At 48.1% G+C, this 115,343-nt stretch carries 100 protein-coding genes (2 of these 100 running past the window's edge); 58 read left to right on the top strand and 42 right to left on the bottom strand.

Going from position 1 to position 115,343, the window contains the following annotated elements; translation table 11 throughout:
* The 4 genes in view from HP401_RS03605 to HP401_RS03590 are tightly spaced (at most 28 nt apart) and all read left to right on the top strand, a layout consistent with a single transcriptional unit that may run on beyond the window.
* Positions 1-409: the end of a carbohydrate ABC transporter permease gene (locus HP401_RS03605; protein ID WP_070105190.1), read on the top strand. Its footprint begins 512 nt before the window's first position; only the last 409 of its 921 coding nucleotides appear in the window; the start codon falls outside the window, past its left edge; it ends in the stop codon at positions 407-409.
* Positions 406-1,218 carry a carbohydrate ABC transporter permease gene (locus tag HP401_RS03600; RefSeq protein ID WP_082909882.1) on the top strand — a complete coding sequence of 271 codons (813 nt, stop codon included), beginning with the start codon at positions 406-408 and terminating at the stop codon, positions 1,216-1,218. Before HP401_RS03605 ends, HP401_RS03600 begins: the two co-directional genes overlap by 4 nt.
* A 28-nt stretch (positions 1,219-1,246) precedes the next feature.
* Positions 1,247-1,903 (top strand): YesL family protein, encoded by a 657-nt coding sequence (locus HP401_RS03595; RefSeq protein ID WP_173604092.1) that lies wholly within the window; start codon positions 1,247-1,249, stop codon positions 1,901-1,903.
* Complete coding sequence (locus HP401_RS03590; RefSeq protein WP_173604091.1) at positions 1,893-3,584, top strand: amylo-alpha-1,6-glucosidase; 1,692 nt, start codon at positions 1,893-1,895, stop codon at positions 3,582-3,584. Before HP401_RS03595 ends, HP401_RS03590 begins: the two co-directional genes overlap by 11 nt.
* Positions 3,585-3,650: 66 nt before the next feature.
* On the opposite strand, the gene HP401_RS03585 is transcribed toward HP401_RS03590, so the two are convergent.
* From HP401_RS03585 to HP401_RS03575, 3 genes are read right to left on the bottom strand one after another with little or no spacing between them, the layout of a single operon-like run.
* Positions 3,651-4,373, bottom strand: a complete 723-nt coding sequence (locus HP401_RS03585; protein WP_172139602.1) for an amino acid ABC transporter ATP-binding protein — start codon at positions 4,371-4,373, stop codon at positions 3,651-3,653.
* Positions 4,370-5,023, bottom strand: a complete 654-nt coding sequence (locus HP401_RS03580) for an amino acid ABC transporter permease (RefSeq protein ID WP_015893961.1) — start codon at positions 5,021-5,023, stop codon at positions 4,370-4,372. The genes HP401_RS03585 and HP401_RS03580 overlap by 4 nt, the downstream gene beginning before the upstream one ends.
* Positions 5,024-5,074: 51 nt before the next feature.
* Positions 5,075-5,860: a transporter substrate-binding domain-containing protein gene (locus tag HP401_RS03575; protein ID WP_173604090.1), complete on the bottom strand. Its 786-nt coding sequence runs from the start codon at positions 5,858-5,860 to the stop codon at positions 5,075-5,077.
* Positions 5,861-6,056: 196 nt separating this feature from the next.
* Here HP401_RS03575 and HP401_RS03570 point away from each other — a divergent pair, with 196 nt between their 5' ends.
* The 5 genes from HP401_RS03570 to HP401_RS03550 all read left to right on the top strand — a co-directional run bounded on the left by HP401_RS03570 (position 6,057) and on the right by HP401_RS03550 (position 11,186).
* On the top strand, positions 6,057-6,758 hold the full coding sequence (locus tag HP401_RS03570; RefSeq protein WP_142497362.1) for a response regulator transcription factor: 702 nt from the start codon (positions 6,057-6,059) through the stop codon (positions 6,756-6,758).
* Positions 6,751-7,857: a sensor histidine kinase gene (locus HP401_RS03565; RefSeq protein WP_173604089.1), complete on the top strand. Its 1,107-nt coding sequence runs from the start codon at positions 6,751-6,753 to the stop codon at positions 7,855-7,857. The genes HP401_RS03570 and HP401_RS03565 overlap by 8 nt, the downstream gene beginning before the upstream one ends.
* A 150-nt stretch (positions 7,858-8,007) precedes the next feature.
* Positions 8,008-9,276: an efflux RND transporter periplasmic adaptor subunit gene (locus HP401_RS03560; protein ID WP_173604088.1), complete on the top strand. Its 1,269-nt coding sequence runs from the start codon at positions 8,008-8,010 to the stop codon at positions 9,274-9,276.
* 12 nt (positions 9,277-9,288) lie between these two features.
* Complete coding sequence (locus HP401_RS03555; RefSeq protein WP_173604087.1) at positions 9,289-10,008, top strand: ABC transporter ATP-binding protein; 720 nt, start codon at positions 9,289-9,291, stop codon at positions 10,006-10,008.
* The gene (locus HP401_RS03550) at positions 10,005-11,186 is read left to right on the top strand and encodes an ABC transporter permease (RefSeq protein ID WP_173604086.1); all 1,182 of its coding nucleotides are present in this window, start codon (positions 10,005-10,007) and stop codon (positions 11,184-11,186) included. The genes HP401_RS03555 and HP401_RS03550 overlap by 4 nt, the downstream gene beginning before the upstream one ends.
* A 90-nt stretch (positions 11,187-11,276) precedes the next feature.
* Here HP401_RS03550 and HP401_RS03545 read toward each other — a convergent pair whose 3' ends face one another.
* On the bottom strand, positions 11,277-13,169 hold the full coding sequence (locus tag HP401_RS03545) for a serine hydrolase domain-containing protein (protein WP_173604085.1): 1,893 nt from the start codon (positions 13,167-13,169) through the stop codon (positions 11,277-11,279).
* 156 nt (positions 13,170-13,325) lie between these two features.
* Here HP401_RS03545 and HP401_RS03540 point away from each other — a divergent pair, with 156 nt between their 5' ends.
* On the top strand, positions 13,326-15,179 hold the full coding sequence (locus HP401_RS03540; protein ID WP_173604084.1) for a helix-turn-helix transcriptional regulator: 1,854 nt from the start codon (positions 13,326-13,328) through the stop codon (positions 15,177-15,179).
* A gap of 63 nt (positions 15,180-15,242) precedes the next feature.
* Complete coding sequence (locus HP401_RS03535; RefSeq protein WP_015893952.1) at positions 15,243-15,584, top strand: zinc ribbon domain-containing protein YjdM; 342 nt, start codon at positions 15,243-15,245, stop codon at positions 15,582-15,584.
* A gap of 78 nt (positions 15,585-15,662) precedes the next feature.
* Here HP401_RS03535 and HP401_RS03530 read toward each other — a convergent pair whose 3' ends face one another.
* From HP401_RS03530 to HP401_RS03490, 9 genes are all read right to left on the bottom strand, one after another.
* Positions 15,663-16,601 (bottom strand): alpha-helical endospore appendage domain-containing protein, encoded by a 939-nt coding sequence (locus HP401_RS03530; RefSeq protein WP_173604083.1) that lies wholly within the window; start codon positions 16,599-16,601, stop codon positions 15,663-15,665.
* A gap of 226 nt (positions 16,602-16,827) precedes the next feature.
* The gene (locus HP401_RS03525) at positions 16,828-18,699 is read right to left on the bottom strand and encodes a glycosyltransferase (RefSeq protein WP_173604082.1); all 1,872 of its coding nucleotides are present in this window, start codon (positions 18,697-18,699) and stop codon (positions 16,828-16,830) included.
* A gap of 26 nt (positions 18,700-18,725) precedes the next feature.
* Positions 18,726-19,649 carry an MBL fold metallo-hydrolase gene (locus tag HP401_RS03520; RefSeq protein WP_173604081.1) on the bottom strand — a complete coding sequence of 308 codons (924 nt, stop codon included), beginning with the start codon at positions 19,647-19,649 and terminating at the stop codon, positions 18,726-18,728.
* 28 nt (positions 19,650-19,677) lie between these two features.
* Positions 19,678-20,433, bottom strand: a complete 756-nt coding sequence (locus tag HP401_RS03515) for a hypothetical protein (RefSeq protein WP_173604080.1) — start codon at positions 20,431-20,433, stop codon at positions 19,678-19,680.
* A 33-nt stretch (positions 20,434-20,466) separates the two neighbouring features.
* Positions 20,467-20,835: an alpha-helical endospore appendage domain-containing protein gene (locus tag HP401_RS03510; protein WP_015893947.1), complete on the bottom strand. Its 369-nt coding sequence runs from the start codon at positions 20,833-20,835 to the stop codon at positions 20,467-20,469.
* Positions 20,836-20,892: 57 nt separating this feature from the next.
* On the bottom strand, positions 20,893-21,249 hold the full coding sequence (locus HP401_RS03505; RefSeq protein WP_173604079.1) for an alpha-helical endospore appendage domain-containing protein: 357 nt from the start codon (positions 21,247-21,249) through the stop codon (positions 20,893-20,895).
* A 247-nt stretch (positions 21,250-21,496) separates the two neighbouring features.
* Positions 21,497-22,210, bottom strand: coding sequence for a class I SAM-dependent methyltransferase (locus tag HP401_RS03500; RefSeq protein ID WP_173604078.1), 714 nt, complete (start codon positions 22,208-22,210; stop codon positions 21,497-21,499).
* A 2-nt stretch (positions 22,211-22,212) separates the two neighbouring features.
* Positions 22,213-22,914, bottom strand: coding sequence for a glycosyltransferase family 2 protein (locus HP401_RS03495; RefSeq protein WP_173604077.1), 702 nt, complete (start codon positions 22,912-22,914; stop codon positions 22,213-22,215).
* Positions 22,915-22,961: 47 nt separating this feature from the next.
* Positions 22,962-23,438, bottom strand: coding sequence for a class I SAM-dependent methyltransferase (locus tag HP401_RS03490; RefSeq protein ID WP_254456990.1), 477 nt, complete (start codon positions 23,436-23,438; stop codon positions 22,962-22,964).
* Between the two features lie 178 nt (positions 23,439-23,616).
* On the opposite strand from HP401_RS03490, the gene HP401_RS03485 reads away from it, so the two are divergent.
* From HP401_RS03485 to HP401_RS03470, 4 genes are all read left to right on the top strand, one after another.
* Positions 23,617-24,765, top strand: a complete 1,149-nt coding sequence (locus HP401_RS03485) for a glycosyltransferase (protein WP_173604076.1) — start codon at positions 23,617-23,619, stop codon at positions 24,763-24,765.
* A gap of 213 nt (positions 24,766-24,978) precedes the next feature.
* Positions 24,979-25,947 (top strand): ABC transporter substrate-binding protein, encoded by a 969-nt coding sequence (locus tag HP401_RS03480; protein ID WP_173604075.1) that lies wholly within the window; start codon positions 24,979-24,981, stop codon positions 25,945-25,947.
* Positions 25,948-26,034: 87 nt separating this feature from the next.
* Positions 26,035-27,045 (top strand): FecCD family ABC transporter permease, encoded by a 1,011-nt coding sequence (locus tag HP401_RS03475; protein WP_173604074.1) that lies wholly within the window; start codon positions 26,035-26,037, stop codon positions 27,043-27,045.
* Positions 27,042-28,025, top strand: a complete 984-nt coding sequence (locus HP401_RS03470; protein WP_173604073.1) for a FecCD family ABC transporter permease — start codon at positions 27,042-27,044, stop codon at positions 28,023-28,025. The genes HP401_RS03475 and HP401_RS03470 overlap by 4 nt, the downstream gene beginning before the upstream one ends.
* A gap of 221 nt (positions 28,026-28,246) precedes the next feature.
* Here the strand turns inward: HP401_RS03470 and HP401_RS03465 are convergent, their stop codons facing one another.
* Complete coding sequence (locus tag HP401_RS03465) at positions 28,247-28,666, bottom strand: organic hydroperoxide resistance protein (protein WP_173604072.1); 420 nt, start codon at positions 28,664-28,666, stop codon at positions 28,247-28,249.
* A gap of 174 nt (positions 28,667-28,840) precedes the next feature.
* Here HP401_RS03465 and HP401_RS03460 point away from each other — a divergent pair, with 174 nt between their 5' ends.
* From HP401_RS03460 to HP401_RS03440, 5 genes are all read left to right on the top strand, one after another.
* Positions 28,841-29,302: a MarR family winged helix-turn-helix transcriptional regulator gene (locus HP401_RS03460; protein WP_173604071.1), complete on the top strand. Its 462-nt coding sequence runs from the start codon at positions 28,841-28,843 to the stop codon at positions 29,300-29,302.
* Positions 29,303-29,509: 207 nt separating this feature from the next.
* Positions 29,510-30,070, top strand: a complete 561-nt coding sequence (locus tag HP401_RS03455) for an RNA polymerase sigma factor (protein WP_173604070.1) — start codon at positions 29,510-29,512, stop codon at positions 30,068-30,070.
* The gene (locus HP401_RS03450; protein ID WP_173604069.1) at positions 30,057-31,646 is read left to right on the top strand and encodes a DUF4179 domain-containing protein; all 1,590 of its coding nucleotides are present in this window, start codon (positions 30,057-30,059) and stop codon (positions 31,644-31,646) included. Before HP401_RS03455 ends, HP401_RS03450 begins: the two co-directional genes overlap by 14 nt.
* 145 nt (positions 31,647-31,791) lie before the next feature.
* Entirely contained in the window at positions 31,792-34,467 is a 2,676-nt protein-coding gene (locus HP401_RS03445; protein ID WP_173604068.1) for a YhgE/Pip domain-containing protein, read from the top strand.
* Between the two features lie 142 nt (positions 34,468-34,609).
* Complete coding sequence (locus HP401_RS03440) at positions 34,610-34,855, top strand: hypothetical protein (RefSeq protein WP_087348510.1); 246 nt, start codon at positions 34,610-34,612, stop codon at positions 34,853-34,855.
* 129 nt (positions 34,856-34,984) lie between these two features.
* Here the strand turns inward: HP401_RS03440 and HP401_RS03435 are convergent, their stop codons facing one another.
* Together HP401_RS03435 and HP401_RS03430 are read right to left on the bottom strand one after the other, a co-directional pair.
* Positions 34,985-36,382: an MFS transporter gene (locus tag HP401_RS03435; RefSeq protein ID WP_173604067.1), complete on the bottom strand. Its 1,398-nt coding sequence runs from the start codon at positions 36,380-36,382 to the stop codon at positions 34,985-34,987.
* A gap of 109 nt (positions 36,383-36,491) precedes the next feature.
* Complete coding sequence (locus HP401_RS03430; RefSeq protein WP_173604066.1) at positions 36,492-36,917, bottom strand: MarR family winged helix-turn-helix transcriptional regulator; 426 nt, start codon at positions 36,915-36,917, stop codon at positions 36,492-36,494.
* 168 nt (positions 36,918-37,085) lie between these two features.
* On the opposite strand from HP401_RS03430, the gene HP401_RS03425 reads away from it, so the two are divergent.
* The gene (locus HP401_RS03425) at positions 37,086-37,739 is read left to right on the top strand and encodes a glycosyltransferase (RefSeq protein ID WP_173604065.1); all 654 of its coding nucleotides are present in this window, start codon (positions 37,086-37,088) and stop codon (positions 37,737-37,739) included.
* Between the two features lie 64 nt (positions 37,740-37,803).
* Here HP401_RS03425 and gcvPB read toward each other — a convergent pair whose 3' ends face one another.
* Genes gcvPB through HP401_RS03410 form a run of 3 tightly spaced genes read right to left on the bottom strand, consistent with a single transcriptional unit; the run spans position 37,804 to position 41,629 of the window.
* Positions 37,804-39,393, bottom strand: a complete 1,590-nt coding sequence (gcvPB, locus tag HP401_RS03420; protein ID WP_173604064.1) for an aminomethyl-transferring glycine dehydrogenase subunit GcvPB — start codon at positions 39,391-39,393, stop codon at positions 37,804-37,806.
* A gap of 16 nt (positions 39,394-39,409) precedes the next feature.
* A complete protein-coding gene (gcvPA, locus tag HP401_RS03415; protein ID WP_173604063.1) occupies positions 39,410-40,795 on the bottom strand; it encodes an aminomethyl-transferring glycine dehydrogenase subunit GcvPA in 1,386 nt (461 codons plus the stop codon).
* A gap of 51 nt (positions 40,796-40,846) precedes the next feature.
* Positions 40,847-41,629, bottom strand: coding sequence for an SDR family NAD(P)-dependent oxidoreductase (locus HP401_RS03410; protein WP_173604062.1), 783 nt, complete (start codon positions 41,627-41,629; stop codon positions 40,847-40,849).
* Positions 41,630-41,892: 263 nt separating this feature from the next.
* Here HP401_RS03410 and HP401_RS03405 point away from each other — a divergent pair, with 263 nt between their 5' ends.
* Together HP401_RS03405 and HP401_RS03400 are read left to right on the top strand one after the other, a co-directional pair.
* Entirely contained in the window at positions 41,893-43,647 is a 1,755-nt protein-coding gene (locus HP401_RS03405) for a sigma-54 interaction domain-containing protein (RefSeq protein ID WP_173604061.1), read from the top strand.
* A gap of 58 nt (positions 43,648-43,705) precedes the next feature.
* Complete coding sequence (locus tag HP401_RS03400) at positions 43,706-44,482, top strand: arylamine N-acetyltransferase family protein (protein WP_173604060.1); 777 nt, start codon at positions 43,706-43,708, stop codon at positions 44,480-44,482.
* Between the two features lie 70 nt (positions 44,483-44,552).
* On the opposite strand, the gene HP401_RS03395 is transcribed toward HP401_RS03400, so the two are convergent.
* Entirely contained in the window at positions 44,553-45,986 is a 1,434-nt protein-coding gene (locus HP401_RS03395; protein ID WP_173604059.1) for a M56 family metallopeptidase, read from the bottom strand.
* Between the two features lie 4 nt (positions 45,987-45,990).
* A complete protein-coding gene (locus HP401_RS03390; protein WP_173604058.1) occupies positions 45,991-46,365 on the bottom strand; it encodes a BlaI/MecI/CopY family transcriptional regulator in 375 nt (124 codons plus the stop codon).
* Positions 46,366-46,477: 112 nt separating this feature from the next.
* On the opposite strand from HP401_RS03390, the gene HP401_RS03385 reads away from it, so the two are divergent.
* Positions 46,478-47,146 carry a class I SAM-dependent methyltransferase gene (locus HP401_RS03385; RefSeq protein ID WP_254456989.1) on the top strand — a complete coding sequence of 223 codons (669 nt, stop codon included), beginning with the start codon at positions 46,478-46,480 and terminating at the stop codon, positions 47,144-47,146.
* Between the two features lie 145 nt (positions 47,147-47,291).
* On the opposite strand, the gene HP401_RS03380 is transcribed toward HP401_RS03385, so the two are convergent.
* A complete protein-coding gene (locus HP401_RS03380; protein WP_173603954.1) occupies positions 47,292-47,474 on the bottom strand; it encodes a hypothetical protein in 183 nt (60 codons plus the stop codon).
* A gap of 144 nt (positions 47,475-47,618) precedes the next feature.
* On the opposite strand from HP401_RS03380, the gene HP401_RS03375 reads away from it, so the two are divergent.
* The 9 genes from HP401_RS03375 (at position 47,619) to HP401_RS03335 (ending at position 61,166) form a co-directional block, all read left to right on the top strand.
* Positions 47,619-49,022 carry a sigma-54 interaction domain-containing protein gene (locus HP401_RS03375; RefSeq protein WP_173604057.1) on the top strand — a complete coding sequence of 468 codons (1,404 nt, stop codon included), beginning with the start codon at positions 47,619-47,621 and terminating at the stop codon, positions 49,020-49,022.
* Between the two features lie 203 nt (positions 49,023-49,225).
* A complete protein-coding gene (gene gabT, locus HP401_RS03370) occupies positions 49,226-50,575 on the top strand; it encodes a 4-aminobutyrate--2-oxoglutarate transaminase (protein WP_015893916.1) in 1,350 nt (449 codons plus the stop codon).
* A gap of 26 nt (positions 50,576-50,601) precedes the next feature.
* Entirely contained in the window at positions 50,602-52,026 is a 1,425-nt protein-coding gene (locus HP401_RS03365; RefSeq protein ID WP_173604056.1) for an aldehyde dehydrogenase family protein, read from the top strand.
* A gap of 261 nt (positions 52,027-52,287) precedes the next feature.
* Complete coding sequence (locus HP401_RS03360) at positions 52,288-53,742, top strand: polysaccharide deacetylase family protein (RefSeq protein ID WP_173604055.1); 1,455 nt, start codon at positions 52,288-52,290, stop codon at positions 53,740-53,742.
* 34 nt (positions 53,743-53,776) lie between these two features.
* On the top strand, positions 53,777-55,090 hold the full coding sequence (locus HP401_RS03355) for a nucleotide sugar dehydrogenase (protein WP_173604054.1): 1,314 nt from the start codon (positions 53,777-53,779) through the stop codon (positions 55,088-55,090).
* Between the two features lie 27 nt (positions 55,091-55,117).
* Entirely contained in the window at positions 55,118-57,001 is a 1,884-nt protein-coding gene (locus tag HP401_RS03350) for a glycosyltransferase family 2 protein (RefSeq protein WP_173604120.1), read from the top strand.
* 36 nt (positions 57,002-57,037) lie between these two features.
* On the top strand, positions 57,038-58,798 hold the full coding sequence (locus HP401_RS03345) for a polysaccharide deacetylase family protein (RefSeq protein WP_173604053.1): 1,761 nt from the start codon (positions 57,038-57,040) through the stop codon (positions 58,796-58,798).
* A gap of 27 nt (positions 58,799-58,825) precedes the next feature.
* Positions 58,826-59,890, top strand: a complete 1,065-nt coding sequence (locus tag HP401_RS03340; RefSeq protein ID WP_173604052.1) for a glycosyl hydrolase family 18 protein — start codon at positions 58,826-58,828, stop codon at positions 59,888-59,890.
* 442 nt (positions 59,891-60,332) lie between these two features.
* The gene (locus HP401_RS03335) at positions 60,333-61,166 is read left to right on the top strand and encodes an undecaprenyl-diphosphate phosphatase (RefSeq protein WP_172139534.1); all 834 of its coding nucleotides are present in this window, start codon (positions 60,333-60,335) and stop codon (positions 61,164-61,166) included.
* A gap of 101 nt (positions 61,167-61,267) precedes the next feature.
* Here the strand turns inward: HP401_RS03335 and HP401_RS03330 are convergent, their stop codons facing one another.
* Positions 61,268-61,987: a DUF4097 domain-containing protein gene (locus HP401_RS03330; protein ID WP_254456988.1), complete on the bottom strand. Its 720-nt coding sequence runs from the start codon at positions 61,985-61,987 to the stop codon at positions 61,268-61,270.
* Between the two features lie 109 nt (positions 61,988-62,096).
* A complete protein-coding gene (locus HP401_RS03325) occupies positions 62,097-62,564 on the bottom strand; it encodes an OsmC family protein (RefSeq protein ID WP_087348463.1) in 468 nt (155 codons plus the stop codon).
* A 235-nt stretch (positions 62,565-62,799) separates the two neighbouring features.
* Between HP401_RS03325 and HP401_RS03320 the strand changes: the two genes are divergently transcribed.
* Positions 62,800-63,759, top strand: coding sequence for a DUF4855 domain-containing protein (locus HP401_RS03320; protein ID WP_173604051.1), 960 nt, complete (start codon positions 62,800-62,802; stop codon positions 63,757-63,759).
* Between the two features lie 35 nt (positions 63,760-63,794).
* On the opposite strand, the gene HP401_RS03315 is transcribed toward HP401_RS03320, so the two are convergent.
* The gene (locus tag HP401_RS03315; protein ID WP_173604050.1) at positions 63,795-64,394 is read right to left on the bottom strand and encodes a LolA-like protein; all 600 of its coding nucleotides are present in this window, start codon (positions 64,392-64,394) and stop codon (positions 63,795-63,797) included.
* A 279-nt stretch (positions 64,395-64,673) separates the two neighbouring features.
* Between HP401_RS03315 and HP401_RS03310 the strand changes: the two genes are divergently transcribed.
* The 3 genes from HP401_RS03310 to HP401_RS03300 are packed head-to-tail and all read left to right on the top strand — an operon-like array spanning position 64,674 to position 65,408.
* The gene (locus HP401_RS03310; protein ID WP_173604049.1) at positions 64,674-65,009 is read left to right on the top strand and encodes a sigma factor-like helix-turn-helix DNA-binding protein; all 336 of its coding nucleotides are present in this window, start codon (positions 64,674-64,676) and stop codon (positions 65,007-65,009) included.
* 13 nt (positions 65,010-65,022) lie between these two features.
* The gene (locus HP401_RS29800) at positions 65,023-65,238 is read left to right on the top strand and encodes a helix-turn-helix domain-containing protein (RefSeq protein ID WP_173604048.1); all 216 of its coding nucleotides are present in this window, start codon (positions 65,023-65,025) and stop codon (positions 65,236-65,238) included.
* Between the two features lie 14 nt (positions 65,239-65,252).
* On the top strand, positions 65,253-65,408 hold the full coding sequence (locus tag HP401_RS03300; protein ID WP_173604047.1) for a hypothetical protein: 156 nt from the start codon (positions 65,253-65,255) through the stop codon (positions 65,406-65,408).
* Positions 65,409-65,742: 334 nt separating this feature from the next.
* Here HP401_RS03300 and HP401_RS03295 read toward each other — a convergent pair whose 3' ends face one another.
* From HP401_RS03295 to efeO, 7 genes are all read right to left on the bottom strand, one after another.
* Positions 65,743-67,431, bottom strand: a complete 1,689-nt coding sequence (locus tag HP401_RS03295) for a hypothetical protein (RefSeq protein WP_173604046.1) — start codon at positions 67,429-67,431, stop codon at positions 65,743-65,745.
* Between the two features lie 27 nt (positions 67,432-67,458).
* Positions 67,459-67,899, bottom strand: a complete 441-nt coding sequence (locus HP401_RS03290; protein ID WP_015893904.1) for a divergent PAP2 family protein — start codon at positions 67,897-67,899, stop codon at positions 67,459-67,461.
* A gap of 23 nt (positions 67,900-67,922) precedes the next feature.
* On the bottom strand, positions 67,923-68,279 hold the full coding sequence (locus tag HP401_RS03285; protein ID WP_026133926.1) for an SMR family transporter: 357 nt from the start codon (positions 68,277-68,279) through the stop codon (positions 67,923-67,925).
* A 32-nt stretch (positions 68,280-68,311) separates the two neighbouring features.
* On the bottom strand, positions 68,312-69,241 hold the full coding sequence (locus HP401_RS03280) for a decaprenyl-phosphate phosphoribosyltransferase (protein ID WP_015893902.1): 930 nt from the start codon (positions 69,239-69,241) through the stop codon (positions 68,312-68,314).
* Positions 69,242-69,463: 222 nt separating this feature from the next.
* Positions 69,464-71,248, bottom strand: a complete 1,785-nt coding sequence (locus HP401_RS03275; RefSeq protein ID WP_173604045.1) for an FTR1 family iron permease — start codon at positions 71,246-71,248, stop codon at positions 69,464-69,466.
* 27 nt (positions 71,249-71,275) lie between these two features.
* Positions 71,276-72,553, bottom strand: coding sequence for an iron uptake transporter deferrochelatase/peroxidase subunit (gene efeB / locus HP401_RS03270; RefSeq protein WP_172139525.1), 1,278 nt, complete (start codon positions 72,551-72,553; stop codon positions 71,276-71,278).
* A 4-nt stretch (positions 72,554-72,557) separates the two neighbouring features.
* A complete protein-coding gene (efeO, locus tag HP401_RS03265) occupies positions 72,558-73,451 on the bottom strand; it encodes an iron uptake system protein EfeO (RefSeq protein ID WP_087348453.1) in 894 nt (297 codons plus the stop codon).
* Positions 73,452-73,821: 370 nt separating this feature from the next.
* Between efeO and HP401_RS03260 the strand changes: the two genes are divergently transcribed.
* The 8 genes from HP401_RS03260 to HP401_RS03225 all read left to right on the top strand — a co-directional run bounded on the left by HP401_RS03260 (position 73,822) and on the right by HP401_RS03225 (position 82,356).
* Positions 73,822-74,601 (top strand): HAD-IIA family hydrolase, encoded by a 780-nt coding sequence (locus HP401_RS03260; RefSeq protein WP_173604044.1) that lies wholly within the window; start codon positions 73,822-73,824, stop codon positions 74,599-74,601.
* Between the two features lie 31 nt (positions 74,602-74,632).
* The gene (locus HP401_RS03255; RefSeq protein ID WP_173604043.1) at positions 74,633-76,714 is read left to right on the top strand and encodes a glycerophosphodiester phosphodiesterase family protein; all 2,082 of its coding nucleotides are present in this window, start codon (positions 74,633-74,635) and stop codon (positions 76,712-76,714) included.
* A 61-nt stretch (positions 76,715-76,775) separates the two neighbouring features.
* Positions 76,776-77,876, top strand: coding sequence for an ABC transporter ATP-binding protein (locus HP401_RS03250; RefSeq protein ID WP_173604042.1), 1,101 nt, complete (start codon positions 76,776-76,778; stop codon positions 77,874-77,876).
* Between the two features lie 25 nt (positions 77,877-77,901).
* Entirely contained in the window at positions 77,902-79,218 is a 1,317-nt protein-coding gene (locus HP401_RS03245; RefSeq protein WP_173604041.1) for an ABC transporter substrate-binding protein, read from the top strand.
* Positions 79,219-79,244: 26 nt separating this feature from the next.
* Complete coding sequence (locus tag HP401_RS03240) at positions 79,245-80,132, top strand: carbohydrate ABC transporter permease (protein ID WP_173604040.1); 888 nt, start codon at positions 79,245-79,247, stop codon at positions 80,130-80,132.
* Positions 80,133-80,144: 12 nt separating this feature from the next.
* Positions 80,145-80,948, top strand: a complete 804-nt coding sequence (locus HP401_RS03235) for a carbohydrate ABC transporter permease (protein ID WP_016739540.1) — start codon at positions 80,145-80,147, stop codon at positions 80,946-80,948.
* An 18-nt stretch (positions 80,949-80,966) separates the two neighbouring features.
* Positions 80,967-81,788 carry a sugar phosphate isomerase/epimerase family protein gene (locus HP401_RS03230; RefSeq protein ID WP_173604039.1) on the top strand — a complete coding sequence of 274 codons (822 nt, stop codon included), beginning with the start codon at positions 80,967-80,969 and terminating at the stop codon, positions 81,786-81,788.
* Position 81,789: 1 nt separating this feature from the next.
* Positions 81,790-82,356, top strand: coding sequence for a glycerol-3-phosphate responsive antiterminator (locus HP401_RS03225; protein WP_173604038.1), 567 nt, complete (start codon positions 81,790-81,792; stop codon positions 82,354-82,356).
* 120 nt (positions 82,357-82,476) lie between these two features.
* Here HP401_RS03225 and HP401_RS03220 read toward each other — a convergent pair whose 3' ends face one another.
* Positions 82,477-83,337: an S-layer homology domain-containing protein gene (locus tag HP401_RS03220; RefSeq protein ID WP_173604037.1), complete on the bottom strand. Its 861-nt coding sequence runs from the start codon at positions 83,335-83,337 to the stop codon at positions 82,477-82,479.
* Between the two features lie 229 nt (positions 83,338-83,566).
* Between HP401_RS03220 and HP401_RS03215 the strand changes: the two genes are divergently transcribed.
* From HP401_RS03215 to HP401_RS03205, 3 genes are all read left to right on the top strand, one after another.
* Complete coding sequence (locus HP401_RS03215) at positions 83,567-84,664, top strand: nitric oxide synthase oxygenase (RefSeq protein WP_173604036.1); 1,098 nt, start codon at positions 83,567-83,569, stop codon at positions 84,662-84,664.
* Between the two features lie 100 nt (positions 84,665-84,764).
* Positions 84,765-85,352: an RNA polymerase sigma factor gene (locus HP401_RS03210; protein ID WP_015893889.1), complete on the top strand. Its 588-nt coding sequence runs from the start codon at positions 84,765-84,767 to the stop codon at positions 85,350-85,352.
* Positions 85,321-86,250 carry a hypothetical protein gene (locus HP401_RS03205; protein WP_254456987.1) on the top strand — a complete coding sequence of 310 codons (930 nt, stop codon included), beginning with the start codon at positions 85,321-85,323 and terminating at the stop codon, positions 86,248-86,250. The genes HP401_RS03210 and HP401_RS03205 overlap by 32 nt, the downstream gene beginning before the upstream one ends.
* Positions 86,251-86,406: 156 nt before the next feature.
* On the opposite strand, the gene HP401_RS03200 is transcribed toward HP401_RS03205, so the two are convergent.
* On the bottom strand, positions 86,407-88,029 hold the full coding sequence (locus HP401_RS03200; protein ID WP_142497415.1) for a family 10 glycosylhydrolase: 1,623 nt from the start codon (positions 88,027-88,029) through the stop codon (positions 86,407-86,409).
* A gap of 241 nt (positions 88,030-88,270) precedes the next feature.
* On the opposite strand from HP401_RS03200, the gene HP401_RS03195 reads away from it, so the two are divergent.
* Positions 88,271-89,221 (top strand): lipase/acyltransferase domain-containing protein, encoded by a 951-nt coding sequence (locus HP401_RS03195; protein ID WP_173604035.1) that lies wholly within the window; start codon positions 88,271-88,273, stop codon positions 89,219-89,221.
* A gap of 57 nt (positions 89,222-89,278) precedes the next feature.
* On the opposite strand, the gene HP401_RS03190 is transcribed toward HP401_RS03195, so the two are convergent.
* The 7 genes from HP401_RS03190 to HP401_RS03160 form a co-directional block, all read right to left on the bottom strand.
* Positions 89,279-94,048, bottom strand: coding sequence for a collagen binding domain-containing protein (locus HP401_RS03190; protein WP_173604034.1), 4,770 nt, complete (start codon positions 94,046-94,048; stop codon positions 89,279-89,281).
* A gap of 54 nt (positions 94,049-94,102) precedes the next feature.
* On the bottom strand, positions 94,103-94,720 hold the full coding sequence (locus HP401_RS03185) for a class D sortase (RefSeq protein ID WP_087348422.1): 618 nt from the start codon (positions 94,718-94,720) through the stop codon (positions 94,103-94,105).
* A gap of 258 nt (positions 94,721-94,978) precedes the next feature.
* Entirely contained in the window at positions 94,979-95,611 is a 633-nt protein-coding gene (locus HP401_RS03180) for a YHYH domain-containing protein (protein WP_173604033.1), read from the bottom strand.
* Between the two features lie 10 nt (positions 95,612-95,621).
* A complete protein-coding gene (locus tag HP401_RS03175) occupies positions 95,622-96,254 on the bottom strand; it encodes a LysE family translocator (RefSeq protein ID WP_015893881.1) in 633 nt (210 codons plus the stop codon).
* Between the two features lie 151 nt (positions 96,255-96,405).
* Positions 96,406-98,169, bottom strand: a complete 1,764-nt coding sequence (locus tag HP401_RS03170) for an SH3 domain-containing protein (RefSeq protein ID WP_173604032.1) — start codon at positions 98,167-98,169, stop codon at positions 96,406-96,408.
* A gap of 14 nt (positions 98,170-98,183) precedes the next feature.
* Positions 98,184-99,119: a hypothetical protein gene (locus HP401_RS03165; protein WP_173604031.1), complete on the bottom strand. Its 936-nt coding sequence runs from the start codon at positions 99,117-99,119 to the stop codon at positions 98,184-98,186.
* Complete coding sequence (locus tag HP401_RS03160; protein WP_007724683.1) at positions 99,116-99,265, bottom strand: hypothetical protein; 150 nt, start codon at positions 99,263-99,265, stop codon at positions 99,116-99,118. Before HP401_RS03160 ends, HP401_RS03165 begins: the two co-directional genes overlap by 4 nt.
* 187 nt (positions 99,266-99,452) lie before the next feature.
* Between HP401_RS03160 and HP401_RS03155 the strand changes: the two genes are divergently transcribed.
* The 8 genes from HP401_RS03155 (at position 99,453) to HP401_RS03120 (ending at position 113,669) form a co-directional block, all read left to right on the top strand.
* Positions 99,453-101,246, top strand: a complete 1,794-nt coding sequence (locus tag HP401_RS03155; RefSeq protein ID WP_173604030.1) for a vWA domain-containing protein — start codon at positions 99,453-99,455, stop codon at positions 101,244-101,246.
* A gap of 13 nt (positions 101,247-101,259) precedes the next feature.
* Entirely contained in the window at positions 101,260-104,649 is a 3,390-nt protein-coding gene (locus tag HP401_RS03150; RefSeq protein ID WP_173604029.1) for a tubulin-like doman-containing protein, read from the top strand.
* Positions 104,650-104,683: 34 nt separating this feature from the next.
* The gene (locus tag HP401_RS03145) at positions 104,684-107,032 is read left to right on the top strand and encodes a hypothetical protein (RefSeq protein WP_173604028.1); all 2,349 of its coding nucleotides are present in this window, start codon (positions 104,684-104,686) and stop codon (positions 107,030-107,032) included.
* Positions 107,029-108,303 (top strand): vWA domain-containing protein, encoded by a 1,275-nt coding sequence (locus HP401_RS03140; protein ID WP_173604027.1) that lies wholly within the window; start codon positions 107,029-107,031, stop codon positions 108,301-108,303. The genes HP401_RS03145 and HP401_RS03140 overlap by 4 nt, the downstream gene beginning before the upstream one ends.
* Positions 108,304-108,320: 17 nt before the next feature.
* On the top strand, positions 108,321-108,956 hold the full coding sequence (locus HP401_RS03135; RefSeq protein WP_173604026.1) for a beta-mannanase: 636 nt from the start codon (positions 108,321-108,323) through the stop codon (positions 108,954-108,956).
* Positions 108,957-108,969: 13 nt separating this feature from the next.
* Positions 108,970-110,235, top strand: coding sequence for a TRAFAC clade GTPase domain-containing protein (locus HP401_RS03130; protein WP_173604025.1), 1,266 nt, complete (start codon positions 108,970-108,972; stop codon positions 110,233-110,235).
* The gene (locus tag HP401_RS03125; RefSeq protein WP_173604024.1) at positions 110,235-112,733 is read left to right on the top strand and encodes a GAP1-N2 domain-containing protein; all 2,499 of its coding nucleotides are present in this window, start codon (positions 110,235-110,237) and stop codon (positions 112,731-112,733) included. The genes HP401_RS03130 and HP401_RS03125 overlap by 1 nt, the downstream gene beginning before the upstream one ends.
* A gap of 201 nt (positions 112,734-112,934) precedes the next feature.
* Positions 112,935-113,669, top strand: coding sequence for an MBL fold metallo-hydrolase (locus tag HP401_RS03120; RefSeq protein ID WP_173604023.1), 735 nt, complete (start codon positions 112,935-112,937; stop codon positions 113,667-113,669).
* Between the two features lie 87 nt (positions 113,670-113,756).
* On the opposite strand, the gene HP401_RS03115 is transcribed toward HP401_RS03120, so the two are convergent.
* Entirely contained in the window at positions 113,757-114,383 is a 627-nt protein-coding gene (locus tag HP401_RS03115) for a cupin domain-containing protein (protein WP_173604022.1), read from the bottom strand.
* 129 nt (positions 114,384-114,512) lie between these two features.
* On the opposite strand from HP401_RS03115, the gene HP401_RS03110 reads away from it, so the two are divergent.
* Positions 114,513-115,343, top strand: the 5' end (the start) of a protein-coding gene (locus HP401_RS03110; RefSeq protein ID WP_173604021.1) for an AAA family ATPase. Its footprint extends 5,085 nt past the window's final position; the window shows 831 of its 5,916 coding nt (coding positions 1-831); its start codon is at positions 114,513-114,515; its stop codon lies beyond the right edge, outside the window.

Below are 115,343 nucleotides of genomic sequence, written 5' to 3'. Positions count from 1 at the left end.
GCAAGGCTCCATGGTATTGATTTTCCTGGCGGGGCTCAAAAGCATCCCGGAGAGCTTGTATGAAGCGGCTTCGATTGATGGGGCAGGGGCGGTGCAAAAGTTTTTCCGCATTACACTGCCGATGGTCAGCCCTACGATTTTGTTTAACCTGATTATGACGATCATTAGTGCGTTCCAGCAGCTGAGTCTAGCACTCTTGCTCACAGGAGGCGGACCGTTGCAATCCACGTATTTCTATGCCATGTACGCGTATGACAATGCCTTCAAATACTTCAAGATGGGGTATGCTTCGGCGAACTCCTGGTTTATGTTTGCGATCATTTTGGTATTGACCTTCCTCGTATTTAAAACGTCCGGCAAATGGGTGTATTACGAGGGCGACAACCGCAGGGGAGGGGAAGAAGCTTGATACGCAAGACAATCGCTTATGCGAGCTTGATCTTTTTCTCTTTCCTGTTTCTCGCACCGTTTTACTGGATGATCTCTACTGCGCTCAAGTCGGACGCTGAGATTTTGCAGTATCCACCCAAATGGATTCCGGATGTTCTGCATTGGGAGAACTTCGGGAATGCGTGGATGTCGCAGCCGTTTGATCTGTATTTGGAAAACTCTTTGACGGTGACGATCCTGACTACGATTGGGCAGTTGATATCGTCTTCGCTGGTCGCGTACGGCTTTGCCCGGTTCACGTTTAAAGGAAGAGACTTCCTGTTTATGGTCGTTCTGGCGACGATGATGATTCCGTGGGAAGTGACGATGATTCCGCTGTACATGGAGTTCAACTATCTGGGCTGGATCAACACACTCAAGCCGTTGATTGTGCCTTCGTTCTTTGGGTCAGCGTTTTATATTTTCCTCATGCGACAGTTTATTTTGACCATTCCTCGTGAGCTGGATGAAGCGGCGCGTATTGATGGTGCGGGTTCATTTCAGATTTACGCCCGGATTATTATGCCGTTGATGATGCCTGCTCTGATTTTGGTGAGTGTATTCAACATCTTGGGCACTTGGAACGACTATTTGGGTCCACTCATTTTCTTGAATGACCAAAGTCAGTACACGCTGACGCTGGGACTGGCGCAATTTAAAGGGATGTATGAAGTAGAGGCTACAGGGCTGATGGCGGTAACGCTCCTGATCTCGCTTCCGCCGTTACTCCTCTTTTTCCTCGCACAACGATATATCGTAGACAATTCAGCTGGCGTTGCTATTAAGTAAGCAGTTATCAAGCAAGGAGGGAGCCACAGTGGGGAATCGGGCGAAGTGGGAAGGCTGGGCATGGTCATTTCATCAATTTGGTGAGCGATTGTTGCGGATGGCGGCAGCGCATCTCATGTGGGTGGCGTGCACGCTCTTGGGAGGCATCGTTTTTGGAATCTTTCCAGCGACAGCGGCTCTACACGACGTACTTAGCGGCAAGTGGAATGACCGCGGGCTTCCATCTGCCTTCTGGCATGCTTTTCGCCACTATTTCTGGAGGAGCCAATGGCTTGGCGCAGGGACGGTGCTAACGGGGGCAATCCTGTGGGTCGATGTGGTGTTTTTCCTTCGCATGGGCTCTCTGTTGGGGCTCTCGATCGCGGCTGTTTTTGCGGGGATTGGATTCTTGCATGCGGCTACCACTTGCCACGCTTTTTCCCTGCTTGTTCGGGAGGATGCAGACGTGAAGAGGATACTCAAGCAGTCGTTTTGGCTAGTCGCGGCCTTTCCGTTGCATTCGCTCGTCACGCTGGGAGGCTTGCTCCTTCTCTTAATTCTCTTGCTGGCGATTCCTGTTTTGCCGATCTTGTTGGGGGCGAGCCTGCCTGTCTGGTGGATGAACGCGAGAATGAGTCGTCTGCTGGAAAAGCGCGATCGTAAACGATCGACGAAGCAACCTCGAGGTGAGACATATGCAGTTTGATTTAGGAATGGTTCCTTTTAGCCGATACGGGTCGTATCTCGTACTCTCGCGTCTGGGTAACGCCAAGCGAAAAGAAGGACTTTATTTGCGCAATATTCGTGGAGGAGACAACCACGATGGCGCGATTTTTCGAATAGAAATGGTAGCCGATGGTGTGGCGGTTCCATTTGAGACGGAGGCTACACAAACCTTGCTGCGACTTTACGGGGCTAAAGGCGAAGTGAAGCTGTGCATGAGCGAGCCGCAGCTGGTTCAGGTACGTGGTCAAGGTGTTGGTTTGCGACTGGTGCTCGAATCTATGGCGGCAGATTATGCGATTCAAGCTGGAGCCGGATGCTGGGAAATCAATCACTTTTCCACGGAAATTCGCTTGCGAGTGACTCCGCTTGCTGGAGTGCTGGTGGTCAACCCTACGAAGGCATCACGTGAACTGCAAGTGGGCGTAACCTTTCTTCCCGACGAGGAAACTGGTGTACTGGAAGGCGTATTGGAGGAGTTCCACACGGTATGGAAGGAGCGTAGCTACCCTGCCTTTGCCGATGGATGGACACAGGTAAAAAAAGAGTACGACGAGTGGGTGGAACGGACACTCTCTGTATCTGAGGAGTATCGTGAAGACTTGAATGAAGCACGAGAACTCGCGGCGTACATCACATGGTCTTGTGTAGTGAGACCTGAAGGCTATCTGCCACGGTCCGCGATGTACATGTCCAAAAACTGGATGACGAATATCTGGAGCTGGGATCATTGCTTCAATGCGATGGCACTGACGCGAGCAAATTTGCCGCTGGCGTGGGATCAGCTCATGATTTTTATCGACAGACAGGATGAGAGTGGTGTCTTCCCCGATTTTATCAATGATCGGTATGCGTTGTGGAATTGCTGCAAGCCTCCGATTCACGGCTGGACGCTGCGCTGGATGTTGGATCGGAACGACGCGATTACAAACGAGATGCTGGATGAGGTGTACGAGCCGCTTTGTCGCTGGACCGATTGGTGGTTCCGTTACCGCGATGATGATCAGGACGGGATTCCGCAGTACAATCACGGCTATGACTGCGGCTGGGACAACAGCACGATTTTCCTCGAGGGGGCGCCGATTGAAAGCCCGGATTTGCCTGCGTATTTGATTTTGCAAATGGATGTGCTGGCGGAATTGGCGAATAGGCTGGGTCGCCCCGAAGAGGCAGCGAGATGGCAGGAAAAGGCCGAAATGACGCTGCAACGACTGCTGGAGAAGCACTGGAATGGCGATAACTTCTTTGCGACCCACTCCGGTAGCGACAAACCTACACAAGGAGACAGCTTGATCCGTTATATGCCTCTCGTGCTAGGCGAAAAGCTGCCGCAGGACATCCGGGCCAAGCTGATTACGGACTTGCAGGAGCGGTTTTTAACAGAGAATGGACTGGCTACAGAGAGTCCAACCAGCTCCTTCTACCGCGCTGATGGCTACTGGTTAGGCCCGATCTGGGCGCCAGTGACGATGCTCTTGGTCGATGGATTGCGGCGAGCAGGTGAAGTTGCGTTTTCTCAGGAGATTGCCAGACGCTTTTGCCGAATGGCAGCACGCAGTGGCATGGCGGAAAACTTCGATGCGCTGACAGGAGATGGACTGAGGGACCGGGCCTTTACGTGGACGTCCAGCGTGTTTTTGATGCTGGCGCATGAGTATGTGTAAGGTAGTTTTATAGGAAAACCAGGTGGGCATGATGGATGGAAAAATCGCATCATGCCCGTTGCTTGTCTATAGCACTTTACTGAGAAATGCCTTGGTTCTCTCATGCTGGGGATTGTCAAAAATCTCGGCAGGTGTGCCTTCTTCGACGATGTATCCGCCATCCATGAAAATCACGCGATCGGCCACTTCACGGGCAAAGCCCATCTCATGTGTAACCACAACCATCGTCATTCCTTCTTTGGCCAAATCCTTCATCACCTGAAGAACCTCTCCGACCATTTCTGGGTCGAGTGCAGAGGTAGGCTCGTCGAACAGCATGATGTGAGGGTCCATGGCGAGCGCACGGGTAATGGCTACGCGCTGCTGTTGACCGCCAGACAACCGATCGGGATACACGTCTCGCTTGTCCGCCAAATCTACTTTTTTGAGGAGTTGCAGCGCCTTTTGTTCATTTTGCTGACGCGCTGAATTTTTGACGTGCTTGGGCGCGAGCATGATGTTTTCCAAAACAGTGAGATGCGGGAAGAGATTGAACCGCTGAAACACCATGCCGACACGCTCTCGCAGCTTGTTGATGTCCACTTTGGGGGAAGTAACCTCCATGCCTTCAATGGTGACTTTGCCAGATGTTACTTCTTCCAACTGGTTCAGGCAGCGCAGAAACGTACTTTTTCCCGAGCCGGAGGGACCAATGACACAGACAACTTCACGCTCTTTAATGGTAGTCGAGATGTCTTTTAAAACTTCCAACGAGCCAAAGCTCTTTTTCAAATTCTCTACATGAATCATTTCGCAAACCTCCTCTCAAGGGAACGGGACAGCAGACTGAGGATGTAAATCATCAGGAAATAGAAGACCGCTACTACAGCCCAAATTTCGAATGAGCGGAAGTTACTAGAAATGATAATTTCACCACTGTTCATCAGCTCACGGATACCAATGACCGTTAAGAGCGAGGTGTCTTTTAGCGTCACGATGAATTGGTTGACGAAAGCAGGAATCATGCGGCGAACAGCCTGAGGCAAGATAACCAGGCGCATGGCTTTTCCGTGGGATAGTCCGAGGGAGCGAGCAGCTTCCATCTGTCCTTTATCGATAGAGAGAATCCCTCCGCGAAAAATTTCAGCCAGGTACGCTCCGGCGTTGAGGCTGAGTGCTAGAATACCTGCGGTTGTCTCTGGAATTTTGATATCCAGGACAGGCGGCAATCCAAAATAAATAAAGAAGATTTGAACCAACAGCGGTGTGCCACGGAGAAAGTCAACGTAAGCGGTTGCAATGCCGCGGAGTAGTTTAGAACGGCTGGTGCTCATTAAGCCAAAAAGCAATCCGATTAAGAGAGCGAAAAACAGGGAAATGACCGTTATTTTTAACGTGACCACAGAGCCTTGGGCCAAGACAGGAAGTGCGTCGACAATGACATCCCAACTACTGCTCATTTGGACAACTCCATTCTATCTAAGGTGAAAAAAAGGCGCGTCTTGCGCCTTTTACTTTTTCGTGCTCAAGTATGTGTTAATGATTTCGTCGTATTTCCCGTTCTCTTTCAGCTTCTTCAGACCGGAGTTGAGTTTGTCTTGCAGCTCTTTGTTCCCTTTTAAAACCGCGATGCCGTAGTGGTCTCCATTGAGACGATCGCCTACAATTTTCAGCTTGGAAGCAGGGTCTACCGTAATTTTATAAGAGATAACTGGATAGTCCTCGATGGTTACATCAGCATTGCCGTTTTGAACCTCTTGGAACATGGAAGGGCTATCGTCGAAGTATTTGACAGTCGCGCCGTACTTTTGCCCGAGCTCATCAGCAAAGGTCGCGCCAGTCGTGCCTTTTTTGATCGCAATCGTTTTGCCAGCCAAATCTGCCTCTCCATTGATTGTTGTGTTGTCCTCACGTACGACCAAGGAAAGACCTGCTTGATAGTATGGTTCAGAGAAATCTAAAATTTCTTTGCGTTTATCATTGATGCTGATCCCCGCAATGGCACCGTCCAATTGCTTCGCTTGAACAGCCGGAATGATTCCTTTGAAGTCCATCGGCTTAATTTCTACCTCAAAGCCCTCTTCTTTGGCGATTGCATTGATCAGGTCGATGTCAATTCCTACGTATTTTCCGTCTTTTTCAAACTCAAAGGGTGGGTATGTTGCATCTGTACCAAACACGTACTTTTTTGCACCGGATTGCCCAGATGTTGAGGCAGCCTGATCTGTGCCAGTGCCACACGCACTTACCGTAAGTGCCAACAAACCAGAAACCACAGCAAACATTAGTTTTTTCATAAATTACCCCCAAGTATATTTATGTTAGATATGATATGGACATGAATATAGTAATATAGAAAAGTCTGCAAAGTCAAAACAAACTGAAAGTAATTATTATCCATAATTGTATGAACGAGCTCTGTGTACGATAACAGAAAAGTTAGTTCATACCTGCTATAATGGTAGGAAATGTATACAAGGGATGGGAAAAACGATGAAGCACGTCACCATATTGATCGCCGACGATGAAGCGGAGATTGCGGAGCTCGTTGCCTTGCATGTGAAAAAAGAAGGTTACCACACAATTATTGCAGCGGATGGAAAGGCAGCACTCCAAGCTGTGCAGACGCATTCGATTGATTTGGCGATTCTCGATATTATGATGCCTGGGCTGGATGGCTACGAGGTCACCCGTCTCATTCGTGAACAGCACAATATGCCGATTATCTTTTTGAGTGCCAAGACGTCCGATCTGGATAAAATTTCGGGATTGGTGATGGGCGCAGATGATTATATGACCAAGCCATTCAATCCAATGGAATTGGTCGCTCGTGTGAATGCCCAGCTGCGACGCTTTAAGCAGCTGAATCAACCAGCAGTAGCAGTAGCGAGTAACAAGGTCTTAGAGGCAGGTGGACTTGTCATTTATCCTGAGGAGCGAACTGTGAGCCTGTACGGAGAAACGATTGAGTTAACACCGAAAGAGTTTGATATTCTCTACCTGCTGGCCAGATATCCAAAGAAGGTGTTTAGTGCGGACAATATTTTCGAGATGGTATGGGGCGAAGCGTACTATGAAGGCAGCAATACAGTCATGGTGCACATTCGCACCTTACGAAAGAAGCTGGGAGAAGAAAAAACGAAAAACAAGTGGATCAAAACGGTATGGGGCGTAGGGTATTCCTTTCATGGCTAAGATGATACGGAGCTTTCGGTTCCAAATGGTCAAGCTACTGGGCCTAAGTCTGCTTCTATCTGGTTCGGTTACCTATGTGATCTTTAAAGCGCTACAGTATTACTATCGATCACAGGTAAAGTTTGAAAGCTTGTTGACGCCGATTCGCTATTTTATGCGAGAAATAGGGGACATTTACTTCTTTCTGATTATTTTTGTTCCACTCGCCATACTGTTTTTCTTCTTGCTAACCAAACGGTATGCCGTCTACTTTCAGGAGATTTCCAGAGGAATTCATCATCTTGCAAACGGCGACTTTACCCATCATGTTCAATTACCGTCAAACGATGAGTTTGGAGATATTGCCAAGGACATCAATCTGGCGGGTGAAAAATTGCAAGAAGCCGTACAAAGAGGAGATTTTGCCGAAAGCAGCAAGGATCAGTTGGTTTTAAACCTGGCGCATGACCTGCGGACGCCGCTGACCTCTGTTTTAGGGTATTTGGACATCATCTTGCGGGACGAGCAGTTAACGGTGGAACAAGCCCGACATTACACGAATATTGCTTTTACCAAGTCGCAGCGTTTGGAAAAGCTGATCGATGAGCTCTTCGAGATTACGAGAATGAACTACGGCATGCTCACCATCCAACAGAACCTGATTGACCTAAGTGAATTGCTCATGCAGTTAAACGAGGAGCTATATCCTTCCTTGGAGAAAAATCAGTTGAAAACGAGAATGAATGTGGCCTCACGATTGACGGTTTACGGAGATGGCGAGCTCTTGGCACGCGTTTTCGAGAACATCATGACGAATGCCATCCGTTACGGGCACGATGGGCAGTTTGTTGATATCAACGGTTTTCTTGCGGGTGAGGAGGTCGTTGTGCAGATTATCAATTATGGTCACGAGATTCCCCCGGAAGATCTGCCGCATCTTTTCGAGGTGTTTTATACAGGTGACAAGGCCCGAAGCCATCAAAACGGAAGCACAGGTCTCGGGCTATTTATCGCCAAAAATATCGTCGAGCGCCACGAAGGGACGATTTCTGCTGAGAGCAATTTGATTCGGACGATTTTTGAAGTACGCTTACCTTACAAATTAACTCCCTCACTTTAAAAAAATTTAAGGATTACCCCACTTTTTCTTTTATTAGTTTTCCTTATCCTGATCGGGTGACGAGCCAGGGTGGAACCTGTAATAGAAAAAGTGGGGTTTTTTGATTGGCTAAAAATGATCGGGTTTAAAGTTTTTGGGGAGGTAAGGAATATGAAAAAACGTTTGTGGATCTGGCTGGGTGTGGGCGTGGGCGTGCTTGTGGCCGGGTTCGGTGGCTATGCAGCTTCTTCGGGAGAAAAGAAGAATGGCACTCCTGTCATGTTATCAACGGTGGTAACGGCCGATTTGGAAAGCACGATTTTGACGTCGGGCCTGGTCAAAGTACGAAATGACCATACATTGTTCGCTAACTATGCAGGCGAATTGCGGAATTTCTCCATCAAGGAGGGAGACAAAGTGACGAAAGGGCAGGTGATCGGCAATATCGACATGTCCGATGTCAGCAATGAAATCATGGATATCGAGGCACAGATCACCATTCAGGAAGCGAATATCGCAAGGCTCTCCAAAGGTGTGGAGCCTGAGGAAGTCACGAAAATGCAAGAGCAGCTTGCCCAGCATGAACGCGAATACCAAACGGCATTAAAAGATTACCAGCGAACGCAATCGCTGTTTACCGCAGGCGTGTCTACCCAACAGGCTGTAGAGGAGGCGAAGCAAAAGCTACAGACCGCAGAATCAAGAGTAAGGGTCGCGAAGCAAGACTTACTTTTGAAGCAAAAAGGGCCAGACAAGGCAGAGATTCGCTCCTACGAGGCGCAAATTCAAAAGCTGAATTTGGAAAAAGCAAAATATGAAAAGCAACGTGTGCAGAGCAGCATCGTGTCTCCGATTGATGGGACGGTGCTCTCCATGAAGGTGAAACAAGGGAAGTACCTAAGTAAAGGCGAGGAAATTCTCACGGTTGGAGATACCAATGATGTTATGGTCGAAGCAGCAGTCGGAGAATCTGACTTGCGTAAAATCAAAATCGGACAGGATGCGGTGGTCTCAGGCATTTCCTTAGGCGGAGAACAGTTGCAAGGTAAGGTGTCGCGCATATCTCCTATGGCTGTAACCAGCAAAGAGCCGGGTGGAGAGAGTACGGGAGTGCCGGTCGCTGTCCATATAAATGAGTCGAGGGAGTATTTGAAGCCAGGCTTTCACGTGGATGTGAACATCGTCCTGCAAAAAGCAGCAAACGCCATGCAAGTCCCCATTGAGGCAGTCGTGACGGATCAAGATGGATCTTCTTTTGTCTGGGTAGCGGAAAATGGCAAGGCCAAGAAGAAAAAAGTGACGACTGGAATTGAAAGTGAATTGTTTATCCAAATTGAAAGCGGATTGGATGGCAGTGAAGAATTGGTAGCGAATCCACCGGAAACCTTGCAAGAAAATGAAGTGATCTTCCAAGCATCTCCCGAAGAGTTTGCGGGGTAAAGGAGGATACATATGCTGAACATAGAGGGGTTAACCAAACAGTACAAGACGGATGAGCTGGAGCTGTTCGCTTTGCAAAATATCAATATCCACGTAGCTCAAGGTGAATTCGTGGCGATCGTGGGACCTTCTGGTTCCGGAAAATCGACGTTTATGAACATGCTGGGTTGTCTGGATCGGCCAACCTCCGGATCGTATGTCTTGGATGGAATTGATGTTACGCAGTTGAAGGATAGTGGGCTGGCGCAGGTACGCAATCAAAAAATCGGCTTTGTCTTTCAATCGTTTCATTTGTTGCCACGTGCTACTTCGCTGCGAAACGTGGAGTTGCCGATGATGTATGCGGGCGTCGGCATGACAGAACGCAAAAAAAGAGCGAAAGCAGCGTTGCAGCGTGTCGGACTCGGCCAGCGGATGGATCATAAACCAACGCAGCTGTCCGGCGGTCAAAGACAGCGGGTAGCTATCGCCAGAGCGTTGGTTAACCAGCCAGCCATTTTACTTGCTGACGAGCCGACAGGGAATCTGGACAGTCGTTCCAGCATCGAGATCATGGCGATTTTTCAGGAGTTGCATGCGCAAGGGGTAACGATTCTGCTCGTCACGCACGAGGCGGATATCGCCCAGCATGCCGAGCGCGTCATTACGTTTCGAGATGGTCATATCATCCGAGATGAGCGAGTGGAGGAGCGCTTGTTTGCTACTGCGTCCGAGGAGGTGATCCTCACGTGAATTTACTCGAAAGCTTTCGTACGGCTCTGGAAGGGATTGGGACAAATAAGCTCCGAGCTACCTTGACGATGTCTGGGATCATCATCGGAATCATGTCTGTTATTGCCGTGATTACACTAGGAAACGGCAGTCAACAGGCCTATACTGATCAGTTGGAGAAGCTGGGTGCTACTAATTTCAGCGTTACTGTTTGGTGGGGCCAAGGAAGCAAGATTACTGATTTGACAGTGGAGGATGCTTATGCACTTCCTAAACAATCGCCCTACATTGAAGCGGCTGTGCCGTTCACAAATTATTTTGGAACGATTCGAGGCCCGAAAAAGGGGAAGGACGCAAGTATACAAGGAACAAATGAGGATCTGTTAAAGGTTCAACCCAACTTGAAACTAGTTGCAGGCAGATATTTTACTGCGAAGGAAGTAAAAGAGGGGAAGCCGGTTATCGTTTTAACCGAAAAGTTAGCGGCAGGGCTTTTCGGACGTGAAGACCCGATTGGCAAGCGTTTGACTTACCAAGCAGCATCCTTCGTCGTTATTGGCGTGGTAAGGGAAGCCAAGCTGATGATTGACGCTGGTCGATCCGAGGGTGCCTATGTGCCGATTACCTTTCTTCACAATAGGGATGGGTACGAGTACGTTCATACGATAACCGTAAAAGCCAAGTCGAAGGAAACGATGGAAGCAGCCAAGAGTCAAACAGAGAAATACTTAAACCGCAGGCACGATCGTGAAAACTACTACCAAATCGATAGTATCGAGAATGCACTTGGGGAGATGGATTCCTTTTCCGGTACGCTCACCACGATTTTTAGTGTCGCAGCCGGGATTGCGCTGTTTGTCGGTGGGATTGGCGTCATGAACATCATGCTCGTATCCGTCACGGAGCGGACGCGGGAAATCGGCATTCGCAAAGCGTTAGGGGCCCGTTACGGAGATATTATGCTGCAGTTTTTGATCGAGTCGCTGATCGTCTGCCTGATTGGTGGAACGATTGGCGTGCTGCTCGGCATCGGGACAGCCATGTTTGCCTCGAAATATGTCGATGTGCCACCGTTATTATCGTGGGAAAGTATCGCAATTGCCTTCGGGTTCTCTAGTGCCATTGGTATTTTCTTTGGGCTCTATCCGGCTCATAAGGCAGCTAGGCTCCATCCGATTGATGCGTTGCGATATGAGTGAGGAACGAAAAAGAAATGACTAGCAGATATCGCTGCTAGTCATTTTTCTATTAGTCCTGAACCGATTTTGGACTTATGCGACCTCGGAGTCCTATGAGTAATGAATCGAAAGAAAGTTCCAGTAAAATAAATAGCCAGTATACAGGATGGAAAGTATCGCTGCTGTGCTATTCACTACCTTCCAGCGATCGCGCTCCTTGGATGTTCCGATTCGCAGGAGTAAATAAGCGGCGGCGGCCAACGAAACAATCGGTAGGGATGCGACGACGAATTGGTAGAAGGCCGGGTAGCCATAGACAAGCTCTGCGTTTGCATAGGTGAATTGGATGATAAAAAACAAGCTATGAAGCAGAGCCATAATCGGAACGACCTTCGAAATAGCGTGCGATTGTTTGCGCCATTTGCGTAGCCCGAAACGAGCGATCCAGACGAGCGAAAGAAGGATGAACACGATTCCGGGAATCACATATAGAGCCAGGAGAACAGGCGGACTTTCGATGAAGGAGATACGAGGGAGCGAAAAGTTCATCGGTCCTGTCATATAAAATTTCCCTTGTTCCTCGTGAAAATATAGCTGTTCCTCACCGTTGATCTCTTGAAAGAAATGATCGTCTACCTGCACAAACTTTTTCTCAAGGGATTGTTGCCCTTCATTCTGGAACATACCAGTCACGGATATCGTCTGGCCATCCAATGCTTTCACTGTGTAAGGGTAGCTACTAAGTAGCCGAAGCCCTTTGCCCCAGCCATTCTCGGGAGTCAGGGTAAGCAGATATTGACCTTCCAGCTTTTTCATTTCGTCTATGGTGCCATCAACAGGAGTTAGGGGCTTGCGGACTTGCTCTGTCAGTAGCTTGTCGGTAAACGCATTAACGACCTTGCCGTGCAGCTCCAAGCCCGGATGCGTGGCGTTCACCGCAACAAAGATGCCGATTGATTCTGAGGGAATCAGCACCATTTTCGAGATAAAGCCATCAATCCCACCGTTTGCCCATAGGGTAGGAATACCGTTTTTCGTCTCTCCTTTAAAAAAGCCATAGCCGATCCCGTACATGCGCTTGTGGGCCGAGAATTGCTGGGCATGCATAAGCTGGACAGTTTCTGGTTTGAGTAGAGATGTGCCGTTATAGCTGCCGCCAGAAAGATGGGCGATCATATAGGGGGCGAAGTCAACTGGTGTCATATTAGCGGCACCACTCCCGGGGAAAATAATCCCCGAGTAAGGAATCGTTTGATAGGCGTTTCCGTCGTAATAATAGCTTTTAGCCAGATTGCTCTTGTCCTCCGGGAGATACAATTCGGCGGAATCCATACCTAGCGGGCGGAAGATATTCTCCCGCATATAGTCATGCAAAGATTGACCGGAAGCTTGTTCGATTACACTCCCCAACAATCCGGTGCCCGCATTGCTATATTGAAATTTGCTGCCTGGCGTGAAAATCGTCTCCTGCATCTGAAGCGTTTCATTTACGGGCTCGGTCGAGAATTCTGGTATCACACTCTCGTGGTTGTCTCTTTTATAAATTTTTTCATCTATGCCGGCTGTATGTGTGAGCAGGTGGTGGAGTGTGATCGGGCCGTAACGATTATTGGTAATTTTGTAGTCTTTTAGGACGGTATTCAAATCTTCACGTAAGGAAAGCTTGCCTTTTTCCACGAGCTGCATGGCTGCAGTAGCAGTAAACGACTTGGTCACGGAACCGATTCGAAACACCGTACGCTCAGGATCAACGGGGATTTGCTGTTCGACGTCGGCCAAACCATAGCCTTTTTTAAAAATGATGCGATCCCCCTGGGTAATGACAATGGCTGCACCCGGGATATGCAAGTTGTTCATTTCATTTTTCATGACGGGATCAACTACTTGTTCGATGGAAAGAGCAGTAAGAGGGGAGCGAGCATTGACCACAGATAGGGGCTGTATCAGCATGAGGCAGGATACGAGCAGAACGGCAAACCATTTTCGTAAAGCAAATAATGTCATGTTTCATCACCTTTCGCGTTTTGCGTCAGTCAATTGTTGTAAGCCAGCGACAGGGATGAGTATAGGACCATGAGTGTCACGGTGAGAAGTAACAGAATGTCATTGTTTATCGTGATAGTAGCTGATCGTCATCTGATACTATAATGGAGAGAAAGTTTGGGTGTAGATGAGGTGTGCCAATTGCTTGCTTTTGTTAAACGATGGTTATGGGTCGACTGGATGATCTTCACCATCCACTTTATGTGGGGATTGACGATTATTCTCGGTTTTGTCAGCCATCACGATCAATTGCCTTATCCGCTAGCGATTACATGGATCGTTTTGTTCTTCGTGCTTGTCGTCCCCAGTTGTTTGCGTCGATACTCTCGTAACCTATATTTGTTCGCTGAGATTATTTTGAGTGGAAGCTTGTGCATTGCCTTGAACTTCTTTTTTGAAGGAGTAAGATGGCAGTTTATCCCCATCGCTTTTCTCATCGGGTATCACAGTGTGGAACGATCTTATCGCTGGACGGGACCATTGGCGATTTTGGCGATTCCGGTGATTCCGTTTCTTGTGGGCGAGGCAATTGGGTTTGATTTCAAGCCAATAGTCGTAAGTGATCTAATTGTGTACCATTTCGCGGCATATGCGCTTGGGTTTGCCTTTCAATTGCTTAGCCGTATGCACAAGCAAGGCCTGATCATTCAACATCAGAACCAAATATTGGAGCAATACACTTCCCGGGTGGAGGAAATCACGCTGCTGGAAGAACGGAACAAAATGTCCAGAGAGCTGCATGACACGATCGGACACACGATGACATCGCTTATTATGGGTATGGAGATGCTTCGGTCTAAAATACCAGATGCGGAGGCTAGTCGGCTGGACATGCTTTTGCGGATGGCCCGACAAGGTTTGGACGAGTCCAGAGGGATTTTCCACAAGTGGGCTCAGAATGGCTATGAATCTGCTACGACGATGGAATCCGCCTTCGTTGAATTGATCGAGCAATTTCAAGTGGCTACAGGGGTGTCCGTCAAGCTGCGTATGTACGGCGCTGAGTATGCGTTGAGCCGTTCCTTAAAGCTGACTTTGTACCGTTGCTTGCAAGAAACACTGACCAATGCTGTTCGACACGGAAAAGCATCACAAATTCAAGTGGGGCTTTACTTTGAAGAAGCCCAGATCCGGTTGCAGGTCGAAGATAATGGGCAAGGAAATGGGACAATCGAATTCGGCTTTGGTTTGCAATCGATGAAGGAAAGGCTGGAAGCACTTCAGGGACGATTATCGATCCATTGTATGGACGAAGGAGGTGTGACGGTCATTTGTAGTCTGCCAGCTATGCAGGCTGTACCAAGTGCAGGCATACGTATCCTGATCGTCGATGATCAGCCCTTTGTGAGGGAAAGCTTGCAACTCGTTTTACAGAATCAACAGGATTTGCAGGTGGTCGGGGTCGCAGAGAACGGCTTGATGGCACTGGACATCATTCCTAAAGAAAAGCCCGACGTCGTACTTTTGGACGTTCAAATGCCTGTCATGGACGGGGCGAAGACAATACAAGCGATACGTGAGCGGTGGCCGGATATGCGTGTCATTATGTTGACGACCTTCGAAGAAACAGCCCTTGCGGCAGAAACGCTAGGGAGAGGCGCGAATGGCTACTTGTTAAAATCGGTTAGTCCAATCGAGCTGGTAGAGGCGATACGAGTGGTTCATCAGGGTGAAGCGTTGATTAACCATAAAATTGCGGATGTCCTTTTCAAAGAAATGCGCTTGCAGCAAGAAGAGCTGAATGGACTTCGCCAAAAGCAAGGACGCGAGTGTCCCTATGGGATGACGGAACGGGAAAGAAGCATACTGACCTCGTTAGTAGAGGGGCTTCGCATGAAAACAATCGCGGAGAAAATCTTCCTTTCTGAAGGAACTGTACGCAATTGCACCACAGTGATTTATGCAAAATTGGGTGTTAAGAATCGCGAAGAGGCCGTTAAGAAAGCACGGGACGAAGGGCTTACTGGTTAGATGGCAAGTATTTTTTGGTAGTTATGGTAGAATGGACAGTATCGAATGGAGGTTATATCAAAAATGAGTCAATTGCCAAATTGCCCAAAATGTCATTCAGAATACACGTACGAAGATGGAAGCTCCTTGGTATGCCCGGAATGCAGCCATGAGTGGACGTTGCAAGCAGACAGCGACAACGGTGAAGATAACAAAGTCATCAAGGACGCGAATGGAAATGTCTTGAACGATGGCGACACCGTAACCGTTATTAAAGACCTCAAGGTTAAAGGGACTTCCTTGGTCGTGAAAATCGGGACAAAAGTGAAAAATATCCGTTTGATTGACGGAGACCATGATATCGACTGCAAAATCGATGGTTTTGGTCCAATGAAATTGAAATCGGAATTTGTGAAAAAGGTGTAAGCTAGGAATGTAACGGACAGGAAAAAGCTGACTGCATGGTAGAGTGCAGTCAGCTTTTTTCGTAAAGGCAAAGTCTTGTTAGGTGAGACGATGAATGGACCAGACGATGCCCTCGCCGCTTCCGCCTAAGTTGAGGTTGATGGTCAATCCATTGGACACATAGAACAAACCGAGTGTATCACCTGCATTGAGTTGAACGTCACCCGCGAGTGTGACGGTTCCCGCCCCCAGGATGGTTCTTAATATGAGTACGAGCGCAATGTTTACGTTGAGAACAGGAAAATCACCGATAATGAGATTTGTTGCAGTAGGGGTGATTCTCTGTACTTCAATTGCAGGGGTGATTTCCGGGCCTAAACTAACGGTAATGGCTTCGCTTGTTTCATAGTTAATGGTTGCTTTGATGGCGTAAGTTCCAGTCTCTGGTACTGTATAAGTGCCAGTTAGCGGATTGAAACTTGGGCTGCCATAATAGGGGCTGGCTATTGACCAGTTAACGAATTGGGAAGATTCTCCAAGGGTTACAGTTGATAAAAAGGCTGAGAAGTTTTCAGTGGTGAAAGCAGGTCCAGTCGCGCCAGTGGCCCCGGTAGCGCCAGTTTCTCCGGTGGCACCCGTCGCGCCAGTCGGTCCAGTAATCCCCGTCGCACCTGTATCCCCGGTGGCACCCGTCACACCAACCCCCGTGGCCCCTGTAGCCCCCGATATGCCACCTGTGCTGCTGGATGAAACAGACAGGATGTTGTCCAGTTTCGTTTGCAAGAGCATTTCTTTTTTCGTAACGTCTTGCAAGGTTTGGCGAACGCTTGCATTCACCAGAAGGAGATCGCTTACCGAAGCAGGAACAGTCAAGCCTGGTAGTGTACCAATGGCATATTGCATTTTTTCTGCTTCTGCATGAATAATATGCCCGAGGCTGAGCTCTTCGATGGCGATGGAAGTAAGGAGGAGATTGATAGCATCGTCTCTCGTTACAGTAATGGTGGGAGTAATATTGGGAATATTGGCTTGAGACATGGCATTCATCCTTCCTGTTACATTCAAAAACTTATTACTATGCTATGAGGCTTTATCTGTGCGCGTGCCTGGCTGTATAGAAACGGAAAAAAGCCAATCTGATTTCCAGATTGACCTTTGTGTTAACTGGTAAGCACCGTGCTCATCAAAAAATAGACCACCATTACTTATGGCATGTATACATTCACCCACAGGGTGGGTAACTTTTTCATGATCACGAGGGGAATCAGGTCAGAGACTCAAAGTACTTTTTGTTGTAGAGAATGCTAGGGTGAGTTGGGTTGTATAAATAGGCAATATCATTGTGGTGACGTGATTTCTCGTTGTCCCCCATTTGAGAATAGCATAAGCAGAGTTGCAGATGAGGTAGCCAGGTCCAGGAAACATGGTCGATGTGTGCGAGCTTTTCAGCAGGTCGTTCTACTTTTGTTGCGAGATCATACCAAAAAATGGCGAGCAGCCAATTCTTATCTTCGACGTGAAAGGCTCCAATCTGGCAGCACGCTTCCGCCCGTGGACGATCGTAGTTGAACGTACGGTATAGCGACGACAGAACATTTTGTCTCTCATAGAGGTGGGAATAGCAACTCGCCAACTTCAGGCAAGCGTTAATGTTGTCCTCTACCCAGCCTTGTTGGGTGTTCAGGAACTTCGTGTAAAAAGTAATGGCTTCTTCATGATACTGATTGTCGCGTAATTCATTCGCATAATAGTACAAGTCCCTTGCCGAGAATTCTTCTCCTTTGGCATCCCTGCGTCGATAGATTTGCAGATTGCGGTCTGTGTATTCCTTCTGCTTGTTATGCGTGATGGATATGTCACTGTTGATGACGTTACCGCTCACTTCCAAATACTCATGGACGGGTCCGACCCAGCGAAATCCGCGGTCGCGTTTTACGAGGCGATTGCGGCGAATGCTGTATGCCGCATTCCCATTGCTGTCTACAGAAAGGTTGTAGTTCATCGTGACACTGTCGATGCTGTAATTCAATGTAAACCTCAACTCGCGGAAGAGCTGACGGTCTTTTTCCAGAAGGATATCGTCTGCATCCAACCACAAAATATAGGGGCAGGTTGCCTTGCTGAACGCATAGTTGCGTGCGGCTGAGAAATCATCAATCCACTCGAAATCATAAATGGTACAGCCATAGTTGGACGCAATTTCTTTCGTGCGGTCTGTTGAACCCGTGTCGACGATAATGATTTCATCGACGAGATCCGCAACGGTGGAGAGGCAACGCTCCAGAGCGTCTTCTTCATTTTTGACAATCATGCATAAACTTATTGAAATCTGATTCGCTTTCCTCGCTGTCATGCCATTTTTTTTGCGATAATCGCTCACTCCTGCCAGATCCGACTGACGGTAGATGTGGTACCCAGGAAGATGAGTATCCACCTGCAAAGAAAAGCCCATAGCCACAGCCCGAACGCAAAAATGCCGATCTTCTCCCCAGAACGACAAGTTCGCAATTCGTTTAAAGTTGACACCTGCCTCCAAGACCTTTCGGTGGATTAATGTGCATGCACCGAGGCCTCCTACCTCATACACACCCGGTTTACGCAGCATCTCCAAAAAGTTTTGGTTCTCCGCTGATTCGGAAGCGCCCTCGCGTGTTAACGTGTATTGATCCATCAGCCAAACTTGAGGAAGCTCAATCGAATCAGGCTGCCAGCGTGTCCAGTAAATGTTGGAGATAATATCTTTATTGGCTTGAAGCAGCTGTTGCAGGGTGTGAGGATGTAAAACGAGATCGGAATCGATCAAAAACAAGTAATCAAAACCCTCTTTGAGCGCATAGGAGATAATCGTATCTTTCATTTGCGCTACCTTCCAAATATTCCGTTCCGTCCAATAATGGGTCAGTTCATTTCGGATATACGTATCATCGTCTGTGTTTTTGAGGATGACGGTTCGTTTGTTCTCCTTCTCGAAATCAGCCAAGAGTGTACTGGATAGTGGGTCTTTGTTATCGTCAATGAACAGGTAATGGATCAGTTCATTTTTGGTAGTCAGCTCCGTGAGGGATTGAAGGAATTCCTCCAAAATAATCGGGAATTGTTGAATGGGACTCCCGATTAAAATACGTTTTTTACCCATGGTACACCCCCATATACAGCCTTTGTTCAAGTGTTTGGCGCGGGTTTGCTGAATAGCAGTAAACCATTGTCCACCTTTGCGACAATTCGGTTATCTTGCTGTAGTTCTTTTAAATAAGAGCGGACAATCGAGGTAGTCAAACCGTAGCGGTGCAAGTCATCTTCAAACGCATACTTTTTCATGACCTTTTGGACTACTTGTTCGAGAGTGCTTGGCTGCTCATGAATCCATGCTTCAAGGAAAGCAGAGGTGTCTTTCATAAGGGTGAGATGCCTGTTAATTAGTCCTGTGACTGTCTTGTAAGGTCCGCCATGGTACAGCACATAAGCGTTCAATTTCATCATCGAGAGCTTCTTGAAGCTTCTTCTGGCAGCCTTCAGATCGTTAAAAAAAAGGAGATCCTGCTTGTTCAATGTTTTGGGACCAAACAAGGCATCGCCGCAGTAAAGGACATGATCAGGGGTAATAATGCCGACCATTCCCGGCGAATGTCCAGGTAAGGAGACGATTTTGAATGGGATGGTATGGATGTGAAAGATACCATCGGTGGATGGAAGATAATCCGTTACGAGCGTACGTGTATTCTCTTTGTTTTCATCAGGCTTCGTATCAGACCCTCCACCTTCGTCGAAAACCAAAGGCTCGAGATGCGGATTTTCGATGATATAGGATGCTAGATGTGTCGCATAGATGCGAAGGTTGGGGAACCTTTTTATCAAATAGGGATTGCCACCGTGGTTAACAGCGTGACCATGTGTATGAACAACGGCAAGGATTTGATACCCTCGATCGCTGATTCTAGCGCATACTTTTTCAATGACAGTGGTATTCGGGCCGCTATCAATGCAAACAGCAGTTTTGCTGGACCTATCCAAATAGACACCGATCCCGTATTTACCGGAGACCACATAACTGTTGCCGGCCACTTCGATCAATTCCAAACGAGCCATATCCCTTACTCCTTCATTAGATTCAGGTTCATATGTGGATGACCTTGGTGACATTGCCGATACGTACCTTTACGGAGTTCGGTACAAAGGGAGGCTTTGTAGGTGCAGACACTCGCTTAGCGAGCATTTTTTTCTGGCCACGCACTTTTGCCACGTTTGTTACAGGCTTGGGACGCTTGGTTTTGCTTTTGTTTTTATCGGGAGTAGGGACGGACGCAGCCTGTGCTAATAATGGGGGTTTTTGACGTGCTGATTTCCGGTTTTTGGCTGTATCGATGCGTGCTTTGTTTGCGAGCAATGGAGGGGTTGGGGTAGGCACAGGTGGAACGTCAAGCTGTACAGGTTCGTCGTCTCGAATATCTCCTTCAAGCCCCACTTGCATCGGCTCGTCGTAGAGGGAATCCTCTTCCGGTTCTTTCGAGTAAAAAGCTTGTAATTGCCGCAGATGATTTTCTATCAAGGTGGTGATTTGTTTATGTGGAAACCTCCATGTCTTTACCCATTCCGATAACTGGGCTATCGCAGCAAGGACAGGAGTATGCATTTCACTAGTGGGATGGAGGGGGGGATGCGATTCAAAAAGGAAGCTGTGAGCAATCTGCTTATTATGTATGTGGGTATGCAGTCTGACGAGCAGATTGATCATCGTTGATATTTGGTAGCCAAACAGCATGAGCTCATAATCTTTGGCATGATGAAAGCGAGATTCCAATCCTTTGACCAACTGAAGGATGGAATAGGTCAGCTTTAGAACGGTTTGGTCATCGATACCTTTGTTCTTCATGGCAAGACCTCGAATTCCTGAAATGATCAATCGTTAATAGTCGATGGTGAAGTCGTCATCCAATTCATCCCCGAAATTGGATGCTTCCATCTCAAAATTTGATTTAAGCGCCACAGGGTACATGTGAATGGCTGCGTTCAGCTTTTTTAACAAAAGCCACTCAGCCATGAGCACCGAATCCAGAATCGAAATGACTGTACGATTAAAGGTAATGATCTCATCATTAGAGGGGTTGTTGGGGAAGTCCAGATTTTTGCCAACGAAAGCAAGGGCTTTGTCAGCTTCGGCGTTTAGCAATCTGGACAAGGCTTCTTCCTCTAGGGCAATCGATTGCAGCAAATGACTCAGAGCTTCTTCGCGTGTAGGCACATCATATGAAGGAACTTTATCTTGTAAGGTCATCATCATCCCTCTTCAATAAAATTAGGATCCCATGAAAAGCAGTGGAAGTAGTAAGGGTTATTCTTTGAAGCAAGAAAGGTCGGGGATGTCAGGGGTGTCAGGTAAGTCATCGTGATGTTGCTCATGATTATGCATCTGCTCCAGTTTGATAATATCCTCCAGCCTGAATTGTAGGAGCATCTCGGTCTTAATGACATTGCGCAGCATGCGTTCTACGCTGTTGTTTAAGGCAAGCGCATCATTGAGCGAGAGGGATTGCTCCTTCACGATTCTTTGGATCTTTTCCCCCTCTGTATTAATAATGTGAGAAAGTCCGATTTCCTCCAGCGCAATGGAGGTGAGAAGCAGATTTAATACTTCGTTTCGTTTCAATATGATTTCCGGTGTTATATTGGGGACCGTGGGCATTGACATTGTTATCCACATCCTTTGGTTGTATGGCTTTGAATACATACAAAATAAGACTGGCCCAATGAAGAAGGCGATCTGCTTCCCTTTATTTGCACAGAACGCCTTCGGCCAAGCTTCTTGCAACAAAAACGGTAGGATCGTCATAGGATCGCGTGATTGATAGTGAAGAAATGGAAACTTCCTCGCAGTACATGTTATGTATCCGCGATCTTAATATGACAACTTAATCGTATTGATTGGGACAAACTCATCACCTCATGGACTTAGTTATATTTTTGGTTCCCTGGAGCCTTACCAATACCCAGCGACGATTTCCAGCTATCTCTCGAAAAAGTTCTTCGTAGGGATAGATTTTTCCGAGATGAGCCAGAAAGGGATAGTGATCAAAATCATCTACGAGAATAAGCGCATCGGGCTTGAGCGTATCAACAAATAGTGGATAGGCAAGAGAGCGGCCGTTGCCATGCGGACCGTCAACAACCATGACATCTACTGATTGACCGGAAAGCGGTAGTTGGTCCAAATCGGCGTAAAAGGTATTTTGTATGGAAAAATGATCAAATTGATTCTCGAGAACACACTGTCCGATGGTGGGCCACAAGCTTTTGCTCTCTGCTGGATTGTCGAAGACCTTATTCCATTCCTCTTCGGATAGTTGCTTCAAAGAGCTGGTCACTAAAGTGACATGCGGTACATCCCCTAGACTCCCCTTGATTTCCTTTGCGCGAAACGGATGATGCTCCACAATCGTTGTGTTGACCCGGAGCAGCTCAAGCTCGCCAAGTGATTTCCAAAATAGAGCGGAGTCACCCCCACCCAACTGAAGCACCTGGCACTTCTCATTTTCTTGGTTAATATGTCGGCATGTATGTACGAGGGCCTGCTTGCTCAACGTGAGTGAGTTGTACCGCCAGTGATTACAATTGGACTGCTGCAAGGCTTTTTCAATATCGCGAACGATCATCTTCATTCCACCCATTCCAACAGATTGGGATGTTGATCCAAGATGGATTCATACTGTTCCTTCCAGCCATATTTGGCGTCGGGGTCGAGGAGCTGATAACGGTTGTATTTGCTTTGTCTGTCTTCGAGTCGGGCCCAGCCAAAATGCTTCACGCGGGATGGATGGCACAGGTAAGAGAACTGGTTGATCGAGAGAGGAAATCTGCCGCAATGCTGAGGGGTTTCCCTCCATATATAGGGGAAGTCAGGGCGGTACTTGACCATAAAAGGACGATAGTAATGATGGGCTTTCCAATACACATCCTCGCGATAATGCGTGTCACTCCACATATCGTACAAACGAAAGTAGATCGCTTCGTATGTCTGCTGTTCCAAAATCTCGGAGACTTTCGAGGGGAAGGAGCTATCCATGAGTTCATCGGCGTCCAGATTCAAAATCCATCCCGGATCAGTCTGGATCGTTTCTTGCCATTGTTGTTTGCGCAAGGCCACCTCGTTGGAAAACTGAGAGGTAGCGTTTTGAACCAGATGAAGAGGAACGCCCTTAAGAATCTCTCTACAGAGATCTGCGGTATGATCGATACTGCCATCGTCGATGATGACGGCTGCATCAATAAAGTCTTTATGTGCTTCCAGCGCTCGTCTTAAATAGCGATTGCCTTCATTTTTCACAATCATGGAAAGAGTTAGTTTGGCTCTGGTCATCTACGTGCTGCACCTCCTGCGCTTGTCGTGTTGCAATGCAGAAGATTTCATGGCCTTGGAAGGGAGAGAATCTCCCAACCGCCTTGATGAAGCAGTGAGATCAAATTGTCACGTGAGTAATGAAAGAGGTGGTCATTCTCGGTATACAGCGGGGAATACACCCCAAACAGTTTATTGGTAAACGAGTTTTTGTTCGGCACGCTAAAAATGATCTTTCCTCCTGGTTTAAGAAACCCCTTCAATTCTTCAAGGTATTGCTTCGGATGCGAAATATGCTCAAAGACGTGACAAAAAACGATGGCATCAAACGTACCAAGGTGTTCGGGGGCGAGAACAGAGGAGTTCCATAAAGAATGAACCAGTTGTAACCCATACCGATCTTGGGCGTATGCGCATGATTGATGTGACGGCTCTACCCCAACAACCTCCCACCCAGCCTCACGAGCTAGGAATAACAACTCTCCTGTTCCTGGACCAATTTCGAGCAGCTTCCCTTTTTCCGAAAACCACATATCGAGCAGCAATGTATGGATACGATCCCTGCTTTCTTTGTGATAGCTGCCTACGACTACCTATGCGCGGCTCCGGCAAAAGGTCCGAAAGCCAAGGAAATGGCGGCGTTCTGAAAGAAGCAGTCCACTCATAGAGTAAAGGGGGGATAGACTACGATCTCAGTGATGTGTGTAAAAGGAGATGAGCAGCATGTCTGAGGCGCCCAAAATTTCCCTATGTATGATTGTAAAAAACGAAGAAGAATGCCTTCACAAGTGCTTGGAAAGCGTGAAAGATCTTGTGGATGAAATGATTATTGTAGACACGGGGAGTACGGACAACACCGTAGAGATATGCAAGTCATTCGGAGCGGTCGTGCATTCGTATGAGTGGCAGGATAACTTCGCAGAAGCCCGAAACTTTGGACTGGAAAAAGCAACGGGCGACTGGATTTTGTGGATGGATGCCGATGAGGAAATGAACCAGGGAGATAGCAAGAACTTGAAGGATCTGCTTCGTGGTCAAGAAGATTCTCTTTTTTATATCCATCTAATTAATTACATTGGAGATGAGATAAATGAAGACGATGCTTTTCATATCGCTCACTCACGTTTGTTTCGCAATGGCATCGGTTTTCGCTTCCATTTTCCCATCCATGAAACGCTCAACGTAGAAGAGGTTCTTCCCAATCTGACCGAAGATCTCCACATTCAAATCTTGCCTGTACGGATATACCATTATGGCTACATGAATGAATGTACTGGCAGAAAGAACAAGTTCGAGCGCAATATTGGGCTACTTATGAAGGAATTGGAAAAAGAGGACCACTCTCCATGGATTGAGTATCATCTTGCCAGTGAATTCTCACGTATCCAGGAGCATGAGAAAACGTTCAAGTTCGTGAATCTGTCTATTATCGGGTTTCTCGAAAACCATATGATGCCTCCTTCGCTTCTTTATAAGCTCAAATACTCTACGTTGATCGCGATCGGCAGTGCTGAGGGAGCGTGGCCAGGAATTGAAAAGGCAATCGAGATGTATCCGGACTATGTTGATTTGCATTTGTACAAAGGGATCATTCAGTATTTGAAAAAGGACTATAAACGTGCTTTGATGACGTTTGATCACTGCTTGGAGCTAGGGGAGAGCAACATTCGGCATCTGACTTTGAAGGGATCGGGAAGTTTTCACGCCTGGTACTACAAAGGGCTTTGCTACGAAGGATTGGATCAAGTGGAGGAGGCTGTGGCCGCTTATCAGACGGCATTGGCAATGGCGGAGAATCATGCGCCTGCCAAGGAAGCATTAGAGAAGCTGTGCTCGACGACTGAAGTGAGTCATACGTCAAATAACAAATAGCATTGTGGCGAAAAGTCGTTTACGTCGATAGTCCAGACGTAACGGCTTTTTTTGTAATGGCAGGGCATGAACAAAATGAGGTTAATCATCTTTATTACGGTAAAAGGTTTAATAAACATAATGTTTCATTTGTGGCAGCGGATTGTTACAATAAAAAACGCATTTTATCGGTAATAATAATCATTATCAACCACAGCGAGTGAGGGACAAAAGATGAAGCGAACAAATGGAATGAAACGTCTCGGCCATATGCTTTGGACGCTTGCACTGGCAGGTACGGTATTACTGGCTGGGTGCGGCAGCGCAGAGCAAAAACAGCCAGCAGCAGGTCAAGATAACGCGAAAACTGCACAAAAGCGCATCGTGAAACACGAGCTGGGCGAAACGGAAATTACTGGGGACCCGAAAAGAGTCGTCGCGCTGGAGTACTCCTTTGTAGACGGACTATGGGAGCTGGGAGTGACGCCTGTAGGAATCGCGCAGGAGAAGGATAAGGACGTAGAAGGATTGATCGGCAAAAAAATCGAGTATACCCCTGTGGGGACTCGCCAGCAGCCAAGTCTGGAGGTCATCAGCTCGTTGAAGCCGGATTTGATTATCGGTGATTTGAATCGCCACAAGGACATTTACAAGGATTTGCAAAAAATCGCACCGACGATCATTTTGAAAAGCCGCAACTCGACGTATCAGGAAAACCTGAGCTCGTTTGTCACGATAGGGGAAGCGCTGAACAAGCAAAAAGAAGCAGAGCAGCGCCTGATCAAGCACAAGGAGATCATCGCAGAGTTTAAAAAGAAAGTACAAGCTGGCGATTCCCGCAATGTCATGCTGGGAGTATTCCGCGCAGATTCTCTGTCTGCACATGGTGCGAAATCGTTTGATGGCGAATTGCTCGAAATGATTGGAATCAAAAATGCGATTCAAGACGCGCCAGAGCCAACGGTAAAAATCAGTCTGGAGCAAATGGTGCAGTGGGACCCAGATGTGATTTTCCTGGCGGAGGCTGACGACGCGCTGTTGAACGAATGGAAGCAAAATCCGCTCTGGAACAATATCACCGCAGTCAAAAATCACGAAGTACACAAAGTAAATCGTGACCTCTGGACGCGCTATCGCGGACTGAAATCCGCAGAACGCATTGTGGAAGAGGCAGTGAACCTCTTATATAGCAAGGAAAAATAATATACGATGCAAATTCCGGAAAAGACCGATCGCTGATCTGGTCTTTTCCGTGTTCCTGCACGTGGTAGTAGATCGAGGTGGCTTGTATTGCAGAAAACAACGACACGACAACGAAAAAGTACCTTTGTCCTCATTGTGATCGGCTTGGTAATCCTCTTGCTGATCGGTTTGTTGCTGAGCTTGTTTACCGGAGTAGCTTCGCTGCAGATTCGCTCATTAGTAACGCATTGGTTATCGGGCGAATTCTCCAAGGAGCTCTTGATTTTCCAAACCATCCGCGTTCCAAGAGCCGTGCTGGGAGCCATCATTGGGGCAAATTTGGCTGTGGCAGGCGCCGTGATGCAGGCCGTTACTCGCAATCCGCTGGCATCCCCACAAGTGTTTGGCGTGAATGCGGGGGCTTGTCTGGTGGTCGTACTTGCGATTGTGTTTTTACCGGATATCGGGAAAGCCAACCTCATTTATTTTGCATTTGCTGGAGCGATTCTCGGGGGACTTGTGGTCTTTGGTTTTGCAGCTTCCCGCGGGATGACCAATCTCAAGATCGCCTTGGTAGGAATGGCCATCCACCTGCTGCTCACCTCCATTACGAAGGGAATTATTATTTTTAACGAACACATATCGAATGTATTGTACTGGTTGTCTGGCTCCATTAGCGGAGCGGCCTGGACGGATGTGCAATTGATTTTGCCATGGTCGATGGGGGGACTCCTGCTGGCGATCTGGCTGTCTGGCTCTTTGTCTGTGTTTCGACTGGGGGAGGAAGTCGCGATGGGGTTGGGACAAAAAATCGCCCGCGTCCGTCTGCTGTCTTATGTTGTGGTCGTTATTTTGGCAGGCGCCTCTGTTGCTGTCGCCGGAGCTGTTGGGTTCGTCGGACTGATGATTCCGCATATCGCAAGGAGGCTCGTGGGTACGGACTATCGCGTCGTCATCCCTGTGTCTGCGCTTGGTGGCGCTGTCTTGGTCACCTTTTCCGATATCCTGGCTCGCTTGATTTCCTATCCGTTTGAGTCTCCCGTAGGAATTGTAACGGCGCTCCTGGGAACCCCGTTCTTTCTGTACTTGGCGAGAAAAAAGGGGAGGGAAATGGTATGACTACGCGAAAAAACACCCTGCTCCTGATGGGCCTCGGTGCCTTAGTCTTAGTGGCAGCATTGCTTAGCATGGGGATCGGTCCGATCTTTATCGGCCCTGATCAACTCATTCGAGTGATTATGGGCGAAGCTTCATCGCTTACGTTTATGATTGAAAACTATCGATTACCGCGGGCGTTGCTCGCGATTCTTGCTGGAGCGGGCTTCGCGATCGCTGGTGTGATTTTGCAAGGAATGATCCGGAATCCGCTGGCATCACCGGATGTCGTAGGGGTAACCAAAGGTGCGGGCTTGTTCGCAGTTGTGGTCATCATTTTGTTTCCGACCGCTTCACCACTTCTCCTCCCGATTGTCGCGTTTTTGGGAGCACTGGCGGTAGCCATTGCCCTCATCTATTTCGCTCGGAAAAGCGGTGCACAGCCAACTACGTTTGCTTTGGTTGGAATGGGAGTAGGAGCGATCTGCCAAGCGTTGACCGAATTCATCATGGTAAAGTATCCGATGCAAGCCAATGATTCTCTTGTCTGGTTGACAGGGAGCTTGTGGGGGAAAGGCTGGGATGAAATTTACGCTTTGCTGCCGTGGCTGCTCGTATTCATTCCGATTAGTTTTGCCCTGCATCGAAAGCTGGACATTATTAGTCTGGATGAAGGGAGCTCCACCGGGCTTGGACTGAATGTCGTGCGAACACGCTATATGCTCTTGCTGCTCGCCGTTGCGTTGGCAGGCGCATGTGTAGCGGCGATTGGCTCAATCGGCTTTGTGGGATTAATTGCGCCACATATGGCGAGAAAGCTGTTCGGTCATCAGCATCGTTATCTATTGCCAGGTGCGGCGGTTCTGGGAGCGTTGATTCTCGTCATTGCAGATGCATTGGGGAGGGGACTGAATCCTCCGTTCGAGATTCCCGCGGGTATCGTGACGGCGGTGATCGGTGTTCCGTATTTCTTGTATTTGGTGCGTCAAGAGAAGAGAAAGTAAAAAAAGCATAAGTAGCCAGTGTGATCCGATATTCTACCGGGGCACACTGGTTTCGTTTTTTCTGGAACCGCACCTTTTCTAGCCATAAGAAATGCCTCCAAGTAGAGTGTAGCACCCACCGTTAGCGCTTTTTCTGCCTTAATGAGGAAACGTCATTCGAACACAAAAAGACCCGTAAGAAGCTACAAACCCGAAGCATCCTACTTACGGGTCCTTTTTGTTTAGATGACTCTCAATTCAACATGCATGTTACCGTTGCGAGTTGCTCTTGAATACGGACATACTTGGTGAGCCTCTTCTACCAATTCCTTTGCTGTGTCTCGGTCAACGCCGTATACTTGAACCTCCAGAACCGTGTGTAATTGGAATCCGCCCTCCGCATCTTTTCCAAACGAAACGTTAGCCGTAACCGTCGTACTCTCCAGCTTGATCCGTTTTGTACGGGCAACGAGGTTCAGTGCTCCATCGAAGCAAGCGGAATATCCAGCTGCAAAAAGTTGTTCAGGATTGGTGTAAGCACCGCCAGGTCCACCCATTTCCTTTGGAGTACGAATTTCAAGATCAAGTACGCCATCGGACGATTTCACTACTCCGTTTCGTCCGCCGGAAGCAGTTACAGAAGTTGTGTAAATTGGTTGCATGAATACTCTCTCCTTTAATTGTTAACGATTATATTGTACGCAATTTAATTTACTACTCACTTGAATTCTTGTCAACAATTATAGCTATTTAATTTCGCGCTATTAAATTTGACATTACTTACCCTGGACGTTATGATTCTTTCAAAATATGCTATATCGGAGCGGATTGTATCCATGAATAACGATGAATTTCTACAAATAAAGAATCAGCTTTGTTTTACCATATACGCACTGTCCCGTGAAATTACTCGTATGTATCGCCCCTATCTGGAAGAAATGGGCGTAACCTATCCACAGTATCTTGTTCTGCTCGTTTTATGGGAGTATGGCGAACGTACAGTTAAAGAGCTTGGAGAACAGCTTTACCTAGATTCAGGCACGTTAACCCCACTCCTGAAACGAATGCAAGAATCAAAATTGGTCACACGAGACCGTTCCAAAGAGGATGAACGAGTTGTCGTTATTCGCTTGACAGAAAAAGGACATTCTCTAAAAGAGCAATCCTGTAAACTGCCAGAAGCTTTATTAAATAATAGTAGGCTCGATCCTAAGGAATTTAGTGAGCTTCTCCAAAGTAGCCAACATCTGCTTATGCACATCCATCATTCAAACGAAGCCGTCAATTCCAAAAGATAACGTTACTTTTTAAAGGAACGGACCGTGAATAGCAATTTACTAGAAATAGCCTGACCAGTGATGGTTGGGCTTTTTTCCTGTCCTGAAAATATTTATCCAATCCTTGTAAGAAAAAAACCGATCTTTTCATAGTAAAAGTAGAATGGTTGCTGGACAGTAGAAGTGAACGGAATGTCTGGTGATAGAAATAGAAGGGAGCGACAAGTCATGGAGGAGGATCAAGAGTGGGTGAAGCAAGTCTTGGGAGGCGACCCGCATGCCTTTGCCCACCTTGTGAACAAGTACAAAAACAGGGTGTGCTCGTTACTCGTACGGATGGGCAATTCCCCAGAGGATGCAGAGGATTTCGCACAGACTGCTTTCGTCAATGCGTATAAAAGCTTGCAGCAATATGATGCGAGCCGTCCGTTTTCAGCTTGGTTAAATAAAATCGCAATTAACTGTTGTCTGCAAGCATGGCGGACGGCACAGAAGAAGAATCCGATCGTGCCTTTTCAAGAATCCATGAAGGCCCACACCAATGATGAAAACCCGGAGTCGTTTTACCTGGCTCGTGAAAAACAAAACGAAGTATTCGCTGTCATGGGAGAACTCGCTTCCCATTACCGGATCGTGCTTACTCTACGATATTTTGAAGAGCTGAGCTATCAAGAAATTGCTGAGACGATGCAAGTTCCGGTAACTACCGTGCAAGTTCACCTGTACCGCGCGAAGAAAAAGCTCCGTGAGCTCATGGGGAAAAGGGGGGAACTTCATGAAATGTGCTGATTGTGTTAGGCTGATCAATCAAGTCGACCGAGAGCTTTCATATGAAGAAGGAAGAGAGCTTCAGGCCCATATCGCTGGTTGTGAACATTGTCAGTCCATGCTGCTTCAGGAAGTCGACGAAGTGGATGCCGACTTGAGTAAACCTTGGCCGATCGTCTCTGCCTCGGATCATTTCACCGAAAAAGTCATGGGGGAAATTTTACAGGTAGAAGAGCAACAACAAGGACCGATGCGCCGAAAAAAATGGCCTAGTCGTCTATGGAAACGAGCAAGCATTACCGCAGCCATACTGCTGCTTGTCCTGACAGTAGGTGTCGTATCATCCCCAACGCTCGCTAACTTTGTCACGTCAATTTTTTCCGAGTCGTTTATCGTAGAAATGAAGCGTGGAGGCGATTTGGGCTTTTCTCAAAAAGTGAATCAAACAGTCACGGATCAAGGCATCGTCGTGCTGGTAGATGAGATTCTGGTCGATCCATTAAAGATGTATGTGCCGATTCGATTTTTCACGGAACAACAGAAGGAGCTGGAAGCTTCGATTGAGTTTGAAAACAAGGACAACCGGATTTTTCTGTCTGACAAAAACGGGAAGTACATCGGAACGGAAGTGGACCATTCATACGACTTCGAGACGTTGTATCTACCAAAGAACGTTCCAAATGATTTGATTCTCAACCTGAAGGTAACTAGAGTGGATCTGCGCGACGAATCATCTAAAGAAGACGAAGAGCAGGTAAATCCCATCTATGGAAGCTGGCATATGAAAATTCCCGTCTCGCTGGAAAAAAGCAAATCGGCCACACAAACGATCCCGATTGAGAAAACATACACCTCTCCGCAAGGGTTTATCTTGGAGGCTGATAGACTAGTGCTGACACCAATAGAATCAAAGCTGATCCTCTCCTCTAAGATGAGTGAGCAAGAGAAGGCCCGTATGGAGTCGAAAGCGGAAGCAAGAATGAAGGTTCACAATTCACTTTACCCGGACAAGGTCACTGCCCAAGAAGTGCGGGATTCCATCAGAACGAATGCGACAGTCATGTGGGAAATCGTCGATGAGACAGGCAAGGTTGTGATGGATACGAATGGGGCCGATGGAGAGTTTTACGGTCCGATTGAGCCCAACAAAAAGCTGACGTATCGTACTGTCTACATCCAGAAGGCAGAACCATCCGATTTGCTCATGACTTTTATACCTGCAAAACTCAACGAGCAGCCCGCAACCTTTACAAATGAAGGGAATACGTTTGTCTTGAAGTCCTTTCGCATCGAACCCGATCCTGATCCAGATACCAGTACATCCGGATACATCGGTATCATTGAGGCAGAGATCAACTACCACAAGGACAATTTAGTGTACTATCGAATGGATGCTGTTGGGTTAGGCAGTGTCGAAATGGAGGAAGACGATCTCTCCAAGGACAGTAAGCGCCCACATATAAGCACGATAACCATCCGCAATTTCCCAAAAGGCAAAGGAAGGGAAAACCAACCGGTGACGATTACAGCCAGTGAGCTTATAAGAGAGTATGAAAACGTGGATTGGAGCTTTGACATCGTAAGTCCAGCGCATTGAGGAAGCCATCGCTTTTATCCTTCATAAATTGGCGTGCAGCAGCCCATGCTACTACTGACAGCTCATTCCCGACGATTTCCTTTCATGGTAAACTGTCATGTAAGTGTCATGCTTCATCCATTCTGTCCTACTAGGTGGTACATACATGCGGTCTATATGGAAGATATACAAAACAGACTGGATTAACATTTTCAAGGTCCCGACTGGGATTTTTCTAATCATCGCCATCATTCTCATTCCTTGTTTATACGATTGGATCAACATCAAATCGGTATGGGACCCTTACGCCAATACGCAAGGGGTCAAGGTAGCGGTGACGAGCGAGGATCAGGGAGCTACGGTTGAGGATAAAAAGGTCAACATCGGAGAGGAGCTCATAAAGAGCTTGCATAACAACCAGAAACTAGGGTGGACCTTTGTGGATAAAGAAGAGGCCAGAAGGGGCGTGGAGCGGGGCGATTACTATGCCAGCATCCTGATCCCGGCTGACTTTTCCAAAAGAATCACGGGAATTGTTCATGGCAACCTGAACAAGCCCGAAGTGATCTATACGGTCAATGAAAAAGTGAACGCTGTCGCACCCAAAATTACCTCGTCGGGCGTTTCGGCGATTGCCAAGCAGATCAACGAGAGTTTTACGGAAAGCGTCAGTGAAGCCTTGCTCACGAAGCTTACTGAGATCGGCATTAAAATTGAAGAGCAATTGCCGACCATCCGTAAAATCGAGAGTGGCGTTTTCCAACTGGAAAAAAGCCTGCCTGAGATTCATGCCGCAGGGCAAAAAGTACTGGAGATTGAGAAGAAACTTCCCGAGATTCACGAGAAAGCGCAGATCATTTTGGAAGTGGAAAAAAGAATCCCCGAGATCAATCAAGCCGGGCAGGCCGTCCTCAAGGTTCAGCAAAACTGGCCGAAAATCAATGAGGCGGCGTCTGTTATTATCGCGATGGAAGACAAGCTGCCTGTGATTGAGCAAGCCGTTGGACGAATTGAAGAGCTGGATCAAAATTTTGATAAGGTCGCAAACGCAGTGACTACGGCCACAGAAAAAGCGAGTCGAGCCATTGAGATCGTTTCGGCTGCGCAACAAGCGTTGCCGCGTATCGCGGATCTGACTGATAAGGGCGCGTCTGTTGCCGATCAGCTCAATGACTTTTTTACGAAGCATGACGGTGCCTTTGAAACGATTGCACCGTTGATCAAGCAAAATCTCATCATAGCCCAGCAAGCATCGGATGCGCTCACACAACTCACAGACAGGCTGTTGCAAATCAATCCGGATCGCCTGCCTACTGCCAGTGAGGTAAATGCCGTGAAAGACAGGTTATCCAGAGCTTCAAATGTTTTGGGGCATACCGCATCGCTTGTAGAGAAAGTAAACAGTTATCTTCCTGGGCAGCTATTGAGTCATTTCGCAGAGAGGCTGCGCACGATTGAGAACAGAATGAACCGACAAATCGAGATTCTCGGCATGATTGCAAGCGCGATTGAAAACGGCAAGCAGCCTGCGAAAGATTTGGTGGAGAGTCTGAATCAGCTCTCGAAAAACACTAGCGCGGAATTGGGAGACATCCTGTCCCGTTACGATAGCGAAATCGTTCCGAAAATATCTGAGGGCATTGACAGGCTGAAGGTGATCACAGGAGAAACTGCCGATCTACTGCATAAGGCCCAAGAAAAACTTCCGGATGTCGAAGCGATTCTCAAAGAAACAAAGACAGGATTGGAGCTGGGATTGGCAGAATTGAAGCGAATCCAGCAGGAGATGCCGCAAATACGGTCGCACGTCCACGAGCTTGCAACAACACTCAGAAGCAAGTCGGATGCTTTTGCAAATGCCATTCGTGTAGCAGCGCCATTCCTGAAGAGCAATCTTCCTGCCATCGAGAAAAAGCTCAACGAGGCAGCGGCATTTGTCCAGAATGATTTGCCCAAAGCGGAGGCGGATTTGACCAAGCTGGCTGATTTTGTGCGTAACAAGCTCCCGGAGGTGGAGACGGGAGTCCATAGAGTTGCCGCATTGGTTCGCGATGATTTGCCTAAGCTGGAGAGTGCCATTGGGAAGGCCGCCGATAAGCTGAGAGAAGTCGAAGCGAACAACAATTTCGCCGACCTTGCCAAGCTATTGCGCGGCGACATAAAAAAGGAGAGCGAATTCCTCGCAAGTCCCGTGCAGATCAAGGAAAACCGCCTATACCCGATTCCGAATTATGGTTCGGCCATGTCGCCGTTTTACGGTGTGCTGTCTCTCTGGGTAGGTGCGACCTTGTTGATTTCCCTGCTAAAGCCGAATCCGGAAAATCCAGGCGGAATGTACAAGCCGTATCAGTTGTACCTTGGCCGCTTGGGAACGTTTGTGACAATCGGGCTGCTTCAGGCGTTGTTCGTCACGCTCGGTGATATTTACATCCTCGGGGCCTTTGTGGCGGATAAAGCTCCGTTTGTATTGTTCGGTATGCTGGTTAGCCTGGTGTTCGTCACGATTACGTACACGCTCGTGTCCGTCTTCGGCAACGTGGGTAAAGGTATAGCGATCATCTTCATGGTATTCCAATTCTCCAGCTCGGGCGGTACGTTCCCAATCAGCATGACCGCGCCATTTTTCCAAGCGCTGAACCCATACATGCCCTTCACGTATGCGATCAGCCTATTGCGTGAAGGGGTGGGCGGCATCCTCTGGGAAACGGTGATCCGGGATATACTCGTCCTATTCGGCTTTATTGGTATCAGCCTGTTTGTGGCGCTCGCGCTGAAGCGTCCGTTGAGCGGAATCATTGAAAAGTCGATGGAGAATGCGAAGAAGACCAAGATTATTGGGTAAAGGTTACACGGAAGTTGATTGGAATTAGCAGGGTGTCCTCACGTAGATATCACTACTGGAGGGCACCCTTTTTTTAAGGACAAGTGATTTTATGGTTTGGTAAAATATGGGTTGTTGGTGAGTCGTAAAGGAGGAATGAAGCATGGGGAGATGGTTTGGATACATACTACTGACGATTTTGATAGGCGGTGTGTGCTTTTTTGTCATTACTCCACAAATCACCTTGATGTTGAGTATGTTCGTCATGATTGGAACCTTGTTTTATATTGTACACATTTTGAAAAATGAACTGCCTAGATTAGTTCAGGATCGGCTGGAAAGGCGATTCCATAAGACAGATAAAAGACTCGAGGAATTACAAAACCTGTACAAGCAGGAGGCTGAGTAGGGATGTCGGGGGAGAGGGCGCCTAGTGATGCTGCTCACTCTACATAAGTACACGAACAGAAATCCATCCCACTATGAAAACCTCGATTTCCTTAGCGTACGGAAAATCGAGGTTTTCATTTTCGTGAGGTTACCCCAAGGTGTCCCCTTTTTCTTGAACAGGCACAGAACCTGTCGCCAGTCGGGTAGCAGATGCCAGCCCCAGTATAACGATAAACGTCTGAAGGAGCAGAGAAACGGTAATACCAACAGAAAGTGAAAACGCAAAGGCAGTCATCACAGACACGATGGCTCCTCCCATCCCAATGACAATCGCAGGCGTGAACGTATCCGCGATAGATAGTTCAGCAGATACTTTTCCTTCTTCACCAGATTTTGCAAGAGAAAAAGCAATAGCACCGCTTGTCGGGTGAGCTAAACCGATTCCGAAGCCCATAATGATCTGGCTAAAAATCGCAACCACGATACCGAAAAGATCCTGCTGAATTAACGTCAGCGGTACGGTGCAAGCGACGCCGATGAGCATAATGACGAGACCGATAATAATTCGTTTTTTTCGACCGGCCCCTTGGTCTTTTTTATCCAGCTTTGCCTGTACATTGGCTGCCAGCGACCAACTGATTGCTGCGGAGGCAACAGCTAAACCAGCTTTGTCGGCGGTTAATCCTAAAATCGAAGTGAGTCCAAGGACGAGATACGTTTGTGTGGCGTAATAGGCAGCGACAAATAGACCCCGAGACGCCATGACGGCAGGTAAGCCTGGGCGTGCGACGAGCGTTCCTTTAGGCATCAGCTTATACAATGGGACACTGAGGGCAAGCAAACCCGCGATGGATAGCAAAAAACCGTAGATCGAGGGAATTTTGCCGAGTCCAAAAAGCAAGGCACCAGTCCCTATAGCCAAGAAAAAAGGCAGAAGAAGACTACGATTGTTTGCCGCGCTTGCTTTTGGGGGCTGTAAGCCTCGGAAAGAGGGAGTGGTTAAGAGTGCAGACAGAAAGATAAAGGGAAGGATCAACCAGAAGACATATCTCCACGACAACTGTTCAGCAATAATCCCGGCGACATACGGTCCGAACAGGCCTGGAAGAATATAAGCGCTGGAGAAGACAGCAAGAATCTGAGGGCGAAGGGAATCAGGGTAGCGCAAAGTAATCATGGTATACACGCAATTGACCAAGGCACCGGCTCCAAAGCCTTGCATCACTCGGCCAAGTAGTAAAGTAAGCATATCTGGCGCAATTGCAGCAACTACAATGCCAAGGGCAAAGAGCACGATCGTGACAATAAAAGGCTGGGCAGGCCCTTTTCTATCGACGAATTGACCTGTGACCACAGTTCCAATCAGCTGAGCCAACAAATAAGCACTGAATACCCACCCGTAAAGATCCTCACCTTGTAGCTCTCGGGAAAGACCGGGGGCGATTGTCGTGACAGCCAAGCCTTCAAATGCTGTAGCAGTCACCACAAGAATAATACCAATCGTCAATGCTCGATAATGCGTGCTCCAAATCCCTTCTGTGCTCATTATTTTCACTCCTTTTTTGTATATAATGCGCCTGAAAAGTTGTTATAAATACTGTTGTTACAACAACTAATTATATACAAAAAATAATATCCTGCAATACGTTTTGTTTTTAAAAGTTTTTCACGTTCTCATAAATGATATTGAGGGTTCTTCGGAATTGGTTCACTTCTTCTTCGGTCAATCCTGCAACGGTTTTCTCGTACGCTTCAATGGAGGGTGGAAGGACCTCGTCTTTTAAAAGTCGCCCTTTTTCCGTCAGATAGACACGAAGGGAGCGGCGATCCTTTTTATCTGTTTCGCGATGAATGAACCCTCTTTCTTCCAGGAGGAAAAGCATCCGCGCGATATTCGTTTTATCTTTATAGGTGCGTTCTGCCAACTCGTTCTGGGTCAGACCTTCTTCTTCCCATAACACGACTAAAATCATCCACTGATCGATGGTGATGTTATACGGACTGCATACTTTTTGATAATAGTTGTTCAGTTTTAAATCCGTTCGTTTCACGATGACGCCGATATACTCATCCAATCTCATTGCGAAACCTCCTAGGTTAGGCAGTCAGGGCAACTGTTGATAAGACAACTATAAGGATGGTTCCGACAAGTGTCAATTTGCAGGGCTGACTTGTTGGACGCATGAAAAAGCCAAATTTGCTCAAAATAACAGCGGGATTCAATACTTATCAAAAAGGAGAAGGAATAGATGACTCCAATGCTCAGGAAAGTAACCGTGTTGATGATTTGCGTGGCATTACTTGGTGTGCCGGGTATGGCAGCAGCCAAGGAATCGCAAGGAAATGTAAAGCAGGCAGAATGTATAAAGCCGAAAGAAGTAAAGCTACAGGGCGACATGCGCAGGCTCTGGATTGACCACTTGCTGTGGGACCACACCTATATGGTAAGCGCCTTGGCAGGGCTGGAAGACAAAGACGCCGTACAGGCACGCCTCTTGAAAAACCAAGTGGATATCGGGAACGCAATCAAGCCGTATTACGGAGAGGAAGCAGGTAAAAAGCTTACCGAATTGCTGACAGAGCATATTACGATAGGTGGCAAAATCATTGACGCAGCCAAAAAAGGCGATCAAGCTACTGTGGCAAAGCTGGATAAGGACTGGCACCGGAATGCAGATGATATTGCCAAGTTCTTAAGTAGCGCCAACCCCAATTGGAACGAGAAAGAACTAAAAGAGATGATGTACGTGCATCTGAAGCTGCTCACTGATAATCTCCAGGCGAGATTGAGAAAAGACTGGCAAGCGGATATTGCTGCGTTTGATCAAGGAGAGGATCATATCATCTCATTGGCGGATGTGCTGACAGCAGGCATCATTAAGCAGTTCCCGAACCAGTTCTAAAAGAACTTCCCTAACAAAAAGAACGCCAGCACTTGTCGTATCCCGTGCTGGCGTTTCTTTCTTTTTATCCTTGTGCCGTCTTTTTTAAATAAGCTCTCCATGTGATGCACCATTGATCAGGATCATCGAGCACGGACTCTAACACACGGTGACCTGTACTATTGTGCGGCGCTGTTTTGACAATCTCCGGATTTTCATAAGCTTCCTGTGAAATATGGGTCAGTGCCGCAACGTATTCGTCGAGCTCTGCCATGGAATAGGACTCTGTCGGTTCCAGCGTAAACGGCTCCTGCACGACGTACGGGTGGTGACTGGTCCAGTAATGGTGGGCAAAGTCGACCATCCGGCGCTGAACATCGTATGTCGTGACGCCCGTGTCTTCTTTTAGCTGCTGCCAGCTGTAGCGAACCTGCTCCAGACGTCTGCCTTGTATATACGGAGCGCTCGCACCGCGGATTTGCAGGATTTTGTGATAAAGATAGTTGTTGTTGAGGCAAGCGATCTCGGCAACTTCTTTCAAGCCGTCAGCACCAAGAGCACGGACCCAAGCGTAAGAGCGCAGGACAGCAGGTGGTACCCCGTAAAAGCTGCGGACTTTCCCGATGCTGTTTTTCAAGTCACGATTATAGAAGTAACGCTCTCCATCGAAGTCTACGATCGGTCCTGGCAGGAATGGCGCAAGCTCGGCAGTGACCCCGATGGCGCCTGTTGCAGGTCCGCCGCAAGCGTGTGGGACGGAGAAGGTTTTGTGCAGGTTGAAGAAGCACATGTCAAAGCCAGCTTCCAGCGCGCGGGTAATGCCGAGCAAGCCGTTCGCGTTTGCTTGGTCGTAGCAGCACAGTCCCCCTGCGGCGTGGACGACATCTGTGAACTCCTTGATGCGAGAGTTGTAAATGCCTGTATCCTCTGGATTCGCTACGGCAAAGGCAGCGGTTCGCTCTGAGACGAGGCCCTTTAGCGCTTCCAGATCAGGGTAGCCGTTTTCGTCAGCAGGTACATAAATGATTTTGAAGCCTTTGACTGCGGCCGTTGCGGCTTGGGACGGGTGAGAAAAATGGGTGGTAATAAACTCGTTGCGCTGCTCTCCCTCGCCGCGGGATTCGTGGTATTTGTGCACGATAGAGGCTTGGGTAAACAACGCCTGTGTGCCACTGCCCGGTTGGAACGAGAATTTGTCCATTCCCGATATCTCTCGCAGGTACAGATCGAGCTGATACGTCATCTCCAGCATCCCTTGGACAGTGGACTCGTCTTGCAATGGATGCAGCTCCGCCATTTTCGGCGAGCGCACGAAGCGTTCATTGATTTTCGGGGAGTATTTCATCGTGCAGGTGCCTTGCCCGATCTCTACGTTAAAATCTGACCCCAAAACCTCCTGCGAAATGCGGGAGTAATGACGGATCACGCGGTACTGACTGACCTCGGGAAGGTTTGGCCGTTTTTTTCGGCGCAGGCTGTCTGGCAGCTGAGAGATGCCATCGCCTACGGTCTCTACGATTAGTGGCTCGACGGGTGGTACCTCGACGCCACGCTCACCGGGCTGGCTCAGCTCGAAAATGACAGGCTCATCCCACTTTGCTTGGTGAAAACGGCGTACCTTATGGTCTCTCGGAATCCGTTTCATTTTGTCGATGGTTCCTTCGGATGTTTTCATGGTCGGTTTCCTCCTTTTACACGATGTTTTTTATGGCGGCGACGAGTGTATCAATATCCTCCTGGGTATGAACCTCCGTGACGCAGTAGAGCGCACATTGACCCAATTCCGGGTAGTGTTCAGTCAAATCAACTCCGCCGAAAATTCCTTTGGCGAGAAGCGTAGCGTTGATGTCTTTGACGGTTTTGCCTGTTTGCGAGAAGTCGATCACGAACTCCTTGAAGAAAGAAGCGGCAAATTTGGCCTCGACTCCGGGAATGGAAGAGAGCTGTTTGGCGGCGTATTGGGAGCGCTGCATGATGCCTTGCCCGACTTCTTCCATGCCGACAGGTCCCATCGTCGCCAAGTACACGCCTGCGGTAATGCCCCATAGCGCGGTTTGCGTTCCGACGGACTCCTTGCCTTTTTCACGTTTGGCAAAAGAGGTGCGGTCGTACGCGACATCTCCAAAGCCGTATTCGCCTTCGACCTCTGTCGGAGCGATTCCAAACAAGCGGGACGGATATTCCATGACGTAGATCGGATCGTCATGCGTCGCAATAAAGCCGGATTGCCCACCGCCGTAATGCATGTGTACGCCAAGCGGCTGCAAATCTCCGCACACGATGTCCGCGCCGTAATTCGCCGGAGCTTCCATTACGCCAAGAGAGATGGGATCGACGCCGACTACGCAAATGGCACCTGCTGCATGGGCCAAGTCTGCGATTATCTGTCCGTTTACTTCCACAGAGCCGAGGAAGGTCGGGTTTTCGAAATAAACCGCTGCTGTATCCACACTGAGCTTTGCTTTTAGATCATTCAGGTCAAGTCTGCCTGTTTCGTTCTCAAAATCGATCAAGGTGACGGTAAGATCAGGGGACGTATAGTTTTTGATGATCATGAGCTTGTCGGGATGGATATTTTTCGAGACCAACAGCTCGGTGCGTTTGGTGATACGTGCTGCCATGCGCAGAGCAGTAGAAGCAGCCTGTGCCCAGTCAAAAGTCGGAACGTTCACGACATCCATATCGACAAGCTCAGCTACGAGGCTTTGGTACTCGAACAACGCTTGAAAGCGGCCTTTGTCTTCATAAGGCTCACCAGCATAGGCGGTCACAAACTCTGCACGGGAGTTGATTTCATCACAGACAGCCGGAACAAAATGCGGCCAGCAGCCTGCGCCGAGAAAGCTGATATTTTCTTTCGTCGTTTTGTTTTTGTTCATCAGCTGGTTGACGTGGCGTTCCAGCTCGTATTCTGTCAAAGCTTTCGGGATATTCATTTTGTCTTTTAGGCGCAGCTCCTCAGGAATGTCCGCATAGATATCCTCGATGCTGGAAAAGCCGATTTCGGTAAGCATTTTCTCTTTGACTTCAGGTGCAGAATTCGGAATATACGGGTGGGCATAACGCTGTACACTCATCTCAAGTTCCTCCATCTCTTCGTTCGAATATTCAGTCGGAATAACGAAAAATTAAGCCAAACCTCCGCCGTCGACGACCAGTACGGAACCCGTCACCCAGGATGACAGATCGCTGGCAAAGAACAGGACAGCATTGGCAATATCTTGCGGAGTACCGAGACGCTCCAACGGACGTCCTTGAGCCGAGGAGGCGAGGAATGCTCCTTCATCCTTTTCTAGTTGACGCGCTTCTTCACGCAACAGAGGTGTGTCGGTATCGCCTGGTGACACGCAATTTACTCGGATGTTTTGCGGACCGTGGTCAATTGCCATTGCCCGTGTCAGATTGACGACACCTGCTTTTGCCGCGCAGTAGGCCGCCGCCTTGTCACCGCCCTTGATGCCCCAGCCAGAGCCAGTGTTGATGATGCTGCCCCCGCCTGTTTTCGCCATGACAGGGATGACGAATTTGGAGAGGTTGTAAGCCCCCTTCAAGGAGACATCCACGACCAGATCCCAATCGTCCTCTTCCAGCTCGACGACCGTCTTTCTTCTGATCACGCCTGCATTGTTGAATAAAATATCGATGCGACCGTACGCTTCCTCGATCGCTTGCGTTACTTCACGACAATCCTGTTGGGAAACTACATTGCATGTAAAATAACGGGCAGACCCGCCCTCTGCTACGATTTCTTGTGCCGCCCTTTCCCCGAACTCCTCGTTGATGTCAAGCAGCATGACGTTTACTCCAAATTGGGCCAGTCGTTTCGCTGTGGCAAGTCCGATACCGGAAGCAGCACCTGTCACCAAGGCTACCTTTCCTTGCAGATGGAATACCTCGTTCGTGTTTACCATGGTTGATCACTCCCCCTAGTTGAAAAGTTTATATTGCAATCACTGTGCCAAGTGCGGAGTGAATCCCGCTGGGTAACATGCTCCTTACTGGATCGCAAAAAAAGCCGATTTTCCAAAGTTCCGACTGTGCTTCGTACCGTCACGGCAATGACAAAAGTGGCAATGAGTTGTCATGATTGGCAAACATCAGTGGCAAAATATTTGTGAACTGTCTAAATATTTCATAAAATAGAGAGTAAGGACAATAAGCAGGGAGGGTATCCATGGTTTCGTTGGATCTGTGCAAACCAGCCATCGAAAAGGTCATTACAAGCATTTCAGATATATTGAACGTGGATGCAGCGGTGATTAACGAGCGAGGCCTCTTGGTCGTGAGTACGGAGCGCTACTTGAAACAAAAAGGGGAAAACGTGCATGTGCCCTCGATTGAATTCGTGTTGGCAAAAGGACAGTATGTGGTAGACAAACCCGGCTCCATGGAAATGTGCAAAGGATGCCGTTTTCTCGACAGCTGCCCCGCCAAAGTCGAGCTGCTCTCTTCTATTAAGGTAGCCAATCATGCAATCGGGGTCGTTTCCCTCACATCCTTTACGAAGGAAGGTCAAAATCGCCTGTCCAAGCATACAGAGAGATACCAGCAAATCCTGACAGAAGTCAGCGAGATGATTACAGCGATTGTACAGTCCCATGCGACGAGACAGACCGAATCATCTGATGACTCCATGCGGCTGTTGGAGGGAGCACTGGATACCGTTGCCGATGCGTATTTCACCTTTGACCGAAGTGGCAATGTCATTCACACGAACGCCAGCGCACGTAGATTACTGTCCCAACATGAACTGCTGCCAGCGGAGGTTTCTCGGATGCTGCTGCCGTCTTTATCCGGGATGGCCACGCATTCCTTGCCGATCGCCAACTGTCTCGTTGACAAGCTGGACGCTCCGACCGAGGCTACGCCGATCATCGTCAACGATCAGCTCATCGGCGGCGTGCTCCGCGTGCAGAGGGGATCGCTAACCGTTCCACGTTTGATGGATCATCAAGGGAGCCGTTCGCCCGGAAAAGCGGATAGCTTTGCTCAAATCGTGGGAAACAGCCCAGCCATCAAGCAGGTCAAAGAAATGGCGATGAAAATCGGTAACAGCAACTCCACGGTACTGATTACCGGCGAAACAGGGACAGGCAAAGGGCATCTGGCAAAAGCGATTCACGAGGCAAGCACGCGGGCTTACTACCCGTTTGTCGCCATCAATTGTGCCAGCATTCCGGAAAATCTGTTCGAAAGCGAATTGTTCGGTTACGAGGACGGCGCGTTTACGGGGGCCAAAAAGGGAGGAAAGCCGGGGCGGTTCGAAATGGCAGAGGGAGGTACGCTTTTTCTGGATGAAATCGGCGATATGCCGCTCTCCTTGCAGGCAAAGCTACTGCGCGTCTTGCAAGAAAAGGTCGTGGAACGGATCGGCGGCACGCGGTCGTTTCCCATTAATGTACGAATCATCGCCGCGACGAATCAGAACCTGGAGGAGCTCGTGGAGAAAAAAGCGTTTCGTGCCGATCTGTATTATCGGTTGAACGTCATTCCGATACACGTCCCGTCACTCGCAGAGCGCAAGGAAGACATCGAGCTTTTGGCTGTTTCATTTATGGAAAAGTACGGAGAACAAGCAGGACGCACCTTTTTCGGAATAGCACGAGAGGCGATCAACCTCCTCACACACTATCATTGGCCGGGCAATGTGCGGGAGCTGGAAAACGCCATCGAGTACGCCATGAACATGGAGCAAGACACGGTTCTGACTGCGGACAGCTTGCCTCCGCGCCTTCGTGCTCGTCCTCTTCCGGCTCCGTCGCATTCAGGTCCAGCTATCAAAGCGAGGGTCGCCGATGCACAGGCGGACGCCATTCGTGCTTCCCTTCAAAAGCACGGCAGTGATTTGAAAGGAAAGCAGCGGGTAGCGGAAGAACTCGGGATTGGGCTCCGCACTTTGTATCGGAAGCTAAAGCTGCTCGGTATTTAAGGAATCGGGCATGAGCTTGGTGTAAACTTATGGGAGAAACAATGTGGGAGGAAGAAGCATGAGTGAGATGAATGCCTTATTTCGGAAAAGAATCGGCATGCCTGAAAATGAAACGATTACCTTCGATACATTGGATCGCCTCCTTGATCTGACAGCATTGGCGATTCCTTTTGAAAACCTGTGTGTTATAGATGAGCGAACGAGTGTAATCTCCAGACAGTCCATTATGGAGAAGATATTGGTCAGAAACGAAGGCGGTCTCTGCTACGAGCTCAATCCGATGCTGTATTTCTTCTTGCTGGAAAATGGCTTTGACGCCCATCTGATTCGCGGCGTTGTTTACAGGCATGACGTTGGCGAGTATTACACGATTGGCCGGACGCATGCCACGATTTTGCTTACACATGAGGGGCAAACGTATTTGCTCGACACGGGCTTCGGTTCGAACCTGCCGTTGAAGCCTGTTCCGTTAACCGGGGAGACCGTGTCTTCGCGCAATGGTGAATTTCGGATTAAGAAAGAGCAGACGGAGTATGGCGATTATGTACTCGAAATGAAGCTGCGGCACAAGGATACGGACTGGAGGATCGGCTATACGTTTGATTCGCAGAAGCTGGTGACGGATGAAACGGAATTAAACGAGATTCAGACGATTATCGCTGATCATGAACAATCTCCCTTCAACAAAAGCCCATTGCTTACGCAGCTGACGGAGAGAGGCAATGTTACGTTGACGAACAGTTCTTTTACGCAATGGGTGGATGGTGTTATGACGAAAGAGACAATTGATCAGGAACGGTTTAAAAAGCTGGCAAAGCAGCATTTTGGGTTATAAGAAAAAAGGAGAAGCGATTAAAAACGAAAACCCATCAGATGTTCGTAACCTGATGGGTTTCATTATGAGGTTACTGCTGCGTTTTTGAATTTTCCAGCAGCTTCATCGGATCAACGGGTATTCCATTTTCGAGAACCTGGAAAGCAAGATGCGGCCCCGTGCTTCGTCCCGTACTTCCCAACAGCCCAATGAGCTGGCCTTGGGTCACAGTAGCGCCAGCGGTGACCTCCAGCTTTTCCAAATGAGAGTAAACGGTTTGATACCCGCCTTCATGCTCCAGAATGACCTGATTGCCCTTCCCTGTTTTTGTATCGTATTCAGCCTTGACTACCTTACCGGAGGCGGCAGCCTGAACGGGCGTATTCAGGTCGTTTAAGATTTGCAAGCCGATTGTTTGATCAATAGGGCTTTTGATTGTACCTTCTGCGGGGACGATGAAGGTCTGCTCGTTCCCGAGTGCTTTTTTTGCATCCGTCAAAGTAAAGACGCCTAAAGCCAAGACGACCACGATACCAGATAAGGTCCACGTATACGCCCGTTTTTGAAAGTGACGAATCATTTCTATTCTCCTTTTTACTTGTTTTTTGGAGCTGGAGAACCCGGCTGTGAAGTGAATCTGTTTGGCGTCGGCATACAGCTCGAGCATTTTGATCATGGTGTATCCGTAGCGGGGTACCTCTGTCTCCTGTAAATAAGTCAAAGCCAAGGCATCACAAGCCATTTCCTGATCCTGACGCATGCGGGAAGCGGCGTACCATAACAGCGGGTTGAACCAGTTGAGGATCAGCAGCACGCTCATGATGCTGTTCACAGGAATATCTCGTCTTTTCCAATGCGCCAGCTCATGTAAAAAGATGTGACGCAGCTCATGCTCATTGAGCTTGTCTAAAAGATTTGCCGGCAGCCAAATTTGCGGTCGCCAGATTCCCATCAAGGCTGGGCTCGTCATCTGATGACTCATGCGCAGGGGAATGGATTTGGAGATGCCCATCTGCTTTTGGCAGTGGGAAAAGACGCGCAAAACAGCTTTATCCTGTACGAACCCATCGTTTTTTAGCTGAGAAAGCAATCGATATATACTGCGAGTCATGGTGATAGCAAAAACGGCGACACCGCCGATCCAGATGAGGGAAAGCAGGCTGATCCAGGAAAAGCTCGCTTCGTTTGCTAGAGAGGAATCTGGTTGGAGGGCAAATTCTTGCCGATGTAAAGACTCAGCAGCGAGAACAATCGGTTCCGTAGGCGGGTGCGCTCCCTGCATGGATGTCCAAGGCGAAGGAGGCAGCCAGTTATACAAACTGATCGAGCTGTCTATCGACCAAGGAACCGCGAGCTTCCAGAGAAGCAAGAACCATACAGTGTGGTGCCAGCGGATGGAGAAATGCTTTTTGCCGAGCTGCTGGCAGAGCAAGATCAGGAGCACAAGGAGACTAGCCTCGATGGAGTTATACAGTGTCCACGTAAATGCTTGATTGAGGGTGAGTGTGAGCCATTGCCAATCCACCAGCTTATTTCTCCTTTTCGGAAAGGATTTTTTTCAGCTCGTCAATCTCGTGGGGGGATAGCTTTTCTTCTTTTAAAAAGTGAACCAGCATGGGCTTTAAGGCCCCGCCGTACACGCGCTGCAAAAAGGATTGGCGCTCTTGGCGCTTGCATTCTTCCTCAGTGAGCACAGGGGAATAATAGTAGACGCGATTGACCTGCTCATAGGTGAGAATACCCTTTTGCAACAGGCGGCTGAGCAAGGTTTTGATTGTGTTGTCTTTCCACGTTTTGTTGTCTCGCAGGGCGTGGATGACATCGGCTGCTGTAGCGGGTGACTTTGCCCAGATGACCTTCATAATTTCCCACTCGGCATCCGTGATTCGCGGTTGCTCGTCCAAGTAAGACACCTCCGTCGATTACATTTGTAGTCGTTGATTCTGTTTTAAAGATTACACTTGTAGTCATCAGGTGTCAACTATCATTTTGTAAATCCGTTCCAGATGAGCATCGTTGGAAGATGACGAGCGAATTGATACACTGAAGAAAAATCGGATAAAGGCTGTGATAGAGATGAATCTGGCCGAGCAGTTTGGCGATATAGATATTTACTTGTTTGATCAGTTGTTAAAGGGAAGGGTTACGAAGGAAATGCAGATACTCGATGCCGGTTGCGGTTCGGGGCGGAATTTGGTCTACTTTTTGCGAAATGGCTATCCGGTGTACGCGGTTGACCAATCGGAAAAAGCCATTGAGGCTGTACAGCGAATGGCATCGCAACTGGCGCCGAGCTGGCCAGCGGATCGTGCTCGTGTGGAACCGATTGAGAGCATGAGCTTTGAAAACGAAAGCTTCGATTTCATTATCAGTAATGCCGTTCTACATTTTGCTGAAAACGAAGAGCATTTTCGCCAGATGCTAGAGGAGCTGTGGCGGGTACTGAAGCCAGGAGGCATTCTATTCATGCGCCTTGCTTCCTCGATTGGGATTGAGGATGCTGTACAGCCACTAGGAAACGAACGTTATTTGTTGCCGGATGGAAGCACTCGTTTTCTCGTAAATGAACGGACGATGCTAGGTATGACGGAAAAACTGCAAGGCGTGTTCCTGGAGCCAATCAAAACGGTGAATGTAGCCGGACAGCGTTGCATGAGTACGTGGGTAATCAAAAAGAATGGCTAAGCACCAAAAGCCGCCTTCCTGTAGGAGAGGCGGCGTCTTTTTTCTCACTCAAAAATCACGTGTCTGATCAAAAATAGTAAAAAGCTCGTCCACATCTACTTCTACACCCGCAGTAGCCAAATTCTGTTTTGCCGACTGAAGCAGCTCATCGAGCACGGTACAGCTCTGATTCATCAGGCAATGTATCGCTGCTCCAGTCCAGCTCGAGGATACTGATGAGGTTGGATTTACTCGAGCCAGACTCTTTTATCGATGTGACCTGGCAGGCTGTGTACTTTTGCAGCTTTTCAACAAAAACACAGTAGATGTCTCCAACTGTGGGCGTCATTCCTACCATCCTTTCTATCTTGCAGGGCTTGTTATTATCGCCATTTTTACATATTTTTCATAGGTTGTCGTTGTTCTTGCTGTTTTCTATAATGAAAAAATAAACACAGATCGGACATAACGGCGTGTGAGAGGCGGCGAAGAGATGAAGAAAGAAGAGAGCACACAGAAGTGGATGAGCCGCGTATTGGAAGCCATTGTTGAAACGTCTCGCGATCATTTGTTAATTACGGACCATGAGGGGTACATCCGCTTGGTTGGCGATTCGTCCTATGAAGTGTACGGCATCGGGAAGGAAGAGCTCTTGGGCAAGAACGTCATCGAACTGGAAAAAAGGAAGGTCTTTTCTCCATCTGTCACGCGAAAAGTCATGGATGCCAAGACGCCGCAGACGATCATGCAGGAAATACCCGGCGGTCGAAAGCTGATGGTGACGGCATTTCCCGTCTGGAACGAGGATGGCAGCATGCATTCGGTCATCAGCTATTCCCATGACCTGACTGAAATTATGGAATTGAAACGGCGCTACGAAGGTCTGACTGAGCAGCTCAAGCAGTTTGAAACCGAGATTGAGGAGCTGCGCGAAAAGCATCAGGAGGGCTTCGTGGCAGTGAGTCAGCCGATGCAAGCCATTGAGCGTCTCATCAAAAAAGTGGCGGCTGTCGATTCGACTGTCCTGATCCTCGGGGAATCGGGGGTCGGGAAAAATGTGATCGCAAAAGAGATTCATCGCAATAGCCGTCGTGCGGGTGGACAATTCGTGGAGATCAACTGTGGCTCGATCCCGGAGGGCTTGCTGGAATCCGAGCTGTTTGGATATGAGGCTGGTTCGTTTACAGGAGCCGCCAAGCAGGGCAAGCAAGGGATTATCGAGATGGCGAACCAAGGGACTCTCCTCTTGGATGAGCTGGGGGAACTGCCGCTGACGTTGCAGGCCAAGCTATTGAAGGTAATTCAAGAAAAACGACTGCAACGCGTTGGGAGCACACAGTACCGCGACGTGGATTTTCGTTTGATTGCCGCCACCAATCGCGATTTGGAGAAGATGGTGAAGGAAGGAAAGTTCCGACAAGACCTGTATTTCCGTCTGAATGTTGTCCCGATCCACGTCCCGCCGTTGCGAAATCGGCCAGAGGATATCGCAGCTCTCCTGAAGCGCGTCGTGCGCTCGCTCAATGAACGATACGGAATGGACAAGCGTCTGGACCCTGCTGTCACACATGCCTTGATGCAGCACGAGTGGCCGGGTAATGTGCGCGAACTGGAGAACGTCTTGGAGAGAATGGTGGTCACAGCGGACGAAGAGGTGATCACTTCTTCGCATCTACCTGCGGAAATCAGGTTGGCAGGGGAAGAGCAGGTAGCCATGGAGCCGAGTCTGGCTACTTCCAAGATGTCGCTTCGGGAGGCACTGGAGCAGGTAGAGGAAAAATGGCTGCGCTATGCATCCGAGCACTGCCGGACCACGGGAGAAATCGCGGAGTTTCTCGGCATTAGCCAGCCCTCTGTCGTACGGAAGCTGCAAAAGTATCGGATTCGTTCCAAGTGATTCAAAAATGAATATTTTATTCAAAAATGAATCGAGCATTCTGGTGTTTTTGATTCAAAAATGAATAATTTGATATACACGTAGTGTGGGAAACGTGATTTCATCATGCTCTGGCGTTTGGCATAGGTATTGCTACATATTGTAGTTGAGTTTACAAACAAGCAATTCAACCAATACCATCTCGAACGAGGAGAGGAAACCATATGTCCAAACAACGTCAATTTGTAAACGTAGCTGCAGGTGTGCCAGGTCCTAAGGGAGCAGCCCTGATTGAAAAAAGAAAACAGTTCGTTCCAAAAGGTGTCGGCAACAACACCCCTGTTTTTGTAGAGTCAGCTTCAGGTGCATTGGTTACGGATGTAGATGGCAATACGTACATCGATTTTGCCGGAGCGATCGGGACACTGAATGCCGGACACTGCCCGCCGGAAGTAGTTGAGGCACTGAAAGCGCAACTCGACAAATACATTCATCCTTGCTTCCATGTAGGGATGTATGAGCCATATGTGGCCTTGGCTGAGAAGCTGACGCAAATCACCCCAGGCAGCTTTGAAAAGAAGACGATGCTCGCAAACAGCGGAGCAGAAGCAGTAGAGAATGCGGTGAAAATCGCCCGCAAATACACAGGACGTCCAGGCATCATTTCTTTTAGCCGCGGCTTCCATGGTCGTACGCTTCTCGGCATGTCCCTGACTTCCAAAGTGAAGCCGTACAAATTCCAGATGGGTCCATTCGCTCCCGCTACGTATAAAGCGCAATTCCCGTATCCACTGAATAAGCCAGAATCCATGACAGATGATGAGTACGCGCAATTCTGCGTGCGTCAGTTCGAGGACTTCCTCTTGACTGAGGTTGCACCGGAAGAAGTGGCTGCCGTGATTATGGAACCAATTCAGGGAGAAGGCGGCTTTATTGTTCCGCCTGTGTCCTTCGTTCAAGGTGTCTATAACATTTGTAAAAAGCATCAAATCCTATTTATTTCCGATGAGATTCAAACAGGCTTCGGTCGTACTGGCGCCATGTTTGCTTCTACCCATTTCGGTATCGAGCCAGATATCATCACCATGTCCAAATCCATCGCGGCAGGCTTGCCCATCTCTGCGGTTACGGGACGCGCAGAAATCATGGACGCGCCAAACCCGGGTGAGATCGGCGGTACCTATGGAGGAAGCCCGCTTGGCTGCGTAGCGGCGTTGGCAGTCATTGAGAAAATGGAGCGCGAAGACCTGTCTGGCCGTGCACAGGTGATCGGGGACAAGATCAAAGCGCATTTCCACGCGTTGCAAAAAGAGTTCCCTGTAATCGCAGAGGTGCGCGGACTGGGTGCGATGTGCGCCGTAGAATTTATCGATCCCACAACCAAACAACCGGCGAAAGAGCTCGTTGCTGGCTTGACCAAAGGCTGCTACGAGTCTGGCGTCATCGTGCTTTCTGCTGGCGTCCACAGCAACGTACTGCGCTTCCTGTCTCCACTGGTTATTACAGACGAGCAACTGGAAGAGGCGCTGGACATTATGACGGATGTACTGAAAAGCCAATACGTGACGAACTAAAACGCCCGAGGGGGGTCTCCATACTCATGAAAAAGCATCTCTACATCAACGGACAATGGAAAGAAGCAAAAGAATACGCGCCGCTCTACTCCCCTTATTCCGGGGAGCTGCTGGCTGAAATCGCTCAGGCAGATAATCATGACGTCGACGAGGCAATTAAGGCGGCAAAAGCTGCTGCCAAAGTCATGGCAAAAATGCCAGCTAGTCAGCGAGCTTTGATACTAGAGAAGGCTGCTGCGATTATGGAAGCACGCAAGGAGGAATTGGCGGTCATCCTCGCACAGGAAGCCGCCAAGCCACTTCGCACGGGTCGTGTAGAAATCGCTCGGACAATCCAGACCTACAAGTTCGCGGCGGAAGAAGCGAAGCGCATTCACGGAGAGACGGTGCCGCTCGATGCAGCACCGGGTGGTGAAGGTCGTCTTGCTTTTACAGTACGAAAGCCGATTGGCGTAGTTGGCGCGATCACGCCTTTTAACTTTCCGTTCAATCTCGTGGCGCACAAGGTCGGGCCTGCCATTGCCGCAGGAAATACCGTCGTGCTGAAGCCAGCGAGTCAGACGCCGCTTAGCTCGCTGATCCTGGCTGATATTTTCGCAGAGGCAGGCTTGCCAGCAGGAACGCTCAATATTTTGCCTGGAAAAGGAGCAGTCGTAGGCGAAAAGCTGGTCAGTGACAGCCGAATTGCCGCGATTACGTTTACGGGAAGCCCTGCGGTTGGAATCGCCATGAAAAACAAGGCGGGACTCAAGCGCGTGACCTTGGAGCTTGGCTCCAACTCCGCAGTGATCATCGACCACAACGTGGAAATTACACAAGCGTTGATTGATCGTTGCGTGACGGGTGCCTTTTCCTTTAGTGGTCAAGTGTGCATCTCGCTGCAACGCGTCTATATACACCAGAGCAAGTACGAAGAATTCCTGGAGAAGTTTAAGACTGGCACAGAAAAGCTCGTGCTAGGTGATCCGCTGAACGAAGCGACAGACATGTCCTCCGTGATCTCCGCCAAGGATCATGAACGCATGGGCGCATGGGTACAGGAAGCAGTAGAAGCAGGCGCACACGTAGTTACTGGCGGGAAGCCTGTCAGTGACAACCTCTTTGCCCCTACGATTCTGACCAATGTGGGTGCGCATGTTGCCGTCTCTTGCCAGGAGGTATTCGGTCCAATCGTAGTCGTTACACCGTTTGAGACGATGGACGAAGCGATTGAAGCGGTAAACGACTCCCGATTCGGCTTGCAGGCAGGCATCTATACGAGTGACATTCACGCGGCTATGCGCGCAGCGGAAGAGCTGGAGGTCGGAGGCGTGATGATCAACGACATTCCGACGTTCCGCGTAGACAACATGCCGTATGGCGGTGTGAAAGACAGTGGTTTTGGTCGCGAAGGTATCAAGTATGCGGTCGAGGAATTAACGGAACTAAAATTAATTGCGATCAAGCTGTAACAGCGAATGACGGGCCCGATGAGGCTCGTCTTTTTTTGAGAATAGCGTCTTGAAGGCGATTTTCCCTATCCCCATAAATTGTCATATATGAAACCGCTTCATAAAGTTGTTAGGTTTAGATGGTTATGTTAGTCTAGCGTGTGGAGGCAGACTATGTTCATTTTTGCGGAAGAGTGTTTGATTACACTTTGCTTGTTGCGCAGATGAAATAGTCGTTTTTTTATGCGTAAAGGGCATTTCTTACATGAAAAGGGGACAATCATGATTAGTCATAGGAAAGGGGCCAGTGGGTTCCGATTATTTCACTGGATCTCCCTGGTAGCGATCGTGGCATTGTTGGCAGGCTGTTCACTGTTTCAGGGGAATGAAAACGGTGCAGATAAGGGGCCTGCGCCAGCCAAACCTGAAAAAATCGAGCGTTACCAAGGGGAAAAGAGCAAGGCAGTGTCGATGGTCTATACGACGCAAAGACAGCTTGCTCTTACTTTTAATGGGATGGCGGATAAGGACACAATGAAAAGATTGCTAGATGAGTTGGATAAGTACCACATCAAGGCAGCTTTTTTCATGCCAGGAATGAGAGTAGCTGAGGAGCCTGACATTGCGCGAGAAATTGTCGCCAGAGGTCACGAGATTGAAAACAATACGTTGAACAAATCGGACTTGCAGGGCCAACCTTACGAGAAAATGTACCAAGACATCGAGTTGACCAATGAGGTTATTCAAAGAGAAACGGGCAAAACACCGCGGTATGTAAGAACGAAGTCGGGTGAATACAACGACGATCTCCGTTTGGTAGCTGCTCACAATGGACAGGAAGCCGTCGTGTCCTCCAGTCTGTTTCTGCACAATTGGCAAAAAGAGACGGAAGCTGACAAGAGACACTATTTACGAAAATATATGAATCGCGGCGGCATCATTGAGATGGACACAGAAGAGAACAAGTCTGTAATCGAAAACATCCGTCTTCTCGCAGAGGCAGCTACTGATGTCGGATACAGATTCGTCCCATTACATAAGTTGATTGCACAAGGTCAGGAGCGTAAGCCGCTGAAAGAAATTCCGGGTTTTGATGCAGCCAAAATGAATGAGGCGTATGACGAAGCCAAGCCAAATCTCATCTACCGAAAAGAAACAGACAAAAAGATGGTCGCCTTATCCTTCGATGATTGGGGTACGGATCAAACCGTTACGAAGATTCTCGATATTTTGGACAAAAAAGGAGTAAAGGCTTCGTTTTTCCTTCGCGCAGATGGTGTAGAGAGAAATCCAAACTTGGCGAGAGCGATTGCGGAAGCGGGACACGATGTAGCCAATCACACCTATTCTCATCCGGTGAATACCAAAATTGCGCCGGAAGAATTGCAAAAAGAGATTGTCAAAGCCCATCAGATCATTACCGAAGCTATTCAGCAGAAGCCGACGATGTATTTCAGACCGCCAACCGGGGCGTTCGACGAACAGACACTCAAGGCGATTGCAGCAACGGGCTACAAGGATATTACGATTTATGATGTGACGCCGTCCGATTACGACAAGAAACGAAGTGCGAACGATATCGTCAAAGACATTATGGAGCAGACGCGGAGCGGAAGCGTGATTCTACTACATATGCTCGATGACATTCACACAATAGAGGCGTTGCCCATCGTAATTGACCAGCTTAGAAGCAAAGGATACACACTTGTACCCATGACAGAGATGTTTGGCCAATAAAGCCCAAAATAAAACAGGGAGAGGGAGCCAGCTTATGAATTTGTACGAAGGGATTGTGGAGAGGAAGGAAAAAATTGCTGTCGTCGGTCTTGGGTACGTAGGCTTGCCGATAGCGATGGCACTTTCCAAACGTGCTTCTGTGATTGGATTTGATGTAAACAAAGAGAAGGTAGCAGCCTATCAAAAGGGAAACTTTCATGATGCGGGCGTGGATCAGGAACTGACGAGTGAAGCTGCTATTGAATTCACTTCAGATGAAAATAGATTACAGGAAGCGCGATTTTTTATCGTGGCCGTGCCTACCCCGGTCAAAAGCGGTAATGTTCCAGACCTGAAATATGTAGAAAGCGCGTCTCGCATGGTGGGCAGACAGTTGAAAAAAGGGTCAGTCGTTGTCTTTGAATCAACGGTTTATCCTGGGGCAACCGAAGATGTCTGCTTGCCGATCTTGGAGAAGGAATCGGGCATGCATTGTGGTATAGACTTCAAGATCGGCTATTCACCAGAACGCATCAACCCGGGAGACAAAGTAAATCGCTTGGAAAACATCGTCAAGATCGTATCGGGGATGGATGAAGAAACACTTGGAATCGTAGCAAGCGTCTACGAGCTCGTGATCATGGCGGGCGTTTACCGAGCGGAAAGCATCAAGGTAGCGGAAGCGGCAAAAGTCATTGAAAATGCCCAGCGGGATGTCAATATTGCGTTTATGAATGAGCTGGCGATGCTGTTCAATCAGATGGATATTCCGACAAAAGCAGTATTGCAAGCGGCAGGGACCAAATGGAACTTCCTCCCTTTTGCACCGGGGTTGGTCGGCGGGCATTGCATTGGTATTGACCCTTACTATTTAACGTACAAAGCAGAAGACAGCGGCTATCGCTCCCGCATCATTTTGGCAGCCAGACACATTAATGATGGCATGGGGAAATATGTCGCCCAACAGATTATTAAGATGGCCGTTCGCGCGAAGCTCGATCTTCAAAATGTACGGATTGGCATATTAGGCCTGTCCTACAAAGAAGATTGCGCAGATATTAGAAATACAAAGGTGACGGATATTATTGGGGAATTGAAAGAATACGGCATGAATCCGTTAGTCGTAGACCCGATGGTGAATCCGCGGGAGGCATTCGAGGAATACGGCATCGAGCTGTCAGAGATGAAGGCTCTCCACGACTTGGACATTGTGGTTGTAGCGGTCCCGCATGCTCCTTTTGCCCAGATGGAAGTCGCTGATTTTGCCACGATGTACGGCAAGAATGCGGCAAAAATCATGATCGATATAAAAGAGATTTATTCCAAAGCTGACTTTGTAAACAGTGGATTTCATTACTGGAGCTTATAAAGCAGTGGAGGGGAGAGAGCGGCAGTGATGAAACAGTTGATCGAGAAAATAAAGCCAAGAAAGAAAGAGAAAATCGAAGAAGTACTGACGGTTTCCAAAACAGAGAGGCGCGTGCTATCGAATGTGCCAGACCCGGAGAAAATTCGTGTCCAAGTGGACCGCCGCGGTGCTAAAGATTCGGATGAGTCAGGAAAGCTGGAGGACCCGGAATACCTGAATCGCATTCGGATGCTGAGTCTGCGCTATATGGCGGATTTCCCGGTGACGCTATTGACCAAAAAACAGCGGATCAAGGACGGAATCAAGGCCAGAGCCGTCGACATTTCTTCGACTGGACTATTAGTTGAACTAGATTCGGAGAGGGAAGACCTCCAGGTGGGACAAGTGTTTATGATCCATTGCACAATCCCGCCAGGTACAATGCCAGAAGGCTATGAGTCAACGGTGAAGCTGGATGCAGCGGTTGTTCGCTCGTTTACCCAGGAGGAGGACGGGCGTCAGAAGTTCATGCTCGCCTTCGAGTTTTCCAAACCGCTGACTGACTATTTTCGCAAAAAACGCTGGGGATACGCCATTTATATTGCAAGTACTTTCCTGTTTTTCGCTGCGGCGTTTATCGTGCTCATGCGCGCGGAGAGTGTGATTTATTTCAAATACAACATGTACTTGTATTTGTACAGCTTGATTGCCGCTGCCTTTTTGCTGACACGGTATTTATTTGGTGCTCTTTATCGGGGGGTTCCCGTCAATTCGGACTATACACCGGGCGTGAGTATCATTATTCCGTGCTTCAACGAAGAGCAGTGGATTCACCGGACGATTTTGAGTTGTGTGAATCAGAACTACCCGATTGATAAGCTGGAGGTCATCGTGGTAGACGACCGCTCGACAGACCGATCAGCAGAAGAGATTCAAAAGGTCATCGATATGATTCATAACGAGGCCGAGCGCTATATGACCCGCGAGCGCGTGAAGATGCATATTCTCTCTGAAAACGGCGGGAAACGGGTCGCTTTGGTCAAAGGTGTGGAAATGGCTAAGCACGATTTGGTTGTTTTTGTTGATTCAGACAGCTTTTTGGAACCGACTGCGATTCGCAACCTCGTACAGCCCTTCCAAGACCCGAAAATGGGTGGTGTTGCAGGGCGTACAGATGTGGAAAACAAGTTCACCAACGCAATCACCAAGCTGCAAACCGTCCGTTACTACATTGCCTTTCGCATCATGAAAGCGGCTGAGTCGTGGTTTGACAGTGTTACTTGCTTGTCTGGGCCGTTGTCTTGTTATCGCAAGGAATTGATTTTGCAGCATTCCGAAGCATGGCTGAATCAGAAGTTTCTTGGGCAGCCTGCCACTTTTGGCGATGACCGAAGCATGACCAACTTTATTTTGCGAACACATCGGACAGGCTATCAGGATTCCGCGATTTGCTCCACGATTGTGCCATCTGACATGAATGTATTTTTGAAGCAGCAGATGCGCTGGAAGCGTTCGTGGTTGAGGGAATCTTTGCGTGCCAGCGGCTTTATTTGGCGCAAGGAGCCTTTTATGGCGATCTTCTTTTACATTGGTCTGATTGTTCCTATCGCTGCCCCCGTCATCGTTCTGTACAACCTCATATACGTCCCGCTCGTTCATCACGTTTTCCCGGGCACGTTTTTAATGGGCTTGCTGTTGATGGCGCTCTTAATGAGCTTGGCCCATCTGTTTTTCCGCAGAAGCAAGCTATGGGTTTTCGGGATTGTCTTTTGTGTATTTTATGAGCTGGTGCTGTTGTGGCAGATGCCTGTGGCTTGGGTGACATTCTGGAAATCTACGTGGGGTACGCGAGAAACGCCGCAGGACGTCGAAGCGAGATTGAAAAAAGAGGCCCGAAAGAAGAACAAAAAAGGCTTTGGGCTGCCATTTTAAGAGGGAAAGACAAAGGGAGTGAGGGTGTCAGGAGTTATGGGGAAAACGACGAGCGATGTCTTGGACTATCGGAAAAAAGATCGCAATAAATTCATCAAAACGCTGAGCCAGGTCGCAATCTTAGTCGTCCTGGGTGTCATGTTATATAATGCCGTATTTGATTGGAAGAAGTATGAGGAGCCGAATAAAGCGAGCTGGACGAATGACAAAGGCTTTATCGCCATCTCCTATTTTGGCGTAGGTCGTACGGGTACACCGAAATTAGTAGCCAAGGAGCAATTGGACGAGCAGCTGCAGGCGTTGTATGACCAGGGCTATCAAACGATCTCGCAACAAGATATTTTGGACTTTTACAAGAAGAAGAAGCCACTTCCTGAGAAGGCACTGTTCTTAGCCTTTGAAGATGGCCGCAACGATTCCAGCTTGTTTGCCCAGCCGCTTTTGGAGAAGTACAACTTCAAAGCAACGGCATTGTCTTACGGCAACAAGATGGGAAACAGCGAGAACAAATTCCTGCAGCAGGAAGACATGAAAAAAATGATGGAAAATGGCTTCTGGGAGCTCGGTTCCAACGGCTATCGGTTGACGTACATCAATGTGTTTGATGATCAGGGCAATTTCATCGGGGTGAAGGATGAGAGTGAGTTATCGAATAAAACAAAGGTAGGCTATTATAATCACTACTTGATGGACTTTATCCGTGACAGCAATATGATCCCGATAGAAGACAGAAGCAAGATGGAAGCGCGAATCAACGAAGACTACAAGCTGATGAATGATACGTATATGAATCAATTGGGCTTTGTCCCGGGTGCCTATATGATCATGCATGCGAACACCTTGTATGGCGGGATGAATCGCTTGGTAGCGGATGCGAACGACGCGAATATCAAAAAGTATTTTACGATGCACTTTAACCGGGAAGGAACCGCCTACAACGACAGCGAGGGCGATCTTTACAACCTGACCCGCGTGCAGCCAGAGCCGTACTGGTACACCAATCATTTGTTGATGCGCATCCAAAAAGACACCGGCGAGAAGATTCGCTTCGTTCGCGGCGATGAAGAGCAAGCCAAAGAGTGGGACCGTCTCGGTGGCACCGCGCAATTTATGGAGGATCAGATCGTCCTGACCTCTCCAGCTGCTGGTTCTGGCATGTTATATTTAAAAAACAGCGACAGCCAGAAGGATATCAAGCTTTCTGCCAAGCTGGAAGGGAATGTAATTGGCAAACAGTCCATATATTTGCGCTATGATCGGGAAAAAGGCAGCTTTGTACGAGTCGTCCTGCATGATAATGAGCTGCGCGTCGAGCAGAAGAAGGAAAAAGGCGAAGTACAGGAGCTTTTCAAAACGGAATTGAGCCAAGTGATTTGGAATCCCGAAGATTTGACCTTCGACCGTGCCTCTGTTTATACGAGAGAGCAAGGCGAGTCTGGTGCTCTTAAGCTGGAAAAATACCCGATCAACATTAAAAATACGCGTCCATTCGAAATGACTGTTCAAGGCGATCGTCTCAGTGTTTCTGTGGACAATACAATACTCTTGGACAAGCAACAGATCGACCCAACCATTAGTAGCGGTGGTGTTGCATTGGAAGCCGCCTATAGTGATGTGAACAAAAAGGACGACATTTACGACGGGGTGTTTGCGGACGTACAGATTGCGTCCCTGGAACAAACAAATGGTGAGCAACAGATGCTGTTCAGTAATGTGCAGACAGGGCTTGCAGGAATCTTTCGTTCGACCAAGAAAGCTATTTCTGCCACAATGGACTGGGTCATCGACACCTTTTAAATCCGAAACAAGGGGGATCTGTGTAAGGTGTCAAACATCAAGAAACGATCGATCATTTTGACTGCTCTTCTGATAGTAGTGTGTGTCATCCTCGTATGGTACATGATGAAATGGAATGATACCGCAAGCTTAGAGAGCGTAGATGCGGCTAACAACACGACCGAATTGTCTGCCTGGGTGGTAGACTGGCAGTGGGAATCCGGTTTGGAGGATTTCCGCAGGATAACGGATGGCTTGTCCAGTGTGCAGGTCTTCGCGGCGTATTTTGATGAAAATGACAAGCTGCACTTTACTGATCGCATGACCAAGGCGATGCCTGAGATCAAGGAAGCATCGAAGCAGGGCAGCTATGTCGATCTCGATTTGACCATTGTGAATGATCGTCTTAACAGTAATGGTACGCAGGTTCAAAAGGACCCGTCGATTGTCAGCCGGCTCATGGCGACAGATGCAAGCCGTAGCAAGCACATTATGGAGATCAAGAATGCCGTGATCCAGAATGGCTTTCATGGTTTAGAAATTGATTATGAGAGAATTGACGAGAAAGACTGGGGCAACTTCCTTACTTTTATCCATACCCTGTATCAGCATATGGAGAAGGAAGGAAAGTCACTTCGCATCGTATTGGAGCCGCGCGCGCCGATTGAAGAGTTGGCATTGCCAAAGGGTCCTACTTACGTCATGATGGCTTATAATTTGTACGGTACGAATACAGAGCCAGGGCCCAAAGCTGATCATGCATTTATTGAGGAGCTTGCCCATCGCATGCAAAAAGTGCCGGGTGATAAAGTCATGGCCCTATCTGTAGGCGGATTTGACTGGGTTAGTGATGGAAAAGTGACGGCAGTGACGGAAAAGCAGGCAGCAGACTTTGCTGTGTCGAGTATCGAGCCACCCAAGCGGGATAAAGCGAGCGGCAGTCTGTACTTTGACTATATCGGTGAAGACGGCAAAAAGCACACAGTCTGGTATGCGGATGAAGAAACGCTGTCTCAATGGGTTTCGGTTGCAAAGAAAGCGGGTATTGAGAAAATTGCGCTTTGGCGACTTGGTGACATGGGGGATGGGACGTTGCAATATGTGAATCGATGAGGGGCTGTGGTGGAGGGAAGAAGCGAATTTCCAGTCTACGCTTCGGCCTACGCCCCGCAAGGGGGGATTGACTGTCCGCTTCGGAATAAATGGCGGGAGCGCTTCAAACGTAGAAGTTTCGAGGATGTCATTCATAAGTGAAGCTGAAATTCCCCGCCATTTATTCCGAAGCTAGGCTGGGCTCCAGAGGCGCTTGGACTGAAAATTCGCTTCTTCCTACGCAGCTCTTGATTCACATCTTTCAATGATAGAATGAATATGGAAAAGCAAGATGGCTACCACTGTGGGGATAACCCATCCGGAATTTACTAGAATGTTTTTCGATCAGGATGTAACTTTGTACCGGAGATGAACGTTATAATGCTAGAAGCGGTAGTCTGCTCTTTTACAGGGCGGCTGCTGCCTATTGATTTTGGACATCATTCATAGGAGCGTGGAATTTTTGGGTCTCTGGGAAGCTTTTGTTGCGATTGTGCTGGGGCTAGTAGAAGGTTTGACTGAGTTTGCCCCTGTTTCCTCTACGGGTCACATGATCATCGTGGATGACTTTTTGTTCCATACGAAAGATTTGTTTTCACCTGAAGTGGCCAACACCTTCAAAATTGTCATTCAGCTCGGCTCGATTTTGGCTGTCGTGGTTTTGATGTGGGATCGGTTTATGAGCTTGCTCGGCCTCAACAGACTGGCGGGTAAGCGTGAGGTTCAGGCAGGACCTCGACTGAATTTGGTTACGGTCATTGTCGGTTTGATTCCTGCGGGGATTCTCGGCGTTCTGTTTGACGACTACATCGATGAGTATTTGTTCTCGACGAAGACCGTGGTAATCGGACTCGTTCTGGGCGCTTTGCTTATGTTGGCTGCGGATTGGTTCCGACCAAGACGTCCCAAGATCGAGTCGGTTGATCAGATTACGTACAAGCAGGCATTTCTGGTGGGACTTATTCAATGCTTCTCCCTGTGGCCTGGCTTTTCCCGTTCCGGTTCCACGATCTCGGGGGGCGTACTGTTGGGCATGAGCCATCGGGCGGCGGCAGACTTCACGTTTATTATGGCGGTGCCGATCATGGCGGGCGCGAGCTTTTTGTCGCTGTTGAAGCGTTGGGATGCGATTACAATGGACAGCATTCCGTTTTTCGTCATCGGTTTTATTAGCGCGTTTGTGTTTGCGCTCCTGTCGATCCGATTCTTCTTGAAGCTGATTAATCGCATCAAGCTGACACCTTTTGCGATTTACCGTCTGGTGCTGGCAGCAGTTATTTACTTTGTGTTTATGTAAGATCCATAAAAGTAGGGTACAAAAAAGCTGGTTACGCTTTAAGCGTTAACCGGCTTTTTTGAAGTGAATGGGAGGTTATTATTCCTTTTCATCCGATTCTTCTAGCTCCAATTTAAAAGATCTAATCCACCGAAACCAACCCTTGCATGGATATTTGTACCCGGAAGAGTAGTAATTTTCTTCCCTTTGAAGGGTCCGCCAGATTCTGCAACAGGGGTAATGTGAGGAGGGAACAGTAAATCAACCCCACCCAATCCGCATTGGATATTGATTTGCTCGGTTCCTCGTAGTTCTGTCCATCCCAAAGTGGCACTCCCAATAGAAAGGTGAATCGAAGCATTTCCTGATAGCTCATTGAGGGAGACGTCACCGCCACGCATTTGAATGTTAATGTTTTTGGAATGTGTGATTCCGGCAACTTCTCCGAATTGACCTTGTATCGTTATATCTCCTTCTCCACCATTCAAAACCATAACGCCCCCGGTAAATGAGGCACTGACCTTTGTTTGTATGGGAACATGAACCTCTGAAAGGATTTTTTGCTTCTGTCTATGGCGAAAGTATGTCCCGATATTACGTCCTTCCATAACAAGAGTACGATCAACTCGTTCGATACGCGCAGGAAGAAGGTGCTCTTCACCTGCCGAAACCACTGTAGCATCGGATTTTGCGTCAAAACAAATAATCAGGTTTCCGAGGACATTCACATCGATGTATAGCTCCTCGAGTCCAATTGCGTCTATCTGTTTGACTATTGCGGGATTTTTTATAGCTCCGATCGGGAAATGAGTTAACGTTTTAGGGGGGAGTAAAGGCATCATGTCACTCCTTCATCTCTTCTCTCTGTGGTAATTTATCCCCCCCTATTTTACTAAAGCCAAAAAATGAAAATAACCAACCTGAGACTGATTTCATTGATCATAAGCTTATTTAATCATTCGCCTTTATCTCGCTCGGTTTTTCAATAACAATACCGTTTAATTTAAGAGTGACAGGATTCGCAATCGTATCTCCAACCGGGCATGTCTGTTCTAAAAATTCCACAAAAGACTCGACTTGCTCTCTAGGAGCATCGGTTTTGATATGAAAGGTGTATCGGATTTCAGAATACCCGCGTCGGACATCAGACTTGTTCATGAAGCCATCCGTATCGAGATCGCCTTCGACTTCCACCCAAAAATCGTCGAGTTGAACATGAAACTTCTTAGCATATGCTCTGGCAACGATAGATTGGCATGCGCCCAATGCAGAGAGTACCAGTTCAACCGGGTTCATGCCGGTATCCGTCCCCCCCAAGCTTTTTGGTTCATCGATGGTTACCTCGAAATTTCTGGAACTGGCCTTCACAACCATTCCCTTCTGTAGATGTGCAGTTGCTTTGAATGTTTCAACAGGCATGATGCACACTCCCTTCTGGATAATCAACACAAGTAAACTCTACCATAGTTTTCCAATGATCATTATGAATATTTTTACATTTATTAGGCGGATAAGTGCCACTTTCAACAACAAATTTGATTCCAAAAATCTTTCCAAAAGGGTGAGCAAACCTTTATTTTTTTTACCTAGATAGTGAAGGCGAAATGATGACCGGTCAAAATTACGCCGAATCTAAAATAGGAGTGTTGTGAATATGTCTAAAGGAATGCGTGGGATTCATCTTTATACAGGCAAGGGTTATGGCACAGTAACAACTAAAATGTTAAATAAATTTGCCGGTACCAACATTCATGATTTCGTAGTGCACCTAGGAAACATGGATAGAGTGTTTTTTGACTATCGAAAGGGCAAGTCAGACCGTAATGCTGTAATTGATCAAATGATTGATGATCTTGCTGATTTTTTACCTGAATACAAAGCATCAGAAGTAGACCATAAAGACTTGTATATTTCGTTGCCAGCACTAAGTAATGATATTACTACGATTAAAAATATCGATGATTTTTATTCCGACTATCGATCCTTTATGCGAAAAGTAGAAGACACATGTATCGAAATTTTAGGTGAAAAGGAATGGAAGTTCCGTATCGAAGGATTTTACTTCCGAACAGAAACGATTTTCCCAATCGACCAGAAAATCAGCAGTACCAACCCGACCTCGAACAAAATGGTTAAATTGTTAAATGATATTGCTTACAGAGTACGTAATACACATAAAAAATCGTTTATGTGGGCGCCATACTATGGCTTTGGAACGTACGCAGAGAATATCACTCATAATCTAGGGGTAATTGCAAACAGAACAGACATTTTTGATATCATTTGCATCCAACCACAATACTATTTTCAAGGCGATCCTTACCAAGAGAACGTGGATAAAGTTTTTGATAGTGCCAATCGTCAAAAGGTCTATGATTTAGATGGAGACGTTGTTGGAGGTGGAAGAAAGACTTCGGCCACAGCATTAATTGGGGTAACCATGGAAGGTGATGATAATTATCGCAAGAGCCGATCTGACAGGTTCGATTACTATGTTGATACATTCTCTGGAATTGTCAAAGAAGCGCCAATGGTTTTCTACGCTGGATCGACGCATAACCTTCTAAATAATAACTCACTTTTTGATGCAATCAACAATTTCTACGAAGTGTAATCTCATAGTTGAAAATGCAAAAAACGAAGTGATAATCACTTCGTTTTTTGCAGATCGATCTCTAAATTTTTCTCCTTAACCTTAAAGATCTCACCATTCGGATCGGTTACTTGATCATAAAAGTAGACATAAGTAGCCAATAAATCGTTCTTGTTATCAAATTTATCCTCTTTAATGGGTAACCCCGTAGATGAACTCACATACACGATGTGATAAATACCACTTTTCGGCTCAATAATGGTTTTCATCTTTTTAACTTGCTGCCCATTTAAAGTCTCAACACCTAAATACGTCCAAATATCCTTGTCTTGATACCGGTCAATGGTTTCTTTAAACAGTGATTTTTGGTTAGGGTATTGATGTACCTTGGATTTTAAAGTGATTTTTTCTTGTTCTTTTACAAAATTGTCCTCTCGTAGAAAACCATTTTGTGGGTTAAACCATTCTTCAGTAATTGCAGTTGAGAAAATACCTTTATGTTCAGTTCTTATGGATTTTACATGTTCAATCAAAGGCTGGGACTGAACGTTTTGATTTGGTATAGGAGTATTCGCAGAAACTGACGGAGCAATAATTCCTGAAAATCCAATTGAAATGGCCAAGGCCAATGATGTGAGAAGCGAAGTTTTTACCACGGCTGTTACCTCCCCTAATTTAATTTCCCGCTATACTTGTTAGACGTCCCGGCTGGGAAAAAGTTCCGTCTATCATGGGGTTATAAAGAATTGTGCTTTAAAATGAACCTAAATACTCATAGAACTATGTTGCAAGAATGTATCAAAATATTGAATTTTAGGGGGGGAATTGCCGATTTTTGTGGTAAAATAGAACGTATGATCCCTTGTTTTCTTGTTTTTCTCAAAAATATGTGAGCAAATACCCATTAATTTTACCTAGTAGGTAGGGGGAATTATATGACAGAACAATCACTTGAGGAGAAGATAAGGCAGCAGTTGAAACGATCAGCTTGGAAGTTGCAATACGAGGCAAAGAAAAAATATCGTAGGGAAATTCAGTTTACCAACGAAAAGTGGGACATCGGTCATACAGAAGAAGTTGATTCCCAGATGTTTGTTGAGGAATTGCTTAACAGTCTACCTGAACGAGAACGTTTCATCATTCAACAGGTGGTCATTGAAGGAAGATCTGAAAGAGAAGTCGCAAAGAGATTAGAGCTTTCTCCCTCTCGACTACACGCATGTAAAGTACAGGCCCTACAACGTTTGCGAAATAAACTCGCATTAGCTTAAAAGGGGGAGTAGTGTGGTAATAACTGAGACATTATCCGAAAAAGACTTTTGTAAATTAGTTGATGATGCTCAAAAAGGAAATCCGCTTGCAATTGAAGCCTTAATTCATCACTACGAACCAGATATGAAAAAAATGACTTGGTTTATTCGTATGTCACATGAAGATAGTATGCAATCCCTAAAGCTAATGTTGATGGAGCTGATCCAATCAACGGCCACTCCTACATAAAAGGAGGCTTTTGAATGAATGAAACAGTTACAGTCATCATTGCAATACTTATCGCAATTTTAACTTTGTTGGTGATCCATAAGCATGTTGAGTTGAAAGTACAAATTCGCGATTTGATTAATGTAGCATTACGTGCCACTAAGAATGACGAAAAAGAAGAATCACCGTAAGGCGGTTATTCCTTCTCTCTATAAATTGTAGAAGGGAAAGGGTCTTTTCCTTCTACTTCTATCTGATTGTGAATAGGAGGATGCCTCTTGGCTACGATGTTATTCCTTGTATCGAGTGCTGCTTTGGTCCAGATACTCATAAGTCAACAAAAATTGTCTAAAGAGCTAAAAGCAATTAAGAAGTAGGTGGAGGAACTGAATTGGAGGCATTTCCGATTTACCTTCAGTCTGTCAGGTGGGCAACTTTTTGGTGAGCAATGTGGTAAACGTTTTGGCTAGCGATCATAGTAAAAACAAAAATCCCCTTCCATTTGGTTGTGAAGGGGATTACTCATTACTTTAAGAGATAAACCGCACGCGTAGTCATAAAGCCTTTGACATCTTCACCTTTATCCAGCTTTTGCTCGACGAAAGGAATGCCAGCTTCTTGCAGACGTACTTTCACTGCATTGAAATGGTGGAAGTCTACGACCAGCGTTTTGTTGCTTGCTTTGATCTCTTCAAGCTGCTTTTTCACTAATGCATTGGCGCCAGACTGTCCAATGATATGAGAAGCATTCACCATCACCATATTGGCGAGTAAAATGACGACCAGAACCTTGCCCGCATTGCGGAAAAAGCTCTTCTGAACATCCAAGACTGCCAGCGCAATCAAGAGTGGAATCAACCAAAGCTGCGGAACATAGCGCGCCCACCAGCTTTCCGGATTAATCAGCACGGTTACGAAGAGCGCCAGACTGATCCACAAGAAAGGTGCCGCTTTTTTTCGATGAGTCCCCAAAAGCAAGGCGACGAGAAGCAGCAATGTAACAATCACAGCTCCTCCGAAAAGCGGCCCGAATCCGGCTACACGCACGTCAGGAGAGTAGAACACGGCGAGCTCTTTCCATGTGACCGTAAATGGCACCTTCCATGTAGGGCTATGGGGTGTTGCAATATTCTCCGATTTGGAAAATAAGGAGATAGCCAGATTTTCTATGCGGGAATTGTCTTTGAAGCCATGCGGGCTGTTCGAGGTCATGATATCAACGGCACCTTTGCCCGCCAACGGATAAAACGGATGTCCCTTCGTTAGCGTGTTGGTGACATACGGATTGAACCCGACAACCCCTACGGTGATAACCAGACTAATTGAAAGCCATACGAGCATGCTTTTGATGTGCTGACGGCGATCATAGAAAAAGAAGAGCACGAGAATAGCCAAGCCGAGCAATCCGGCATACCCCAATGCCGTGAATTTGATCTGCGCCAGCAGCATGAGCGCTGCGCATAGTGCCAGTAGCGTCCAGGCATGGTAGCGCTTATACAGCAGATACCCGAGAGCACAGAGGATCAGCACGAGTGAACCAAGCTGACCGTCAATATAGAAGGAAGTCGATTGCGTAATCACCGTGGGATTGAACGCTGCGAGAAGCGCGAGCGCAATTGCCGCCCCTTTTCTCTTCGGGAAAGCGGTTCGGATGGCAGCGAGTGTCAGGAAAAAGGACGATGCAATCAACAACAGGTTGAATATTTTGCTAACCTCAATCTGACCAGTAAGTTTATACATAACCGCATCGAGCATCCATGGACCTTTGGCGTAATGATTGATCCACAGGTGAAAGGCCGAGAGAACCTCTTTATTATCCATCTCATCCACTTCTTTTGAACCAGGAGGCTTGAGGATGGGCTGGTCATGAACCGGATTCCAGCCGTTGGTTAGCTTCACGATTGCTTCTTGATGATATGTTTGTCCGTCAAAAGAGAGATCAAACGTATTAGCGCTGATGAAGTAGCTGATGCCTGAAACAATCGCCAGTCCAGCCAACACGGAGAAAAACCAGGCCCGACGACGTGAACTTACGAAGACCGACACCATCGCGGCCATCGCAGCCAAAGCCGCAAAGAGGCCAATCCAAAAGCTGGCGGCCGTCACGGATACGCCGAACAAAAATAAAATCGATGTGCTAAGCACAATCGTAGCCATAAACAATAGCAAAGCCGTCCCGAGCAGGAACGAGTACGTAGCTGTACGGTTATTCATGAACATAATCTCCTGTCTACGAATCTACTAGCCAATGAGGTTAGGGAGGTTCGCTGCCAGCAGATGCAATACGGTCGCAAGCAGTACCCCGAGCACCAGACCCCCGGCAATTTCCCATCTGGTATGTCCCATGCTTTCACGCAAAGGCTTGGTGGGAAACACGTCCGGATGTTCCTTTGCGAGCTTGTTAAGTGCCTCTGCATGTTTTCCTACCGCTCTGCGCAAGCCAGTCGCATCGATGATCACAATAAATGTCACAGCCACACCCAGCCCGAATGCAGGATGAGTAAAGCCCTCCTGCAAACCAATCAAAAACACAGTCGTGACCATGACAGTTGTGTGGGTGCTGGGAAATCCGCCGTTCCCGACCATTTCTTTGGCCCGGGACCCAAAACGGAGGTAATTAATCAAAAATTTGGTTATTCCGGACACGAGCCAGCCGATAAACGGCGCTAGCGCATATAACATGAGAAAACTCCTCTACGTGATGATTACGATTGAGAAATGACGACGACGCCTACGACGATAATCGCCAGACCGGCAATACGTGTAAGGGACAACGGTTCGTTGAAGATCAAGAAGGACAGCGCAGCTACCAACACGTATCCGAGTGCTGCCATGGGATAAGCATAGGAGAGCTGCACCTTTTCGAGCGCAGCAATCCAGATAAACGCAGAAAGTCCGTAAAGCGCAAGTCCCACCATAATCGGCAGGTTCGTGAAATAGTGCAGGAACTTCAGTAGCAGCATGTCATTGTTGCTGGTGAGCGAGGATGCGCCCATCTTCATCGCGACTTGTCCACACGCACTGAGGATCACAGAAATGATGATGAGAACAATTGATGGCATAGTCTGATCCACAACCTATCTGAGCAAGTAACTTATTTCAATTCAAATACGTAAATAATCCCGGCTACCATGACGACATACAGGAACACCGTAATGAGAATCGGCTTGTCCTGCAACAAAACTTTTTCCGGACTGCCGCCCTGGCCTGCAACGGTGATCAAATACAGGTAACGGAAAATACCAAAGATCACGAGCGGAATGGTCCACATCAAGTGAATCGTGCGTCCCGATGTAAAAGTGAACAAGGAATAGCTGATGATTGTCATGGTCGTCACAATCGTATTCAACTGATTCAACAACTCGGACGAATAACTGTCGAGCACTTTGCGATGCGTTCCTTTATCCTGCTGCAACAAGATCAACTCGTGGCGACGTTTGCTGATGGCCAAAAACAGCGCGAGCAGCATCGTGCAGAGCAAAAACCACGGCGTGAACGGTGTTTGGATCATCAGACTTCCTCCGATGGCACGCAAAACAAAACCAGCTGAGATAATCATGACGTCCAGAATGACCACATGCTTCAGCTTCAGCGAATAAGCGACATTGAGCACAAAGTAAACCAGCAGTACGAGCGCGAATAATCGGTCAAAGTAATAAGCACTAAACAGGGAACCTAATAACAAAAACACACCGAATGCTAATGCAAGGGCTGGCGGCAATGCACCAGAAGCCATGGGCCGGAACTGTTTTTCCGGGTGATTTCGGTCATTTTTGATATCGACAAAATCATTGAGGATATACACACAGCCGGATACAAAACAAAACAGCAGGAAGGCCAGCACTGATTTTCCAATGACATCCGGACTTACTTTGTGCAAGGAAAATAGCAAGGCAGCAAAGACAAGCAAGTTTTTTGTCCATTGATGTGGACGAAGCTGCTTCACTAATAGGTAGACCATATTTTGTCGAACGCGTGGCGTTGTTTTGACGTCAACTTTAACAGAATTTGATGTTGCCCCCATATCTAACCCCTATCCTAATATCGAATCTTGTACCTTCTAATGACGGAAAATGTAAAAAGAAGGTTACACCTGTAATATGGTAACATAACTTCCTCCATAAAAATTTAAGGATACCAGAAAAAATGTGAACTTGCGAGAAAGAATGATTGTCAAAAATAATAGCGGGGTTTATAAGAAAACGCAGCCCTCGTGATGGAGCTGCGTTTTTCAGGTTTTCTCTTTTTAATTCACTCGTGGAATAGGAGTGGCGGCTTTTTTTCGAGAATACAGGAACAAATTGAAAAGAACGATCACGAGTACGATCAATTGCGGGATCGTCGTTTCCCAGCTCGCGTAAATGCCGAGAGTCGGTGCGTACAACAAGTAATCGCTGCTGTGTGCAGATAAGCTCCCCGTCACCTGCAAAGCGTGGATGCTGACGCCGACGAATTTAAATGCCATGTAGTAGAGCAATAGGCTGGCAACAAAAAAGAACGGACGCACCGGAATGCGTGCACTGAGCTTGATGATGACAAAGCCAATCACGGCCAAGACGACAAGCGCGCTCAAAATGCCGATCATTAGGTCTGTCATGGAGATTGTAGCGGCCATTCCCATATAAAAGATAATCGTTTCTGCCCCTTCGCGGGCGACAGCGAGAAACGCGGTAAATGAGAGTGACCACAGAGCTCCTGTTGCCAAAGAAGAGCCGATAGATTTCTCGACAAATTGATTCCATGCCTGCAAATTGGACTTCTTATGCAACCAGGCACCGATCGTCACCATAAAGAAGACGGCAACCAGTCCGGTTACTCCTTCAATCGTTTCTCGCGAGTTGCCTGTGGACAGGTTGGAGAAGACGACACTGAGGATGACGGCAAGAATAGCGGAAACTACAATCCCGGCAATTGACCCAGACCAGATCCATTTGCGCTTGTCGGCGTTGCCTGACTTGTTCAGGACAGTAAGGAGAGAGACGATGATCAAGATAGCCTCGAGTCCTTCGCGGAACAAGATGAGTCCCGCATCCCACGCGGTGTATGAGGACGCTGTCGCAAATGGCGCAAGCTCTGTCTTCATTTCCGCAAGATTAGCGGACGCCTTTTCCCATTGCGGGGGATTGGACAGGATGAGTGTCGGGACTGCGACCATCTTGGCTTCGATACTGCTGTAGGTAGCAGGCGATTTGGTCATGACTACGCCTTCTACAGAGGGCCAAGAGGTGATAAAGGTCTCCATTTTGTCCGAAGCAGCGTTTGCGTCGTGATTGGCGATATCGGTTTCTACCGATGCAAGGAGTGCCAGTAGAGACGAGATGGTGGGCTGCTCGGAAGAAGGACTCGCAGCGTCCTGTTTGACTGCCTTTCCTGACAAATAATTGTCCACGGTAGTAATGAGTGCCTGTACTTTCTCTGCGCTCTTTTTAGGATCGGGTGGTTCTGTGTTCAGGGCAATGCGTGCACCGCTGATTTTGATTTCCATATCCCCGTAGACGGCGGCATTTTCCGTTCGAACAAGACCCTCTGCCTTGTACCAGCCGGCGACGAAGCTGTTGTATGATTGCTTAGCTTTTGTCAGATCGCCTTCCGTGATGGCTGTCATGCTGTTTTGCAAGAGCGGTAGCAATGCCGCAATTTGCTTGTGTGCGCGTTCTTTTGGCTGACCGCCTTCTTCTTTGGACGAAACGTAACGATCTGTTGCTTTTGCCAAAGTGGAGATGGCTGCTTTTGCAGTGTCGGGATTCGCCTTTGCTTGAGCAAGGGCTTTTTCTGCTTCCGCGATTGCTTGCGTCAAAGCTTGTGCATCTGCCGAGGTTTCTTCCGAATTGCCCTCCCAGACGCTCTTCATACCGCTGATCGCTTTCGCTGCTTCTTCCCAGTTGTTATCTCCACTGCTAATCAAGGCATCGCTAGAGAGGGCGATCATTTGCTTGAGCTGCTCTGGCACCAGCGGCGCGGCTACAGCGGCAGACAGAGCAGATGTCCATAGCAGCATGCATGTACAAAGGATAAACAGATAGCGTTTCAAGGTGTTCACTCCATCCCAGGTAGTTGGTTAAAATAGCGTGTCCCCGATGTATCCGCCCTCACTTGCACCAGGTAGACAGGCGTACAAACCACTGCCGACATGGGTGATATATTCATTGAGTCGGTCGACAGATGCGAGCTTTTGTTGCATCGGAATGAATTGCTTGCGTGGATCACGATTGAAGCAAATGAACAACAGCCCAGCATCGAGCTGACCAGTCTTAAGGTCCATTCCACTTGAATAAGAGTATCCGCGCCGCAAAATTTTCACTTTGCCCTCCATATGGGCCAGGGCGGTATGGGAATTCACAGGAATAACGGGTTTACCCTTGGCATCCTTTCGATCCAGCTCTAGCTCGTCGAACTCATTTGCTTTGCCAAGAGGAGCACCGGTTAAACGGTGACGACCAAATGTATTCTCCTGATCGGTGAGGGTGGAGCGATCCCAGACTTCGATCCTCATGCGGATTCGACGCATGACCATGTAGCTGCCGCCTGCCATCCACGCGGGACTTTCAGCCGTGTTAGCCCAGACGACTTCATTTGCGGTAGCAGGATCGTTCACCGGCGGATTGTTCGTGCCATCCTTGAAGCCCAGCAGATTTCGTGGTGTGGAGCCAGTCGGGTCAGATGCACTGGTACGCTGGAAGCCTTCCTGGAGCCAGTGGAGGACAGCTTTGCCTCGAGCGATCCGGGCCAAATTCCGCAGGGCATGGAAGGCGACCTGTGGATCGTTGGCACAGACCTGCACGACAATATCGCCACCAGACCATTCTTTTCGCATTTCATCGCTGTTGAAGCGAGGTAAATCAACCAAAGGAGCTGGGCGTTTGGATGCCAGACCAAAGCGCTCGTCAAAGAAAGAAGCGCCAAGCCCAAATGTGATCGTCAATTTCATCGGGCGCAGGCCCATGGCTTCTCCCGTGTCGACAGGAGGAAGAAGGGCGTGATCGCTCTCTTCATCGACGTTTTTGCCGGCAGTCATGCGTGCTGCTGCCTGCGTCCAGCTTTGAAACAAGCTGCGGACATCCCCTAGCGAGGTCGTCGTCAAATCAAAAGCACCCATGCAGATAAAATCCTGCATAGGTGTAATGATCCCGGACTGATGCTTGCCATAAAAGGGAATGACCTCATCTGCACCGGTCGGAGTGGCACTCGTCTGCTCATTTTTAGGAGAGGAGGGCATAAGGGTATTAACCCCAGTCGCTCCTAACAGCAGTCCAATCCCCCCGACACCAGCCAACTTCAGAGCTTCTCGACGTGTGAATTTGTTCGCTGTGGTGTTTTCGAGATGCTTGTCATTCATCTTGTTAGCCTCCTACGATCTTACCCATTTTGGATAAAGGCTCAGCCAATGCATCGAGGGACTGACTCAGCTTTTTCACTTGGTCTTCCTTCAATTCGGTGTATAGCACATAGCCGTCGCCTTTGCGGTATGGTGCGAGGGCTTTGTCCAAATCAGCAAAGCGAGCTTCAATTTCAGTTGCAAGAGCAGCGTCTTTTTCCGTAACAGCAGGCTTCAATACTTTGTAAATTTCGTGAGCGCCTTCCACGTTCGCAGCGAAATCGTACAAATCTGTGTGGGAATAGCGTTCTTCCTCACCAGTGACTTTGCTCGACGATACCTCATTCAAGAGCTCTACCGAACCCGTTACCAGCATAGGCACATCGATTTCGACGCTCTCTACCTTCACGCGGAGCTGCTTCACATCTTGCAGCAGTTGATCCGCCACTTTACCTTGGTCAGCAACTGATTTGGTTTCCCAGAGAGCTTTCTCCAATTTGTGATAGCCGCGCCATTCGTTATCAGGCACATCGCCTTCGCGGGCATCGATCCAAGGGTCAAAATCGCCTAGAGATTCAGCGATAGGCTCGATTTTCTCAAAGTAAGCACGGGCTGGAGCATACTCCTTTTTCGCTTTCTCCATATCGCCTGCTTTGACGGCGTTGGTAAAGCTCTCTGTTGCTTTTACGAATTGGTCGGTTTGGTCAACGACCCATTTTCGGTATTGATCAATAGAGGCTTGCAGCTCAGGAGAAGGAGTAGTGCTCGCTGTCGCAGACTGATCAGCAGCGGCAGGCTTGTCAGGCTGCGTGGCTTCTGGTTTTTTCTCTTCGGTTTGTGTTTGTGCGTTTCCGCAAGCAGCGAGCAAGGAAGAGCCGAGAACAACTGCCGCGAGTGGATAACTCCATTTTTGTATCATGAAAAGACATCCCTTCATATGATATAAGTGTATAATTATAAGATTATATTACGATAATGAATATCATTATCATCCACAAAGAATTTTACTCTTTCTTAGACAGTTTGCAATCTTTTTTTGGCTAACTAGCAATGGTTAGTTTTGGTGTTGTTCACATAAAACCAAAAATAGCTCAACAATCCCTTAACAATGACCTGTTATGATCGAGCTATCAACCAAATGAATAACGTCTGTAAGTGGGTCGAGACGTGGAGAAAGCCCTCATACAGCAATAGATTCGAAAAAGACCGTTCGATCGGTTTGTTTCTTTGTGCTATTGCCGTGTATGAGGGCTTTTTGTGTTTTCGAATGAAAGGAGCGAGCAGGGGATTTGCTAGATACAGATAGGTACGAAGCGTATTTTTTTGATTTGGATGGAACGATTTTTCTCGGGAATGAACTGCTTCCTGGGGTGGAAAAGACACTTGCCACGCTGCGGGAGAAGCAGAAGAAAATCATGTTTTTGACCAATACGACGGTACAGACAAGAACAGCTTGCCAAACTCGCCTCCAGAAGCTCGGATTAGCTGCCGGGCGGGAAGAAATCTTGACGGCTGCCTACGCAGCGGGATTGTATCTTCAAGAAAATGCGGAGCAAGCGCGTGTCCTGATCGTTGGAGAGCCTGCATTGGAGGAAGAGATTGCGAGCTTTCATATAAAGCAGGTGCAAGATGCGGAGGAGGCTACGCATGTATTGGTTGGAATGGACCGTGGATTTACGTATGAAAAGCTGCAACAGGCTGCTGACGCTGTACGAAAGGGAGCCCTCCTGATCGTAGCGAACCCCGATCCGGTATGTCCGGTGCCAGGGGGGGCCATTCCTGATACATGGGCGTTGGCGAAAGCGATTGAAACGGCTGGTGGAGCCTCTGTCTGGGCGATGACTGGCAAGCCGTCTCGGTACTACGCCGAGCAGGTTTTTCAACAGCTTCAAGTACAGCCAGAAAGATGCGTCATGGTGGGCGATCGTTTGGAGACAGATATTTTACTTGGGAAAAACAGCGGCATGAAAACAGCGCTGGTCATGACGGGTGTGACGACCAGCCGCGAACTGGAAGCCACAGAGATTCAGCCAGATTACATCCTTCCGACGATGGAAGCCATGGTGTAAGTCGAGTAGGAAAAACGAGGAGGCAAGGGAGATGGAGTTGGGAAAGAGCAGCAAAAAGTGGTTGTGGTCAATAATGGCAGCAAGTCTGGTGACAGGCAGTATGCCGTCCGTTATGGCGCAAAGCGCGGTGAGCAAAACCCTGCTCATCACAGAAGTTGTCAATGATCCTCTTTTTGATGAAAGCACAGGCGAGTTTATCGAAATCACCAATATCTCTAACGATTCGATTGATTTGAGTGGATACATGATCGGCGACGAGGAAAAGCGTGGCGGAAATGAAGGGATGCATGCGTTTCCGGAAGGCACCATGATTGAGCCTTACCAGACGATTGTCATTTCCCGCTATGCAGACGGAATCGTGGAACGCCATGGCGTCACGCCAGATTTTGAATTGTTCGATTCCATGGAGGACGTCCCTGAGCTATTGCCGACGGATTGGGCGACAGGCAGCATTTATTTGGCCAATGGCGGCGACCACGTCATTCTGATGGATCCTGCGTACAATGTGGTGGATTCGATGGCTTATATGGATGCGAAGGTTCCGGGAGTCATCTCTCATCCGGGAGTAGCTGGCGGACACTCGATGGAACGCCTGACAGAAAAGGATACGAATGATGCTTCCAAAGATTTTGTTGATCAGCCCAAGCCAACCCCTGGTGAGCTGTTATTTGGACCGAATGCCCAAAAAGACAAGATTCCGGTCTCTGATCTTAAAGACGACGTGCTGATTGTCCCTGAACCTAAGACGGGAATTGTCCTTCCGCCGACGGTGATTGCCATGTACGACAAGAAGTCCGAGCTCGATGCGATTCTGGATGCAGAAGCGTCTTCCATTTTTATTCCGGTGAAAAAATCCGGGAAGAACGGAGTTGTCACCCAAGACGGCACATCGCTGGACGAGGTACTGGAGCAGATCAAGGGCAAGGCGATTCCGGTGATTCATATCGAGGACAAGAAATTGGTAGCCGAGGTTGATCGTCTGCTCCAGAAAGAGAATCTCACGGATGTGCACATTGTGTCTTCCCGACCGGAAATTGTTCAAGAGATGCGGGAGAAAAACAATGAATACCGTGGTGCTCTCGTGTATATCGACGGCAAGCTGAACGAAAAGAAGCAAAAGGAACTCGTACGCTCAGCCAGGAGCAGTCGTTCCAATGTGATCGTTCTCTCGCAAACTGCCATGACGGAGGATGTTATTCGTTACTTCCGCAATCGCGGGTTGTCCGTGTGGGGAATGGATCGGGCGAACAAAAGCCAAGCGAGTGAAATGATCGAGATGGGGGTGGCGGGGGTTGTCTCACACGATCCAAAAGAGGTGCATGAGTTACTTGCTGCTTACCCAGAGAAAAGCATCACGCAACCTCCGATGGTTATGGCGCATAGAGGTATCCCTTCCTTAAAACCGGAAAACACGATGTACGCCTTTGAAGAAGCAATGAAGCTGGGTGTGGAAATCATCGAGACAGACGTCCACAAAACAAAGGATGGTCACCTTGTCCTGATCCACGATTTTGATCTGGAGCGTACCACTAACGGGACCGGGAAGGTAAAGGATTTCACACTGAAGGAACTGCGCGAATTGAATGCGAACAAGCTCGACCCAGCAAATCCTTCCTGGTACCAGCCTGAAATTACCGATGCTGTCATTCCTACCATGGATGAATTGCTGGAAGCGGCCAAGGGCAAAGCGGTGGTCATTCTGGAAGCAAAGGGGATTGGGTACGAAAAGGAAATGGCGAAGGTCATCAAGGAGCACGACATGGTTGAAGATGTGATTGTCAGCAGTTTCAGCTCAGAAGTATTGGAGCGCTTTGCCAAGCTCAATCCGGAACTGGGACTCGGCTTTACCTTGAGCGGGACCAAGCCGAAGGAACAGCTGGAACAGTACGCCGAAAAGCAGATAACAGACGCGGTTCAACTGAATGCCCAATACTATATCAACCATCAGATTGTCACGCCAGAGCTAATCCGCTTCGCCAAGCATCGGGGAATCATTTTGACCGTGTATACAGTCAACGAGGAAGCAGATATGAAGCGGGCAACCGAGGCGGGAGTCGGCGGGATTATTACCGACTATGCACAAAAACTTTACAATACCCAAATATTACCTTAGTAAGCAATTGGTATAGTCGAGGGATACGTAAAAAACAGCGAGAGATTCAGGGGGGAAAGTCGTGGCTGAAGTGGAATTGCGGCGCATTTCCAAGATGTATGGGGGCCAGAAGGTAGTCAATGAAGTGAGTGCTCGTATTCTACCAGGAGAGTTTTTCGTGCTGGTAGGGCCTTCTGGTTGTGGGAAATCAACCACACTGCGCATGATTGCCGGGCTGGAGGAGATCAGCACGGGAGAGCTGTTGATTGGCGGCAAGCCGATGAATCAAGTCCCTCCCAGCGGGCGAAACATCTCCATGGTCTTTCAAAATTACGCACTTTATCCGCATTTGACGGTAAAAGATAATATTTTATTTGGTTTGCAGGTGCGAAAGGTAGACAAAGCAGAGCAGGGCAAGCGGTTGGAGCGTGTAGCAGAGATGCTGGGCATCGCGCATCTTTTGCAACGCAAGCCGAAGGAATTATCCGGGGGACAACGACAGCGTGTTGCACTCGGACGGGCCATCGTCAGTCAGCACCCTATCTGCCTCATGGACGAGCCTTTGTCCAATCTGGATGCTAAGCTGCGCGGGCACATGCGCACGGAAATTCGTCGCTTGCAGCAAGAGCTGGGCATCACGATGATTTACGTTACGCATGATCAGGTGGAAGCGATGACGATGGCAGACCGCATGATGGTCCTGCGCGACGGCGAGGTTCAGCAAGTCGGAAAACCGCTCGATGTCTACAACCATCCAGCGAATTTGTTCGTGGCCGAGTTTACGGGGGCACCCCCGATGAATACGGTTCCTGCCATTTGGCGGGCAGGCGATCAGGCAGGGATTGAGCTGGCAGGTCAGCAGTTTTTGCCGCTCCCTATGTTTCACAGTATCAAGGACCAGACCCCGGTCGTTCTCGGTTTGCGTCCAGAGTCACTTCAACCCGCCCTTGAAGGGCAATCTGTCGGTGCTTCCTTCCAGTTCCCTGTCACGGTACAAGGAGTAGAGATTCTCGGTTCTGAGACCATTGTGGAATTCACCGTGGGAGACAAGCTGTGGAAGGCCAAATGGAACGGGCAATGGCACTGCAAAAGAGGCGAAACCATGCATGTTCGTTTTGATCCAGCTCAGGTGAACGTGTTTGATAGAGAAACCGGAAAAAATCTAGCGGTTACGACCAATTGAGAAAAGAAAAGGGAGAGGTACTGTGATGCGTAAAGTTGTCAAAAGCTTATTTGCGGTCGTCATGAGTATGAGTCTGATCACGGGTTGCTCCAGTGGGAATTCTTCGTCCACAAACAACGCGACGCAAGGAGCCAATTCGTCTGGCACAACAGAGCTGTCCTTCTATTATCCAGTTGCGGTTGGCGGTCCTTTAACCAAGATCGTGGACGGAATGGCAGAAGAATTTAACAAAGAAAATCCAGATATCAAAGTCAAGCCAGTCTATACGGGCAGTTATCAGGATACAACGACAAAAGTGCAGGCGGCTGTACAGGGCAAGACTCCTCCCGACGTAGCAGTGATGCTCTCTACTGAGCTGCATACGATGATGGATATGGATGCAATCCTTCCGTTGGACGACCTCATTGCCAAGGATGGCGGCAGCGAATACGTAAATGATTTCTTCCCGGGCTTCCTGGCGAACTCTCAAGTAGATGGCAAGACATACAGCATTCCGTTCCAGCGCAGCACCATCGTGCTCTATTACAACAAGGACGCGTTCAAGGAAGTCGGTCTTGATCCGGAAAAACCGCCGACATCCTGGGATGAGCTGGTTTCGTACGCGGCCAAATTGAAAAAGGACGGGCGCTACGGCGTCGAGATTCCTTCCTCGAGCTTTACGTATTGGATGTTCCAAGCGCTGGCCCTGCAAAACGGCAAGAACTTGATGTCCGAAGATGGGAAAAAAGTGTTCTTGGATACGCCAGAAAATGTAGAAGCTCTGCAATTTTGGGTAGATTTGTCCAAAAAGCATCAAGTCATGCCTGAAGGCGTCAACGAGTGGGCGACTGTACCTTCTGATTTCTTGGAAGGCAAAACGGCGATGATGTTCCATACGACAGGGAATCTGACGAACGTGAAGAAAAGCGCGAAGTTTGATTTTGGCGTAGCGTTTTTGCCAGCGAAAAAGAACTACGGCAGCCCGACAGGTGGCGGTAACTTCTACATGTTCAAAGGAACCGATGAAAAGAAACAGGCAGCCGCATGGAAGTTCATTCGCTTCATGACCGAATCTAAGCGGGCTGCTCAGTGGAGTGTCGATACTGGCTATGTTGCTACACGCAAATCTGCATACGAAGAAGAGACGATGAAGCAATACGTTAAGGACTTCCCGGCAGCAGCAGTAGCTCGTGACCAGCTGGAATACGGACATGCTGAGCTGTCTACGCACAATAACGGCAAAGTGACAAAGCTCTTGAACGACACACTGCAATCCGTGATCACTGGTCAATCTGAGCCTGCGGAAGCATTGAAAAAAGCGCAGGAAGAAGCGGACAAGATGCTGGCGCCGTTCAACAAATAATCAAGCAAGGCAATGGGGGAGCGACAATGGGGGAACTACGCGCAAAATCGAAAGTGAACATGTACGCCTGGCTCTTGCTCCTTCCCTCCCTCATCTTCCTGCTGCTGTTTACCTTCTATCCGGTTATACAAACGTTCATACTCAGTTTTCATCAAGCGGATCTGGGTTCTCCAGAGCCGTTTTTTAACGGGATAGATAATTATAAACAAATGCTGGAAGATGAAGTGTTTTGGAAGGTGTTGACCAATAATATCTGGTTTGCCATCGGAACAGTGCCGACGAGTGTGGCTCTCGCGCTGGCTATGGCTTTGTTCGCCAACAAGGCATTACGAGGGAAGAGCTTTATCCGCACGGCTTATTTTTACCCGACAGTTGTTCCGATGATTGCCGTGGCGAACATCTGGCTGTTTATTTACACACCGGAGTACGGAGCGCTTAGTCATGTGATGGAGTGGTTCGGAAAAGGCGACATGAACTGGCTCGGTGATCAGAAAAATGTGATGTGGGCGATGATCTTCATGGTCATTTGGAAGGAAGCGGGCTATTTCATGATCTTCTATTTGGCGGGGCTGCAAAACATTTCACAGGAGCTATACGAATCCGCCTCCATGGAAGGAGCATCGTCGTGGACGGTTTTTAGCCGCATTACCTTTCCACTGCTTATGCCAACGACGATGTTTGTCAGTATTATCGCCTTCACCAACTCTTTCAAGCTGGTAGACCATTTGGTGATCATGACCAAAGGCGGGCCGGATAATGCCAGCAATCTCTTGCTGTACTACATATACGAGACAGCGTTTTCTTTCTGGGATCAAGGAATGGCTTCGGCATTGACGATTGTCATGGTCGTGCTGCTCTTGCTAGTCGCTGCTTTTCAGTTTTTTGGTATGGATAAAAAGATTCATTACAACTAGGGGGGATGGCAGATGCTTCGCAAAATCACAACGGTTGGAATGTACGGCTTGGCCGTTCTCTGGTTGTTTCCTTTGCTCTGGGCGGTCTGGACTTCCTTTCGCCCGAGGGAGCTGGCGACTTCGTGGTCGTTCAGTACAGATTTTACACTCGATAACTTTGCAAAAGTGTGGGACGCAGCGCCCTTTGACCAGTACTACATCAATACCTTTTTGATCGTGACCGGTATTTTGGTGGCGCAAATGATTACGGCTACACTGGCAGCCTATGCCTTTGCGAAGCTGCAATTTTGGGGAAAGGATGTGTTGTTTGTCCTGTTTCTGGTCCAGCTCATGGTCCCGGCGGATATTTTGATTTTCCCCAACTATAACGTCCTGCGTGACTTGTCTTTGCTGGATACCAAAATCGGCATTATGCTGCCGTACTTCGCTTCAGCCTTCGGGGTCTTTCTGTTGCGGCAAACCTTCAAGACAATCCCGAACGAACTGGAGGAGGCGGCACGGATGGAAGGCTGCTCCTGGTTCCAGATTTTGTGGCGGGTGTACGTTCCACTAGCGAAGCCGACCTACATTGCTTTTGGTTTGGTCTCGGTGAGCTACCATTGGAACAACTTCATGTGGCCGCTGATTATTACGAATTCCGTGGAAAATCGTCCGTTGACGGTCGGTCTGGCGATTTTTGCCCAATCGTTTGAGACGGGGGCGCAGTGGGCCGAGGTAAGTGCAGCAACGGTCATGGTGATTTTTCCGTTGTTGCTGGCATTTTTGTTGTTCCAGCGGCAGTTTATCAACAGCTTCATCCACTCCGGCGTGAAATAAGAGGGAGGGTCTTGAATCATGAGAGACAAAGGCTCGTTTGCCGTATCCACCTATGCGTTATTTGATCTGTCCTTGTGTGATGCGATTGTTCAGCTTTTGCAAAAAGACTGGAAGGGCATCGAGATTATGTGTGAAGAGAATCATGTCGACCTCTTGGACTGGTCCTGGGAGCAGCTGAAAGAGTTGAAGCAACAGGGAAACGAGAGAGGGATTGCTTGGTCAATTCATGCGCCGATTAGTGGCTGCAATCTGGCGGCGGATGCAGGACCAACCCGGGATCAAACGTTGGACACGATGAAGCGCTGCCTAGAGATTGCCAGCTTTCTCGACTGCACGCACGTCGTGATGCATGCAGGGGAGGTAGAAGATCGACTCGCGGAAACAGAGCGTGCCAGAGGTGTGGAAAATGTGAGTCAGGCACTCCACGTGTTGACCCCCGAGCTGTCCGCAGAGAGTAGAACCATACTGACGGTCGAGAATGTACCCCCTTATCCAAAAGTGCTGGGGTGGAGCGTCGAGGATCTCATGCGTATATGCCGTCATGTAAACTCCTCTCGCGTGGGAATCGTGTACGACGTGGGCCATGCCCATTTGATTCGTTCAGGATATGCGATCAATGCATTGCAGGAGGTGCTTCCTTATTTGTCCGCTCTGCACCTGAGTGATAACTTTGGCAAGCTCGACGATCATTTGGCAGTGGGGGAAGGAACGATCCCGTTCGAGCCTATCCTGTCACTTTTAAAAGACAATGGCTTTGCGGGTCATTGGGTTGTAGAGACAAAGCAGCTTGGCTGCGCTGAGGTAAGTGTTGAACGGCTACTGAGGGCAGGAGGCAAATAGCATGGACATGCAAACGATTTTGAAAACGAATCCGGTTATTGCGGCAACCGAACAGGATCGCTTGGGAGAGGCGATGACGTCCCGAGCTTGCGCGATCCTTTTGATGTACGGAAAGCTGACTAAGCTGATGGAGGAAGCCGAAACCATCCGTCAGTCGAGCAAGCCGATTTTTTTGCACACAGACCTCATGAATGGCTTGTCCAATGACAAAGAGGCTTTTCGTTTCTTATCGACCTATATCCAACCAACGGGCATTGTCACTACCAAAGGACCGATGATTCGCGCGGCCAAAAAGGAAGGGATGCTGACGATCCAGCGAGTCTTTTTGATCGATTCGACCTCTCTCACGACGACTATCAAAAACGTCTTGGAAAACCAGCCGGATGCGATTGAAATCATGCCGGGGATAGCGCCGTCTATTATTTCGTATATCAAGGAGCATTTGTCGCAGCCGATTATTTTGGGCGGGTTGATTTGGAATATGGAACAGGTCAACGAAGCGTTGAAGAGTGGAGCGGATGCTGTTTCGTTGAGTAAGTCGGAGATGTGGAACCATATGACTGTTTAGGAGAAAGGGCAGGTGTGAAAGCACCTGTCTTTTTTCGTCTACATAAAAACACCTCCATACCAGTTGATGTAGTGGAGGGGGCTGAGTAGGTATTTTTATGGGAGTAACAAGTTTGGTCTTCTATTTGCTAGAGTATAGGTCTACATAGCCTGATTCCTTCATGCTCATATACATTCTGTACAAAATCGTTACTGCTTCTGCGCGGGTTAGCATTTCGTTAGGCTCAAACTCTCCATTCCATGCAGTCATGACCCCTTTTTGTTGCAAGAGGGCGATTTTGTAAGCTGTTTCTCCGCTGTAGATGTCATAGAAGCGGTGTTCGTCTCCTTTTTTCAAGACAAGAAGGGGAAAGAGTGTGTTAGTCTGGTTTTTCCCATCTTCATAGGAGCGACCATCTGAGAGAAAATCATCTATGGATGATAAATCCGTATCGGAGGTAATGATGACTGGAATATCTCGCAAGGTAGAAGTGATCCCAAAGATAGAGGTGTCGTCTGTTTCGTCAAGCGCTTCAAGCCATAAAACAGGGAGGACGTTAACTGTACCGATGCGATTCAATTTGGAGTCTGGATAGAAGGTGTAACCGTCCGGTGAAGGAAAAACTACATTCCGCCAATTCCTCGTCACGATTGAACTAATCTCCTGATAGGCCCAGTGGTTTTTTGGTACATCAGCAAAGTGCGTAATATGATAATAATCCGAAACGTAAAAGTAACCGTTCGGATCGAAAGGTCTGTAGCGATCAAACAGGCGATAGATCATCACCGTCATTTCAGCTTTGTCCACCCATCTTCCCGGCTGAAAGCTTCCATCGGGATAGCCGCTGACGACCCCATTGTCTACCATAAAGGAGATAGCGTCCATTGCCCAGCCATATTGCTTGGGATCGACATCTTTAAATGCTGGTGCTGCCAGTGCTACAGGTTGTTGAAAGGTCGTTAGTCCTAAAATAAGTGCCAGTAAGAGAATGATGCGGTTCATGTACTTACCTTCCTTTCTTGACATTCTCTGGGTGATCTTTATTTATTCATCGGCGAAAAGACCTTGACGTTACAGTTAGGTTGAATGCTTCCGTGTTTCTTACAGATATGTGTCCATATGCCTACATGATTGGTAATCACACAAGAGTAATTTTATAATGTAGGTAACAAATTCTACGATGAAGAAAATAGCAGCGAAGTGACACCCTTCAGCGTGAAAAGAGGGTAATATGGAACCAATTCAATTGATGGAAGCGGCAGAGCAATTTATCCGGATATGCTATCGTGAGCTGGACAAGACGACGGACGAAACCGAGCAACGGCTACAAGAAGTACGACAGCTGATTCACCAGCAGGGATACTATGAGCATACAGCTGAGGAGCTTCGTCATGGAGCGAAAATGGCCTGGCGCAACAGCAATCGATGTATTGGGCGATTCTTTTGGGAATCGTTAGTGGTGATAGATGAGCGGCATGTCGAAACAGAAGAGGAGATGGCGCAGGCCATGCTCCGACACATTGACTTTGCCACCAATGGCGGGAAAATACGCCCGACCATCACCGTTTTTGCCCCTGCTGTAGCAGGCAGAGCTCCCATGCGTATCTGGAATGACCAACTGATTCGCTACGCGGGATACGAGACAGAGTACGGCGTAATGGGTGATCCAGTTTCGCTTTCGCTGACGAAGCTATGTGAGAGCCTGGGATGGCAAGGGAAAGGCACAAACTACGACGTTTTGCCGCTTGTCGTGCAAATTGGAGATCGGAAGCCGCAGTTTTTTGAGATTCCTCAGGAGCTGGTCTTGGAGGTGCCGATCGTGCATCCTGATTTGCCGGGCTTTGCTGATTTGGCATTGCAATGGTACGGGGTTCCTATTGTTTCGAATATGCGCATGGAGATTGGCGGTATCGACTATTTGGCCGCGCCTTTTAACGGCTGGTACATGGGAACGGAGATCGGTGCACGCAATTTCGCTGACCAAGAGCGATATAACATGCTGCCAAAGGTCGCAGAGGTCATGGGGCTCGATACGAGCAGGGAAGTTACCCTTTGGAGAGATAAGGCGCTTATCGAGTTGAACGTAGCCGTCCTGCATTCCTTCAAGGAAAAAGGAGTATCGATTGTCGATCACCATACGGCGAGCCAGCAATTCAAGAGATTTGAGGAAAGAGAAGAGAAATGTGGTCGAGCCGTTACGGGTGACTGGACATGGCTGGTTCCACCGATCTCCGGAACAGCTACACACATTTTCCATAATCTATACGACAACACAATCCATACGCCGAATTTCTTTTACCAGGACAAGCTGGAGCTCGGCAAAAAATAAGGTCTTCAAATGTCGCGAACATGCTTCGCGGCATTTTTTTGCGTGAGATGTCACATACAGGGTGTTATGGTGCGTTATACCAGTTGGAAGGAGGGAGAGAGTGGACACGAAACAGATAGAAGAACTCGTGGATGAGATCATTCAGGGAGCGGATGACCGCTACGCTATCATTATGAAAAGCTACCAAACGCCGATATTTCACTACTGCTATCACATCTTGGGGAATCGATGCGAAGCGGAAGATGCCACACAGGAGGTCTTCTTCAAGGCTTATCGCAACTTGAAAAAATACAGTCCAATTATGCCGTTCGCAGCTTGGCTTTATAAAATAGCCTATCACCACTGCATCGATCTCATCAGAAAAAGGAAATGGACAAAATTGTTGCCATTTTTGATGCAAGACAAAGAGTCTCAATCAGACATCGAGCGGCATATTGAAAATGTTTATTTCAGTGAGGATGTATTTCTTGCCATGCAGACACTCTCGGTAGAGGAAAGAACGCTTCTCTTGCTGCGAGGCGTGGAAGAAAAGACGTACGAGGAAATCTCCTTGATCATGAACAAAAACGCTGCGAGTCTGCGCAAAAAATTCGAGCGTACGGCATCGAAGTTCCGATCCGCTTATTCTCCTTTAGGGAAGGGAGGGTCAGCTCACGATGAGTCGAAACAAATCGCACGAGAGTATTAAGGACCTGTTTAACGACCCGCGCATCCCGCAGGAGATTGATATTAGCCATCAAGTAATGACAAAAATCAAACGAGAGAAGGAGAGGTTTTTTGTGAAGTACAAGGTGAGCATTTTGGTTGCAATCGGATTAATCGCAAGTATTTCGTCGGGGTATGCTGCTGTTCAATTCTATCAGTTGAAGAGCCCGCAAGGTGAGGTGCTGTATCAAGAGAAAGATGTAAAAGAATCAGGCGCCAAAACAGTAAAAGAGCCAGATCAAGAAATGGATGCCTTCTTAAATAAACGTTGGGAAATCGAGGATAATATGGAGCCAGGAACTGCCGCAGCTGTCTACATAGTTCCTCACAATCCTCAAAAACAAATCGTGACGATGACGGCTCCATTTGATTATAAGACTTTGGCTGATGTTAAACAGAAAGTGGGAGATCAGATATTCTTGCCAGAAACTTTACCAGGACGCCATGCTTTTTTGGATGCCCGACTCGAGTTTGGCATCAAGAACGAATATGACAAAACTACTTTGTATCAGCAGGCGGAAAAAGAGAACAAAGAATACGTCATGCAGCCGTTGGCGTGGACAAATGAATTGGAGTATCTGTATACGACATATCAATCTGGAGAAAGCTATATTAATTTGAACATCACAAATTATGAGGGAGTAGAAGGAAGTACAACCTATGTAGCCAATCTGGATCAACAGAAAAAAGAGGTAGTCAAAGTAGGACAAATCGAGGTGCTCTATTCAGAGGAAGCCAAAAAAGACCGGACTGACAAGAGCATCATGTGGGTGATGGAGTACGCTGGCAAGAAGATGCAGTACGAAGTAGTCGCGACTGGGGATGTATTGACTAAAGGAAACATCAGCGAGTTTGTAAATGCCATGATGCCAAAAAAATAAAGTTACCAATGTCGCGAACATGCTTCGCGGCATACGGTAAGAAGTCAATCCGCGAAGAAAAGGCTTGTCGGCAGTAAAAAATAACAACGTAGAAGAAAAACCCCCGAAACACATGTAGCAAGTATGCTCTGCTACGAGTATTCGGGGGAAATTTATTTAGCGGTTGTAATAGCTGCTAAGAGCTGGGAGCAGACCCAATGGATTTTTCCGCAAGTCCTTGGCACTAAAGAAAATGCTGCCTTGAACCTGCGGAACCATCGCGTTGAAATTCAACTGGTTGATAATCTCCTGGGCACTCTGCCAGCCAGCTTCGGCCGTTCCCAGCTTGTATGGAGAATGACCGATGTAGAGCTTGACGTTCGTGCCTTGTACTTCGTTTGCCCACCAAGTAACGAGCTTGTCATATTGGGCAGGTGCGAAGGAAAAGCTCCAATAGATTTGCGGAGTCACATAATCAATCCAGCCTTGTTGAATCCACGTGCGCACATCGGCAAACATGTGGTCATAAGCAGTAACGCCAGCTTTTGTATCGGAGCCGGTCGGATCGACGTTGCTGTTGCGCCATACACCGAATGGACTGATCCCGAATTGAACGTGAGGCTTGACGCTCTTGATAGACTGATTCATTTGTTGAACAAACTGATTGATATTATCGCGGCGCCAGTCTGCTTTGGACACGATTTTTTTGCTGTTGTAAGCCTTGAATGCTGCATCGTCTGCAAAGGCGACATTGGAAGGATAGAAATAATCATCCAAATGGACACCATCGATGTCATAGCGTTGTACGACTTCCATTACTTCATTAATAATTTGCTGACGTGCCGCGGGAACACCCGGATTGATGTACAGCTTTTTGTTGGCATTCACAATCCAGTCAGGATGCTGCTTGATCACGTGATTCGCTGGCAATTGGTCTGTTTTTGCATCTGTAGTGGCACGGAACGGGTTGAACCAAGCATGGAATTGCATCCCGCGTCTATGCGTTTCTTGTACCATAAAGGCAAGCGGGTCGTAGCCAGGATCTTTCCCTGGAGTTCCCGTCAAAAATCTCGACCATGGAGTGAGTGTAGAAGGATACAGTGCATCTCCAGATGGGCGAACTTGCACGAAAGCAGCGTTCATTCCCATGGCTTGCAGCTCATCGAGCAGCTGTATGTATTCTTGTTGCTGCTTTGCTGGATTTCCGTATGAACCGGAAGATGGCCAGTCCAAGTTGTAGACTGTAGATATCCATACCCCGCGCAAATTTCCATTTGTCACGACAGGTGTGCCTGGCTCCATCCCGCCGTTTTCACTCAATATATCCTGTGGTGGCGGAGTCATGGTAGCGACGTTGCCGCTTTGCAGGCGGATGGTTCTTGTTTTGTCTTCCCAGTTTACCGCAAGGCCCAACTGCTCAGAGACAAAACGCAGCGGAACCATAATTCTCCCTTGTTTGTTCTGAACGGAAGCATCGAGTGGGATGCTGTTGTTGTTCACGCGAGCGTTCTTTTGATTAACCGTCAGCGACAACAAGGTATCTTGCTTACTGATCGTTGCGGTTTGAGACTTTGGCTCCCAATTTACTTCGGCTCCCAGATTTTCACCGATCACCCGCATTGGAACCATCGTTACATCTGCTTTTGGAACAATGTACGGAGCGACGTCACTTTTGATTTGTTGCCCGTCCAAATAGATGCTGATGCCAGAGGATGTCTGCGCAGCCTGCACGGATATCCCCATCGTTGGAATACATAGTACGAACATTAGCAAAAGCATAAACCACTTGCGTACCTTCATTTTTGCCAATCCTCCGACAAGTATAGATTTGCTTACTACATTAGCCAATTCGTTAGACGCTTTATTATATCGCTTTGTTACGCTCAAGTGGGAAGATTATTGTAACGATTCGCTCCATTTCGGTAAAAAATGGTGAGACTCATCGAAGCATGGGAACCACCCAAGCTGATCTGGCATAGGCAAAAGCATATGTTGTTTTCCTTCTGGTCATGGGACAAAAGAGAGGGAAAGGAGTGCAAGCATGAGTTCTTTTCTTGCGCCAAAGGCACCGATTGTTTTTGTTCCGGGGCTGTTTGGGTCGATGAGTGATCAAATTATTCCGGGTACTGGTGACTGGGGCTTCGGGTTTGCTCGAACGGCTTACGAGCCATTTATCCGTTTGCTTGGAAAAATGGGTTACCCCCTCAATGAACAATTGTTTGTAGCTTTTTATGATTGGCGAAGGCAGATCGATATTTCAGCCGAGCGCTTTTTACTGCCTGTCATCGAGCGGGCGAAGCAAACGACTGGTGCCCCTTGTGTCAATCTCATTTGCCATAGCATGGGGGGGCTTGTTGCTAGAGCCTATGTCCAGGGTGAATTTTATCAAAACGATGTGGATCAAATGCTCATCTTTGCGACTCCTAACGCAGGATCGCCTGTTGCCTACAGCTATTGGGCAGGAGGGAAGCTGCCGCGCTCTGTTTCTGGCAAAAGAAATGTCGTGGAGCTATACATGAGTGTATATCTGGCCTATTTGGAGCAAAGTATCCCTTTTCATCGCATACAAGCTATTCACAGACACTTTCCCAGTCTCCTTGACCTTACTCCGTCAGCTGCATATGGTGATTATTTGTTGGAGAAAAAACAGGGAGTAGAAGCCTTTGTGCCTTATGAACAGATGGTCGTGAAAAATCAATACATGGACAATTTGAACGCAACGATGGGGATTATCGCAGCCCGCAATATTCGCGTCACGCTGGTAGCTGGCATCGGACATGAAACGATTCATTACCTGCGAACAGTCCCTTCGCTATCTCCCGATAAATGGGTCGATGGAAGAGTAGTGGGCTCGATCAATAGTGATGCTGGGGATGGGAGTGTCATGGCGAACAGTGTATTTGCACTAGAAGGGGAGCGTTATTACGTTGAAGCTACACATCTGGAGATTTTGTATAAAAGTGAACCGCTTCTCCGGCAATTGCTAGAGTAGGGAAAAAAGAGGACCAAGCCGGGAAGATCCCTGGACTCGGTCCTTTCTTTAGATGAACTACGCCTTCTTATTTCTGCGATACATGATCGAAATACCGATCAAGATCGAAACGATACCTGCAACGATAGGGAGTGGGTTCGCTTGCTCTCCCGTTTGAGGCAATACTTTACCGGTTGATGGAGATTCGTTGCTGGTTTCCAGGACGTTGGAGTTATTAGCAGCTCCAGAATCGTTCGGTTTGGTCGTATTTCCTGTTTGATTCGACTCTCCTGAAGTGTTGTTGTTTGCATCAGGAGTGCCAGGTTGATCCGAGTTACCAGGTTGGTCTGGGTTTTCGGATTGGTCTGGGTTACCAGGCTGGTCTGGGTTACCAGGTTGGTCTGGTTTGCCAGGTTGGTCTGGTTTGCCAGGTTGGTCTGGTTTGTCTGGTTTGTCTGGTTTATCCGGTTTGTCTGGTCTATCCGGCTTCTCTGGCTTCTCTGGTTTTTCCGGTTCGGGCTCTGGTTTTGGTTCTGGTTCAGGCTCTGGCTTCGGCTCTGGCTTTTCGGGCTCCGGTTCAGGTTTTGGCTCGGGTTCTGGTTCAGGCTTCGGCTCTGGCTTTTCGGGCTCCGGTTCAGGTTTTGGCTCAGGAGTTCCGCCACCACCGCCTCCACCACCGGAGGTCGCGTCATTTTCGACAGTGACCAACACATGGTCGCCAGCTACTTGGTTTCTTTTAATCTCGAATTCGATTGGCTTGCTGCTTTTTACATAACCAGCAGGTGCTTTCGTCTCGATAAACTCATATTTGCCCGGATTCAGTCCTTCGACAATCAGCTCTCCGTTGCCATCTGTTGTCAGCTTGGTAAACTCCTGACCGTTCATATCTTTGGCTACCTGACCATTTTCATCTCGGAGCGTAAATTCAGCTCCTTTGAGCTTATGATTTGGGTATCCCGTTCTTACTTTGGTCAGTTTCACAGACCCTGGGTTCAATCTGTTGGTCAACGTAAGAGAGGCAATGCCTTCCTCTGTCACTTCGAATTTCAGTGGTTCAGCAAGCTCATAATCAGCAAGGGCTTTTGTTTCCACGAGCTGGTAGAATCCTGCTTTCAGGTTTTCGAGGAGAAGGATACCGTTCTTATCCGTTGTGAGTCCACTTTGCAGTACTTTCCCGTCAGCATCTTGAAGCTCAAAGGTTACGCCAGGAAGTGGCTCTTTGGTGTAGTGGTCCACTTTCAACAATTGAACGGACCCGATATTTTTGGCGTTCTTTTTCGTAAGGGTTACAATTTCTGTCTGGTTGGAAGCGATTTTGAATGAAATCGGAGTCGCATCCAGCTTGTATCCCTTCGGAGCTTTCGTTTCGACTAGCTGATAGTTTCCTTCTGCCAGATCACCTTTGGAGACTTTTCCGTCAGGGCCGGTTGTCAGCTCAGCGATCGTTTCGAATGCTCCGCCTTTTTCAACCTTCAGATTGAAGACAGCGCCTTCCAGTGCTTTTCCAGCATTCTCCGCGTCAACTTTGGTTAACTCAAATCCTTGACGGAGCAGCTTGTTGTCGATGGTCATTTCGATTGTAACTGGAATAGCAGGGTCAGCACCTGCAGGAGCTTTTAACGTAATGTCTTTTCCGTTTCTGTACTCGTCTGCGATGACGTAGCCAACAGGAGCGGATAATTCTTTTAACTTGTACGCTTTAAATTTGTAGCCTTTGAAGGTAGCAATGCCATTTTCATCGGTCACGACTGTTTCTAGCAAGGTTTTCCCTGCCTTGTCGTACAGACCAAACGTGGCTCCTGACAATGCTTTTTTCGTATCTGCGTCTGTTTTAATGATTTTCAAGTCGCCTTTACCAGGCGTGCCGGCTCCGCCACCAGCTCCGGACAAGCTGACTTTGACACCTTCTTGCCCGTCTTTCCCTTTACCTACAACTGTTTTCCCTGCAAAAGAGGCTTCGTTTTTGATGACCTCTCCATGATCAGCATTGATAAAGGAGCGGTACTCCAGGATGTAGGCAGTGTGCAGGTCGTTTTTGAAAGTCAGTTTAAAGCTGTTGCCGACTACTTCTAATGTGTAGTCCTCAGAGGTCACTTCTTTTCCGATAGTCAGGGTACCGGATTCAGAGACGGTTGTCGTAAAGAGCTTGAAGGAGTCTTTCATCAGAATTTGATTGCTGGACAGCGTATCGGTCAATGCAGCACCTGCCGAAATGTACGACTGGCTCGGATTGATTTTTACTGTCCATGTTGCATACTCTGAATCTGCTCCTGTACCTTGTGCGCCTGTTTTGAGGACGTACTGCCCACCGTATGTCGGTCTGACGGTCGTCTTGCCTTTATAGAGTGGAGTGCCAGTTATGTCACTATCATGCATAGTGGCATTGTTTTCGTACACTTCTCCGACAGGCAGATCAGCCAAACTGGTTGTGTACGTAATGCGATAGGCCGAGTCGATCTCGCCAAGATGCAGCTCAAAACCGTTGGTTAATGGGTCGAATTTGATAGGAACAACTGGTCCTTCGACCACTTTCACACCGTCTGCTCCACCTGTAAGCAGCAACTTATGCACGCGTAACGAGTCCTTCACAAAAGTTTGTTCTCCGGTATAAAAATCCCGAATGATCGCGTTGTTAATCTTGTGAAGGTTATAGTTCACATCGATTGTCCACGTGATTTCTTTTGTGCGGGCGTCGTATTTACCTGTTTTGTTGCCGTTATTGCTGGTGTAGCTGTCTGGTTTAACAGTAGCGGATTTCGTGATAGGGTCTTGTGCTTTCCCATTTTCCTTCCAGTTCAGTTCAGCCTTGTTTTTGTACGCGGATGGACGATCCTTGGAAGTAGGATCGAACTTCGTCAGGTACGTAATCACAAGGGCTTTTGTAACTGGTTTGTGGAAGGTGATCTTGAATCCATCCTCGTACTTTGGATTCGGAGAGATGCTGTAGTCTTTGTCAGGACCTTCTTCCAAATCCTTTGTCCAATCGTTGATTTTTACTTTGTCAGGAAGAAGAGTCAGCCCTTGACCCGCATAACTGTCGGTAATGACGACTTCATCCATGACCTGATTGTCCTCGTTTAGACTCAGCGTCCATTCGATCGTTTTATTCAGGTAATCAACTTTTTCTTTTTTGGCGTTTTTCCAGAAGATTGCTTGCGTGATCTCTCTGGATGCATCTTTTTTGGTTCCGTCGTAGATCTCTACTTCATTTTTCACGAGGTAGCTGTCTTGGTGGACCCGATTTTTAGCTTTGGTTTGGTAGGTGATTTCGTAAGCAGCCGATACGTCATGATCAAACTCCAAGCGGAAGCCGGTAGCCGACTCGGTTACGTTGTACCCTGTGATGGCAGCCCCGTCTTTTGTTCCGTTTCCGTTGTCGTCGATGGTCATTTTATGAACGGTAAAAGAATTATTCACGAGCTCTTGATGACTGGTATCAAAGCGATCCTCGAGCCATGCATCACCTTGCTTGATCAGTTTTTCATTGTAGTTGTACTGAATAGCCCAGGTGATCGTCTGTTTGGTGTAATCATAGTCAATCGCTTTTTTGTTCAGAGGCTGGCTGAATCGGACAGGGACATTTGCGGAATCGATTAAATCCTTTGGAAGGTTCGTTCCTGTGACAGTGGCTTTATTCGTGTAGGTTGTATCTGTCGTACCGGTGACGTTGGTCTTGTACGTGACGCGATAAGCACCATCGATGTCGCCAAAGTTCATTTTGAACCCATTTCCTTCTGTCAATTTCTCAGGAGTGAAGGTAGTTACCTCAGCCTCTGGTTTAACAGAGCCATTCAACTGAACGTCTAATGGGAAGACCTTAATCGAGCTCATGTCGATATCCAGACCGCTTGGAAGCTCATCCGTAAAGACAGCGCCTTTAATCGGATTTTCACCTAAGTTAAAATCGACGGTCCAGTCGAGATAGCTAGGATTCATTCCCTTGTTTGCTTTTCCGTTCTTGTCGATTTCATTGTTGTTTTTGCCTTTGAAATGGACAGAAATCGGGGCGATGCCATCGAATTTGAAATCGATTTCCTGTCTCGTGCCGCCCTCAAACTTTTTCTCATCGAATTCCCGCCACACAAAGAATGTTCCGTCATTGATCTCAGCGCCATCATTGATGGCATCACTGAAAGTGAAGGTGACGGTGCCGTCCGTTGTCACTTCATAGGTGCCGTAGCCTCCGTTCAGATCTCCGGTCAAAACGCGATCGGTTCGAAACTTATCTGGGAGGGGGAAGGTAAAGGTGGCACCTTCTGAGTAAGGGTGCTTGGAAGGGATTTTCCAAGTGAAATCAACTTGAACACGGGAGCCCTGATCAGGGCGGATGTCTTCGATGTTGTTTCCGTCTTTGTCCTTCATGACTACGCTGGTGATGATGTTGTCTTTGATGATGTTGTCTTCAGGGTCTGGAACTGGTACCGGAACCTCTGGTAGAGGAACTGGTGGTTCAACAGGTGGCGTAGTCGGAGTTCCTGTACCCGGATCGGTAGGAGTCCCTGTGCCCGGATCGGTAGGAGTCCCTGTACCCGGATCGGTAGGGTTACCTGTACCCGGATCGGTAGGGTTACCTGTACCCGGATCGGTAGGGTTACCTGTGCCCGGATCAGTAGGGGTACCTGTACCCGGATCGGTAGGAGTCCCTGTGCCCGGATCAGTAGGGTTGCCCGTTCCCGGATCGGTAGGAGTCCCTGTGCCCGGATCAGTAGGGTTACCCGTTCCCGGCTCCCCACTATTCTCTACGACAACCTCACCTTGTGTTTGGGCATACGTGGTTGTCGTGAAACCGAAAAAGTTTTGGATGATGAGCAAAAGTGCCACCACAACGATCCAAGATTTCCTTTGCATATGCTCCTCCTGTACTAAATAAAACTAGCTCATTCCGTCTTTCAGTAGGACGTGTTAGGGCTGAGATGAAGTCGTTTGTTTCCATTCAGCTTGAACGATCAGTCTGTCCTTCGGATCCTTTGCTCCAACAGGGGTGCATGTGACTAAGGTGATCAATGGCTTCTTTTGATCCTCTAGAACTTCTACTTGTGTACGATCTACGATAAAGGCTTTCACGACAACGAATTGGTAGGTTGCCGTTTTCGTCTTGATCTCAATCTCATCGTTAGGTGCTAGTTCGTCCAAGCGATTGAATTGCTTACCGTGAGTAATCCCGCGATGACCTGCCAGTCCAACATTGTTCACGCCGAATTCCTTGTCTGGCTCGATCAGGCCAACACCTTTACTCAAGGCATGCTTGTCCGCGCCTTCAAAAATCATCATTTCCAGATCAATTTTGGGAATCCGAATCACGCCTCTGGCACCTTCCAACATAGCGAGCGGCTCTTGTATCTGAGGAGCTGGTGGGTCCTCAGATGTAGCTGTTTCTATTTGCTCGCTGACGTTGCTCAGTTGTTCGAACGCTTCGATGAGCTGTTCCTGCTTTTGTGCAGATACCGCCGTTTCCCATTGAGGATAGAAAAGGAGGAATAAGCCTGCCAGGATAAACCCGGCACTTAACAGCACTCGCACATTCTTCAACTCCCTTTTCGCACCGTTAACTCAATTCATCTTTCCCCCCTTGTCCCAATTTTTCGTTAACTATGTTCGGCAAGGGCATCCTTCGTTGTACAAGTCTTGCTAGTCGAGAACAACAGATTCACCCGCTGTTCCAATTGTGAAAAAATGCCTAGAGGTATCATAATCTTTCGAACTATACAATTTCTGAACATGAAAAAAGCCAGAGGAGAAAGAATCTCCTTTCTGGCTTTTTTGGTCTTCATTCTATGGTTAATAGGCGACGCTTTTCGAAACAAATCCAACTAAAGCCTTCCCGTTTGCATCAACGGTGGAGCCGTAATACCAATCTCCACGTTCACCGACTACTTGAACAAGTGCATCTTTGATAGCGTAGCCCCTGCCTAGACTTTCTGTGGAAGGGGTCGAGAAGAAGTAGCCTTTCTCTCCTTGGATCTTGACAGTCTTAGGAGTAATCGGTGTATACGAGGTGACCACTGTTTTGGAAATGTAGCCTTGATCCATGGCAATAAATTCCGGCTGTGTACCGGATGCTTTGATTTCAAAGCCATACCAAAGGGTTGCAGCAACGTCAGAATCAAGGGATGGAGCAGAATAAACGGTAGCATTGTCTACAGCTACAATTGTTTTCGAAGGGAGTGTTTTTGGTTGTGTACGGGGGGCCGCTGGTTTTGGAGGGGCCGATTTTTTCACTTGGCTGTTGGAAGAACCACCGCCACCGTTGTGATAGTGATATTCCCCATATTGTAATCCCCATTTTTCACAGTTTGTTCTACAGGTGTGTCCACCATTTGCATCTGTTCTGCCTGGATGCGCCTCAATTATTTGAACAGGGAAAAAAGCAAAGCAAAGAATGAGTGCGAGTACAGAAGTAATCTTTTTCATAGACAACCTCCTAAGGATTCGCTTTCGCCCGCAACAGATTCAACCCCATCCCGATAAAAACAATCCCCGTCAGCTTGTTGAGAATGACAGAGAACTTCTGATTATTACGCAATTTTTGCGTAGCGAAGGAAGCAAACAGGGCGAGGAGACTACACCAGATGCCACCCGTAACGGTAAAAGTAAGGCCGAGAATAAGGAAAGGGAGGGGTCCGGCTTCCGTCGCGCTAACAAATTGCGGGAGGAAGGCGATAAAAAACAGGGCGACCTTTGGATTCGTGACACTCGTCAGGATCGCTTGCAGATAGACCTTTTCACCCTTTAGCTTCTTGGAATCGGCTGCGTCAAAAGCTGGTGATTCCTTCGTCATGAGCATGCGAATGCCCAAATAAACGAGATAGGCGACTCCCAATATTTTGACGATGTTAAAAAGCACGATGGATTGCGCCAAAAGGAGCGACAAGCCGAAAGCAGCCAAGAGCGTGTGAATGAGTGAGCCTGTCAAAATGCCGAGAACCGAAAGAATACCTGCCTGTTTTCCTTGCGAAATGCTGCGGGTGATGATGTACATTGTGTCTGAGCCGGGTATCAGGTTCAGCATGATTGCGGTCATCAGAAATGCTTCATAATGAACGATTCCAAACATCTCTTCTCACTCCTCATCTGTCTATAAAACAACAATAAATTATAGAATAATCAGACACCTGGCGCAATGCGAAAAATGAGGAAAAGCTCCTGACGCAGATCAAGGGTGTGTGCCATGATCGCGAGAGGAGCCCCTTATTCAAGCGGACTGATTACGGCGTTGATTCGGTAGCGCGTATCCAGCCTTCTTTTCCGTCAAACACAATCTGGTACCAGCCATTCAGATCTGCGATGACTTGGAAGGAACCATCTGCTGCTACCTGACCGATCTTCTCATATTCTTCACCCGGACCTGCAAAAACATCGGTTTTTTGAGTGGCAGGGGAAGGTTGATCCGTCGCTTCTGTTGAGCTGTCAGCAGGGGAAGGAGCTTCTCCTGACCCAGTTCCCTCGGTCGTTTCTTCGGAGCTCTCCTCCAAGTCAGCCAGCTTTTCGATGTAAGCCAAGCCATTGTCCTCGAGCTTGAACAAAGCGATTTCGTTTTCCCCTTTCCCCACCGCATTTTTTAGGATCACATGCTCGGAGTCTTCTACGCTGAATTCATCTGCCTCGACCGAAAAGCGCTTCTCGAGTGACTCTTTTGTCAAATTCGGAGAGAGTGCCGCGTAGGCGTTAGCACGCTCCTTGCCGGAAGCACTTACGATAATCACAGGCTTTTCTTTACTTCCGAGCTTATCGTCGATCTTAGCCTTTGCCGTTTTTAAGTCGACATCCAGTGACTGATCCAGATAGAGGACCGAGTCATTCGGCATTTTCGCTGCGAAGTAAAGACGATGATCTGCCTCAGAGAGTCCAAATGCGTAAAGCTTTGCTCCCCAGCGATCTGTGCCGGAGAGTGTGTCGGTGAAGGTCCTGTCCGGATATCTCAATTGCAATAAACGTGCTGGATCGTATTCCAACCAGAGTTTATTCAGATCGGACAGAAGTGTAGCCGTATCCTGGAGCGGATTCAACTGTTCGTATAATTCACGCGCTTTGGTGAACTCAAACGACTTGATGTATTGTTCTGCCTGCTTGAGCTTGCCTTCCAGATAGCGGGTGATCGAATCGAGAACAGGTGAATCACTGGAAAGTACATCCTCGATTTTGCGATAGGCGGCTGCTATGTCAACGAAGGCACTCAAATCCTTTGAACGAATGACTTCCTTGATTTCAGCTAGTGCATACTTTTCCAACTGACCCACTAACCAATCTGTCTCGATACCCAGCTTTTCGTAATGGCGTATGCTTGTAGCCGTTTTGGTGATGACTTCTTCAAAAGGAGCAGAAGCGATTAATTTCCGCAGCTTCGTCTTTTCATAGTTTTGGAACAAGGCCGTGAGTTCAGCCTGCTTCTTCTTTTTGCCGCCGTAGTATTCATCTGGAACGGCAAGGAGTGTTTCGATGAAAGATTCGTCCTGGTAGTTTTCCTTTTCGAGATTCGATTGTGCCTGAGCCTTCGCTGTTTGCAAGGCATTCAAGTAATAATCGGAAAAGCTCTTATCCATACCCAAGCGAGCGGACAATTGCTGGAAAAACATTGCTGGTACGTCCTTTTGATTCTGGTAATTCTTTTTGACAGCTTGATATTGTTCATAGACCGCACCGATTTCTGCGACCTTCTTTTCCAAAATGGCCGCCCGCGATTGCTGTTGAAGCCCATCCAGCTCAGTACGGATCGAAGCCAGTTGGAGCATGATAGAGTTCCATTCGTCATCCCCGTAGGACAGGACGGCCATATCATGCGCACGAGAAAAGGTTTCCTCGGCTTGCAGCAGGTTCTTTTGTTCATAAAACGCCTTTGCTTGTTTATACAACGTAATCTGCTTGTACCCGAATCCGAGCTTGAACAGAACAGCGATCAAACCCAAGGCAAAGAGTCCGAGAAAAATATTACGGACCCACAGGGACCTATGATAGGGAGAGGTAGGCAACATAAAAGGCTCCTCCTTCACAGTAAGCCTTTGAAATCCGGGTCAAACGCGTAATGCGTATCCACCCTGTTTTTGGTAGAATGATATAGTTGTTCCCAGCCTTCATCCTTATGGGTTTGTACCATTTTTGCCAATCGCAGAAGGCGCTCGCGAGGCAAAAAATCGATGAATTCGATAATCAGATCCTGATACTCGTCCACATAAGACTTCATGCGGAGCGCCGCACCTGCCACTTGACCGATGAGCTGATCCCCATTTTCCAGCAACAATATTTGATTTTTATAACGTCTAACATAGGTAAGCACGGATTTTTTGACGAGTGAAGGCTGGACCTTGATGACCTCGCGCACATATTCCATGAAGTCCTTGTCGTACATAGACGGGATGAGCGTTTCGAGCTCTAGCTCCATGTCTTTGCGCAGGACGTAATGATTGAGGAACATGATTTTGCGTATCTTGATCGTATCGGAATCGACGAAATGCCCGATCTCTCTCGTTTTTTCATAAGCTTCCTTGAGATGTCCTTCTTTGACGTCGTTGCCCACTTCCTCCAAATGACGGAGGAGTGACTTCTTGAGCGTCTCCATTTCCCGTGTTAAAAAGTGTTGGAATTGTACGTCTCTTTCATAAGTACCGTATTTTTTCTGTATCACGAAAAACAAGACGAACAACACACAGCCAGTACCACCTGCGAGAGCCAATTGCAAAAGGGTATCCGCAGAAAGGAGAGCTAGACAGACGAACAAGCCCAAGAGCAAAAAGCGCGTCTGCACATAGCGGCGTGTCACCGTATGGGATACCTGGCGGATCGGTGTGTAGGCTCTCCCGCAACTCTCGCAATGCGTTTCCCACAGGACATGGTACGTATGGCATCGCGTGCACGCTTGGATTCTTTCATACGTATGAGTGGTTTTACGGGTTTTGCGAAAGTGGACGCCGATTCGTTTTCTCATGGTGAATCCCTCTTCTCATTCAGTAAGGCATGAAGATGCTGATCGATTTCGGCGTTGGAGAGATTGCGCCGTTTCAGTCGTAGCAGCTTGAGAAATCGGACCGCTAGCAGCAAAAAAGCCGCAAACAAAAGAAAGTAAGTTAACATAAAATTTCTCCTAACGAAGTTGTCGAAATCTGTAACAAAGAATCATGTCGTATCGTATTACGAGTAAGGGGCAATCATTCTAGTACTTTTTTATCATCTGTCTTCTACTTCTTGAAATAGTGTCATAGTCTTACTTTCTTTGCAACACTTCACAAATTCTTTGTAACGAACAAGAAAAGGAGCTCTTATGCAAATAATACGATTCCGAATGTTATATCGATACGTAGCATGTCTTGCCCTGCTCTTGGTCAGTGTCCTCTCTGGTACACACCCAGGTTTTGCGCAAACGAGCGGAAACAATATGGACGCTGTCCTGGTCGTGGACGTCAGCAACTCCATGACCCAGAGCGATAAGAACAAAGTCAGCAACGAAGCAATGAAAATGTTCGTCGACATGACGTCGATCCAAGCGAACAAGGTTGGTGTTGTCGCCTATACCGACAAGATCGAGCGGGAAAAAGCACTGCTTGAGATTAATTCCGAAGAAGACAAGAACGATATCAAAGCCTTCATCGACAGCTTGCAAAAAGGAGCCTACACCGATATCGCTGTTGGGGTAACGGAAGCAGTAAAAATCCTTGATGCGGGACGCAATCCAAACAATGCGCCGATCATCGTGCTGCTGGCAGACGGAAACAACTATTTGAACAAAGCATCAAGCCGTACCCAAGCAAAGTCTGATCAAGAGCTGCAGCAAGCAGTGAAAGAGGCCAAAGACAAAGGCTATCCGGTCTACACGATTGGCTTGAACGCAGACGGTCAGCTTAACCGCACGACATTACAGCAGATTGCTGCGGAGACAAATGGTAAATTTTTTGAAACGAGTACAGCGGACAAGCTCCCGCAAATCTTGAGCGAAATCTTTGCGAATCACCTGAAGCTGAAGGTTGTCCCGGTTAAAAGCTTCGTCGCAAACGGCCAAGCTCAGGAGATTCCGATCCCCATCCCGAATGGCAGCGTCATGGAAGCCAACATCTCGATCATGTCGCAAAAAGCAGTGGAAGTGAAGCTGTATGACCCAGCAGGCAAGGAAGTACAAATCCCTTCCAACCAGGTCAGACTGTCGAAGTCCAATGCGTACACGATGATCAAGCTGGTCAAGCCACAGCAGGGCGACTGGAAGCTACTGATAAAAGGTGTCCCGAAAGAAAAAATCGATATTAACCTCATCTTCAACTACGATCTGCAATTGGAGATGGAGCCAGTCACAGCGAAGAGCTTCAAGGCTGGCGATGTCGTACCGATCAAGGCTGCTCTTGTTTCAAACGGACAAAAGGTAGCGAGTCCTGATCTGTACAAGCAAATGAAGGCGACACTGATCGTCAATGACAAGACGGACAATAAGACAAACGAGGTCATCCTGAACAATACGGGCAGCGGGTTCGAAGGCAGCTTCACAATCCCGGCAGACCATACCTACGAAATAAAAGTCAAGGCAGAAGACACCAGCTTTTACCGGGAGACAAAGCCGCTCCTTGTAGATGCTGCGAAAACGGCAGGCTCTGGAACGAGCAAGCCGAGCACAACCACTGATCCTGCGGCAGAATCGAAACCATTTCCATGGCTGACCGTAGTAGGAGGTATCTTGGTTCTCCTCCTGTTGATCGGTGCTGGATTGTACGCACTGTCGATCTATCGCAAGGCGAACAAGGGCTTCGCGGGCCAAATCGCCATCGAGATCGTGGATGAGGATACAGGCGAAAAGTCCAATCCGCAGTACAAGAAACTGAACGCGTTCAAAGGAAAAGTAAAGCTGCACCAGCTCATGCAGCTCGCCCCTGAGTTTGCGGAGACAGAGAAGGTCATCTTTTTACCAGGGAAAAACGATACGCTGATCATCGAAAACCGTTCGAGCTGCCGAATCGAAAAGGCAGGACGTGTCCTCGATGCAAGCAAAGGCAAAGAGCTGAAGAAAAACGATCGCATCAAAATTTCGTTAACGAATGTGAACAAGTCCTTATATGTAGATTACATCGTCTAGGAGTGAGTCGAATATGAAAGCAGTTGTGAGAGAACACATTCAACAATTGGACGTATCCCTCGGCGGGGGAATCGTCAGTGACAAGATTCGTGTAGATACCATTGATAACCCGATGCTCGTCATCGGTCTAGGCGGTACAGGAATTGATGCGCTTTTGCGCCTGAAATACCAAGTGAACAGACGCTTCAAGCTGCCGGTAGATCAGCTTTCCAAGAAGCGCAAGGAAAAGCCGGACAATATTGAATTCATCGCGTTTGAAACGAATGAGCATGACCGCAACAAAAAGTACAAAGGCATCGGACTCGACCCAGTGACGGAGTTCGTACTCCTGTCCAATCCTGAGATCGGCGGTGTGTTGCAGAATCGCAGCATTCTGGAGCCGTACATCACGGACTGGCTCTCACCAGAGCTGACAATTACAGACGGAATCAGCGGCGCATCCGGTGTACGCCAGGCAGGGCGACTTCTCCTCTTTACGAAAATTACGCAAGTCGTCCAAACCATTGAGAAAAAGGTCAAGATGCTGTGTGAGGGCACGAACAAAAAGCTGACTGTATTCCTCTTGAGTGGTTTGTCTGGGGGAACGGGGAGTGGTTGCTTCCTCGACATCGCCTATATCGTTCGCGGCATTTTGGAGCGCGACTTCGGAAGTGCGGGAGTAGACAAGGTGAATACGCTGGGCTACCTGTTCACGCCTGACGTCAACCTGTCGAATAAGAGTCTCAGCTCGCACACACGTGACTACATCATGAAAAATGGTTATGCGGCTTTAAAAGAGCTGGACTACTGGATGAATGCGGACGAGCGAAGCGAGCGTTTCCGCCAGCAATACGGCAACGTGCTCACCGTACAATCGCCGATGCCGCCATTCAACCTGTGCCATTTGATTTCTGCGACCAATCTGGAAGGCAAAGCATTGGAAAACGCGTACGATTACTGCATGAACGTGACCGCGGAAAACATTACGAACTTCATGGCGAGCGAAGAAAAGCGCTCGGGTGAAGAGTTTGCAATCCACGACTATATCAGCAACATCCGTACGAACATCAATCAGATGCCAAAAGCGTACGCAGCCAACTATCAGTACAACGTCATCGGTGCTTCCTCTGCTGTCTTGCCGATCGAAGAGATGACAACGTACCTAGCATATCGCTTGTTTAAAAAGATGGAAAAAATGTTCACGGTAGCACCAACGCAAGAAGATACAGAGAAATTCGCCCGCAAGCTCGGAATCGACATCGACTCGATTTCCCGCAAGTTCGAGGAGCGCGTTCCTGAACCGTTGCCAGGCTATGAAAACAGCGAGCGTTTGAACTACAGCAACGTTATTACCCAACAAGTCGTGAGCATCGACCACGAGCTGGAACAAGGCTATCTTGCCAAAGCGCGCGAAGCGTACATCAAGTCCAAAAAGCAGATGCCAGGCGACATGATCTCTGTTTTTGGCGAAATGATCACGCGTGTATTCCTGCACCCGCAGCAAGGACCATTCTATGCGTCCCGTTTGATTCATTCGGACAAAGGCTACTGCCTGATGAAAATGATCCTTTCCTACATCGAGAGCCTCAAGGCGAATTTGGAGAGCTTCCCGCCTGAGATCGAGGGTGCGCGCGAAAATGCGAACGAAAAACTGGGTGATGCCCGCAGTGCTTTCATCTCCAAGGAGAAGAAGAAAAACAGCTATATCGAAGCGAAGATCAACGAATACCAGCTCCTGGCTGATCAGGAAAAGCTGGAACAAATGATCGAATTCTACGAAGAGCTGCACCGTTTGTTGAATGCAGAAAACAACCGCATTTATAACGTATTTACTGAGATTTTGAACGCACTCAATCAGATTTTCGAGCAAAACGGCGACATCCTGATCAACGGTGGAGAAGAGAGCGACCGCACTGGCAACAAAACGTACTACTGGAACATTGTCAGTGTGCCGGATATCTCCAAGGTCGTCAGCAACATCCTGGAGCAAAAAGATGCAGATGACATGATCCGCGATTTCACCAGCGAGCTGCTGCGACACTCCGATCAGTGGGTCAAAGAGCAGGAGCTGGATATCGTCAGCTCGATTTCCGAATTCCTCTCGGAGAAGTTCGGTGAGGTAATCACCAAGTCGATGGAAGAATTCCTCGTGATCAAATACGGCCAGGACGAGACACTCGACCGCATCGTAGAGCGCAAGATTGCGAGCAAGCTGGATGAAGAAGCGATTCCGGTCTTCCATCTGAGCAACAATCTCGGCAATATGCATTTCCCTTCCTGGGGCTTTGTATCCGTGCCACTGAAAGCACCATCGATCTTGAAGGGGATTAAAAACTATCAAAATACAGCGATTAGTGGATCGCGCTTCACCGTCAAAGAAAGCGAAGTCAAAAACCGCATCTTCTGGCTGAATACGAAAAACGGTGTTCCACTGTTCGCTTACACACCGTTGAAGGTCTACGAGGAAAGCTACGAACGTACAATTCTGGACAGAGAGGGTATTGGACGCCACCTCGTTCAAACGGAAAAGAACAACTGGGCGTACCTCCCATCCCCTATTCCGGAAAAATCGTGGGGAGATACGTACCAAAACGGGCGGATCAAAGCGTATAACGCCAAAGTACGCGAACTGTTTGACCGTGCTGTGCGCTACGGAGCCATCCGCGAAAAAGGCAGTGACAGCCAGACCAGCAACCGTTATGAATCCATCGTGACGAAGCCGTTCTCGCTTGCCGCCTTCCTGGCGAAGCACCAAGCGCAAGGAGACGCGACCAAGCTGAGCCCTGGCGAGATCAAGCGTGCATTGGTTGAGCTCAAAGGCTTCATGAAAGAGGGTCTGGAGCAAGAATTTACGCGTGACGTGTTCGGCAGTATCAATGAAGAGATGGCAAAAGAAAACCTGATTCGCTATCCGGAGCAGATTCGTCTGATCGAACAAGAAGTGCGCAAATACGAAGAAATCGAGGCCAAAATCCAGGAGCTGGAGCAGATCGTGGGTGCCATCAAGGACGAAGAAGAGCTGGTGACCCGATTCATCGAAGCCCTTTACACAGGCACCATCTGCAAGCGCGGTGCGCTGTACGTCTACGACAAGGATGAGGAAGAAGATGCGTGGGAGCCATTCATCAACCTGATGAAGGTCAACAAGCACTTCGAATTCGCTATCTATGAAAAATTCCGCGCATTGGATCACAAGAGCATGGCAACCATCCAGCGCAAGGCTGCAAAACGCAGTGACGCGATGACTTCCGCAGAGGATACGCAGCAGTTGCTGGCAAAACTCGAAGAAATCGCAACTGCTTTCCAAGAAGCGAAAAACGATCTGGAATACGATCGCGACGAATACGTAAACGGTGAAGAGCTGTTCCAGTTCTACAAAAAGGTTTGGTCAAAAGTAAACGATATGCGCAAGACGCTGCAATAAACAATGAGGATCGTTTGATAACCGAGGAGGAAGCATGAGGGATTTGATCGGAGAGTTCGCGACCCAATACGTTACGGAATTGGAAAGACAACTGGATAGCGGAAACGGACAGCGAAGCATTCAAAACCCCGTGCTCTTCCTTTTTCTCGGGGATAAGAGCGTAGAGGCACTGCAAGCTGTTCGTGCCCACAACGAACGCAGTTGGCAAAATGGTCACGGTGTTCTTTATGTCCATGCGTATCAGGACAAAACGTGGGAGCATCCGCAAGTAATTGGCTGCCGCTTGCCACAGGCAGATGACGACAAGAAAAAGATGCGTACCTCGATCCACGAGCGTTTTTTACTCGATGAAGCTGTCACCATGGAACTGAACAAGGTAATGAAGCTGGCAAGCGTACGTGTAGCGGAAATGGGCAAGTTGTTCACTGCTTTTCAGCAAGTCAATATTGCCGTCGTGGCAAGGGCGGATGACCCTGCCACGATCCTTTTGCCAGAGCTGACGCTGCTACTCAAGAGCTACCTCAATGAGCTGTTTAAAAACGTATCAGTCGACCTGTACGTCTTGCTCCAAGAAAAGAACAACGGGGAAGCATTCGGGTTCTCCACAGCCCTCTCGGTCAGCTTTTTGGAAGAGGTCAATCGTTATCAGCGGAGCGACTACAGCTATCGAGCGAATCTTTTGGTAACAGAGGATCTCGTGAAGCTACCTGTGGAGCATGTGAACGCGCCGTTGTTTTCGCTGGCGTACCTATTGAGTGACAAGACAGAGCATGGCTTGTTTATCGAAGGCGGCATGCAGGAAAATTACGAGCTGATCAGCAAGCTGGTGCTCTTGAACAACAAAAAGGTAGAGCCGGAGTTCCATGAAAGCAATGACGGTTATAACAAGCTGCAATTTATGCGCAGCATCTCGGTTGAACACGGGCAGACCAAGTTCGCGTCTGCTGGCCTTTCCAAAGTAAAGCGACCGACTCATGCGATTGCACTGACGGTGCTGTCCGCAGTATTTGACCGCTATTGGGAGCGACTCCAGGACGGCGAGGTTTTGCCGAAAACAAAAGCGAGAGAGAAGCTCGGATTGACTGCGCATGATTTGCAGCGAAAATTGGCTGGCATTCTTCCTGAGGATCACATCTTGGATGAAATGACTGGGCTCATGACCTCTGGCATCAGCTACAGCGAGCTTTGCAATATGAATATGCGCGAAGCAGAGCTGGCTTTGTTTGACGGCAGCAGCCAAGCCTTTTTTGAGGCGAATGTCGTTTCTGGGGCGCGTAAACGTCTGGAGCACATGCTGTCTCAGGAGTCCTTGGCTGATTTGATTCAGAAAAATGTCATCGAGGATGAACGGCTTGGGCTGTATGCGGCTTACTATCTCACAGCCGAACACGCCAATGGAGCAAACCTGCTGGATGAGCTGCGCACAGGCATTCGCGAGACATCTCGACAAATTGAACAGATGAAAGCCGAGCTGGTCGATCTCTACCAAGAGCGGGTGGATCGGCAGGACATTCGCGTAGGAGGGTTTTTCACACGGGATAAGGAGCGTGTGCGGACCTTCATTCGCCATTTGCTGGACGCTGTTTATGGCAAAAAGCTGGAGCTGCTGGATTGGGAGATGATGCTCTCTATCCTTGTGAGCTATGAGAAACAGGCAGAGCAGATTCACCGGCAGTTAGGTGAGCAAGTCGAGCAGTTGGAAGCCTTGCATAAGCAACTGCGGGAAATCGCCCAGACGAGCGTTCGGGAAGCGACTGATTACTTGGGCAAAAACGTGGACGAATATTACGAATCGGTCGTCCATGAAACGATTCGGTCATTGGAAGCTTCACGCGGCAGTGATTTTTACATGGAACAACGGTATATTGGCAGCGGCGCTCTGCTCAGCGGGAATCGACTCGCCGGACTCGTGGAGAGGCTGTGTCAGTTTTGCCGGAACGAGATTCTCACTCGTGCGCCATTTGCTTTATCTTTTGAGGCGGAGCTGCTGGCTCGTGCCAACGTCGGGGCTGCTTATGATAACCGAACCGTGCTGACGAAGGAGGATTTATTCCTCGATCTGGCATTGGTGCTGGAAGAGCGGGCAGCGGTTCACATCGAAGTGTTCCATTTCTTGCAAAAGCATCGCTATGAGGAGAAGTACTTGTTTGCCGATATTCACAACGACTTCGTCCAGTATGCGCTGCACAAGGATGAGAACACACGAACATACAAGCTGGGCTGCATCCACGAGGAACAAAAAAGCGGGATAGAAAAAATGAACCTGATGGGTGGATTCGGCATGGAAGAGTTGATGTTTTACCGCAATAACAAGAAATACCATGCTTCCTATGAGGATAGCGGGTTTGTCTTTCGCCGCGTGGGAGGAGATGAGTCGTCATGAATCAGAGAAGGGTAAGCTTACTCATGCTGGTGTGTAGTCTGGTAGGTGGCGTGATCGGATTTTTAGTCGGGGAAGTCATGCTCGGCAAGCTGTCCGGAGAAATACCGCAATGGTTGTTAATGGGACTTTATTTTGGTCAATATGCTTTTTTCGTAGGATTGATGTGCCTCATTGCGGAAATGATCTCGCCACGACTGAATGGAATCGGCTGGAAGCAGCGCTATCTGGGCTTTTCCTGGAAAATGCTCGTGCCCAGCACATTTTTGATGGTGGGCGTAGCGGCGCTCTTGCTTCAGCTGCTGTACGGGTCATCGTTTCAACAGGCCAGTGGTGCCAACAATATTGTCATGGTTCTGGATACGTCAGGCAGCATGCAGTCGTCTGACCCGGATAACCAATTGTTCAAAGCAGCAGCCGACATGGTGCAGCGCATGGATAGTGATATGAAAATAGCAGTGGTCACGTTTCACGATCAAACGAACGTGCTGCAACCCCTCACCGAGCTGAGTAGCCAGTCCGTGAAGGATGAGGTTGTGAAGAAGCTACTCCAATTTCCGCGCACGGATGGAGGCACCCGGATCGACTTGGCACTGCAAGCGGGGCTGGACCAGCTCCAAGCCAATCAAATGGCGAACAGTACCGTAGTGCTGATGTCAGATGGCTATAGTGATCTGGATGTCCCTGCCGCCCTTGCGCCCTACAAGCAAAACCACGTGATTGTCCATACGGTAGGCATGAGCCAAATCGATGCAGACGGAACGGCGCTGCTTCAAAAGATTGCTGCTGAGACTGGCGGTAGCTACTTCAATGTTGAACACGCTGACCAAATGACAGGAATCTTTGGTCAGATTTACGATATGAGCCGAACAGACCGCAATATTGTTTCCGAGCGGACTGGAGCGACAGAAGATAGCATGTTTTACGCCATTACCCGTGTAGTCAGTGTTCTGATCCTCGGTGCTTTGCTCGGCTTGGGGCTGGGTCTGATTTTTGACAATCGCCATCTGGCCAAAAGCTTCACGATTGGCGGGGCGGTATCAGGACTGTTAGCTGGACTCGTTTTGGAAATGGGTCTGTCGTCGATCGACTTGTTCGATATGGTGGTACGTTTGCTGGCGTGCTCCTTGCTCGCGGTCATCCTGACGTTGTTCACTCTCTTTGTGCCAGCTTCTACGAGTGGCGGATCGTCTTTTGCAAAGCGCAGACTGAACAACAGACAAAACCCTCGCGCGTTGGACGCCGGGAACCAAAGCAGCAAGCGGTTTGAGTAAAGGGAGCATGATGAAACATGATTAATCGGGAGGAAACAACAGAAATCTTCATCAAGGACGTCACCTGCCAGCATCAAGGGAGCGAATACGTGCTCAATTGGCATTGGGCGCAGGATATTCCGTGCGTGTACGTGCACAAGTCGCAGTTTGGCGCCCCTTTTGACATAAGCGAGCTGGATGATCGTCAGTTCAAGCTGTATACCCGAGAGGAATACAAAGTCCACAAAGGGCTACGGGAAAAAACAGACGGCATCGGCAGGTACACATACCGCATCTTTCCTTGCCGATTGGAAAATGGCAAGCCACTACTGCTCATGCCAGACGGGGATGCCCATGTGATCCACGTCAGCACAGGAAAGGCCAAAATCTACTACTCGTTCAAACGGGGCGGAAGCTGGTTCAGTAAGTATCAATCGTTGCAGATTCGCATTTTTTCAGAGATTCCGATCGAGCGGGACGTACTCTGCTACGTAAAAAAAGAAGGCTCTCCTCCCGCCCACAAGGATGACGGTACCCGATACAATTTCATTCGTGATCTCGAGCCCGGTGTCAATCTGATGCCGGAGATCGAGGTCAGGAAAAAAGACGTCGTCCGCCTGTTTTTTACGGACGGGAAAAAATACGGAGAAATGTACGAACTGATTCCTGAATAGGAGGGGATGCGTCATGCTGTCGTTTTTGAAAAACATGTTTGAGAAGAAGCCGCAGATCAAGGAACGGCTTCCTTTTTACGATATTGTCTGCCCGTACTGCTTCGCGAAATACGGACCGGACCAAGTTGTCTTTCGTGCCACGCATTATCGCCAGGACGACGAAGACTACGCGTTGCAGGAGGATGAGATTCTCAATGCGTATCGGGATAAATTCGGACTGGATGCCATCGATGAGCTAGAAGCGGTGATCGATCCGGAATCCATCCCGTCGGAAAACCATTTGTACGTCGATAACGTCCTTGCAGGTGTGACTGACCGGTATGGCATGGTTTCCAAGCGCAGACTGTGCCCGAAATGCCACAACGAGCTGCCGATTACGGCAGGGAAAGCGCCGAGCAACATTATTTCGATTGTCGGGGCGTCTCAGGTCGGTAAGTCCGTGTACATGACCTCACTGATCCATACCTTGCAAAACACGACAGCGAATCACTTTGATGCCGCGTGTATGCCGCTCAATGCGCAGATTAGCCGCAAGTTTCGAGAGAACTATGAGGCACCCTTGTTTGAGCGCGGACAGCTGCTTGATTCCACGCAAAAAGAAAAGCGTCAGGAGCCATTCATCTTCCAATTCATTTTCAAGGATAGCGACAAGGCACCATTGATCCTTGTGTTTTTCGACGTAGCAGGCGAGGGAATGGTCGACCGCGAGTATTTGGAGCTGTATGCGGCGCATGTGAAAAACTCGTCTGGCATTCTGTTCCTGGTCGATCCGCTGCAAATCAAAACCATTCGCGATCGGGTCATGCTGCAAGCTGGGGATGAGCCAGGGGAATTCACGGCAAGGTACGACGAGCCGCGTGAGGTTGTCATTACGCTGTTTGAGAATTTCATCGGCTATCAGGAGCAGAGCAAAACCCATATTCCGACCGCTGTCGTGTTGACGAAGAGCGACATGCTGCATCTGATCAAAGAAGACGATGGTGAATACATCAAGTCCAACAGCAATGTTTTCCGCAATTTTGTCCATGAACAATATTTAAATACGGCTGAATTTGAGAACATCGATGGAGAAATCCGCCGATTCATTGAAAAGGTAGATAGACCGTTTAAAGACGCGTTGGATGTTTACTTTACGAATACGGCCTATTTCGCTGTATCTGCGCTGGGGAGCAATCCAGTCAATCAAAGGGTAAGTGGTGTCGTGACGCCGATTCGCGTCGACGAACCGTTTATTTGGTTGATGCACCAGCTTGATTACATCGAGGGGAGGGAGCGGTAGTGAGCAACCGTCAGCCCATTTTGCAGCAGTACTACACCCGCGGGCGACAAGGGGTTTTCCGTTCGAACGAAGGATACGATACTGTCGCCAAAACGCCAGGGCTGGATAACCAATTCATCAAGAAGACGCTCCATCCGTTTTGCGTGTACGATGCGCCGCGACAGCTTCAAGAGCGGGCGGAAAGCAATCTGTCTCTCTTTCCGGAGGCGCTTGTTAGCTTCCAAGCCGAATCAGGAGAGATGGTTCTCGGTAGAAGTGTATTTGTCGGAGCGGACTTTACTGGGCAGCGCAATACATTTTTCAGCCACAACTATGTCATTCCGGTAGAGCGTCGAGATGAGTTTATCAAGAATCCGAGCAAGATCTTCGGAGTCCGTACTTTTGCAGATCGTCACGACGATGCAGCGGGTAAGGAGCTTCCTACCGTCGATGACATCCCTTCAGAAAAAGGCTTGCCGCAAGACCGAAAACAGCTACTCGGACAGTTGGGTGTCGATGAGCGTTTATTCAAACAGCTCCTCTTTGCGGTGATGTCCTCGCTCGCAGCGAAAAAGAAGGTGTTCATCAGCCTAGATGTGGATATTAGTGCCTCATCCAAGAGTGCTGCTCACTTGTTGGAGATTTTGTACAGTTGTCTGCCTTATGAGATGCGCAGACATTTTGGTTTTCTCACTTTTAGCAACGAGCCACAGAGCAAGAAGCATATCCACGTCACGTTTGTGGAAAAAGGAAGCCTACGCCCAGGCGGGGGGCACAGCGACAAAGACTTTTTGTTTGACTTCTCCCTTGGTCGCGTTCAAAACGTCGATTTGCAGGACGGAGGACACGAATACCTCGACTTTGCCTGGGAGTATGTCAATGAGCCACGGCTTCTGGATGCCTTCCACGATTTTTGTGAGGATGTGCTGGCTGGAGCAGACCATGCACTAGCCTTGAACCTTCGCACGTACTATGAGCTGTGCGCACTGTATTTAATTGAAAAGGGACGAACGTCCGTGTATGAGAGCAAGCGGGCGGGCGTTTGGCAGGCATTGAACAGCTATTTGGGGCACAGTAGCTTGACCCGCAAGAAACGGCTGATCGAGCTTCAGGAAATGCTGATGCGGATCGAAATAGAGGCGCTTTCGTCCAAACGGCTGCCCGACGGCGAGACGATTAAGCAAATAATTGAATCCTACCGGGTCACCAAGCAGGAACGCCTGCAAATGGATTTGATCCGCTTCCTGATGGACGTGTTGATGAAGGCCAAGACCGCAAGACAGAGTAGCTACGTGGCAGAGGTGTACAAGCATTTGTCCAGCAACCGGGAGCTGTTTGGCTTCATGATGCGGACGATTTTCGGCTATCCGCAGTTGGTGAAGCCGCTTTTTGAGGATTATATGACTGAGCGGGTATCCGCCGTGACCAGCTTGGACCAGATGCTAAAGGAAATCCGGTTTTGGTCAGAAACAGAACCGCAAGCGATACGCAATGCCGTCTTTATTGCTACGACAACAGAAAAAGTATTGCGTCTCTTTGCAAGGGAACGTCAAAAGCTAGCTGCCGCCATTACCATCCACCAGTTCTTTGAAAACATCGATGGGGCACGTGGCTATGCCGATGAGCTGTTGGATGAGCTGGACAAGTCCTTGATGAAGCTCGTCGCGCTAGACACGCTATCCAAGGATGATTTCCAGGTTCTCATCGCCCTCTTAGAGGAGAAGCCACAGAGCTTTTTCGGAACGCTGGATATGGAGAGTCGCCACAAGCAAGAAATGCTCATGAATCTGGCGAAGCTGCATGAAGAGAGAAGCACGACACATCCGGCAGAGTTTTTCCGAAAATGGGATCGGGAAGCGATTTCTGTGCAACAAAGAATGATCCAGAATATGTTGAGTAAACCACTCCATGCAGACGAGTTCCCACAGGTCCCACTGGTCTTTTACAGGGAAGATCATTTTGGTCAGGAAGGATTCCAGTTTGCAGAATTGCTAGGATATGTTCAGCAAAATGGTGGGGAAGCCGTTACATTGTCTTTTATCCAATGGACGATGAGCCAGCGGATGTTTTTCGAAGGGAAGTATTTGCTGCCTGCATACAGACAAGCATTGAAGGTCTTTTTCCTTGAAGAGAAAGGCAGGAGATTGCGGGATAAAGAATGGCGAAAACGGTGGTATGCGATCCGAAATGCTGATTTCCGCAAGCTTTTGGACGAGGTACGCAGCGAAACAGCCAATCCGCTCGTGAAGCTGTTTCGGCACAAAGCTACGGTGATATCCAGCGCAGTTGTCTTGCTAGGTGCTGGAGCGTGGGGAGGCTATATGGTTTGGGGAGGTACGAGTACGCACGTACAGCCACCTGAAACACAGCCAGAACCGACTCGCCCACCGGCTGTGTTCGTGCCAGTTTATCGGTTGATGGTGGACGAGCCTGACATCCAACCTGTCCATGGTGTTATTAGGGAGCGAAGCCAAGATGCATCTACGGGTGGACCGCCTGTTCAAACAACGACACCCTAAGATAATAGAAGGCCAACGCGGTCTGCTCGGGTAGGAGCGACCGCGTATTTTGGGGGTCTTTTTTGTACAAGAAGACGCCTTGATTATATATTGACAAATATTTTTATTTGTGGTATAATTAAATATTTTATTGTTGAAAAAACTCCTCGCTCCGTGATAAAAAGTAGTTGTGCGATAAAAAGGTGTGAGGAGGAATAGGGTATGGAAGCGAACACAGGTGTGAAAATGATTCCGCTACAAGGAGAGGCATTTGGCAAGCCGATGGTGATCTATCCCACCTTGCTTTGGGATGATGACCGAGCGGTATTGGTAGATACAGGAATGCCGGGTTCATGGGAGATCATTCGTCAGGAAATGAGCCGCGCTGGCATACCACCTGAGCGTTTACAGGCTATCATTTTGACACATCAGGACCTTGATCATATCGGCAGTCTTCCAGAAATCGTTCGTGAGCTTGGCGGACAGGTTGAAATATACGCGCACGAGCTGGATCAGCCGTACATCGAAGGCACACGCCCACTCCTCAAAGCAGACCCCAAAAACATGGCTCCTTTACTTGCGATGTTGCCTGAAAAGGAGCGCGAGTACTTGCAATGGCTTTGCGAAAATCCGCCCAAGGCAATGGTGCACAAGACACTGGCAGACGCAGAGATTCTGCCGTATTGTGGGGGAATCCGCATCATTCATACTCCCGGACATACGCCGGGGCATATCAGCTTATATGTACAAGATAGCAAGACCTTAATAGCAGGAGATGCTATGGTGTACATGAACGAAGCACTGCGAGGACCGATTCCGCAAAACACTCTCGATATGGAAATGGCAGTAAACTCATTAAAAAAGTTTGAGAACTTGGAAATTACTAGCATCATTTGTTATCATGGAGGCATGTGCCAAAACAACGTGCAAGAGCAGCTCTATGCTCTGCTACGGTGAAGTAGTTACCTGATCCTGCAATATGTGGATATAAGAAGCGTGGAGGACACCAGAGCTGGAGTAATCCCTATGGTGTCTTTTCTCATTTTATCCCTGTAACGTCTTTTGCGCTGTTTGCTCGACCTTGGAATGGGAGACTGGTGCATCTGGAGAGGTTTTGTAGTACTTTTCCAGCGACTTATCTGAGCCTGTCCAACGAGCCAATGCAGCGAGCACAGCAAACATGCCTTTTTGCAGGAAACGCGGAATGATCGGGAGGTAAAACTCCCCCATCTGAAAGATCGTTCCCAAGAGGAGAATATTTTTCGGGATATTTTGCTTGATAAACGGCAAATAAAAGCTGCGCCCGTCTGTGTCGAGCCCGTATCCACAGCGGACAAATGCTTCAAAAGTACCTGCCGGACGGATTTCGACATGGAAGCTGACGAATTCGTTAGAGGGATTGTGGAACCCATGAACCTTGTCCGTCGGTATGTTTAGCTTCTCTCCCGGCTTCAGGATTACTTTTTTTCCATCGATGGTTACCTCTAAATTTCCAATTACACCTTCAAAGGTTTCGACAAGTTTTGTATGATAGTGTAGAAAAATCCCATTATCCGGTGGGAGATCGGTACGAAATAACAAATATTCGCCATTCGTTTCTTCCGTTGTCTTTAAAAAGGTGACCACTTCGTTATTGTGCGGGTTGCTTACACTGCGACTTAGATTTGACAAAACTATACCTCCTTGAAAAATAGTAAAAAGAGATTATATTAAGACAGAATATAGATTAAATATAGATTATTTGTTCCGGGTCAACAATTAGAAAGATAGGATGTTCTACCTAAAGATGGAGTGGATAGTATGAGCGGCATGATCGTGGTTCCAGGTTATAGGGTGGCAGAGTTTCTTTCCACTCATTCAAAATTGGGAATTTATCGGGGTTACAGAAATAACGACAATCTCCCTGTCTTATTCAAAGTACCGATGGAAGGGCCTTCCCATAAGGAATCTCTGTGGAAACTGAAGCATGAATATCGCATTCTTCAATCATTGGAATCCCATGCAGTGGAAACGATCATCGAACTGGTTAATCACAACCGTGAGACGGTAATGATTACGGAAGATTTCGGGGGAGTGCCGCTCTCCTTGCTTATGAAAATGAAAGGACTGTCACTGAAGGAGATGCTCTTCCTTGCAGTCCGCATGGCTTCCTGTTTGAAGGAAATCCATCAGCACGGAATCATTCATAAGGATGTAAATTCCGATCATATCCTGGTTCATCCTGAAACCTATGAGGTAAAGCTTGGTAGCTTTGGGTTGGCGACGAAATCCCACCAAGAATACCAAAGTGTGATGAATCCAAAAGAATGGAAGGGAAATCTTCGTTACGTGTCGCCGGAGCAGACGGGGAGAATGAATCGCACCGTCGATTACCGTTCCGATATTTATTCTTTTGGTGTCACGCTCTACGAGTTATTGACGGGAAAGCTGCCCTTTTTAACTTCGGACATGCTTGAACTCATACATGCTCATATGGCGAGAAAGCCGCTCGCTCCCTCTAGTGTAAAACCATCCGTTCCAGAGATTCTATCGGACATTGTGATGAAGTGTCTGTCAAAAAATACAGAGGATCGCTACTTTAGCATGTCTGGCTTACTGGCAGACCTGCAGCGCTGCTATGACCAGCTTGAA

The organism is Brevibacillus sp. HB2.2, assembly GCF_013284275.1.
In the GTDB taxonomy this organism is placed as follows: Bacteria; Bacillota; Bacilli; order Brevibacillales; family Brevibacillaceae; genus Brevibacillus; species Brevibacillus brevis_D.
Note: the sequence above shows the minus strand (reverse complement) of the source record. Positions and strands in the feature narration are given on the sequence as shown.

Excerpts from the sequence above, each read along its gene's own strand:
- HP401_RS03195 (WP_173604035.1), top strand. The coding sequence starts at position 88,271 with ATGAGTTCTTTTCTTGCGCCAAAGGCACCGATTGTTTTTGTTCCGGGG.
- HP401_RS03440 (WP_087348510.1), top strand. The coding sequence starts at position 34,610 with ATGGGGAGATGGTTTGGATACATACTACTGACGATTTTGATAGGCGGT.
- HP401_RS03430 (WP_173604066.1), bottom strand. The coding sequence starts at position 36,917 with ATGAGATTGGATGAGTATATCGGCGTCATCGTGAAACGAACGGATTTA.
- HP401_RS03400 (WP_173604060.1), top strand. The coding sequence starts at position 43,706 with ATGAGTGAGATGAATGCCTTATTTCGGAAAAGAATCGGCATGCCTGAA.
- HP401_RS03320 (WP_173604051.1), top strand. The coding sequence starts at position 62,800 with ATGTCTAAAGGAATGCGTGGGATTCATCTTTATACAGGCAAGGGTTAT.
- HP401_RS03575 (WP_173604090.1), bottom strand. The coding sequence starts at position 5,860 with ATGAAAAAACTAATGTTTGCTGTGGTTTCTGGTTTGTTGGCACTTACG.
- HP401_RS03405 (WP_173604061.1), top strand. The coding sequence starts at position 41,893 with ATGGTTTCGTTGGATCTGTGCAAACCAGCCATCGAAAAGGTCATTACA.
- HP401_RS03525 (WP_173604082.1), bottom strand. The coding sequence starts at position 18,699 with ATGGGTAAAAAACGTATTTTAATCGGGAGTCCCATTCAACAATTCCCG.
- HP401_RS03580 (WP_015893961.1), bottom strand. The coding sequence starts at position 5,023 with ATGAGCAGTAGTTGGGATGTCATTGTCGACGCACTTCCTGTCTTGGCC.
- HP401_RS03245 (WP_173604041.1), top strand. The coding sequence starts at position 77,902 with ATGCGTAAAGTTGTCAAAAGCTTATTTGCGGTCGTCATGAGTATGAGT.
- HP401_RS03515 (WP_173604080.1), bottom strand. The coding sequence starts at position 20,433 with ATGAAGAACAAAGGTATCGATGACCAAACCGTTCTAAAGCTGACCTAT.
- HP401_RS03180 (WP_173604033.1), bottom strand. The coding sequence starts at position 95,611 with ATGAAAAAGATTACTTCTGTACTCGCACTCATTCTTTGCTTTGCTTTT.
- HP401_RS03560 (WP_173604088.1), top strand. The coding sequence starts at position 8,008 with ATGAAAAAACGTTTGTGGATCTGGCTGGGTGTGGGCGTGGGCGTGCTT.
- HP401_RS03570 (WP_142497362.1), top strand. The coding sequence starts at position 6,057 with ATGAAGCACGTCACCATATTGATCGCCGACGATGAAGCGGAGATTGCG.
- HP401_RS03310 (WP_173604049.1), top strand. The coding sequence starts at position 64,674 with ATGACAGAACAATCACTTGAGGAGAAGATAAGGCAGCAGTTGAAACGA.
- HP401_RS03585 (WP_172139602.1), bottom strand. The coding sequence starts at position 4,373 with ATGATTCATGTAGAGAATTTGAAAAAGAGCTTTGGCTCGTTGGAAGTT.
- HP401_RS03170 (WP_173604032.1), bottom strand. The coding sequence starts at position 98,169 with ATGTTGCCTACCTCTCCCTATCATAGGTCCCTGTGGGTCCGTAATATT.
- HP401_RS03140 (WP_173604027.1), top strand. The coding sequence starts at position 107,029 with ATGAATCAGAGAAGGGTAAGCTTACTCATGCTGGTGTGTAGTCTGGTA.
- HP401_RS03375 (WP_173604057.1), top strand. The coding sequence starts at position 47,619 with ATGAAGAAAGAAGAGAGCACACAGAAGTGGATGAGCCGCGTATTGGAA.
- gcvPA (WP_173604063.1), bottom strand. The coding sequence starts at position 40,795 with ATGAGTGTACAGCGTTATGCCCACCCGTATATTCCGAATTCTGCACCT.
- HP401_RS03505 (WP_173604079.1), bottom strand. The coding sequence starts at position 21,249 with ATGTCAATGCCCACGGTCCCCAATATAACACCGGAAATCATATTGAAA.
- efeO (WP_087348453.1), bottom strand. The coding sequence starts at position 73,451 with ATGATACAAAAATGGAGTTATCCACTCGCGGCAGTTGTTCTCGGCTCT.
- HP401_RS03380 (WP_173603954.1), bottom strand. The coding sequence starts at position 47,474 with ATGACGCCCACAGTTGGAGACATCTACTGTGTTTTTGTTGAAAAGCTG.
- HP401_RS03470 (WP_173604073.1), top strand. The coding sequence starts at position 27,042 with ATGACTACGCGAAAAAACACCCTGCTCCTGATGGGCCTCGGTGCCTTA.
- HP401_RS03280 (WP_015893902.1), bottom strand. The coding sequence starts at position 69,241 with ATGGGGGCAACATCAAATTCTGTTAAAGTTGACGTCAAAACAACGCCA.
- HP401_RS03485 (WP_173604076.1), top strand. The coding sequence starts at position 23,617 with ATGTCTGAGGCGCCCAAAATTTCCCTATGTATGATTGTAAAAAACGAA.
- HP401_RS03225 (WP_173604038.1), top strand. The coding sequence starts at position 81,790 with ATGGACATGCAAACGATTTTGAAAACGAATCCGGTTATTGCGGCAACC.
- HP401_RS03135 (WP_173604026.1), top strand. The coding sequence starts at position 108,321 with ATGATTAATCGGGAGGAAACAACAGAAATCTTCATCAAGGACGTCACC.
- HP401_RS03130 (WP_173604025.1), top strand. The coding sequence starts at position 108,970 with ATGCTGTCGTTTTTGAAAAACATGTTTGAGAAGAAGCCGCAGATCAAG.
- HP401_RS03330 (WP_254456988.1), bottom strand. The coding sequence starts at position 61,987 with ATGATGCCTTTACTCCCCCCTAAAACGTTAACTCATTTCCCGATCGGA.
- HP401_RS03300 (WP_173604047.1), top strand. The coding sequence starts at position 65,253 with ATGAATGAAACAGTTACAGTCATCATTGCAATACTTATCGCAATTTTA.
- HP401_RS03410 (WP_173604062.1), bottom strand. The coding sequence starts at position 41,629 with ATGGTAAACACGAACGAGGTATTCCATCTGCAAGGAAAGGTAGCCTTG.
- HP401_RS03120 (WP_173604023.1), top strand. The coding sequence starts at position 112,935 with ATGGAAGCGAACACAGGTGTGAAAATGATTCCGCTACAAGGAGAGGCA.
- HP401_RS03450 (WP_173604069.1), top strand. The coding sequence starts at position 30,057 with ATGAAATGTGCTGATTGTGTTAGGCTGATCAATCAAGTCGACCGAGAG.
- HP401_RS03530 (WP_173604083.1), bottom strand. The coding sequence starts at position 16,601 with ATGTCTCAAGCCAATATTCCCAATATTACTCCCACCATTACTGTAACG.
- HP401_RS03565 (WP_173604089.1), top strand. The coding sequence starts at position 6,751 with ATGGCTAAGATGATACGGAGCTTTCGGTTCCAAATGGTCAAGCTACTG.
- HP401_RS03520 (WP_173604081.1), bottom strand. The coding sequence starts at position 19,649 with ATGGCTCGTTTGGAATTGATCGAAGTGGCCGGCAACAGTTATGTGGTC.
- HP401_RS03445 (WP_173604068.1), top strand. The coding sequence starts at position 31,792 with ATGCGGTCTATATGGAAGATATACAAAACAGACTGGATTAACATTTTC.
- HP401_RS03535 (WP_015893952.1), top strand. The coding sequence starts at position 15,243 with ATGAGTCAATTGCCAAATTGCCCAAAATGTCATTCAGAATACACGTAC.
- HP401_RS03190 (WP_173604034.1), bottom strand. The coding sequence starts at position 94,048 with ATGCAAAGGAAATCTTGGATCGTTGTGGTGGCACTTTTGCTCATCATC.
- HP401_RS03500 (WP_173604078.1), bottom strand. The coding sequence starts at position 22,210 with ATGATCGTTCGCGATATTGAAAAAGCCTTGCAGCAGTCCAATTGTAAT.
- HP401_RS03240 (WP_173604040.1), top strand. The coding sequence starts at position 79,245 with ATGGGGGAACTACGCGCAAAATCGAAAGTGAACATGTACGCCTGGCTC.
- HP401_RS03150 (WP_173604029.1), top strand. The coding sequence starts at position 101,260 with ATGAAAGCAGTTGTGAGAGAACACATTCAACAATTGGACGTATCCCTC.
- HP401_RS03155 (WP_173604030.1), top strand. The coding sequence starts at position 99,453 with ATGCAAATAATACGATTCCGAATGTTATATCGATACGTAGCATGTCTT.
- HP401_RS03425 (WP_173604065.1), top strand. The coding sequence starts at position 37,086 with ATGACTCCAATGCTCAGGAAAGTAACCGTGTTGATGATTTGCGTGGCA.
- HP401_RS03345 (WP_173604053.1), top strand. The coding sequence starts at position 57,038 with ATGGGGAAAACGACGAGCGATGTCTTGGACTATCGGAAAAAAGATCGC.
- HP401_RS03175 (WP_015893881.1), bottom strand. The coding sequence starts at position 96,254 with ATGTTTGGAATCGTTCATTATGAAGCATTTCTGATGACCGCAATCATG.
- HP401_RS03365 (WP_173604056.1), top strand. The coding sequence starts at position 50,602 with ATGAAAAAGCATCTCTACATCAACGGACAATGGAAAGAAGCAAAAGAA.
- gabT (WP_015893916.1), top strand. The coding sequence starts at position 49,226 with ATGTCCAAACAACGTCAATTTGTAAACGTAGCTGCAGGTGTGCCAGGT.
- HP401_RS03295 (WP_173604046.1), bottom strand. The coding sequence starts at position 67,431 with ATGAATAACCGTACAGCTACGTACTCGTTCCTGCTCGGGACGGCTTTG.
- HP401_RS03160 (WP_007724683.1), bottom strand. The coding sequence starts at position 99,265 with ATGTTAACTTACTTTCTTTTGTTTGCGGCTTTTTTGCTGCTAGCGGTC.
- HP401_RS03360 (WP_173604055.1), top strand. The coding sequence starts at position 52,288 with ATGATTAGTCATAGGAAAGGGGCCAGTGGGTTCCGATTATTTCACTGG.
- HP401_RS03230 (WP_173604039.1), top strand. The coding sequence starts at position 80,967 with ATGAGAGACAAAGGCTCGTTTGCCGTATCCACCTATGCGTTATTTGAT.
- HP401_RS03290 (WP_015893904.1), bottom strand. The coding sequence starts at position 67,899 with ATGTTATATGCGCTAGCGCCGTTTATCGGCTGGCTCGTGTCCGGAATA.
- HP401_RS03355 (WP_173604054.1), top strand. The coding sequence starts at position 53,777 with ATGAATTTGTACGAAGGGATTGTGGAGAGGAAGGAAAAAATTGCTGTC.
- HP401_RS03165 (WP_173604031.1), bottom strand. The coding sequence starts at position 99,119 with ATGAGAAAACGAATCGGCGTCCACTTTCGCAAAACCCGTAAAACCACT.
- HP401_RS03460 (WP_173604071.1), top strand. The coding sequence starts at position 28,841 with ATGAATAACGATGAATTTCTACAAATAAAGAATCAGCTTTGTTTTACC.
- HP401_RS03235 (WP_016739540.1), top strand. The coding sequence starts at position 80,145 with ATGCTTCGCAAAATCACAACGGTTGGAATGTACGGCTTGGCCGTTCTC.
- HP401_RS03510 (WP_015893947.1), bottom strand. The coding sequence starts at position 20,835 with ATGACCTTACAAGATAAAGTTCCTTCATATGATGTGCCTACACGCGAA.
- HP401_RS03325 (WP_087348463.1), bottom strand. The coding sequence starts at position 62,564 with ATGCCTGTTGAAACATTCAAAGCAACTGCACATCTACAGAAGGGAATG.
- HP401_RS03495 (WP_173604077.1), bottom strand. The coding sequence starts at position 22,914 with ATGACCAGAGCCAAACTAACTCTTTCCATGATTGTGAAAAATGAAGGC.
- HP401_RS03435 (WP_173604067.1), bottom strand. The coding sequence starts at position 36,382 with ATGAGCACAGAAGGGATTTGGAGCACGCATTATCGAGCATTGACGATT.
- HP401_RS03350 (WP_173604120.1), top strand. The coding sequence starts at position 55,118 with ATGAAACAGTTGATCGAGAAAATAAAGCCAAGAAAGAAAGAGAAAATC.
- HP401_RS03145 (WP_173604028.1), top strand. The coding sequence starts at position 104,684 with ATGAGGGATTTGATCGGAGAGTTCGCGACCCAATACGTTACGGAATTG.
- HP401_RS03200 (WP_142497415.1), bottom strand. The coding sequence starts at position 88,029 with ATGAAGGTACGCAAGTGGTTTATGCTTTTGCTAATGTTCGTACTATGT.
- efeB (WP_172139525.1), bottom strand. The coding sequence starts at position 72,553 with ATGAATGACAAGCATCTCGAAAACACCACAGCGAACAAATTCACACGT.
- HP401_RS03455 (WP_173604070.1), top strand. The coding sequence starts at position 29,510 with ATGGAGGAGGATCAAGAGTGGGTGAAGCAAGTCTTGGGAGGCGACCCG.
- HP401_RS03480 (WP_173604075.1), top strand. The coding sequence starts at position 24,979 with ATGAAGCGAACAAATGGAATGAAACGTCTCGGCCATATGCTTTGGACG.
- HP401_RS03255 (WP_173604043.1), top strand. The coding sequence starts at position 74,633 with ATGGAGTTGGGAAAGAGCAGCAAAAAGTGGTTGTGGTCAATAATGGCA.
- gcvPB (WP_173604064.1), bottom strand. The coding sequence starts at position 39,393 with ATGAAAACATCCGAAGGAACCATCGACAAAATGAAACGGATTCCGAGA.
- HP401_RS03205 (WP_254456987.1), top strand. The coding sequence starts at position 85,321 with ATGAGTCGAAACAAATCGCACGAGAGTATTAAGGACCTGTTTAACGAC.
- HP401_RS03285 (WP_026133926.1), bottom strand. The coding sequence starts at position 68,279 with ATGCCATCAATTGTTCTCATCATCATTTCTGTGATCCTCAGTGCGTGT.
- HP401_RS03215 (WP_173604036.1), top strand. The coding sequence starts at position 83,567 with ATGGAACCAATTCAATTGATGGAAGCGGCAGAGCAATTTATCCGGATA.
- HP401_RS03590 (WP_173604091.1), top strand. The coding sequence starts at position 1,893 with ATGCAGTTTGATTTAGGAATGGTTCCTTTTAGCCGATACGGGTCGTAT.
- HP401_RS03220 (WP_173604037.1), bottom strand. The coding sequence starts at position 83,337 with ATGAACCGCATCATTCTCTTACTGGCACTTATTTTAGGACTAACGACC.
- HP401_RS03555 (WP_173604087.1), top strand. The coding sequence starts at position 9,289 with ATGCTGAACATAGAGGGGTTAACCAAACAGTACAAGACGGATGAGCTG.
- HP401_RS03545 (WP_173604085.1), bottom strand. The coding sequence starts at position 13,169 with ATGACATTATTTGCTTTACGAAAATGGTTTGCCGTTCTGCTCGTATCC.
- HP401_RS03465 (WP_173604072.1), bottom strand. The coding sequence starts at position 28,666 with ATGCAACCAATTTACACAACTTCTGTAACTGCTTCCGGCGGACGAAAC.